This is a genomic window from Synechococcus sp. MIT S9509 (assembly GCF_047303035.1).
Lineage (GTDB): Bacteria > Cyanobacteriota > Cyanobacteriia > PCC-6307 > Cyanobiaceae > Synechococcus_C.
Genome location: NZ_CP138940.1, coordinates 1,588,771 through 1,701,537, shown reverse-complemented (window position 1 = coordinate 1,701,537; position 112,767 = coordinate 1,588,771). Strand labels below are relative to the sequence as shown.

Annotated in this window: 114 protein-coding genes and 1 tRNA gene (2 of these 115 cut by a window edge); 67 read left to right on the top strand and 48 right to left on the bottom strand. The window is 59.2% G+C overall.

Annotation, left to right across the window (positions count from 1 at the left end; translation table 11 throughout):
- Positions 1–490: the 5' portion of an extracellular substrate binding-like orphan protein GrrP gene (gene grrP, locus SIB73_RS09910; protein WP_413405484.1), read on the bottom strand. The gene continues 431 nt to the left of window position 1, outside the view; the window shows 490 of its 921 coding nt (coding positions 1–490); its start codon is at positions 488–490; its stop codon lies off the left edge, out of view.
- A 199-nt stretch (positions 491–689) separates the two neighbouring features.
- Between grrP and SIB73_RS09905 the strand changes: the two genes are divergently transcribed.
- The 4 genes from SIB73_RS09905 to rpiA all read left to right on the top strand — a co-directional run bounded on the left by SIB73_RS09905 (position 690) and on the right by rpiA (position 7,243).
- Positions 690–1,394, top strand: a complete 705-nt coding sequence (locus SIB73_RS09905) for a response regulator transcription factor (protein WP_413405486.1) — start codon at positions 690–692, stop codon at positions 1,392–1,394.
- 183 nt (positions 1,395–1,577) lie between these two features.
- Positions 1,578–5,309 (top strand): glycosyl hydrolase family 18 protein, encoded by a 3,732-nt coding sequence (locus SIB73_RS09900; protein ID WP_413405488.1) that lies wholly within the window; start codon positions 1,578–1,580, stop codon positions 5,307–5,309.
- Positions 5,310–5,413: 104 nt separating this feature from the next.
- A complete protein-coding gene (locus tag SIB73_RS09895; protein ID WP_413406289.1) occupies positions 5,414–6,487 on the top strand; it encodes a trypsin-like peptidase domain-containing protein in 1,074 nt (357 codons plus the stop codon).
- A 39-nt stretch (positions 6,488–6,526) separates the two neighbouring features.
- On the top strand, positions 6,527–7,243 hold the full coding sequence (gene rpiA / locus SIB73_RS09890; protein WP_413405490.1) for a ribose-5-phosphate isomerase RpiA: 717 nt from the start codon (positions 6,527–6,529) through the stop codon (positions 7,241–7,243).
- A 2-nt stretch (positions 7,244–7,245) separates the two neighbouring features.
- Here the strand turns inward: rpiA and hisD are convergent, their stop codons facing one another.
- On the bottom strand, positions 7,246–8,568 hold the full coding sequence (gene hisD, locus SIB73_RS09885; RefSeq protein WP_413405492.1) for a histidinol dehydrogenase: 1,323 nt from the start codon (positions 8,566–8,568) through the stop codon (positions 7,246–7,248).
- Between the two features lie 108 nt (positions 8,569–8,676).
- On the opposite strand from hisD, the gene rpsT reads away from it, so the two are divergent.
- The 14 genes from rpsT to SIB73_RS09815 all read left to right on the top strand — a co-directional run bounded on the left by rpsT (position 8,677) and on the right by SIB73_RS09815 (position 25,844).
- The gene (gene rpsT, locus SIB73_RS09880; RefSeq protein WP_413405493.1) at positions 8,677–8,982 is read left to right on the top strand and encodes a 30S ribosomal protein S20; all 306 of its coding nucleotides are present in this window, start codon (positions 8,677–8,679) and stop codon (positions 8,980–8,982) included.
- 73 nt (positions 8,983–9,055) lie between these two features.
- Positions 9,056–9,841: a TatD family hydrolase gene (locus SIB73_RS09875; RefSeq protein WP_413405495.1), complete on the top strand. Its 786-nt coding sequence runs from the start codon at positions 9,056–9,058 to the stop codon at positions 9,839–9,841.
- A gap of 271 nt (positions 9,842–10,112) precedes the next feature.
- Positions 10,113–13,406: a DNA-directed RNA polymerase subunit beta gene (gene rpoB, locus SIB73_RS09870; protein WP_413405497.1), complete on the top strand. Its 3,294-nt coding sequence runs from the start codon at positions 10,113–10,115 to the stop codon at positions 13,404–13,406.
- 45 nt (positions 13,407–13,451) lie between these two features.
- The gene (locus SIB73_RS09865) at positions 13,452–15,356 is read left to right on the top strand and encodes a DNA-directed RNA polymerase subunit gamma (RefSeq protein WP_413405499.1); all 1,905 of its coding nucleotides are present in this window, start codon (positions 13,452–13,454) and stop codon (positions 15,354–15,356) included.
- A 47-nt stretch (positions 15,357–15,403) separates the two neighbouring features.
- Positions 15,404–19,504 carry a DNA-directed RNA polymerase subunit beta' gene (locus tag SIB73_RS09860; protein WP_413405501.1) on the top strand — a complete coding sequence of 1,367 codons (4,101 nt, stop codon included), beginning with the start codon at positions 15,404–15,406 and terminating at the stop codon, positions 19,502–19,504.
- 68 nt (positions 19,505–19,572) lie between these two features.
- Entirely contained in the window at positions 19,573–19,725 is a 153-nt protein-coding gene (locus SIB73_RS09855; protein WP_066911119.1) for a high light inducible protein, read from the top strand.
- A complete protein-coding gene (gene rlmN / locus SIB73_RS09850) occupies positions 19,722–20,762 on the top strand; it encodes a 23S rRNA (adenine(2503)-C(2))-methyltransferase RlmN (protein WP_413405503.1) in 1,041 nt (346 codons plus the stop codon). Before SIB73_RS09855 ends, rlmN begins: the two co-directional genes overlap by 4 nt.
- 28 nt (positions 20,763–20,790) lie before the next feature.
- Positions 20,791–22,554 (top strand): sodium:solute symporter family protein, encoded by a 1,764-nt coding sequence (locus SIB73_RS09845; RefSeq protein WP_413405505.1) that lies wholly within the window; start codon positions 20,791–20,793, stop codon positions 22,552–22,554.
- Between the two features lie 39 nt (positions 22,555–22,593).
- Positions 22,594–22,719, top strand: coding sequence for a hypothetical protein (locus tag SIB73_RS09840; protein WP_413405507.1), 126 nt, complete (start codon positions 22,594–22,596; stop codon positions 22,717–22,719).
- 15 nt (positions 22,720–22,734) lie between these two features.
- Positions 22,735–23,544, top strand: a complete 810-nt coding sequence (locus SIB73_RS09835; protein WP_413405509.1) for a HEAT repeat domain-containing protein — start codon at positions 22,735–22,737, stop codon at positions 23,542–23,544.
- Between the two features lie 66 nt (positions 23,545–23,610).
- On the top strand, positions 23,611–23,814 hold the full coding sequence (locus tag SIB73_RS09830; RefSeq protein ID WP_413405511.1) for a DUF2997 domain-containing protein: 204 nt from the start codon (positions 23,611–23,613) through the stop codon (positions 23,812–23,814).
- A complete protein-coding gene (locus SIB73_RS09825; RefSeq protein ID WP_413405513.1) occupies positions 23,814–24,206 on the top strand; it encodes a DUF1257 domain-containing protein in 393 nt (130 codons plus the stop codon). The genes SIB73_RS09830 and SIB73_RS09825 overlap by 1 nt, the downstream gene beginning before the upstream one ends.
- Before the next feature lie 31 nt (positions 24,207–24,237).
- A complete protein-coding gene (locus SIB73_RS09820) occupies positions 24,238–24,636 on the top strand; it encodes a ferredoxin (RefSeq protein WP_413405515.1) in 399 nt (132 codons plus the stop codon).
- Entirely contained in the window at positions 24,633–25,844 is a 1,212-nt protein-coding gene (locus SIB73_RS09815; RefSeq protein ID WP_413405517.1) for an aldo/keto reductase, read from the top strand. Before SIB73_RS09820 ends, SIB73_RS09815 begins: the two co-directional genes overlap by 4 nt.
- Here SIB73_RS09815 and rsmG read toward each other — a convergent pair.
- Positions 25,820–26,584, bottom strand: a complete 765-nt coding sequence (gene rsmG / locus SIB73_RS09810) for a 16S rRNA (guanine(527)-N(7))-methyltransferase RsmG (RefSeq protein WP_413405519.1) — start codon at positions 26,582–26,584, stop codon at positions 25,820–25,822. The two genes, SIB73_RS09815 and rsmG, sit on opposite strands and share 25 nt — an antisense overlap.
- 28 nt (positions 26,585–26,612) lie before the next feature.
- Here rsmG and SIB73_RS09805 point away from each other — a divergent pair, with 28 nt between their 5' ends.
- A complete protein-coding gene (locus SIB73_RS09805; RefSeq protein ID WP_413405521.1) occupies positions 26,613–27,173 on the top strand; it encodes a J domain-containing protein in 561 nt (186 codons plus the stop codon).
- On the top strand, positions 27,115–27,381 hold the full coding sequence (locus tag SIB73_RS09800; RefSeq protein WP_413405523.1) for a DUF3143 domain-containing protein: 267 nt from the start codon (positions 27,115–27,117) through the stop codon (positions 27,379–27,381). The genes SIB73_RS09805 and SIB73_RS09800 overlap by 59 nt, the downstream gene beginning before the upstream one ends.
- 23 nt (positions 27,382–27,404) lie before the next feature.
- Here SIB73_RS09800 and bioA read toward each other — a convergent pair whose 3' ends face one another.
- Positions 27,405–28,688 carry an adenosylmethionine--8-amino-7-oxononanoate transaminase gene (bioA, locus tag SIB73_RS09795; RefSeq protein ID WP_413405525.1) on the bottom strand — a complete coding sequence of 428 codons (1,284 nt, stop codon included), beginning with the start codon at positions 28,686–28,688 and terminating at the stop codon, positions 27,405–27,407.
- A gap of 60 nt (positions 28,689–28,748) precedes the next feature.
- Between bioA and SIB73_RS09790 the strand changes: the two genes are divergently transcribed.
- Positions 28,749–29,033 (top strand): hypothetical protein, encoded by a 285-nt coding sequence (locus SIB73_RS09790; protein ID WP_413439590.1) that lies wholly within the window; start codon positions 28,749–28,751, stop codon positions 29,031–29,033.
- An 18-nt stretch (positions 29,034–29,051) separates the two neighbouring features.
- On the opposite strand, the gene SIB73_RS09785 is transcribed toward SIB73_RS09790, so the two are convergent.
- The 4 genes from SIB73_RS09785 to SIB73_RS09770 are packed head-to-tail and all read right to left on the bottom strand — an operon-like array spanning position 29,052 to position 31,828.
- Positions 29,052–29,207: a hypothetical protein gene (locus SIB73_RS09785; RefSeq protein ID WP_413405529.1), complete on the bottom strand. Its 156-nt coding sequence runs from the start codon at positions 29,205–29,207 to the stop codon at positions 29,052–29,054.
- Positions 29,204–29,875: a dethiobiotin synthase gene (bioD, locus tag SIB73_RS09780; protein WP_413405531.1), complete on the bottom strand. Its 672-nt coding sequence runs from the start codon at positions 29,873–29,875 to the stop codon at positions 29,204–29,206. The genes SIB73_RS09785 and bioD overlap by 4 nt, the downstream gene beginning before the upstream one ends.
- A gap of 58 nt (positions 29,876–29,933) precedes the next feature.
- Positions 29,934–30,668 carry an alpha/beta hydrolase gene (locus SIB73_RS09775; protein ID WP_413405533.1) on the bottom strand — a complete coding sequence of 245 codons (735 nt, stop codon included), beginning with the start codon at positions 30,666–30,668 and terminating at the stop codon, positions 29,934–29,936.
- The gene (locus SIB73_RS09770; RefSeq protein WP_413405535.1) at positions 30,668–31,828 is read right to left on the bottom strand and encodes an aminotransferase class I/II-fold pyridoxal phosphate-dependent enzyme; all 1,161 of its coding nucleotides are present in this window, start codon (positions 31,826–31,828) and stop codon (positions 30,668–30,670) included. The genes SIB73_RS09775 and SIB73_RS09770 overlap by 1 nt, the downstream gene beginning before the upstream one ends.
- Positions 31,829–31,885: 57 nt before the next feature.
- On the opposite strand from SIB73_RS09770, the gene SIB73_RS09765 reads away from it, so the two are divergent.
- The gene (locus SIB73_RS09765) at positions 31,886–34,660 is read left to right on the top strand and encodes a DEAD/DEAH box helicase (protein ID WP_413405537.1); all 2,775 of its coding nucleotides are present in this window, start codon (positions 31,886–31,888) and stop codon (positions 34,658–34,660) included.
- Between the two features lie 11 nt (positions 34,661–34,671).
- On the opposite strand, the gene fumC is transcribed toward SIB73_RS09765, so the two are convergent.
- From fumC to SIB73_RS09745, 4 genes are all read right to left on the bottom strand, one after another.
- Entirely contained in the window at positions 34,672–36,069 is a 1,398-nt protein-coding gene (fumC, locus tag SIB73_RS09760) for a class II fumarate hydratase (protein ID WP_413405539.1), read from the bottom strand.
- A gap of 19 nt (positions 36,070–36,088) precedes the next feature.
- Positions 36,089–36,196: an adenylosuccinate lyase gene (locus SIB73_RS09755; RefSeq protein ID WP_413405541.1), complete on the bottom strand. Its 108-nt coding sequence runs from the start codon at positions 36,194–36,196 to the stop codon at positions 36,089–36,091.
- Positions 36,197–36,211: 15 nt separating this feature from the next.
- Entirely contained in the window at positions 36,212–37,507 is a 1,296-nt protein-coding gene (purB, locus tag SIB73_RS09750) for an adenylosuccinate lyase (RefSeq protein WP_413405542.1), read from the bottom strand.
- Positions 37,508–37,568: 61 nt separating this feature from the next.
- On the bottom strand, positions 37,569–37,784 hold the full coding sequence (locus SIB73_RS09745; RefSeq protein ID WP_413405544.1) for a hypothetical protein: 216 nt from the start codon (positions 37,782–37,784) through the stop codon (positions 37,569–37,571).
- A 98-nt stretch (positions 37,785–37,882) separates the two neighbouring features.
- On the opposite strand from SIB73_RS09745, the gene SIB73_RS09740 reads away from it, so the two are divergent.
- Positions 37,883–38,710: a TlyA family RNA methyltransferase gene (locus tag SIB73_RS09740; protein ID WP_413405546.1), complete on the top strand. Its 828-nt coding sequence runs from the start codon at positions 37,883–37,885 to the stop codon at positions 38,708–38,710.
- 21 nt (positions 38,711–38,731) lie between these two features.
- On the opposite strand, the gene SIB73_RS09735 is transcribed toward SIB73_RS09740, so the two are convergent.
- The 3 genes from SIB73_RS09735 to SIB73_RS09725 all read right to left on the bottom strand — a co-directional run bounded on the left by SIB73_RS09735 (position 38,732) and on the right by SIB73_RS09725 (position 39,615).
- A complete protein-coding gene (locus SIB73_RS09735; RefSeq protein ID WP_413323596.1) occupies positions 38,732–39,070 on the bottom strand; it encodes a P-II family nitrogen regulator in 339 nt (112 codons plus the stop codon).
- A gap of 32 nt (positions 39,071–39,102) precedes the next feature.
- Complete coding sequence (locus SIB73_RS09730) at positions 39,103–39,330, bottom strand: hypothetical protein (protein WP_413405548.1); 228 nt, start codon at positions 39,328–39,330, stop codon at positions 39,103–39,105.
- A 69-nt stretch (positions 39,331–39,399) separates the two neighbouring features.
- Positions 39,400–39,615 (bottom strand): DUF4278 domain-containing protein, encoded by a 216-nt coding sequence (locus tag SIB73_RS09725; RefSeq protein ID WP_413405550.1) that lies wholly within the window; start codon positions 39,613–39,615, stop codon positions 39,400–39,402.
- 294 nt (positions 39,616–39,909) lie between these two features.
- On the opposite strand from SIB73_RS09725, the gene queF reads away from it, so the two are divergent.
- A complete protein-coding gene (gene queF, locus SIB73_RS09720) occupies positions 39,910–40,320 on the top strand; it encodes a preQ(1) synthase (protein ID WP_413405552.1) in 411 nt (136 codons plus the stop codon).
- Here the strand turns inward: queF and SIB73_RS09715 are convergent.
- The 7 genes from SIB73_RS09715 to SIB73_RS09685 all read right to left on the bottom strand — a co-directional run bounded on the left by SIB73_RS09715 (position 40,292) and on the right by SIB73_RS09685 (position 48,298).
- Positions 40,292–41,584, bottom strand: coding sequence for a cytochrome c biogenesis protein ResB (locus SIB73_RS09715; protein WP_413405554.1), 1,293 nt, complete (start codon positions 41,582–41,584; stop codon positions 40,292–40,294). The two genes, queF and SIB73_RS09715, sit on opposite strands and share 29 nt — an antisense overlap.
- 2 nt (positions 41,585–41,586) lie before the next feature.
- On the bottom strand, positions 41,587–42,255 hold the full coding sequence (locus SIB73_RS09710; RefSeq protein ID WP_413406290.1) for a cytochrome c biogenesis CcdA family protein: 669 nt from the start codon (positions 42,253–42,255) through the stop codon (positions 41,587–41,589).
- An 85-nt stretch (positions 42,256–42,340) separates the two neighbouring features.
- Entirely contained in the window at positions 42,341–43,591 is a 1,251-nt protein-coding gene (locus tag SIB73_RS09705) for an FtsW/RodA/SpoVE family cell cycle protein (protein ID WP_413406292.1), read from the bottom strand.
- A 144-nt stretch (positions 43,592–43,735) separates the two neighbouring features.
- On the bottom strand, positions 43,736–43,936 hold the full coding sequence (locus SIB73_RS09700; RefSeq protein ID WP_413405556.1) for a phycobilisome linker polypeptide: 201 nt from the start codon (positions 43,934–43,936) through the stop codon (positions 43,736–43,738).
- 5 nt (positions 43,937–43,941) lie between these two features.
- On the bottom strand, positions 43,942–44,430 hold the full coding sequence (gene apcB, locus SIB73_RS09695) for an allophycocyanin subunit beta (protein ID WP_413405558.1): 489 nt from the start codon (positions 44,428–44,430) through the stop codon (positions 43,942–43,944).
- 39 nt (positions 44,431–44,469) lie between these two features.
- Positions 44,470–44,955, bottom strand: coding sequence for an allophycocyanin (locus SIB73_RS09690; protein WP_067095786.1), 486 nt, complete (start codon positions 44,953–44,955; stop codon positions 44,470–44,472).
- 427 nt (positions 44,956–45,382) lie between these two features.
- A complete protein-coding gene (locus tag SIB73_RS09685) occupies positions 45,383–48,298 on the bottom strand; it encodes a phycobilisome rod-core linker polypeptide (protein ID WP_413405560.1) in 2,916 nt (971 codons plus the stop codon).
- Positions 48,299–48,457: 159 nt separating this feature from the next.
- Between SIB73_RS09685 and SIB73_RS09680 the strand changes: the two genes are divergently transcribed.
- The 13 genes from SIB73_RS09680 to SIB73_RS09620 all read left to right on the top strand — a co-directional run bounded on the left by SIB73_RS09680 (position 48,458) and on the right by SIB73_RS09620 (position 57,932).
- Positions 48,458–49,660, top strand: coding sequence for a class I SAM-dependent methyltransferase (locus SIB73_RS09680; RefSeq protein WP_413405562.1), 1,203 nt, complete (start codon positions 48,458–48,460; stop codon positions 49,658–49,660).
- Positions 49,661–49,764: 104 nt separating this feature from the next.
- Entirely contained in the window at positions 49,765–50,100 is a 336-nt protein-coding gene (locus tag SIB73_RS09675) for a hypothetical protein (protein WP_413406294.1), read from the top strand.
- A 25-nt stretch (positions 50,101–50,125) separates the two neighbouring features.
- Positions 50,126–50,851: a F0F1 ATP synthase subunit A gene (gene atpB, locus SIB73_RS09670; protein ID WP_413405564.1), complete on the top strand. Its 726-nt coding sequence runs from the start codon at positions 50,126–50,128 to the stop codon at positions 50,849–50,851.
- Positions 50,852–51,020: 169 nt separating this feature from the next.
- Complete coding sequence (gene atpE, locus SIB73_RS09665; RefSeq protein ID WP_007098848.1) at positions 51,021–51,269, top strand: ATP synthase F0 subunit C; 249 nt, start codon at positions 51,021–51,023, stop codon at positions 51,267–51,269.
- 87 nt (positions 51,270–51,356) lie between these two features.
- Positions 51,357–51,824, top strand: a complete 468-nt coding sequence (locus SIB73_RS09660; RefSeq protein WP_413405566.1) for a F0F1 ATP synthase subunit B' — start codon at positions 51,357–51,359, stop codon at positions 51,822–51,824.
- Complete coding sequence (locus SIB73_RS09655; protein ID WP_413439589.1) at positions 51,824–52,342, top strand: F0F1 ATP synthase subunit B; 519 nt, start codon at positions 51,824–51,826, stop codon at positions 52,340–52,342. Before SIB73_RS09660 ends, SIB73_RS09655 begins: the two co-directional genes overlap by 1 nt.
- The gene (gene atpH / locus SIB73_RS09650; protein WP_413405570.1) at positions 52,342–52,890 is read left to right on the top strand and encodes an ATP synthase F1 subunit delta; all 549 of its coding nucleotides are present in this window, start codon (positions 52,342–52,344) and stop codon (positions 52,888–52,890) included. The genes SIB73_RS09655 and atpH overlap by 1 nt, the downstream gene beginning before the upstream one ends.
- A gap of 59 nt (positions 52,891–52,949) precedes the next feature.
- Positions 52,950–54,470, top strand: coding sequence for a F0F1 ATP synthase subunit alpha (atpA, locus tag SIB73_RS09645; RefSeq protein WP_413405572.1), 1,521 nt, complete (start codon positions 52,950–52,952; stop codon positions 54,468–54,470).
- An 11-nt stretch (positions 54,471–54,481) separates the two neighbouring features.
- Positions 54,482–55,432 (top strand): F0F1 ATP synthase subunit gamma, encoded by a 951-nt coding sequence (locus SIB73_RS09640; protein WP_413405574.1) that lies wholly within the window; start codon positions 54,482–54,484, stop codon positions 55,430–55,432.
- A 152-nt stretch (positions 55,433–55,584) separates the two neighbouring features.
- Positions 55,585–55,920 carry a 2Fe-2S iron-sulfur cluster-binding protein gene (locus SIB73_RS09635; protein ID WP_413405576.1) on the top strand — a complete coding sequence of 112 codons (336 nt, stop codon included), beginning with the start codon at positions 55,585–55,587 and terminating at the stop codon, positions 55,918–55,920.
- Between the two features lie 331 nt (positions 55,921–56,251).
- Complete coding sequence (locus tag SIB73_RS09630; protein ID WP_413439588.1) at positions 56,252–56,434, top strand: hypothetical protein; 183 nt, start codon at positions 56,252–56,254, stop codon at positions 56,432–56,434.
- Entirely contained in the window at positions 56,431–57,501 is a 1,071-nt protein-coding gene (locus tag SIB73_RS09625; protein ID WP_413439587.1) for a DUF3326 domain-containing protein, read from the top strand. Before SIB73_RS09630 ends, SIB73_RS09625 begins: the two co-directional genes overlap by 4 nt.
- Positions 57,501–57,932: a YchJ family protein gene (locus tag SIB73_RS09620; RefSeq protein WP_413405582.1), complete on the top strand. Its 432-nt coding sequence runs from the start codon at positions 57,501–57,503 to the stop codon at positions 57,930–57,932. Before SIB73_RS09625 ends, SIB73_RS09620 begins: the two co-directional genes overlap by 1 nt.
- A gap of 4 nt (positions 57,933–57,936) precedes the next feature.
- On the opposite strand, the gene ald is transcribed toward SIB73_RS09620, so the two are convergent.
- The 5 genes from ald to SIB73_RS09595 are packed head-to-tail and all read right to left on the bottom strand — an operon-like array spanning position 57,937 to position 63,789.
- Entirely contained in the window at positions 57,937–59,076 is a 1,140-nt protein-coding gene (gene ald, locus SIB73_RS09615; RefSeq protein ID WP_413405584.1) for an alanine dehydrogenase, read from the bottom strand.
- Between the two features lie 29 nt (positions 59,077–59,105).
- Complete coding sequence (locus tag SIB73_RS09610) at positions 59,106–60,869, bottom strand: NAD+ synthase (protein WP_413405586.1); 1,764 nt, start codon at positions 60,867–60,869, stop codon at positions 59,106–59,108.
- Between the two features lie 6 nt (positions 60,870–60,875).
- On the bottom strand, positions 60,876–61,466 hold the full coding sequence (locus SIB73_RS09605) for a nicotinate-nucleotide adenylyltransferase (RefSeq protein ID WP_413405588.1): 591 nt from the start codon (positions 61,464–61,466) through the stop codon (positions 60,876–60,878).
- Between the two features lie 2 nt (positions 61,467–61,468).
- Positions 61,469–62,779, bottom strand: a complete 1,311-nt coding sequence (locus SIB73_RS09600) for a GTP-binding protein (protein WP_413405590.1) — start codon at positions 62,777–62,779, stop codon at positions 61,469–61,471.
- The gene (locus SIB73_RS09595) at positions 62,776–63,789 is read right to left on the bottom strand and encodes a CNNM domain-containing protein (RefSeq protein ID WP_413405592.1); all 1,014 of its coding nucleotides are present in this window, start codon (positions 63,787–63,789) and stop codon (positions 62,776–62,778) included. Before SIB73_RS09595 ends, SIB73_RS09600 begins: the two co-directional genes overlap by 4 nt.
- A 53-nt stretch (positions 63,790–63,842) precedes the next feature.
- Here SIB73_RS09595 and SIB73_RS09590 point away from each other — a divergent pair, with 53 nt between their 5' ends.
- Positions 63,843–65,195, top strand: coding sequence for an aminopeptidase P N-terminal domain-containing protein (locus tag SIB73_RS09590; protein ID WP_413405594.1), 1,353 nt, complete (start codon positions 63,843–63,845; stop codon positions 65,193–65,195).
- A gap of 14 nt (positions 65,196–65,209) precedes the next feature.
- On the opposite strand, the gene SIB73_RS09585 is transcribed toward SIB73_RS09590, so the two are convergent.
- Positions 65,210–65,950 carry an HAD family hydrolase gene (locus tag SIB73_RS09585; RefSeq protein ID WP_413405596.1) on the bottom strand — a complete coding sequence of 247 codons (741 nt, stop codon included), beginning with the start codon at positions 65,948–65,950 and terminating at the stop codon, positions 65,210–65,212.
- Positions 65,951–66,075: 125 nt separating this feature from the next.
- Between SIB73_RS09585 and SIB73_RS09580 the strand changes: the two genes are divergently transcribed.
- Both SIB73_RS09580 and SIB73_RS09575 read left to right on the top strand, forming a co-directional pair.
- On the top strand, positions 66,076–66,579 hold the full coding sequence (locus SIB73_RS09580; protein WP_413405598.1) for a 30S ribosomal protein PSRP-3: 504 nt from the start codon (positions 66,076–66,078) through the stop codon (positions 66,577–66,579).
- A gap of 340 nt (positions 66,580–66,919) precedes the next feature.
- Positions 66,920–67,678: a M23 family metallopeptidase gene (locus SIB73_RS09575; RefSeq protein ID WP_413405600.1), complete on the top strand. Its 759-nt coding sequence runs from the start codon at positions 66,920–66,922 to the stop codon at positions 67,676–67,678.
- Positions 67,679–67,820: 142 nt separating this feature from the next.
- Here the strand turns inward: SIB73_RS09575 and atpC are convergent, their stop codons facing one another.
- The gene (gene atpC / locus SIB73_RS09570) at positions 67,821–68,231 is read right to left on the bottom strand and encodes an ATP synthase F1 subunit epsilon (RefSeq protein ID WP_413405602.1); all 411 of its coding nucleotides are present in this window, start codon (positions 68,229–68,231) and stop codon (positions 67,821–67,823) included.
- A 76-nt stretch (positions 68,232–68,307) separates the two neighbouring features.
- Entirely contained in the window at positions 68,308–69,771 is a 1,464-nt protein-coding gene (gene atpD, locus SIB73_RS09565; protein WP_413323568.1) for a F0F1 ATP synthase subunit beta, read from the bottom strand.
- 218 nt (positions 69,772–69,989) lie between these two features.
- On the opposite strand from atpD, the gene groES reads away from it, so the two are divergent.
- Entirely contained in the window at positions 69,990–70,301 is a 312-nt protein-coding gene (gene groES, locus SIB73_RS09560) for a co-chaperone GroES (RefSeq protein WP_066911278.1), read from the top strand.
- Between the two features lie 75 nt (positions 70,302–70,376).
- Positions 70,377–72,011, top strand: a complete 1,635-nt coding sequence (groL, locus tag SIB73_RS09555; RefSeq protein WP_413405604.1) for a chaperonin GroEL — start codon at positions 70,377–70,379, stop codon at positions 72,009–72,011.
- 376 nt (positions 72,012–72,387) lie between these two features.
- Here groL and secG read toward each other — a convergent pair whose 3' ends face one another.
- Both secG and gpmI read right to left on the bottom strand, forming a co-directional pair.
- Positions 72,388–72,618, bottom strand: coding sequence for a preprotein translocase subunit SecG (secG, locus tag SIB73_RS09550; protein ID WP_413405606.1), 231 nt, complete (start codon positions 72,616–72,618; stop codon positions 72,388–72,390).
- A 24-nt stretch (positions 72,619–72,642) separates the two neighbouring features.
- Positions 72,643–74,274: a 2,3-bisphosphoglycerate-independent phosphoglycerate mutase gene (gpmI, locus tag SIB73_RS09545; RefSeq protein WP_413405608.1), complete on the bottom strand. Its 1,632-nt coding sequence runs from the start codon at positions 74,272–74,274 to the stop codon at positions 72,643–72,645.
- A gap of 149 nt (positions 74,275–74,423) precedes the next feature.
- Between gpmI and pyrR the strand changes: the two genes are divergently transcribed.
- On the top strand, positions 74,424–74,984 hold the full coding sequence (gene pyrR / locus SIB73_RS09540) for a bifunctional pyr operon transcriptional regulator/uracil phosphoribosyltransferase PyrR (protein ID WP_413405610.1): 561 nt from the start codon (positions 74,424–74,426) through the stop codon (positions 74,982–74,984).
- Between the two features lie 236 nt (positions 74,985–75,220).
- Here the strand turns inward: pyrR and SIB73_RS09535 are convergent, their stop codons facing one another.
- Entirely contained in the window at positions 75,221–76,066 is an 846-nt protein-coding gene (locus SIB73_RS09535) for a hypothetical protein (RefSeq protein WP_413405611.1), read from the bottom strand.
- Between the two features lie 74 nt (positions 76,067–76,140).
- On the bottom strand, positions 76,141–77,784 hold the full coding sequence (locus tag SIB73_RS09530; protein ID WP_413406295.1) for an Hsp70 family protein: 1,644 nt from the start codon (positions 77,782–77,784) through the stop codon (positions 76,141–76,143).
- Between the two features lie 39 nt (positions 77,785–77,823).
- Here SIB73_RS09530 and SIB73_RS09525 point away from each other — a divergent pair, with 39 nt between their 5' ends.
- From SIB73_RS09525 to SIB73_RS09510, 4 genes are all read left to right on the top strand, one after another.
- A complete protein-coding gene (locus tag SIB73_RS09525) occupies positions 77,824–78,108 on the top strand; it encodes a hypothetical protein (protein WP_413405613.1) in 285 nt (94 codons plus the stop codon).
- A 25-nt stretch (positions 78,109–78,133) separates the two neighbouring features.
- Positions 78,134–78,361: a DNA-directed RNA polymerase subunit omega gene (locus SIB73_RS09520; protein WP_067095871.1), complete on the top strand. Its 228-nt coding sequence runs from the start codon at positions 78,134–78,136 to the stop codon at positions 78,359–78,361.
- Positions 78,358–78,747 (top strand): DUF1818 family protein, encoded by a 390-nt coding sequence (locus SIB73_RS09515; protein WP_413405615.1) that lies wholly within the window; start codon positions 78,358–78,360, stop codon positions 78,745–78,747. Before SIB73_RS09520 ends, SIB73_RS09515 begins: the two co-directional genes overlap by 4 nt.
- A 358-nt stretch (positions 78,748–79,105) precedes the next feature.
- Complete coding sequence (locus SIB73_RS09510; protein ID WP_413439586.1) at positions 79,106–79,357, top strand: DUF2811 domain-containing protein; 252 nt, start codon at positions 79,106–79,108, stop codon at positions 79,355–79,357.
- Here SIB73_RS09510 and SIB73_RS09505 read toward each other — a convergent pair.
- The 6 genes from SIB73_RS09505 to SIB73_RS09480 all read right to left on the bottom strand — a co-directional run bounded on the left by SIB73_RS09505 (position 79,309) and on the right by SIB73_RS09480 (position 83,415).
- Positions 79,309–80,082, bottom strand: coding sequence for a hypothetical protein (locus SIB73_RS09505; RefSeq protein ID WP_413405619.1), 774 nt, complete (start codon positions 80,080–80,082; stop codon positions 79,309–79,311). The genes SIB73_RS09510 and SIB73_RS09505 overlap by 49 nt on opposite strands.
- A complete protein-coding gene (locus tag SIB73_RS09500; protein WP_413405621.1) occupies positions 80,066–80,512 on the bottom strand; it encodes an EVE domain-containing protein in 447 nt (148 codons plus the stop codon). The genes SIB73_RS09505 and SIB73_RS09500 overlap by 17 nt, the downstream gene beginning before the upstream one ends.
- A gap of 39 nt (positions 80,513–80,551) precedes the next feature.
- The gene (gene murD / locus SIB73_RS09495; RefSeq protein ID WP_413405623.1) at positions 80,552–81,940 is read right to left on the bottom strand and encodes a UDP-N-acetylmuramoyl-L-alanine--D-glutamate ligase; all 1,389 of its coding nucleotides are present in this window, start codon (positions 81,938–81,940) and stop codon (positions 80,552–80,554) included.
- Between the two features lie 28 nt (positions 81,941–81,968).
- A tRNA-Val gene (locus SIB73_RS09490) sits at positions 81,969–82,040 on the bottom strand.
- A gap of 68 nt (positions 82,041–82,108) precedes the next feature.
- Positions 82,109–82,888: a photosystem II S4 domain protein gene (locus SIB73_RS09485; RefSeq protein ID WP_413405625.1), complete on the bottom strand. Its 780-nt coding sequence runs from the start codon at positions 82,886–82,888 to the stop codon at positions 82,109–82,111.
- Entirely contained in the window at positions 82,885–83,415 is a 531-nt protein-coding gene (locus SIB73_RS09480) for a hypothetical protein (protein ID WP_413405627.1), read from the bottom strand. Before SIB73_RS09480 ends, SIB73_RS09485 begins: the two co-directional genes overlap by 4 nt.
- A 145-nt stretch (positions 83,416–83,560) precedes the next feature.
- On the opposite strand from SIB73_RS09480, the gene serA reads away from it, so the two are divergent.
- The 4 genes from serA (at position 83,561) to SIB73_RS09460 (ending at position 86,972) form a co-directional block, all read left to right on the top strand.
- A complete protein-coding gene (serA, locus tag SIB73_RS09475; protein WP_413405628.1) occupies positions 83,561–85,147 on the top strand; it encodes a phosphoglycerate dehydrogenase in 1,587 nt (528 codons plus the stop codon).
- The gene (gene prmA, locus SIB73_RS09470) at positions 85,147–86,031 is read left to right on the top strand and encodes a 50S ribosomal protein L11 methyltransferase (protein WP_413405630.1); all 885 of its coding nucleotides are present in this window, start codon (positions 85,147–85,149) and stop codon (positions 86,029–86,031) included. The genes serA and prmA overlap by 1 nt, the downstream gene beginning before the upstream one ends.
- 150 nt (positions 86,032–86,181) lie before the next feature.
- The gene (locus tag SIB73_RS09465) at positions 86,182–86,481 is read left to right on the top strand and encodes a ferredoxin (protein WP_115019479.1); all 300 of its coding nucleotides are present in this window, start codon (positions 86,182–86,184) and stop codon (positions 86,479–86,481) included.
- Positions 86,482–86,585: 104 nt separating this feature from the next.
- The gene (locus SIB73_RS09460) at positions 86,586–86,972 is read left to right on the top strand and encodes a hypothetical protein (protein ID WP_413405632.1); all 387 of its coding nucleotides are present in this window, start codon (positions 86,586–86,588) and stop codon (positions 86,970–86,972) included.
- Between the two features lie 67 nt (positions 86,973–87,039).
- Here SIB73_RS09460 and psbV read toward each other — a convergent pair whose 3' ends face one another.
- Both psbV and rnz read right to left on the bottom strand, forming a co-directional pair.
- A complete protein-coding gene (gene psbV / locus SIB73_RS09455) occupies positions 87,040–87,552 on the bottom strand; it encodes a photosystem II cytochrome c-550 (protein WP_413405634.1) in 513 nt (170 codons plus the stop codon).
- 87 nt (positions 87,553–87,639) lie between these two features.
- Positions 87,640–88,611, bottom strand: coding sequence for a ribonuclease Z (rnz, locus tag SIB73_RS09450; RefSeq protein ID WP_413405636.1), 972 nt, complete (start codon positions 88,609–88,611; stop codon positions 87,640–87,642).
- Positions 88,612–88,699: 88 nt separating this feature from the next.
- Here rnz and SIB73_RS09445 point away from each other — a divergent pair, with 88 nt between their 5' ends.
- The 3 genes from SIB73_RS09445 (at position 88,700) to SIB73_RS09435 (ending at position 94,597) form a co-directional block, all read left to right on the top strand.
- The gene (locus SIB73_RS09445) at positions 88,700–90,079 is read left to right on the top strand and encodes a SpoIID/LytB domain-containing protein (RefSeq protein WP_413405638.1); all 1,380 of its coding nucleotides are present in this window, start codon (positions 88,700–88,702) and stop codon (positions 90,077–90,079) included.
- Between the two features lie 73 nt (positions 90,080–90,152).
- Positions 90,153–90,884: a glucosamine-6-phosphate deaminase gene (locus SIB73_RS09440; RefSeq protein WP_413406297.1), complete on the top strand. Its 732-nt coding sequence runs from the start codon at positions 90,153–90,155 to the stop codon at positions 90,882–90,884.
- Positions 90,881–94,597: a hydantoinase B/oxoprolinase family protein gene (locus SIB73_RS09435; RefSeq protein ID WP_413405640.1), complete on the top strand. Its 3,717-nt coding sequence runs from the start codon at positions 90,881–90,883 to the stop codon at positions 94,595–94,597. Before SIB73_RS09440 ends, SIB73_RS09435 begins: the two co-directional genes overlap by 4 nt.
- On the opposite strand, the gene SIB73_RS09430 is transcribed toward SIB73_RS09435, so the two are convergent.
- Together SIB73_RS09430 and truB are read right to left on the bottom strand one after the other, a co-directional pair.
- Positions 94,518–95,318, bottom strand: coding sequence for a YebC/PmpR family DNA-binding transcriptional regulator (locus tag SIB73_RS09430; RefSeq protein ID WP_413405642.1), 801 nt, complete (start codon positions 95,316–95,318; stop codon positions 94,518–94,520). The two genes, SIB73_RS09435 and SIB73_RS09430, sit on opposite strands and share 80 nt — an antisense overlap.
- Positions 95,319–95,368: 50 nt before the next feature.
- Positions 95,369–96,274, bottom strand: a complete 906-nt coding sequence (gene truB / locus SIB73_RS09425; RefSeq protein WP_413405643.1) for a tRNA pseudouridine(55) synthase TruB — start codon at positions 96,272–96,274, stop codon at positions 95,369–95,371.
- A gap of 81 nt (positions 96,275–96,355) precedes the next feature.
- On the opposite strand from truB, the gene SIB73_RS09420 reads away from it, so the two are divergent.
- Both SIB73_RS09420 and SIB73_RS09415 read left to right on the top strand, forming a co-directional pair.
- Positions 96,356–97,117: a class I SAM-dependent methyltransferase gene (locus tag SIB73_RS09420; protein ID WP_413405645.1), complete on the top strand. Its 762-nt coding sequence runs from the start codon at positions 96,356–96,358 to the stop codon at positions 97,115–97,117.
- 12 nt (positions 97,118–97,129) lie between these two features.
- Positions 97,130–97,591 (top strand): DUF2127 domain-containing protein, encoded by a 462-nt coding sequence (locus tag SIB73_RS09415; protein ID WP_413405647.1) that lies wholly within the window; start codon positions 97,130–97,132, stop codon positions 97,589–97,591.
- An 18-nt stretch (positions 97,592–97,609) separates the two neighbouring features.
- Here SIB73_RS09415 and rpmA read toward each other — a convergent pair whose 3' ends face one another.
- Together rpmA and rplU are read right to left on the bottom strand one after the other, a co-directional pair.
- Complete coding sequence (gene rpmA, locus SIB73_RS09410; RefSeq protein WP_066911218.1) at positions 97,610–97,876, bottom strand: 50S ribosomal protein L27; 267 nt, start codon at positions 97,874–97,876, stop codon at positions 97,610–97,612.
- A gap of 51 nt (positions 97,877–97,927) precedes the next feature.
- Entirely contained in the window at positions 97,928–98,302 is a 375-nt protein-coding gene (gene rplU, locus SIB73_RS09405; protein ID WP_413406299.1) for a 50S ribosomal protein L21, read from the bottom strand.
- Positions 98,303–98,429: 127 nt separating this feature from the next.
- Here rplU and SIB73_RS09400 point away from each other — a divergent pair, with 127 nt between their 5' ends.
- From SIB73_RS09400 to kaiC, 3 genes are all read left to right on the top strand, one after another.
- Complete coding sequence (locus SIB73_RS09400; protein ID WP_413406301.1) at positions 98,430–99,320, top strand: circadian clock protein KaiA; 891 nt, start codon at positions 98,430–98,432, stop codon at positions 99,318–99,320.
- Positions 99,317–99,676, top strand: coding sequence for a circadian clock protein KaiB (gene kaiB / locus SIB73_RS09395; protein WP_413405649.1), 360 nt, complete (start codon positions 99,317–99,319; stop codon positions 99,674–99,676). The genes SIB73_RS09400 and kaiB overlap by 4 nt, the downstream gene beginning before the upstream one ends.
- Positions 99,677–99,742: 66 nt before the next feature.
- A complete protein-coding gene (gene kaiC, locus SIB73_RS09390) occupies positions 99,743–101,281 on the top strand; it encodes a circadian clock protein KaiC (RefSeq protein WP_413405651.1) in 1,539 nt (512 codons plus the stop codon).
- Here kaiC and SIB73_RS09385 read toward each other — a convergent pair whose 3' ends face one another.
- The gene (locus SIB73_RS09385) at positions 101,282–103,387 is read right to left on the bottom strand and encodes an ATP-binding protein (RefSeq protein ID WP_413405653.1); all 2,106 of its coding nucleotides are present in this window, start codon (positions 103,385–103,387) and stop codon (positions 101,282–101,284) included.
- A 24-nt stretch (positions 103,388–103,411) separates the two neighbouring features.
- Positions 103,412–104,728 (bottom strand): phosphoribosylamine--glycine ligase, encoded by a 1,317-nt coding sequence (gene purD / locus SIB73_RS09380; protein WP_413405655.1) that lies wholly within the window; start codon positions 104,726–104,728, stop codon positions 103,412–103,414.
- 101 nt (positions 104,729–104,829) lie between these two features.
- On the opposite strand from purD, the gene SIB73_RS09375 reads away from it, so the two are divergent.
- The 8 genes in view from SIB73_RS09375 to msrA are tightly spaced (at most 46 nt apart) and all read left to right on the top strand, a layout consistent with a single transcriptional unit that may run on beyond the window.
- Entirely contained in the window at positions 104,830–105,828 is a 999-nt protein-coding gene (locus SIB73_RS09375) for a hypothetical protein (protein ID WP_413405657.1), read from the top strand.
- Positions 105,825–106,577: a phosphoribosylaminoimidazolesuccinocarboxamide synthase gene (gene purC / locus SIB73_RS09370; protein ID WP_413405659.1), complete on the top strand. Its 753-nt coding sequence runs from the start codon at positions 105,825–105,827 to the stop codon at positions 106,575–106,577. Before SIB73_RS09375 ends, purC begins: the two co-directional genes overlap by 4 nt.
- Before the next feature lie 46 nt (positions 106,578–106,623).
- Entirely contained in the window at positions 106,624–108,978 is a 2,355-nt protein-coding gene (locus SIB73_RS09365; RefSeq protein ID WP_413405661.1) for a BamA/TamA family outer membrane protein, read from the top strand.
- On the top strand, positions 108,978–109,832 hold the full coding sequence (gene lpxC / locus SIB73_RS09360; protein WP_413405663.1) for a UDP-3-O-acyl-N-acetylglucosamine deacetylase: 855 nt from the start codon (positions 108,978–108,980) through the stop codon (positions 109,830–109,832). The genes SIB73_RS09365 and lpxC overlap by 1 nt, the downstream gene beginning before the upstream one ends.
- A gap of 6 nt (positions 109,833–109,838) precedes the next feature.
- Positions 109,839–110,309, top strand: a complete 471-nt coding sequence (gene fabZ / locus SIB73_RS09355; protein ID WP_413405665.1) for a 3-hydroxyacyl-ACP dehydratase FabZ — start codon at positions 109,839–109,841, stop codon at positions 110,307–110,309.
- A 5-nt stretch (positions 110,310–110,314) separates the two neighbouring features.
- Entirely contained in the window at positions 110,315–111,166 is an 852-nt protein-coding gene (lpxA, locus tag SIB73_RS09350) for an acyl-ACP--UDP-N-acetylglucosamine O-acyltransferase (protein ID WP_413406303.1), read from the top strand.
- Positions 111,166–112,344, top strand: a complete 1,179-nt coding sequence (gene lpxB, locus SIB73_RS09345; RefSeq protein ID WP_413405667.1) for a lipid-A-disaccharide synthase — start codon at positions 111,166–111,168, stop codon at positions 112,342–112,344. The genes lpxA and lpxB overlap by 1 nt, the downstream gene beginning before the upstream one ends.
- 8 nt (positions 112,345–112,352) lie before the next feature.
- Positions 112,353–112,767 carry the 5' portion of a peptide-methionine (S)-S-oxide reductase MsrA gene (gene msrA / locus SIB73_RS09340; RefSeq protein ID WP_413405669.1) on the top strand. It continues 209 nt past the right edge of the window, so only the first 415 of its 624 coding nucleotides appear in the window; it begins with the start codon at positions 112,353–112,355; its stop codon lies beyond the right edge, outside the window.

The following is a 112,767-nucleotide window of genomic DNA, read 5'->3' as shown; positions in this document are numbered from 1 at the left end:
CAACTCCGACTGTTTTTCCGCTCAGGCTGTCCGGAGTGCCATCTATGCCGTCCGGGGCCAGCAGCCTGACTCCACCAACAGAGAAGGGCAGTGTGTAGGTCAGAGAGCGCTGTCTCTCCCAGGTGAAGGCCACGCCGCAGGCGATGTCAGCAGCTCCTGATCGGATCATGTCCAGACCTTCGCGGGCGGAACCTGCCGCGACGGGCTCGATGCTCACCTCCTTGTCTTTCTTCTTCGGCGACACATTGATCTGATCCCGGATTGCTTCGAGAACAACAAAGGAAAGGCCGTCGTAGTTGTCTCCCTCCTTCTTGACCATCGGCAAGGCATCACCAATGACCACCGCCCTCAACTTGCCACTGTCATAGACATTCGCTTCTGATGAACTCTTGGTGGAGTTATTCGCTTCAGTCGTTTCGTTCTGGCACCCCACAAGGGCGATTGTGGAGAGAGCGAGCAGACCGGTTGCTGCCTTGTGGATCAGGCGCATTGTGATGACACCGTCGGATCGGATTCAACACACCACTAGGCACGGTCTGCGCAAGCGGCCAGTTCGAGAATTGGGAAACCTTCCCGATCAGGATCAGCCGAAGGGCATCCCTCTGTCGTTTTGACTGATGCCGGTGGCATGACTCCTGTCGCCCGGTTCATGTCCCATTCAGAGAAGGCGAAAACAGTGGAGCTGATCAGTGCTGATCACCATTAATGAGTCATTCCGGCTCCTGAGCGAGCATCTGAGAGACCTCTCCGGCAGTCATCGGATTCTTGTTGCTACAGCGAATCGTCCCTATGCCCTGGCCTTGGCCAGTTTCTTCGCTCTGCAAAGCACGGACCAACCATGTCCTCTGATCGGAATCGCTTCGACCCGTGAAGAGGCTCTGTCCTGTCTGGATGGAATCAGCGAACCCGTGCTGGCCTTCGTCAGCGAGCAGCTTGAGGAAGGCCGGGGGCTGGATCTGGTTGTCGACCTCAAACGGCGTTCGGTATCGGAGTCTCCGATCGCCACGGTGTTCACGCTCATGGGAGCGGATCCCACCCTGATGCGGGAGGCTCTCGCCAGTCCCACGGATGTGGTTCTCACACAACGGAGTCTTGATCTGACATCGATTGCCAACGCAATGAAGTCGATCCAGGCAGGTGAGCGTTTTGTTGATCCATTCATCCCATATGCCATTTGTCATAGAGATCCACGCGACGCGCAAGCCCTTTCAGATCGAGAACGCATGGTGCTGACCTTGCTCTGCGACGGCATGACCAACAAGGAAATCGCTGAGGAGCTTTGCATCGCTGAAACCACCGCAAGGGGGCACGTGCAATCGATCATGCGCAAGCTGAACGTGAAAGACCGCACTGCAGCAGCGGTTGAAGGAATCAGACGCCACTGGGTTGACTGAAACAATCTCAACCACTGCCACAGGTGTGACGCATTGTGTGACTCAATGATTTCAAGGCTGTGAATATCAAGTGAATGCGTCGTTGATAGTTGTGTCTGGATTCAACTGAAAACCCTAAAGATGAAGGGTTCTGGATTTCATTCTCAGCGGCAATGATTCAACTACCTCGCACAATCTTGATCCATGGCAACTTTCACCGTTGGCGACTTTAGTCAGGACATTCTTGGCTTTGATCCTGCAAACGATCAGCTGGATTTTTCTGATATTTCTGTGCATAGCTTGATCATTGGACAAGATGAAGACGGTTTTGCGACGATTGTTTTCCCTTGGCAACCCGATCAATATCAGCGAATTCTCGATGTCGATGGACAGGGGATTCGTTGGGAAGAATTAAGTGAGCGTAATTTTGCTCCTGTTGGTAACGAGCATTTGCGGCAGGATGTGGGTGGAGTCATGTCTTGGGAGAGCAAGATAGGACCCGCTTTTGATCCTGGTAATGAGAGTGTTGGCAACACTGTATATATACGTTCGCATGAAAAAAATAGTGTCACAACGGTTGATGGTTTTGACCCTCGTTTGGACAAAATTAATTTCCTTTATTTTGGTACTCGTGAGCGCCTGACAGTTGAAAATGTTGGTTCGGATTTGGTTATAAGCTCTGAGCCTCTTGGGCAAAAGTTTATTTTTTCTGATGTTCAGAAGGAGGATTTGATTGGAGCAAATCTAGAATTTCATTTTGACCAGATCGAGGAAGACCTTCTTGATCGAGCTTTTGGCTTCAGTCCTGAACAGCTTGCCTTGGTAGACCGAACAAGTCTGTTCACTCCTGATGGTGGTTTGACTGATGGTTCGCAAACTCGGCCAGGAGAATTTGTCACAGCTTTCGGTGAAGCTCCCGGTCAGCCCACGACACTCGATGAGAGTAATCGTTTGATTCAGGAGCGAGCTGATCAGGATCAGTCGAGTGCATCAATCGAAAAGATGCCCATGACTGCTGAGTCTCAGCAGTCGTCCGACGGGATGGATTCAATGCCTATGGATATGGTTTCTCCGGATCTTTCCAATGTGGTGATGAATCTGCCGGGCGGTGCCAATCCTCACAACAGTTGTCTTCAGCTCGATGTGAATGGATCTCTGTGGTGGGGTGGTGGGATCAGCGGCGATCTGATCATCCGAAACCCGATGGGAGTAGCGGTGGAAGATTGGGAAGTTTCCTTCCTTACTTCGCATAGTCAGTTTGAAAGTTGGTCTGGAGATGTTCAGGTTTCGGATGCAGGAAATGGCCTCAACAGAGTTACATTCAATCCTGCTGATTGGAATGGAACGATTCCAGCGAATGGTGAGATCTCAATCAGCTTCAATGCCCAGGGTGAGGGGCTTCCTGACAGTGGAGCTCTGACCAGCTCAGACTTCTTCACTGGTGCCGCTGTTTCTGCTGCCCCTGTTGATACATCGACATCACTGCCTTCTCCAGCGCCTGCCCTCTCTTCTGATCTTGAGGCGGTGGAAGAGCAGGCGCTTGCTTCTTCTGGTCCATCACTTCAGCCAGGGGATCCCGCTGAAATCGCAGATGCATTGATGACTGGAGGCGATGCTGATCCATCGGCTGACCCATCGCTGCTGAATGACATCGCTGAGGCGGCCACTGTGCAGGCTGATTCCAGTGGCAATCCGCTCAGTCTCGAGGTGAGCGGGAACTTGTACTGGGGTGGCATGAGTGGAATTCTCACCATCACAAACACTTCAGAGCGCGCAATCGATAATTGGTCTGTCAGTTTCGAGACCCCCCACAGTGATTTTCAGAGCTGGGCTGGTGGTGCTGACATCGATGTATTGCCAGACGGCGGCAGCCAGGTGACCCTCACCCCTGCTTCCTGGAACAGCGAGATCGCCGCCGGTCAAAGCATCGATGTGAGTTTCAATGCGGTCAGCGAGGGACTTCCAAACAGCGGAGAACTCACCAGCGATCTGTTTTTCAGGGCAGAGAATGTTTCTCGTTCAGCAACCATCGTTGCCAACGAAACGTCAGGTGAAGTTCTGCCGATTGGAGGCACGGCAGAGACTCAAGAAGTTCCTGAAGCCGATGCAAATGCAACAATAACGTCAGAATTTTTGTCTGCAGACCCTGGTGAGATTTCAGCAAATCTGCAGGTTGCAGATCAACTTGATTATTCCAATTCATTAAACACCGTTGCCAAAGAAGCGTCGGCTGAACATCTGCTCAATGGGGGTTCGGCGGATGCCGCAGAACGTTCTCAAACTGATGTGGCTGTAACGTCAAGGTCAGACCTTCTCTCTGCCGGATCTGGTGAGATTTCAGCAAACCTGCAGGTTGCAGATCAAGTTGATTCTTCCAATTCACTGAGTCCGTCCAGCCAGGAGATCAACAGTCCAGAGAAGAAAGTCGTTGCTTATTTCGAGGAATGGGGGATTTACGAACGTGATTTTCTTGTGCAAGACATCAATGTCGAGCAACTCACCCATATCAATTACAGCTTCTTTGATGTGAAAGCCAACGGTGATGTGAATCTGTTCGATCCATGGGCGGCTGAGGACAAGAGATTCACAGCAGATGAGCAGGTTAATCGAACATTCTCAGCGGCTGAATGGCAGGACCTGGATTTGGAACGGCGTAATGCATATGTTGATGGCGGTGAGTTCACGTCCATCACTAATTCTGATGGATCTGTGACCGTGACGGGTGTTCCGGTGGGCTGGAGCACGCCTGTTGAATATGTGGGTAATCTGCGCCAGTTCGACCTCGTTAAACAGCTTTATCCTGATATCAATCTGGGATTTGCTCTCGGTGGCTGGACCCTGTCGGATGAATTCAGTCTGGCAGTTGATTCTGCCTCTGGCCGAGATGGCTTCACTGACAATGTTGTTGACATTTTCAAGCAATATGATTTTTTCAATACTGTTGACTTTGACTGGGAATACCCCGGTGGTGGGGGTGATTCGGGAAATGCCTCCAGTTCTGAAGATGGTGCAAACTTTGCGTTAACTCTTGAGCTTTTGAAGGGCAAGCTTGACGAACTTGAGCAGTCAACAGGTGAAAATTATGAGGTTTCGATTGCCACTGCTGGGGGGGCAGACAAGCTTGCCAATCTGAATCTTCCAGGGATTGATCCCTATGTTGATTTTTACAATGTGATGACCTACGACTTCCATGGAGGCTGGGAGTCAGTGACTGGTCATCAGGCAGCCATGGTCAATGATCCTGGTGGCTATGACATCGCTACGGCAATTGAACAGTTCGAAGTCAATGGTGTTGATCTGAATAAGGTGGTGCTTGGAGCTCCTGCCTACACACGAGCCTGGGGGAATGTGCAGGCTGGAGACACATTCGGTTTGGGAAACTCCGGTGATGCACGACAGGCTCCTGGCTCTTATGAATCGGGGAATTACGACCAGAAGGATCTGATCACTGGTGTCACCGACGGACGTTATGAATTGATCTGGGATGACGATTCCAAGGCAGCTTTCGTTTACAACGAAGACACTCAGGTCTGGAGTTCGATTGAAACTCCAGCCACCATCGCCGGCAAAACGGCTTATGTCGATGAAATGGGACTAGGGGGCATGATGTTCTGGGCTCTTTCCAACGACAGCAGTGGTGATCAGAGTCTGATCGCGTCGGCGTCTGACCTGCTTCTTGGCGGTGCCAGCTTCGATGAGGTGATTTCGAGAAGCGAACCGTTCGATTCTGTTATTGGCGGTGATGGTCATTTCGGTCTCGACGATTTCGTCGAGTCGCCGACAGTCGCTTCCAGTCAAGGCGTGATCAGTGCTGATCCCGATCTGTTCAGTGCTGGCTCGCCTGCGAGCCAACCCATCCCCCCAGGTCAGGAGTTTGACAACCCCCTCAACGCTGACGCTTTTTCGACGGTTGTTGATTCCAGCCAAATGTTCTGATTGGCCCCTCTAGCGTGAGCGCAGTTCTGACGCTCACGTCTGTGGCTCCTGGTCGGATAACCAAGCAGGTGGTCCTCGGCTGGCCGGGGACCTTTTTGCTGATTCTGTCGTTCACGGTTCTGCCGGTCAGAGCATGGGCAGCCGCGAATGGTTTCCCTGGCACGCACAGCTTCGTTGCCGACGCTGTGCGCAACGTCGCTCCGGCAGTGGTCAGAATCGACACGGAGCGGATTGTGGAGCGTCAGCCCTTTGACCCAAACCTGATCGATCCTCTGCTCAGGGACCTGCTCGGCGAGCCCGGCTACGGCCCTGAGCGTCAGCGCGGGCAGGGGTCCGGGGTAGTGATCGACCGAGAGGGCCTGGTGCTCACCAATGCCCATGTTGTTGAGCAGGTCGATGAGGTCAATGTGACCCTCGCCGACGGTGATCAAAGAGACGGTGTCGTCATCGGCCGCGACCCGGTTACGGATCTGGCACTGGTCCGGCTGGAGGGTGGTGAGCTTCCCAAGCCGGCCAGGCTCGGGGACTCCGATGCTCTGGATGTCGGGGACTGGGCCATCGCTCTGGGCACGCCCTACGGCCTTGAGCGGACCGTCACCCTCGGCATTGTCAGCAGCCTGCATCGCAACATCAGCAGTCTCGGTTTCAACGACAAGCGCCTTGATCTGATTCAGACCGATGCAGCCATCAATCCCGGAAATTCGGGCGGCCCGCTTGTGAACGCCGATGGTCGCGTGATCGGCATCAACACCCTTGTCAGATCGGGTCCCGGGGCTGGACTTGGTTTCGCTATTCCCATCAATCTCGCGAGCCGCGTCGCCCAGCAGCTGCAACAGGCCGGGGAAGTTGTTCATCCCTATCTGGGGCTTCAGTTGATTCCGCTGACGGCCAGAATCGCCAGAGAGCACAACCGGGACCCCAATGCTCTCGTCGAGCTGCCGGAACGGTCAGGCGCCCTTGTTCAGTCTGTTCTTCCAGACAGCCCTGCCCAGAGAGCTGGCCTGCGTCGCGGTGATCTGGTGGTCAAGGCGGGTGATGTTCCCGTTGATGATCCCCAGACACTTCTTCAGCAGGTCGATCAGGCAGAGATTCATCAACCTCTGGCTCTTCAGATCATCCGTGGTGAAAAAGATCTGCAGCTGTCCGTCAAACCTGAACCCTTGCCGGGTTTCGGCTGACACTCTTGCTACGGTCGCGCCGCGGATCAAACCTGAACGATGCCAGATCTTCAGAACCAGATGAAACAGGCCGTCGCTCAAGCGGCAGTCGAACAGTTCCGCGACGGAATGATTGTGGGGCTTGGATCAGGTTCCACGGCAGCTCTGATGATTCAGGGACTCGGCCAGCGTCTCGCCTCCGGTCAGCTCAAGGACATCGTCGGTGTCACCACATCGTTCCAGGGTGAAGTGCTAGCTGCTGAGCTGGGCATCCCTCTGCTCAGTCTCAACGCTGTGAGCAGGATTGACCTGGCCATTGACGGTGCTGATGAGGTGGATCCTTCTTTCCAGCTGATCAAGGGCGGCGGTGCATGCCACGTTCAGGAGAAACTTGTCGCCGCTCGCGCAGAACGCTTCGTCGTGGTGGTGGATTCCACCAAGCTGGTGGAACGGCTGAATCTTGACTTTCTTCTGCCGGTGGAGGTTCTGCCCGGAGCCTGGCGTCAGGTTCAGCAGCGGTTGTCGGCGATGAGCGGAAAAGCCGAACTGCGCATGGCGAATCGCAAGGCCGGTCCTGTGGTGACCGATCAGGGCAACCTCGTTCTGGATGTTCGTTTCGACGGGGGAATTGCTACCCCCCTGGATCTGGAGAGAACCATCAACAACATTCCCGGTGTGCTGGAGAACGGTCTGTTTGTGAATCTCGCCCACGAGGTGTTGGTGGGTGAAGTGAATGACGGTGTGGCAGGGGTTCGTCGACTGGACAAGGTCGGCTGATCTCAGTCCAGCCTGACCTTCACTGAGTTCGCATGGCTGTGCAGTCCTTCGCTGCTGGCCAGTTCCACCACTGCTCCGCCAGTGGCTTCGAGCGCTTCCCTGCTGAATTCGATCATCGAGGTATGGCGCATGAAGGTTTCCACGCTCAGTGCGCCGCTGTAACGCGCGGAACCACAGGTGGGCAGGGTGTGATTCGGACCGGCCAGGTAATCACCCACTGCTTCCGGACTCCATGGACCGATGAAAATTGCGCCTGCCTGTTGGATGCGATCCGCCAGCATCCGTGGCCGCTCCACGAGCAGCTCCAGATGTTCCGGCGCAAAACGATCGCTCAGGCGTGCACAGGTTTCAAGGTTGTCGCAGACCACGACCAGCCCCCATTGCCCCAGCGATTGCCTGCAGATGGCTTCACGGGGATGGCTGCTCAGCTGAGTTTCAAGCTCCGCCGGCAGCGAATCGGCCAGGGACTGGGATGTGGTGAGAAGAATGGCTGCAGCCAGTGGATCGTGTTCCGCCTGGGCCAGAAGATCAGAAGCGACCTGACCAACGCAGGCTGAGCCATCGGCAATCACCAGAACTTCACTGGGACCAGCCAGGGAGTCGATGCCAACCTGTCCATAGACCAGCTTTTTGGCGAGAGTGACATAGAGATTTCCCGGGCCGCTGATGACATCAACGCGAGGGATTGTTTCCGTGCCCAGAGCAAGAGCCGCAACCGCCTGGGCGCCCCCGATCCGATAGACCTCCTGCACTCCCGCCAGGTGTGCAGCTGCAAGCACGGTCCGGTTCACCTGGCCATTGGCTGCTGCAGGGGTGACCATCACCAGCCTCTCCACCCCCGCAACCCTTGCAGGAACGGCATTCATCAACACCGTGCTGGGGTATGAAGCCCGACCACCCGGAACATAAAGACCTGCAGCCTGCACCGGTCTCCATCGACGCCCGAGGCGTTCTCCGTGGATGCCTTGAACGTCGATGTCCTGTGGTTTCTGGCGCATGTGAAAGTCCTGGACCCGACGGTGGGCGAGTTCCAGGGCGTCCCGCAGGTTCGCTGGGCTGCTCTCCCAGGCTTGATGCAGCTCAGCCGCTGGAACCCTCAGCGGTTCGGGAAGGAAACCGTCGAACTGTTCGGTGAGTGCCATCACAGCGCTGTCACCTTCAGTGCGCACGCGTTCGATGATGGTTTCGACAGTGGCTGTGGCTTCTTTCTGCGTCTGTCCGGTGGTGCGTGTTGAAATTCGATCGAGTTGTTGCTCTGCCCCGGCTGCGCTGTCGAGGCACCTGGGCAGACCGCTTGTCGCCGGCTCTGTGCTCAGGGTGGTCATCAACGCTGGCCATCAGGTTCAGTCAAGCTAGGTCCACCCGCATCACCTCGATGGAAGCCGAAGGGTCCTGGGTTAACGTTGTGGGCTGTCGATGAGAATTCCGGCTCTGTGGCCAATAACAAATCTTCGAAGAAACGCGTTGAGATCGCTGAGCGCAATCGCCTTCAGAACAAGGCCTACAAGTCGGCCATGCGCACTCTCATGAAGCGCTGCATCAGTGCCTGTGATGCCTACACAGCAGCGCCCGGTGATGAGGCGAAAGCCGGTGTTCAATCCAGCATGAATGCCGCATTCAGCAAAATTGACAAGGCTGTCAAGCGAGGCGTTCTGCACCGCAACACCGGAGCTCATCAGAAAGCCCGACTCACCGTCGCTGTGAAAAAGGCGATTGATCCCGCTCCCGCTGCAAGCTGATTGCTGATCTCTGGGCCAGGATGATGGCCACAAGCCCTGCAGAATGGATCCTGAAGGCGCGTTTCAGGGTCCGATGGCTGTTCCAGCGTTAATCGACAGTCACTGTCACATCGTTTTTCAGACCTTCGAGGAGGATCTTGAGGCGGTTGCTGAGCGATGGCGGATCGCTGGGGTGAAGTCGCTGCTGCACGCCTGTGTCGAACCCAGTGAGATTCCCGCCATCCGCTCCCTGGCGGATCGCTTCCCCGAAATGCGTTATTCCGTGGGTGTTCATCCCCTTGACACCAAGCACTGGGGTGATGACACACCTGAAGTGTTGCGCATTGCTGCGCTGGATGACAGCCGGGTCGTGGCCATCGGCGAGCTCGGTCTTGATCTGTTCCGTGACAAGAATCTGGATGAGCAGCTTGCGATCCTGCGTCCCCAGCTCGACCTCGCCGTGGAGCTCAACCTTCCCGTGATCGTTCATTGCCGCGATGCGGCAGAGCCGATGTTGGTCGAACTGCGTGCGCGACAACGTGAGGGCCGGTGTCCCGCCGGTGTGATGCATTGCTGGGGGGGGACGCCTGAGGAGATGCATCAATTTCTTGAGCTGGGCTTCTACATCAGCTTCAGCGGCACCGTGACGTTCCCCAAGGCGGTGCCCACCCATGACTGTGCCAGGGAGGTTCCGCAGGATCGATTTCTTGTCGAGACCGATTGTCCTTTCCTGGCGCCGGTCCCACGCCGGGGCAAACGCAACGAGCCTGCATTCGTGGCTTCGGTTGCAACGCGTGTCGCAGAACTCCGTGACCAGTCGCTCGAGCAGGTTGCTCAGGACAGCACCGCCAATGCCAGGCGTCTGTTCAGGCTTCCCTGATCTTGCAGACCGTTGCAACATGAAAGTGTAAGATGACTTATTGGCCTGGCCAGGCACGGTTTTCTGTGCTTGGACTCCCGAAGCGTCCATTACCGTCCGGTGCATTGACGACGTCAGCTGTCCTGACCCGAGTCTTTTAAAGCCAGTGATCGCGGAGGTTGTCCCTTTCCAAGGGGTGGCCGCCGCTGTTTTGGCTGAAAGCTCATTTCATGGTTGTACCAGCTGCCTCCTTCAGGCCCCACTGTCCCCTCCGATACCTGCAGGTCTCCGCATGAGCAGCAGCGCGATTCAGGTCGCCAAGACCGCCACCTATCTGCCCGATCTGGTGGAGGTTCAGCGTGCCAGTTTCAAGTGGTTTCTTGAGAGAGGTCTGATCGAGGAGCTTGAAAGCTTTTCGCCGATTACCGACTACACCGGCAAGCTTGAACTCCATTTCGTCGGCAGCGAGTACCGGCTGAAGCGTCCTCGTCACGACGTGGAAGAGGCCAAGCGTCGTGATGCGACGTTCGCCTCGCAGATGTACGTGACATGCCGTCTGGTCAACAAGGAGACCGGTGAAATCAAGGAACAGGAGGTGTTCATCGGCGAGCTGCCGTTGATGACGGAGAGAGGAACGTTCATCATCAATGGCGCTGAGCGCGTGATCGTCAATCAGATCGTGCGCAGCCCCGGGGTCTATTTCAAGGATGAAATGGACAAGAACGGGCGTCGCACCTACAACGCCAGTGTCATTCCCAACCGTGGTGCCTGGCTGAAGTTCGAGACCGATAAGAACGATCTTCTGCACGTCCGTGTGGACAAGACCCGCAAGATCAACGCCCACGTGCTCATGCGCGCCATGGGCCTTTCGGACAATGATGTGATCGACAAGCTCCGCCATCCGGAGTACTACAAAAAGTCGATTGAAGCCGCCAACGACGAGGGCATCAGCTCTGAAGATCAGGCCTTGCTTGAGCTCTACAAAAAGCTGCGTCCGGGTGAACCGCCATCAGTCAGCGGCGGACAGCAGCTTCTGCAGACCCGCTTCTTTGATCCCAAGCGCTACGACCTCGGCCGAGTGGGTCGCTACAAGATCAACAAGAAGCTCCGTCTCACGATTCCCGACTCTGTGCGCACCCTTACCCACGAGGATGTGCTGTCAACCCTCGATTATCTGATCAACCTGGAGCTTGATGTCGGCGGAGCGAGCCTCGATGACATCGATCACCTCGGCAATCGCCGGGTGCGCTCGGTGGGTGAGCTGCTTCAGAACCAGGTTCGCGTGGGTCTCAATCGCCTTGAGCGAATCATCAAGGAACGCATGACGGTTGGTGAAACCGACTCGCTCACCCCTGCTCAGCTGGTCAATCCCAAGCCCCTGGTCGCTGCCATCAAGGAGTTCTTCGGCTCCAGTCAGCTGAGTCAGTTCATGGATCAGACCAATCCACTGGCTGAGCTCACGCACAAGCGACGCATTTCGGCGCTTGGCCCAGGCGGCCTGACCAGGGAGCGTGCCGGTTTTGCGGTGCGTGACATCCATCCTTCTCACTACGGCCGTCTCTGCCCAATCGAAACGCCTGAGGGCCCTAACGCCGGCCTCATCAATTCACTTGCCACCCACGCCCGGGTGAATGAATACGGCTTCATTGAAACCCCTTTCTGGAAAGTCGAGAACGGGCGGGTTCTCAAGCAGGGCGATCCCATCTATCTCTCAGCTGACCTCGAGGACGAATGCCGTGTCGCCCCTGGAGATGTGGCGACCGACAGCGACGGAACGATCCTCGCTGACCTGATCCCTGTCCGATACAGGCAGGATTTTGAAAAGGTCCCCCCTGAGCAGGTGGACTACGTGCAACTCTCACCCGTGCAGGTGATCTCCGTTGCAACCTCGCTGATTCCATTCCTGGAGCACGACGACGCCAACCGCGCGTTGATGGGCTCCAACATGCAGCGTCAGGCTGTGCCGCTGTTACGTCCGGAGCGTCCGCTTGTCGGAACAGGTCTGGAAACCCAGGTTGCCCGCGACTCGGGCATGGTCCCGATCTCAAGGGTGAATGGCACCGTCACCTTCGTTGACGCCACCGCGATTGTGGTACAGGACGAAGAAGGTCTCGAACACACCCATTTCCTTCAGAAGTATCAGCGGTCCAATCAGGACACCTGCCTGAACCAGCGTCCGATTGTTCGGCAGGGTGACCCGGTGATTGTGGGTCAGGTGCTGGCTGATGGTTCCGCCTGTGAAGGCGGTGAGATCGCTCTTGGCCAGAACGTCTTGATCGCTTACATGCCCTGGGAGGGTTACAACTACGAGGACGCCATCCTTGTCAGTGAGCGTCTGGTCAACGACGACCTCTACACCTCGGTGCATATCGAGAAGTACGAGATCGAGGCACGTCAGACCAAGCTGGGGCCAGAGGAGATCACCAGAGAGATTCCCAACGTTGCTGAGGAAAGTCTCGGCAACCTCGATGAGATGGGCATCATCCGCATCGGCGCCTTCGTTGAAAGCGGCGACATACTTGTCGGCAAGGTGACTCCGAAGGGTGAATCCGATCAACCCCCCGAAGAGAAACTGCTCCGAGCGATTTTCGGTGAAAAAGCCCGTGACGTGCGTGACAATTCACTCAGGGTGCCCAGCACCGAGCGCGGACGTGTTGTGGATGTGCGCATCTACACCCGAGAACAAGGCGATGAGCTGCCCCCAGGCGCCAACATGGTGGTGCGTGTCTATGTGGCCCAGCGTCGCAAGATCCAGGTCGGCGACAAGATGGCCGGCCGCCACGGGAACAAGGGCATCATCAGCCGCATCCTTCCCCGTGAGGACATGCCATATCTCCCCGATGGCACTCCGGTAGACATCGTGCTGAACCCTCTGGGCGTTCCGAGCCGCATGAATGTCGGTCAGGTGTTCGAGCTGCTCATGGGTTGGGCCGCTTCGAACCTCGACTGCCGTGTGAAGGTTGTGCCCTTCGATGAGATGTACGGTGCAGAGAAGTCTCAGCAGACGGTGGAGACCTTCCTGAAGACTGCGGCCAAACAGCCCGGCAAGGAGTGGATCTACAACCCCGATGACCCCGGCAAGCTTCAGCTGATCGACGGACGCACCGGTGAGCCCTTCGACCAACCTGTGGCCGTGGGCTACTCCCATTTCCTCAAACTGGTGCACCTCGTGGATGACAAAATCCACGCCCGCTCGACAGGCCCTTACTCCCTGGTGACTCAGCAGCCTCTCGGAGGCAAGGCTCAGCAGGGTGGACAGCGTCTTGGCGAAATGGAGGTCTGGGCACTCGAGGCTTACGGCGCCGCTTACACCCTCCAGGAGCTGCTCACTGTCAAGTCCGATGACATGCAGGGCCGCAACGAGGCTCTCAACGCCATCGTCAAGGGAAAGCCGATCCCCCGCCCCGGCACGCCGGAGTCCTTCAAGGTGCTCATGCGCGAGCTTCAGTCGCTGGGTCTGGACATTGCCGTGTTCACCGATGAGGGCAAGGAAGTCGATCTGATGCAGGACGTGAACCCCCGTCGCAGCACCCCCAGCAGGCCCACCTACGAATCCCTGGGCGTCGCTGATTACGACGAGGACTGACGGATCAACGAACGAACCGACAACCCCCCTCTTCCCTAATCGTCAATGACCAACAGCAACCTCCGGACCGAGAACCACTTTGATTACGTCAAGATCACACTCGCATCACCTGATCGGGTGATGGAGTGGGGTCAGCGCACCCTGCCCAATGGTCAGGTGGTTGGCGAGGTCACCAAGCCAGAGACCATCAACTATCGAACTCTCAAGCCCGAGATGGACGGGCTGTTCTGCGAAAAGATCTTCGGCCCGTCGAAAGACTGGGAATGCCATTGCGGCAAATACAAGAGGGTGCGTCACCGCGGCATCGTCTGTGAGCGCTGCGGCGTTGAGGTCACTGAAAGCCGGGTGCGCCGGCACCGTATGGGCTTCATCAAGCTTGCAGCTCCTGTTTCCCATGTCTGGTACCTGAAGGGCATACCCAGCTATGTGGCCATCCTTCTGGATATGCCTCTGCGCGATGTGGAGCAGATTGTTTATTTCAACTGCTATGTGGTGCTGGACCCAGGTGACCACAAGGATCTCAAGTACAAACAGCTGCTGACCGAGGACGAGTGGCTTGAAATCGAAGATGAAATCTATGCCGAGGATTCCGAGATAGAGAACGAGCCGGTGGTCGGTATCGGTGCGGAAGCGCTGAAGCAGCTGCTGGAGGACCTCACCCTCAACGAGGTGGCTGAGCAGCTGCGTGAAGAGATCGCGAGCAGCAAAGGTCAGAAGCGCGCCAAGCTGATCAAGCGTCTGCGAGTGATTGACAACTTCATCGCCACCAATGCCCGTCCGGAGTGGATGGTGCTTGATGTCATTCCGGTGATTCCTCCTGACCTGCGCCCGATGGTGCAGCTGGATGGCGGTCGTTTCGCCACCTCTGACCTCAATGACCTCTATCGCCGGGTCATCAACCGCAACAACCGACTTGCGCGTCTGCAGGAGATCCTCGCTCCAGAGATCATTGTCCGCAACGAAAAGCGGATGCTTCAGGAGGCTGTGGATGCCCTGATTGACAACGGCCGTCGTGGTCGCACCGTGGTCGGTGCCAACAACCGTCCTCTCAAGTCACTCAGCGACATCATCGAGGGCAAACAGGGTCGTTTCCGCCAGAACCTGCTGGGCAAACGAGTCGACTACTCGGGTCGTTCCGTCATCGTGGTGGGCCCCAAACTGAAGATGCATCAGTGCGGTCTGCCCAAAGAGATGGCGATCGAACTGTTCCAGCCGTTCGTGATTCATCGCCTCATCCGCCAGAACATCGTCAACAACATCAAGGCCGCCAAGAAGCTCATCCAGCGTGCTGATGATGAGGTGATGCAGGTGCTTCAGGAGGTGATCGAGGGGCATCCGATCATGCTCAACCGAGCTCCGACGCTTCACAGACTCGGTATCCAGGCTTTTGAACCCAAACTGGTTGATGGTCGCGCGATTCAGCTGCATCCTCTCGTTTGCCCTGCGTTCAACGCCGACTTCGACGGTGATCAGATGGCCGTGCATGTGCCTCTGGCGATCGAAGCCCAGACCGAGGCACGCATGCTGATGCTGGCCAGCAACAACATTCTCTCCCCCGCCACCGGTGAACCAATCATCACGCCGTCACAGGACATGGTGCTTGGTGCTTACTACCTCACTGCCCTTCAGCCGCAGATGAGCCCCATTGAATTCGGCGATCGCAGCCGGACCTTCTCCGATCTGGAGGACGTGATCCATGCCTTCGAGGACAAGCGCCTCGGACTGCACGACTGGGTCTGGGTTCGCTTCAACGGTGAAGTCGAAGACGACGACGAGCGCGACGAACCCATTCAGAGTGAAACCCTTTCCGACGGCACACGACTGGAGCAGTGGACCTACCGCCGTGATCGATTTGACGAGGAGGGAGCCCTGATCAGCCGTTACATCCTCACCACCGTGGGCCGTGTGGTGATGAATCACACCATCATTGATGCAGTGGCAGCCACCTGAACGATCAAGACCGACCCACTCCATAAACACGACCAATCAGCGCTGTCATGACCTCCACCCCTTCCAAATCCCGTAAGTCCTCCAAGTCCTCCAAGGCTTCCAAGGCGGCCAAGGCTGCTGCAGCTGCCAAGGAGGCCCGTGCCCTGGCCAAGACCCCTCCACCGTTCCGCAATCGTGTGGTGGACAAAAAGGGTTTGAAACAGCTGGTTGCCTGGGCCTACAAGCATCACGGCACGGCGGCCACTTCGGCGATGGCTGACCAGCTCAAGGATCTTGGCTTCAAATACGCCACTCAGGCCGCAGTGTCCATTTCTGTGGACGATCTGAAGGTGCCTGAAGCGAAGCAGGATTTGCTGGGAGAGGCGGAGGAGCTGATCACCGCCACAGAGGAGTCATATCGTCTGGGGGTGATCACCGAGGTTGAACGTCACACCAAGGTCATCGACACCTGGACGGAGACCAACGAGCGTCTGGTGGATGCGGTCAAAAAGAACTTCAACCAGAACGATCCACTGAATTCAGTGTGGATGATGGCCAACTCCGGGGCCCGGGGAAACATGTCCCAGGTTCGCCAGCTGGTGGGCATGCGCGGCCTGATGGCCAATCCCCAGGGGGAGATCATCGACCTGCCGATCCGCACCAACTTCCGTGAAGGTCTGACCGTCACGGAATACGTCATCTCGTCCTACGGAGCCCGCAAGGGACTGGTGGACACGGCACTGCGCACAGCTGACTCCGGCTATCTCACCCGACGTCTGGTTGATGTCGCTCAGGATGTGATCGTGCGCGAAGACGACTGCGGAACGACGCGTCTGATTGTCGTGAAGGCTGAAAATGGCAAGTTCGGCAATCGTCTCGTGGGTCGACTCACCGCCGATCAGGTGGTGTCTGCCGAGGGTGAGGTGCTCGCCGAGCGCAACACTGAAATTGACCCGCCTCTTTCCCAGCGGATCCAGAAGGCCGGGGTTCAGGCGGTGAGTGTGCGCTCACCGCTCACCTGTGAAGCCAATCGCTCGGTCTGCCGCAAGTGCTATGGCTGGGCTTTGGCCCACAACGAACTGGTGGATCTCGGTGAAGCCGTCGGCATCATCGCTGCTCAGTCGATTGGCGAGCCTGGAACGCAGCTCACCATGAGAACGTTCCATACCGGCGGTGTATCCACGGCGGAATCCGGCGTGGTCCGCTCCAAGGTCGCCGGCACCGTTGAGTTCGGTTCGAAAGCACGCGTACGCCCGTACCGCACTCCCCATGGAGTGGACGCACAGCAGGCTGAGGCTGATTTCAAACTCACGATCAATCCCTCCGGCAAGGGCAAGGCTCAGAAGGTTGAAATCACAAGCGGTTCGCTGTTGTTTGTTGACAACGGCCAGGAGGTCGCCGCGGACGTGACTGTGGCACAAATCGCTGCGGGTGCTGTCAAGAAGAGTGTTGAGAAGGCCACCAAGGATGTGATCTGTGATCTGGCCGGACAGGTCAGCTACGACCCCACCATTCAGCCCAGGGAAGTCACCGATCGCCAGGGCAACATCACGCACAAAGCACAACGTCTGGGAAGGATGTGGGTGCTGGCAGGGGATGTCTACAACCTTCCCCCCAATGCCCGGCCAGTGGTCACGGCCGGAGCTCAGGTCACTGAATCCCAGGTGCTTGCGGAAGCCAGTCAGGCGAGTGAGTACGGCGGTGCCGTCCGACTGCGTGAAGCCCTTGGTGATTCACGCGAGGTGCAGATCGTCACCACGTCGATGACCCTGCGCGATTTCAAGCTGCAGGGCGAGTCCACTCATGCCGGTGAGATCTGGAATCTTGAGGCCAAGGATGGCACCCGTTATCGCCTCAACACGATCCCCGGAAGCAAGATCGGCAGTGGCGAAGTCGTCGCTGAACTCAATGACGATCGCTTCCGCACGCAGACCGGTGGACTGGTTCGCTTCGCTCCCGGCCTCGCCATCAAGAAGGCCCGATCCGCCAAGAACGGTTACGAGGTCAACAAGGGTGGAACTCTGCTCTGGATTCCCCAGGAAACCCATGAGATCAACAAGGACATCTCTCTGCTGATGATCACTGATGGTCAGTGGATCGAAGCCGGCACCGAGGTGGTTAAAGACATCTTCAGCCAGACGGCCGGCATCGTCACCGTCACTCAGAAAAACGACATCCTGCGCGAGATCATTGTTCGCAGCGGCAGCTTCCATCTCTGCACTGAGAAAAAAGCTCTCGAGCGCTTCACCGGCGACGGTGTGATGGTCAATCCCGGCGAGTCGATTGCCAAGGGCATCAGCACCGATGCCATGGTGTATGTGCAAACCGTTGAAACCCCTGAAGGCTCAGGACTGCTGCTCCGCCCGGTTGAGGAATACACCATCCCCAACGAGGCACAGCTCCCAGATCTTGGACACGTCAAGCAGCCGAATGGTCCGCACCTCGGCCTGAAGGCAACCCAGCGTCTGTCGTTTAAAGACAACGAGCTGGTCAAGTCTGTGGAGGGCGTCGAGCTGCTGCGCACACAGCTGATGCTTGAGACGTTCGACACCACCCCGCAGATGACCGTGGATGTGGAACGCGTGCCTGACAGGCGCGCCAAGACGATCGAGCGTCTGCAGTTGGTGATCCTGGAGAGCATCCTGGTGCGCCGCGACACAATTTCCGACTCCAGTCACGGCTCCACCCACACTGAACTCCAGATTGAGGATGGTCAGTCGATCAAGGCCGGCGACGTGGTGGCCACAACGCAGATCCTCTGCAAGCAGGAGGGCGTGGCCCAGATGCCTGAAGCCACTGAAAGCGAGCCGGTGCGTCGACTGATCGTGGAGCGCGCCGAAGACACCGTGACCATCAGCACTTCCGCCAAGCCTGTGGTGACTGTGGGTCAGCGCATTGTTGACGGAGATCGTCTTGCCGAAGGCCAGCTCGCTGATTGCTGCGGCGAGGTGGAACAGGTGGATGCCAAAGCCGTCACGCTGCGACTGGGACGCCCCTACATGATTTCACCGGATTCTCTTCTGCACGTTCGCGACGGCGACCTGGTGCAGCGAGGGGATGGTCTTGCCTTGCTGGTGTTTGAACGTCAGAAGACCGGGGACATTGTTCAGGGCCTTCCCAGGATCGAAGAGTTGCTGGAAGCCCGGAGACCCCGCGAGTCAGCGATTCTCTGCAAGAAGCCTGGTACGGTCGAGATCAAGCAGGGCGAAGACGATGAAACGACTGTGGTGACAGTCATCGAGAGCGATGACGCCATTGGCGAATATCCGATTCTGCTGGGCCGCAATGTGATGGTTAACGATGGCCAGCAGGTGGCAGCCGGCGAGCTGCTGACGGACGGTCCGATCAATCCCCATGAGCTGCTGGAGTGTTTCTTCGAAGATCTGCGCAGTCGCAAGCCACTCATGGAGGCTGCCCAGGAGGCAATCGCCAACCTGCAGCATCGTCTGGTGACTGAGGTTCAGAACGTCTACAAATCCCAGGGCGTCTCAATCGATGACAAGCACATTGAGGTGATCGTGCGTCAGATGACCAGCAAAGTGCGGGTCGAGGATGCCGGTGACACCACCCTGCTGCCTGGTGAGTTGATTGAGCTTCGCCAGGTCGAGGACACCAATCAGGCGATGTCGATCACCGGGGGAGCTCCAGCCGAATTCACTCCGGTTCTGCTGGGGATCACCAAAGCCTCTCTCAACACCGACAGCTTCATTTCAGCTGCCTCCTTCCAGGAGACAACACGCGTTCTGACAGAAGCCGCAATCGAGGGCAAGAGCGACTGGCTTCGCGGTCTCAAGGAGAACGTGATCATCGGACGCCTGATCCCCGCAGGCACAGGCTTCAGCGGCTTCGAAGAGGAGCTTCGAGCGGAGGCCGGGCCCCATCCAGACATCCTGGCTGAGGATCCCGTTGGTTACCGCCGAATGCAGAACCTGCGACCGGACTACACCGTCGACATGCCTGCGGCTCCTGTCAAAGATGCCACCGCTGTTCTGGATGACCCCAGTGATGCCGATCTGGAAGCCACTCGCAGCCGTCATGGCATCGAGGGCGGTGCCAACTTCGCCGCCTTTGTTCGCCCTGACGCTGAAAACGAGCTGAAGGAAGAGCAGGTGGTCGATGCCGAGGCCGTTGAGGGGCTTCAGGAGGAGGGACTTCTCAGTGATGAGTGAAATTGGTGGTCGCCTCCGCGTCCATCACCCAGTCCCTTTCCAACTTTGCGCTGAAGCCGGCTCTGCCCATGCTTGAACCCACCACGATTCCTGTTCGTCGTTTGCCCCGGTATGGTTTTCACACTCACACCGAGCGTCTGAACGGGCGTATGGCCATGCTCGGTTTCATCGCCCTGCTTGCGGTTGAAATCAAGCTTGGACACGGTCTTCTGATCTGGTGAGCAAAGCCCTGCTCGGTTGCAGCGAGGCCGAGCTCCAGGACTGGGTGGTGTCCCAGGGGCAGAAAGCCTTTCGCGGGCGGCAGCTTCATGACTGGCTTTATTCCAAGGGTGCCCACTCCCTGGATGACATCACGGTGCTGCCCAAGTCGTGGCGGACGACGCTCATCGATCAGGGGGTGAGCATCGGCCGATTGAAAGAGGTGCATCGCTCCGTGGCTTCCGATGCCACAACCAAGTTGCTCCTGGCCACTGACGACGGTGAAACCATTGAAACCGTGGGCATTCCCACAGATCAACGCTTGACCGTCTGTGTGTCCAGTCAGGTGGGCTGTCCGATGGCCTGCCGTTTCTGCGCCACCGGCAAAGATGGGCTGCAGCGTTCCCTGCGAACCCACGAGATCGTTGATCAGGTTCTCAGTGTGCGGGAGGTGATGGATCGTCGTCCTTCTCACATCGTGTTCATGGGAATGGGCGAACCGCTCCTCAACAGCCATGCGGTGCTCGAGGCGATTCGTTGCCTCAGCGATGATCTGGGCATCGGCCAGCGCCGGATCACCGTGAGCACCGTTGGGGTTCCGAAAACATTGCCCCAGCTTGCCGAGCTGGCCATTGAAACCCTTGGCAGAGCACAGTTCACTCTGGCGGTGAGCCTGCACGCCCCCAATCAGCGATTGAGGGAGGATCTGATCCCCACAGCCAGGGCCTACCCCTATGACGCTCTGCTCGACGACTGCCGTCACTATCTGGATGTCACGGGCCGGCGGGTGAGCTTTGAATACATCCTGCTGGGAGAACTCAATGACCTCCCTGAACATGCCGAGGAACTGGCCGACCGCGTCGGCGGTTTTCAGAGTCACGTCAATCTGATCGCCTACAACCCGATCGAAGAGGAGGAGTTTCAGCGACCCTCACGCGAACGCATCGAGGAATTCCGCAGGGTGCTGGAGCGCCGCGGTGTCGCCGTGAGCCTTCGTTCCAGCCGAGGCCTGGATCAGGATGCGGCCTGTGGTCAGCTGAGGCGATCGCGGCAGAGGTAAGGGAGACTGAGCTGATCTGCGTGGTCCCATGGCTCCGATCGACTGGACCATCCTGATCGTGTACCTGGCGGCCACGCTGGCCCTGGGGCTCTGGCTGGCACGACGGAATCGCGGCGAGGACGACTATTTCGTGGCCGGTCGCCGACTCAGCGGCTGGCTCGCCGGTGCGTCGATGGCCGCTACCACGTTTTCGATCGACACCCCCCTTTACGTTGCGGGGATCGTGGGCACACGAGGCCTCGCTGCGAACTGGGAGTGGTGGGGTTTCGGGTTGGCGCATGTCGCGATGGCCGTGGTGTTCGCACCGTTGTGGCGACGCAGCGGTGTGCTGACTGACGCCGCCTTTACGGAGCTTCGATACGGCGGCCCCGCCGCTGCCTGGCTTCGGGGCATCAAGGCCTTTCTTCTGGCACTTCCGGTGAACTGCATCGGCATCGGTTACGCCTTCCTCGCCATGCGCAAGGTGGTCGAGGCGCTCGGCATCGTCTCCGATCAGCCGATGCGGGCAGCTGGTGGACTTTCCGACACCCTGGTGTTGCTGATCATCGTGGCGGCCCTCGTGCTCGCTTACACCGTCGCCGGTGGGTTGTGGGCCGTGGTGATCACCGATTTCGTACAGCTCCTGTTGGCGCTGCTCGGGGCAGGCGCCGTGGCGTGGGCTGCTGTACACGCCGCAGGAGGTATGGAATCGCTGCTCGATCAGCTGGAAGCGCTGGGTCGCCCCGAGCTGTTGTCGATCGTGCCCTGGCGCTGGGGTTCTGAAGGCCTCGACTGGATCGGTGGTGCGGGGATCAGCATTTCCACATTTCTCGCTTATCTCACTGTGCAGTGGTGGAGTTTCCGCCGTAGCGACGGTGGCGGTGAATTCATCCAAAGGATGCTGGCTACGAAAGATGAACAGCAGGCACGGCTCGCAGGCTGGGTGTTCCTGGTGGTCAACTATCTGCTGCGCAGCTGGCTCTGGGTGATCGTGGCCCTGGCGGCACTGGTGCTGCTTCCCGATCAGGCCGACTGGGAACTCAGTTACCCCACACTTGCGGTTCAGTTTCTGCCCCCGGTGGTGCTCGGCCTCGTGGTGGTCTCCCTGGTGGCTGCCTTCATGAGCACCGTGAGCACATCTGTGAACTGGGGAGCGAGCTACCTCACCCACGATCTCTATCAACGCTTCATGCGGCCGAACGCCTCTCAGCGGGAGCTTCTGCTGGTGGGTCAGCTCATGAGTGTGATGCTGCTTGTGCTGGGTGTGGTCACAGCGCTGATCAGCGACAGCATCGGAACGGTGTTCCGGCTCGTGATCGCTATCGGAACCGGACCTGGTGTTGTGCTCGTTCTGCGCTGGTTCTGGTGGCGGATCAATGCAGCAGCTGAGCTGTCCGCCATGCTCTGCGGTTTTGTGGTGGGCCTGGTGACCTCGGTGGTTCCACTGCTTCAGATCTCTGACTATGGAGAACGACTGATCGTCACCACCGGCCTAACCGCTGTGGTCTGGATCACGGTGATGCTGCTGACCCCTCCTGAATCCCCGGCTGTTCTCGAACGGTTTGTGGTTCAGGTCCGCCCTCCCGGGCCTGGCTGGAGCCGCTGGCGCCGTGGCCTCGATGCGACCGCTTCTGAATCCCTTTCAGACCTGATTGGGCGATTCCTGTTCAGTTCCGGAGTGCTGTTCGGAGCTCTGCTTGGATCAGGGGCATTCCTGTTGCATCAGCAGCTGCTGGGTTGGTTCGGACTGGTTCTGGCAGTGATCTCTCTGATGCTTCTGCGATGGACCGGTCGCTCCGCTGCTCCGGTCTGATCGGGCAGCAGTCACAATGCTCACAAATCCGACAGTGATTTGGCTTTTTTCCGCAGCACCATTCTTCCCGTCCTGATCGTGGCACTGTTCGCCCTGGCCCTGGTTGCTGTAAGCGCTCGAATCTGGCTTCCAGGCGACATGCTGGCGCCTGCTCCGATCAGCTGAGATTACGATCGATCCATGGGCGATTCATCCAGCATTCAGAACGAGGACCTCATGGCTGAACTGGCCATCGATCCTGATGTGCTGGAGCGTGAACTCGCTGCAGAGCTCATGGGTGATCCACTGGATGAGATTGCCCCGGATGATCCGGAAGGTGATGCCCTTGAGGCGGTCCGAGCCTGCGATGAAGGCCTGGAGTGGCTGAAACAAGGACACGATCAACGCCTTCAGGGACTGCGGGTGTTCTGTGAACATCGCGACCCCCGTGCCGTCCCCCTGCTTCTGCCACTGCTGGATGAAACCTGTCCTGTGGTGCGCATGAGCGCTGTCTATGCGCTGGGCAGAAATCCTTCCCTGCAGGCCGTTGAAGCCCTGTTACGTCTTCTGCAGCTGGACAGCAACGCCTATGTGCGTAAAGCCACGGCCTGGAGCCTCGGTAATTACCCGGATGCTCCCGTGCTCAATCCATTGATCAAGGCTTTGCAGGTTGATGTGGCTTCGGTTCGTCTCTGGGCTTCGGTGTCACTCGCTGAGGCCGGCAGCACATCCCCTGTGAAGGCGGATCTCGCAGCAGGTCAGCTGCTGCTGAGCCTTCGGATCGACAGTGAACCGGTTGTGCGCAGCAATTGCATCTGGGCTCTGGGGAGACTGCATGATCAGCTTGTGAAGCCCCGCCAGGACGAAATGGTTGAGGCCTTCGTGGCAGCTCTTCTGCAGGATCGCGAGACGACAGTGCGTGATGAAGCCCGCACCGCCCTTGAGCAGCTCGATAATCCCGAGCTTGTGGATCGTCTGCAGACTCTGCTGGACGAAGGACTGTTGATCTGATCCCGTTACAGGGAACTCCGGCTCCTGTCGCTTCCCTTTAACATGCAGGCAATTCTGTGATGGTGCATGCCTCAGCGCACAGTGCGATTCCGCATTCGTCCCGACGGTCGCGTTGAGGAGCGGGTGGAGGGAGTCACAGGTGACGCTTGCCTGCAACTCACGGATCGTCTTGAGGCTGCGCTGGGCACCGTCGAACGGCGCCAGCCCACTTCCGAGGCTTTCACCACAACTCAGCCAGTCACTCAGTCCCAGTCCGTAGAGCCTTCCTGATGTCCCATTTCAGTACCGTTAAAACCGAACTCCGTCAGCTGGCTCCGCTGCGGGGTGCTCTCGAAGATCTGGGCTACACCCCCGGAGACAGTCAACAGACCGTGCGTGGTTACAAAGGGCAGACCGTCGAAGCTGAGCTGGCAGTCGCCGTTGATGGTGGTGCCGATTTCGGATTCCGTTGGAATGAATCGAATCACTCCTACGAGTTCGTCACTGATCTGGATCTGTGGCGCCAGCCTGTGCCTGTTGAGCGGTTTCTCTCTCGTCTGACCCAGCGTTATGCCCTGAGGTCTGTTCTGGAAGCTACCCGTCATGAAGGATTTGATGTCACAGAACAGCGTGATTGCCAGGATGGTTCCATTGAGCTGGTGGTGACCCGCTGGGACACCTGAAGCAGTTTTCTTTGCGGAGCCTGTTGACGACGTGACCGATCCAGCGGCTGCCGCCTACTCCGCAACGTCCTATGACCGGGATGAGCGCACAGGTCTAGAGCCTGTGCTCGGAGGATCTCTTCGCTCAAAAGCCGTCTGGGTAGATGAAGCTGCCTGCATCGGCTGCCGCTACTGCGCCCATGTGGCCACGAACACTTTTGTGATTGAGCCCCATCTCGGTCGATCGAGGGCCGTTCGTCAGGACGGTGATTCTTCCGACTGCATCCAGGAAGCGATCGAAACCTGTCCCGTGGACTGCATCCACTGGGTTGCTTTCAATGACTTGACGGAGCTGAAGCAACAGCTTGATGCCCAGGAACTGCTGCCAATGGGAGTCCCCACGCCGGCCCGGCCACGTCGTCAGCTACCGCGAAACAACCATCACCGATGATGGAGTGCTTCAGTCTGCCCACACGTCGCTTCGGGCGCACCGAGATCCCCATGCCTGTGCTCTCACTGGGCGGTATGCGATTTCAGCAGAGCTGGACAGATCTTGAGGCTGATGCGATCACTGATCAATCTCAGCGGTTGTTGCAGAGCACACTCGAACGAGCGGTGCAGACCGGCTTCCATCATGTGGAAACCGCTCGCCATTACGGCAGTTCAGAGCGACAGCTGGGCTGGGCCCTGCCGGGTTGTCCCGATTCCTCCCGAATTCTGCAGACCAAAGTGCCACCCCAGGCTGATCCGGCGCTTTTTGAGGCAGACCTTGAGCTCTCCCTCTCCCGACTTGATGTGGATCGCGTGGATCTGCTGTCGATTCATGGCATCAATCTCCATTCCCATCTTGATCAGACCATCCGACCAGGCGGCTGCCTAGATGTGGTGCGTCGCTGGCAGGCCGAAGGCCGGATCGGTCATGTGGGCTTCTCCACCCATGGGGAGACGGCCTTGATCGTTGATGCGATCGAAACCGGTGCTTTCGATTACGTGAATCTGCACTGGTATTTCATCCGTCAGGACAATGAACCGGCGATCGCTGCCGCCAGTCTTCAGGACATGGGCGTGTTCATCATCAGCCCCACCGACAAGGGTGGACACCTGCATACTCCCGGTCCTCGCTTGCTGGAGCTCACCAAGCCCCTGCATCCGATTGTCTTCAATGATCTTTTCTGTCTTCGTGATCCACGCGTGCACACCCTGAGTGTCGGTGCGGCTCGTCCTCAGGATCTCGATCTGCACCTGGAGGCTGTCTCCCTGCTGGATCAGGCTGCCGAGCTGGTGGCGCCGATCGAATCGCGTCTTCGTCTGGCGGAATGCGATGCCCTCGGCACGTCATGGTTGACGAGCTGGAGACAGGGATTGCCCGAATGGCAAAACACTCCAGGAGAGATCAATCTGCCAATGCTGCTTTGGCTGCACAACCTGCTCGAGGCATGGGATCTCGAGGGCTTTGTCAAGGCGCGATACGGTCTGCTGGGCCGTGCAGGGCACTGGTTCCCGGGCGCCAATGCCGATGCCCTGGACAGCAGTGTGAGCGAGGAGCTGTTGTTGTCCGTCCTGCAGGACAGTCCCTGGAGGGATCGCATCCCAGGCCTGTTGCGCAGCTTGCGGGATCGAGCAGGTGGATCTCCTCAGGAGCGGCTGTCGTCGTCCTGAACACCCAGTGGCATTTTGGTTGGCATGCCGGTGGCGCGTGGGTAAGTATCGGGTGTTGCTGCTTCAGGCCCAATCCTGATCAGCGTGCGTGCGCCTCGCTGGGAAGGCAGTTCCATGCGTTGCAGCTTCAGCGAACGAGCTTTCAGCAGCGTCAGTGCTGATTGAAGCTCCTTGTCATCTGTGTCGTGCCAACGCCCGCGATAGAGCAAGCCCTCTCCGCTCCTTCGCAACAACGGCACGAGGTATTCCGCCACCACCGGAGCGGAGCCCACGGCACGGGCCATTGCAAGATCAAACTTGCCGCGACAGCTTGGATCCTGACCAGTGCGTTCCACCCGTTCCGTGCGCACCTGCACCCGATCGCTCAGGCCCAGCGACTGCGCCATTGCAGCCACAGCAGCTGTCTTGCGTCCCACTGAATCCACCAGGGTCAGCTCTGCGCCTGGAAGAGCAATGGCTACAGCCAGCCCGGGGAAGCCTCCGCCTGTGCCCACATCGATGCAGCGGCGGGGAGTGTCTGGGCTCATCAGCTCGGGTAACAGAGGCCAGAGACTGTCAAGAACCTGAGCAATCCAGAAATCCTCTCCCTGCACCAGACGGGTGAGATTGACGCGGCTGTTCCAGTCCTGGAGCAGCTTTTGCAGGTCAACCAACTGCTTCAGCTGTCCGGCGTCTGGGCTCCATCCAAGCAATGACCAGAGCTCAGGTCCCGGATTGGCAAACGGCGATGTATCCGGCATGGCGGCCTGACCATCACTCCTTTCTAGAATGGCGTTGACGCCGCAGGTGCTGCTAACCGCAATGGCCCCTCAGGCTCAGAACATCACCTACTACGAGCGGCTGGGTGTCACTCGCAGTGCGGATCCTGATTCCCTGCGTCAGGCTTTCCGGCGTCTCAGCAAAGCGGTGCATCCAGATACGACCCGTCTGCCGGCCAAAGATGCGGCTCGCCAGTTTCGCTTGCTTCGAGAAGCGTATGAGCAGCTCGCTGATCCACGTCGTCGTCGCTTGTACGACGCGGCACTGCAGGAGAGGGACGCGATGCAGCAGACCGTGATTCCTTCCCTGCCTGTGCCGCACGCGATCGGTCAGCGTCGCCCTCTCTCCGGTGGTGAATGGCTGTCCCTGCTGCTTCTGCTGGGGTCTTTGCTGCTGTGCCTGCTGCTTGGTGTGGGTGTTGCCTGGAGCCGTGGCCTTGAACTTCAGGTGCAGCCGAGTTGGCTGGTGGAGGAGCAGACTCAGCTGACTGATGCGCAGCCCGGTGATTCCGATGGCATCACTTCCCTCAGCGAACACGCCTCTCAATCAGCATTCCCTGCGGGCACTTGAGCAGTGGTTGCAGGCTCTGGGCGCCACTCGCAGTGATCAGGACCCCTGTGACTGGATCTGGGAGCAGCCTGACTGGAGTGCTCAGCTGAGACTTGATCAACAGGACCTCGGAGTGATCTGGACTTCGGAACGGCCACATCGCTCCTGTTCCTACCCCTATGGTCTGACCCGGGAGGATGTGGAAGCGGCACTCCGTCTTGGTCCGTGACGATGAGGGTTTGCGACAGGAGCTCATAGGCCAGGCAGAGCATCCAGTCCACTGTGCAAAGCGTCGTAGCACTGATCCAGCTGGGTGTCGCTGATGCAGAGCGGCGGCAGCAGATACACCACATCCCCGAGGGGGCGGATCAACACGCCCTGATCTCTCACGAGGCCTCGGAGCACCTTGCCCGCAGGGTTGAGATAGCCCTGCTCACCGTCGGTGACGAGATCAAAGGCTGCAATGGTGCCGCAGAGCCTGACGCGTTGCACCCTGGGATGGCAGGCCAACCGTTCCAGCCTGACCTGATGGCGTTGTTCGAACTGCTGATGACACGCTGGGTCAGCTTCGAGCAAATCCAAGCTGGCATTGGCCGCTGCGCAGCCAAGTGGGTTGGCGGTGAAGCTGTGACCATGCCACAGGGTTTTGGTCGGATCGCTGCCGAGGAATTCCTGAAAAATTGCCTCGCTGGCCATCGTGATGCCCATGGGCAGGAATCCTGCGGTCAGTCCTTTGGACAGTGCCACAAGATCCGGCTGGATCCCCGCTCGCTGGGACGCCAGCAAGCTGCCACAACGACCAAAACCGGCGAGGACCTCATCGGCGATCAGCAGGCTGCCGGCGCGTCTGACCTGTTGTTCCACGGCCTGCAGAAATTCAGGTCGAACCATGCGCATGCCGCCAGCACCCTGGATCAGCGGTTCGAGAATCACCGCCGCGGTCGGCGTTTGCAGAGCCAGCGCAAGGTCATCAAGAGCACGCTTTTCACTGGCTTCCACAGTCTCGTCATTCCAGTGGGTCTGAGGCCAGGGGACCCGTCGCACCGGAAACAGCATTGGATCGAAGGGTTCGCTGAACAGGCTGCGTGCTCCAACTGCCATCGCCCCGAAGGTGTCGCCGTGATAAGCCCCTTCAAAGGCGATCAGCTGCTGACGCAGTTCACCCCGGTTATGCCACCACTGCACGGCTGTTTTAAGAGCCACCTCCACAGCGGTGGAGCCGTTATCTGAAAAGAAGACACGATCGAGCCCGGTCCGCTGCGCCAGCCTCAATGCCAGTCGTTCCGCCTGCGGATGGGTGAACTCAGCGAAAATCACCTGCTCAAGCGTGGCGGCCTGTTCAGCGATGGCTGCAGCAACCACCGGGTTGGCATGGCCATGAAGGGTGACCCACCAGCTGCTGATCGCGTCAATCAGGGGTGGCCCTTCCGCTCTGTAGAGAAGAGCTCCCTCGCCTCGCACCACCTGCTCAAGAGGAGGAGTCGTCGTGATCGAGGTGAAGGGTGGCCAGAGGTTGGGGTGATGGTTCCGTGACACTGGGCACGCTTGTCGGCCTGTTGTCATCATGAGCACAGGTCAGCGAGGCCAGCCATGGCCATGGATCAGACATATCGAGGCCGGGGTCGGCCATCCTCCAATCGATTTGTTGAACCTGCATCACAGCAGCCCCGCTGCGGTCCAGGTGACCATGGATGTCGAAGCATCTTTTTTGAAGGTGGATGGCCCTCGATCAAGGCCCGGCTTGAAATGCGTGGCTGGTCACCGTCGCAGATCGAACAGATCCATGAGCAGCTGCGTCAGGGATGGACCCTGACCATGGCGGTGCGGCATGTGGCTCTGCTGATGGGCAGATGCCCACTGCGGTCCAGACCGATGGGCTGAGATCTCTGCGTGAAGCCTCTACCGGCAGACGTCGCTTTCTTTTTCTTCGACAGTTGCGATCGGCCCGCAGTTGAACCATCGCACCAGCTGCACTTCAACGTCGGTGAACAGAACGAGGATGCCGCCGCAGAGGAGCACAACGGCCACGGTGGCCCAGGTCTGACGGCTTGTCATCGGTTGCCAGGATGGTTCGCAAACGCCTCGAACTTAGGGCCCAGGTTCTGGTTGTGCCATTCATTTCGCAGAGCCTCGGCATCGAGAGGATGGAGATGGGGAAGTTCCGCAAGCACCGGAACATCGCCGATCTCGCTGAGAGTTCTTGGATTGTCAGCGTGGACAGGTCCATTCAGGATCAAGCCGATCACAGGGATCCCGCGGTGGCGGAGAGCCTCAAGACTGAGCAAGGTGTGATTCAGTGTTCCCAGTCCGCTGCGAGCCACCAGAACGACCGGCAGCATCCATCGCTGCAGCTGGTCTATCTGCTGCCGGGAGCGGGTGAGTGGAACATGCAGTCCGCCGGCGGTCTCCACCACAAGTGGCCTGGTTCCTATGGGAGGGAGCGTCAGCCGATTCGGATCAAGGCAGGTGTCTTCCAGTTCCGCTGCCCAATGGGGTGAAACGGCTGCCTGGAAGGCATAGGTCTCCGCAATCCACCGATCGGCGGGAAGGTCGATCAACCTGATCACCCGCTCACGGTCACCACCCTCCTCCAGACCGCTCTGAACCGGTTTCCAGTACGTGGCATTGAGCCCCTGAACCAACAGGGCACTGACCACTGTTTTGCCAACGTCCGTGTCTGTGCCGCAGACCACAAGGCGTAGTGCTGCTGAGGTCGGTGTCATCGTTGCTGTGCTTCAGCTGCATGATCGACCAGCGTTGCTGATGCGTCGATCAGGAGGCTCACCTTTCGTCATCCAGCCATTGCCGAACCCGCACGAGCAGGTCGGGAACCAGCAGTGCATGGCCGACACCGCTGAGATTCCAGTGCTCGGGTTTTTGCTCAAGATGACGTACCAGCGCCTGCAGGAGTTCCCGGCTCGCCGCCGGGGCAACGATCGCATCCTCTGCAGCCTCCACCACCAGCACACGTGCTGTTTCCGGCAGGCCCTCAGGCAGGCCCTTGGTTCCGATCAGACGATCGAGATCAGCGCGCAGACGCTCCCGGCTTCGCTGGGAAAGGTCCTGCTGTTCCAGCCCCGGTGGCAGACCTTCCAGGCCAGCCGGTTGCGCGGCCCGTTGCAGAAAGGTTCTCAGCATCGTGGACTCCCCGGCTCCGCCAATGGCTTTGCGCATGCCTTTCAGGCCGGTGCGCAAGGCTCTTCCCTCGGGTCCCTCCGGAACGAATCGCCCGAAGCTGGCGAGCAGCACCACATCCGTGGCCTGGTTCAGCACGGAGGATTCCAGCAGATGGGGGCCGAGGGAATGGCCGATCACGACCCTGCGCGTTGGCTTCGGCTGCTGCAGAAGTGTTTCGGCGCAGGCTGGTTCGGCCCAGCTGGGATTGCAGGATCGCCTGTTGCCATAGCCACGTTCACCGCTCTGCCAGAGCCAGCCGCGATGGCAGAAATGACGCTCCCATGGAGCCCAGGAAGTGCTTTCGCCGCTCCAGCCATGCATGGCGATGACCTGTCTCATCAGGCAGCGAGGGCATCCGAGAGGGCCTTCAGCAGTGATTCCAATGTTTCATCGGGAAGGCAGCGATGCAGAACCAGACGCAGTCGGGCGCTGCCTTCCGGCACCGTTGGTGGACGGATCGCAGCTGTGAGCAGACCTGCAAGCTCAAGCTGGTGTTGCAGTTTCAGACAGTGCTGATCGTCACCGACAATCAGCGGCAGGATCGGCCCACGACCCTTCGGCCTGGCCCAACCGGCTTCGGCCAGTCGGTCGCGCCAGTTGTCACCGCGCAGCACCAGTTGATGGCCCCAGTCCGGGTTGGCCCGCATCAGCTCCAGGGCGGCAAGCGCGCCTGCTGCCAGAGGTGGAGCCAGTGCGGTTGTGTACCGGAAGGCACCGCTTTCCTGCAGAAGCTTTTCCCCGCGTTCGCTGTCGCAGGCCAGGAAGGCACCGCCGCTGCCGAAGGCTTTGCCAAATGTGCCGCTGAGCATCGTCACCCTTTCTTTCCCGAATCCAAGCCCTCGGCCTCCGTTGCCGAGCACTCCCAGGGCATGGGCCTCATCAAGCAGCAGGTGTGCACCGTGGCGTTCGCAGAGGGCTGCCAGATCATGCACCGGAGGGCTGGTGCCTTCCATGCTGAACAGGCTTTCACTGATCACAAGCAGGGGTGCCTGCGGACGATCGCTGCGACTGCGCAGCAAAAGTCGCTCCAGTGATTCGAGATCGTTGTGGGCAAAACGCCTGAGTCGGGCGCCGCTGGCCTGGACACCCACCAGCAGTGAGTGATGGATCAGCCGATCCGCCACAACGGTGGTGTGGCGGTTGGCCAGGGCACTGACTGCCGCAAGGTTTGCTTGAAACCCGCTTGGAAACAGCAGCACTCTGTCCCGTCCCAGCCAGCAGGCCAGCTCTGATTCCAGCTGGGCATGCACCGGGCGACTGCCGCTCACAAGTCGGGAGCCACCGGCACCCACTCCGCTGTTGCGCAGTTGCGCCTCAGCCGCGGCGATCAGGCAAGGATGACGGCACAGACTGAGATAATCATTGCTGGCCAGATCCAGCAGCGCCGGACCGGTCGCCGAACCGTGCTTCGAACCAGCGGCCACCGCCTGCAGGTGCTCCTGCCGTTCAGCGGGAGACCAGCTGCGCAGCTGACGGCGTCGGGCCGGAGAAGTGCTCATGCAGTGCAGTCTCGGTCCATGCCGATCATGTTGCGGCGGCGTCCCTAGGATTCAGTCATGGCGGAGCAAGACAGCCAGGCTTCACATCCCGCTCAGGGGAGCTCCCCGGATCCGGCGCAGTTGTTTCCCTTCCCGCTGGATGATTTTCAGCTGGAGGCGATCGACGCTCTGAACCAAGGACATTCCGTGGTGGTGAGTGCACCCACGGGATCCGGCAAGACGTTGATCGGCGAGTACGCCATTCATCGAGCCATGGCTCATGGCCAGAAAGTCTTTTACACCACACCGCTCAAAGCTCTCTCCAATCAGAAGCTGCGCGATTTCCGCGAGCAGTTCGGTGCCGAGAACGTCGGTCTGATGACCGGCGATCTCAGTGTCAACCGGGAGGCTTCGATCGTGGTGATGACCACGGAGATCTTCCGGAACATGCTCTACGCAGAAGCCGATGAGCATGACGACCCCCTGGCCGATGTGGAGGCCGTTGTGCTCGATGAGTGCCACTACATGAACGACTCTCAGCGCGGCACGGTCTGGGAGGAATCGATCATTCATTCGCCGCCTCCGGTGCAGCTTGTCGCTCTCTCGGCAACGGTGGCCAATGCCGGGCAGCTCACCGATTGGATTGAAAAAGTGCATGGCCCCACCAGGCTTGTGCTGAGTGACTTCCGGCCCGTTCCGCTGCAGTTCGGTTTCTGCAGCGCCAAGGGTCTGCATCCCCTGCTCAATGAGCAGGGCACAGGCCTCCATCCCAACTGCAAGGTCTGGCGAGCTCCCAAGGGGCATAAACGCAAGGGCCGTTCATCCCGGCCACCTCAGCCCGAGCCACCACCGATCAGCTTTGTGGTGGCACAGATGGCCGAGCGCGACATGCTGCCAGCGATCTATTTCATCTTCAGTCGACGTGGCTGTGACAAGGCCGTGCGCGACCTAGGGGTGCAGTGCCTGGTGACCGAGGCTGAGCAGGCCCGAATCCGTGCACGCTTAAAGGCCTACACGACCGCCAATCCTGAAGCCGTTCGCGACGGCCTGCACGCCGATGCTTTGCTGCGTGGAATCGCCGCGCATCATGCCGGAGTGCTTCCTGCCTGGAAGGAGCTGATCGAGGAGCTGTTCCAGCAGGGGTTGGTGAAGGTGGTCTTCGCCACCGAGACACTGGCGGCAGGAATCAACATGCCTGCGCGCACCACAGTGATTGCTGCACTGTCGAAACGCACAGAGCGTGGTCATCGCCCCCTGATGGCCAGTGAATTTCTGCAGATGGCAGGTCGCGCAGGCCGACGCGGACTTGACTCCCAGGGGTATGTGGTCACCGTACAGAGCCGCTTCGAAGGGGTTCGTGAAGCCGGTCAGCTGGCAACGAGTCCTCCAGATCCGCTGGTGAGCCAGTTCACCCCCAGCTATGGGATGGTTCTCAACCTTCTGCAGCGCCATGATCTGGCCAAGGCGCGCGAGCTGGTGGAACGCAGTTTCGGGCGCTACCTGGCCAGCCTTGACCTGGTAGAGGAGGAGGAGATCCTCGAGCAGTTGCGTCTGCAGCTAGGGCAGTTGCAGGGGACGGCTGGCGATGTGCCGTGGGAAGACTTTGAGGACTACGAAAAACGGCGCGGGCGATTGCGCGAAGAGCGTCGGCTGATGCGCATTCTTCAGCAACAGGCTGAGGAAACCCTGGCCCATGAGCTCACGCTTGCGCTGCAGTTCGCGAGTGTCGGAACGCTTGTGAGCCTGAAAGCCCCGCAACTGCGAGGGGGGGTCACCCCGGCTGTGATCGTGGAGAAGTGCGAGGGACCGGGACAGTTCCCTCTCCTGCTCTGCCTCACCATTGACAATGTCTGGCTTCTGCTGCCCTGTCAAACGGTGGTCAGCCTGCATGCCGAGCTCAGCTGCCTGCAGGTTGATGGTGTCCGACCTCCTGAGCTTGGACGTGCCGGAGAGCTGCGCCATGGTGATCAGAACAGTGGCGGTCTGGCCCTTGCGGTGGGGCACATGGCTCGGCGCCACGACATGACAACTCCTCAGTACGACCTGGCAGGGGAAGTGCTATCGCAGGCGCAAACGGTGCAGACGCTCGAAGCTGATCTGGAAGCCCATCCCGCCCATCGCTGGGGCGACCGCAAGCAGCTCAAGAAGCACCGCCGGCGCATGGAGGAACTGGAGCTGGAGATCGGCGAGCGGCAGCAACTGCTGCATCACCGTGCCAACCGTCACTGGGAGACCTTTCTTGCGCTGATGGAGATCCTTCAGCATTTCGCAGCTCTTGATGAGCTTGAACCCACGGAGATCGGGCGCACGGTGGCGGCCCTTCGCGGCGACAACGAACTCTGGCTGGGGCTGGCCCTGATGAGCGGTCACCTTGATGATCTGCCGCCGGCGGAGCTGGCCGCGGTGTTTGAAGCGATCAGCACCGAGGTGAACCGCCCAGACCTTTGGAGTGGATTTCCAGCGCCGCCCCGTGCGGAAGAGGCGTTGCATGATCTCTCCGGTCTCCGCCGGGAGCTGTTGCGTGCGCAGGAACGTCACCAGGTCGTGGTGCCGGCCTGGTGGGAGCCTGAGCTGATGGGACTGGTGGAGGCATGGGCCAGCGGCACCGCCTGGAATGATCTGATTGCCAACACCTCCCTGGACGAAGGTGATGTGGTGCGGATCATGCGCCGCACTGTGGATCTGCTGGCACAGGTTCCCTATTGCGAAGCGATCAGTGAGCAGCTGCGCAGCCACTCCCGTCAGGCTCTCAGGGCGATCAATCGTTTTCCTGTCGCTGAAGCCGATGATCTGCAGAAGGCTGAAGCATCGGACTCAGAGGGACTCAATCCCGCGACGGAACGGGCCGCCTGATTGCTTGTTCTTCAGCCCTGCTGTCGTGCCATGTCGGCGGGATCGACGATGCGGTCGAAATCCTCGCCGCTGACATAACCCAGATCCAGAGCTGCATTTCTGAGGCTGAGGCCCTGTTCATGGGCGTATTTGGCGATCGCACTGGCTTTGTCGTAGCCGATGATCGGCGCCAGAGGCGTGACCAGCATCAGCGATTGTTCGACATCCCTCTGAATCCTGGCTCTGTTCGGTTCGATCCCTTCGACCATGGCCACCCGGAAGCAGCGACAGGCATCCGTGAGCAGGGTGATCGACTGCAGCAGATTGAAGCCGATCAGCGGTTTGTAGACGTTCATCTGCAGATGGCCACCGGAACCGGCCATCGCCACAGCCGCATCGAGACCGATCACCTGGGTGCACACCATGGCCATCGCCTCACACTGTGTCGGGTTCACTTTCCCGGGCATGATCGAGCTTCCCGGTTCATTCTCGGGCAGATGCAGCTCCGCCAGACCTGCGCGCGGGCCACAGGCCAGAAGCCTGATGTCGTTGGCAATTTTGAGCAGGCTTCCCGCAAGCAGTCGCAGCTGGGCCATGGCATGCACCAGCCCGTCATGGCTCGCCATCACCGCAAACTTGTTGTCAGCTGAGCTGAAGGCCAGTCCTGTGAGCCTGGCCAGTTCCTCCGCAGCCTGCTCGGCGAAACCGTCGGGAGCATTGAGGCCGGTTCCCACCGCCGTGCCCCCCAGTGGCAGCGGATAGACCTCCGCCAGGCTGGATGCAACACGGGTGCGGGCGACCAAAATCTGGTCCCGCCATGCCGATGCTTCCTGGCCCAGGGTCAGCGGAACCGCATCCTGCAGGTGGGTGCGACCGATTTTCACGAGGTCCTTCCAGAGCTCCGCCTTGGCTGCAAAAGCACCGATCAATCGGTCGAGTTCGGGCAGCAGGCGGCGTTCGAGACCTTCCGCGGTCGCCAGATGAATCGCTGCCGGAAAGGCGTCATTGGTGGACTGGGAGCGGTTGACATGGTCATTCGGGTGAACTGGCCTGTGGCTGCCGAGCGGTTCGCCGGCGGCCCGCGCAGCCAGATTGCTGATCACCTCATTGACGTTCATGTTCGTCTGGGTGCCGCTGCCGGTCTGCCAGACGCGCAGGGGAAACTGATCATCGTGCTGTGCATCCGCCACTGCCGCTGCGGCGGTCACGATGGCGTCACACTCTGATTCACTGATCACTCCGAGGCTGGCATTCACGCAGGCTGCCGCCTGTTTGATGCGTGCGAGCGCATGAACAAGCTCCACCGGTACACGGGTATCGGCGATGTCGAAGTTCTGCAGGGACCGCTGGGTCTGTGCTCCCCAGAGGGCATCTGCAGGGACTTCGACGGCCCCCATGCTGTCGTGTTCGGTTCTGGTTGCGTCTGGCATCGCAGGGCAGATGAGTGCGTTACGGGTCTGGACCCGCTCCGGGCCGCAGCACGAGGACAATGATCAGCAACATGCCGCTGACGCTGACGACCACGTAAATCCAGTCTGCATAGGGGGTCCAGAACATGGTTCAGGCCAGGTCTCAGAGTCCCAGGCGGTCCCAGATCACCCCCAGGTTCGCCTGGTGAAGATCGGTACTGAAGCAATCGTTCAGTTGCTGAGTGTCGAGCCTGGCCGTGACTTCCGGGTCCGCTTCAAGATTGCTGCGGAAATCCCCCCCGTCGATGTTCCAGGCGCTGTGGGCGTTGCGCTGCACCATCCGATAAGCGTCTTCCCTGCTCATTCCCGCATCCACCAGAGCGAGCAACACCCGCTGGCTGAACACCACACCGCCGTACACGTTCATGTTGCGGAGCATGTTTCCCGGGTAGACCCCAAGACCTGCCACCACAGCTGTCATCTCCCGCAGCATGAAATGCAGTGTCACCGAACAGTCGGGGAGCATCATCCGCTCGGTTGAGCTGTGGCTGATGTCTCGCTCATGCCAGAGCGCCACATTTTCCAGGGCAGCGACGACATAGCTGCGCAGAACCCTGGCCAGGCCGCTGATGCGTTCACTGCGGATCGGGTTGCGCTTGTGCGGCATGGCCGAGCTGCCTTTCTGCCCCTTGGCAAAGCTTTCTTCCACCTCGAGCACATCAGTGCGTTGCAGGTTGCGGATTTCAGTGGAGAAACGGTCCAGTGAGGCACCAACCAGCGCCAGAGTCTGCACGTAATCCGCATGCCGATCGCGAGAAATCACCTGAGTGCTTGCGGTGTCGGCTGTCAGTCCGAGTCGTTCGCAGGTGAGCCGTTCCACCTCAGGGTCGGTGTTGGCGTAGGTGCCCATGGCTCCACTGACCTGACCCACGGCCACATCCCGTTCCAACCGTTCGAGGCGCTCGTCATTGCGACGGGTTTCGGCCAGCCAGCCGGCCAGCTTGAATCCAAACGTGATCGGTTCACCATGAATGGCGTGGGAGCGACCGATCATCACGGTGGATTTGTGCTCCCCCGCCAGTTTGGCGATGGCGGCGTCAAGGGCGCTGAGTTCCTTCCTCAGCAGTACGACGGATGCTTTGAGCTGCAAGGCCAGACCTGTGTCCAGCACATCGCTGCTGGTCATTCCCACGTGGATGTAGCGACCCGAGGCTCCGACGTGCTCGTTGACGTTGGTCAGGAAAGCGATCACGTCGTGACGCACTTCCGCTTCGATCTCAAGGATCCGCTCTGGCTCAAAAGCCGCCTTGCTGCGGATGTCCTCCATGGCTTCCTTTGGAACGCGTCCCAGGCTGCAGTTGGCCTCGCAGGCCGCCACTTCAACGTCAAGCCAGCTCTGATACTTGGCCTGGTCGGTCCAGATCGTGCCCATTTCGGGCAAGGTGTAGCGCTCGATCAAGGGATCGCAGACAAACGGTCAATCCCTGACCATACGGTGACGCTGGTTCATCTCAGCGAGCTCAGGCTGAGCGCAGACGGCGATGCTCAACCTCCCATTGCACGTGCAGTCCCCAGGCCTGTTGTCTCACCGTGCAGAGACCTCCCCTGCATTCGATCACCTGGAAAGGTGGGAGATCGCTGGGGTGGTTCTCGATGGTGACGAAGGTGCCGGGGTGCAGAAGTTCCACCACATTGCGAGGCTTTGGGCGGTGGCGTGGGTGCTGCTTGGCGGACATGACCGTGGTGCGGCTCGGAACGATCCTCAAGGAGTTGTCAGCTCTCAGGGGCGAACCATGCAAGTTTGTTCGGATTTCGACTCTGCTTTTATGAAGAAATGGCTCGCAAACGCCGTCTGGATCTGCATCTGCTCACTTTGGGCCTGGCCTCTTCCCGTCAGCAGGCCCAGCGTTTGATCCGTGCCGGCAAGGTGCGCGACGCCCATGGACAGCGCCTCGAGAAGCCTGGACTGGAGGTGCCGGAAGATGCTCCCCTTGAGGTTGAGCAACCGCCGCGATTCGTTTCAAGAGGTGGAGACAAGCTCCTGGGTGCCTTGAAGACCTTCCCGGTTGAGGTGCGTGGACGGGTCTGCCTCGATGGCGGAATTTCGACCGGTGGGTTCACCGATTGCCTGCTGCAACACGGTGCCAGCAGGGTTTACGGCATTGATGTCGGGTATGGCCAGACTGCATGGAGTCTTCGCACTGATGAGCGGGTGGTCCTGCGGGAACGCACCAACCTGAGACGTCTGACGGCTGAAGACCTCTACGGTGAGCATGAACAACGTCCGACGCTGGCTGTGGCGGATGTTTCGTTCATCTCTCTGCGGCTTGTATTGCCGGCCCTGCGGGGTCTGATGAGCAACGAAGGTCCAGATGCTGATCACTGCGAAGCCATCGTGCTGGTGAAGCCCCAGTTCGAGGTGGGGCGTCAGAGAGTCGGCAAAGGTGGTGTTGTGCGTGACCCCGCTGCGCACGTGGACGCCATCATCGCCGTGATCGAAGCCGCCAACCCGATCGGATGGGAAGCCAGAGGCCTGGTGGCTTCACCACTCACCGGCCCTGCCGGAAACCATGAATATCTGCTCTGGCTGACCTCACAGGAGGATCGGGACTTCAACCACAGTGTGATCAACAGTGTTGTGTCAGACACTCTGAGCACCTGATCCAAAGCCGTTCTGGTGGACTCAGAGTGCAGAGCTGTCGCGATCGCCTGTGCGGATGCGAACCACAGTGTCAACGGGAGAAATGAAGATCTTGCCGTCACCGATCTCACCGGTTTTTGCCGCTTCGGCGATGGCATTGACCACAGTGTCAACACGCCCATCGTCGATCACCACTTCAATCTTGAGCTTCTGAAGAAATTCAACGGTGAACTCAGAACCGCGGTAACGCTCCACCTGACCTTTCTGACGACCGAAACCACGAACCTCGCTCACGGTCATGCCGACGATCCCAGCATTGACCAGAGCAAGTTTGACGTCTTCAAGCTTGAAAGGACGGATGATCGCTTCGACTTTTTTCATGGCTGTTATCCGGCTTTGGAAAAGCTAAGAGCTCAGGCGTGTTGTGTTGAAGAGAGGGAAGGCAGCGGATTTAGAAGGAGGCCTGCAAGGGAAGCGTCCGCCATGAGCGTCTCAGCATCTGTGCGGCTCACGATCACGTGACCTTCTGCGAGAAGCTCCCAGTGCTCGGATTCGAAATGGGTCTGAAGCCAGAGGATTCCATGAACGCTGGCAGGTACCAACCGGAAGGAGGTGCCTTCAGCGAGCAAGCGGAGATCCATGAAGAAGACTTAGTGGCTAACCCATTACGGCTCGTCAGTCCCTTTGCGGATGTACGCGTTGATACCGAATCAGGAGTTGACGAGATTTCTGGCCTGCGCGCAGCGGTGCTGATAGATGCTGCCTCGGTAGTGGAGTTCCACAGTCGTTTCCGCTGCAGCTGCGTGGCTCAGAGGGGCTTCGTAGTGCTGGCCGCGATAGGTGTGGTCGACCTTGGCCTGGCTCAGGCGTTCATGCTGTGCCGGGTCGTAGGGGATGCCCCGGTAGGTGCGCTGTGTTCTGGTCATGGGAGTGGCCTCGAAGGGATGGTGTGTGCTCCGATCGTTGATCGGGATCGCTTCGTGGGAGAGAGCGTTGCTTCGCCGTGCGGGTGGCTACTTCCGGCTGGAAGGGACTGCTGGAGCGGTCCCGAGCCCAACGGTTTGTCTCTCAATGCATTACTACCGCATTAATGTTGTTCGCGGTGAACAGTTTGAGCTGAATCGGTCGAGAAATTCCTGGTTTCTCGAGTGTTCCTAAGCGATGGTGGCCGTCGGGTCGGGTTTTAGTGTCTTCACAAACCGTTGTCTGGCTTCCCGCCCATGAGTGCATCACCCGCAGAGACGACCCGCACCCCTCTCTATGGCGAGCGGGCCATTGCTGATGCCGAGCTGATTTGTTTTGACAACCCTCGCGAGGGCCGCGCTTATGAGGTCTCCATTGAGCTTCCTGAATTCACCTGCCTCTGCCCGTTCTCCGGGTATCCGGATTTCGCTGTGCTGCGACTTCTTTATCAACCCGGACCGCGTGTTGTTGAGCTGAAGGCCATCAAGCTCTACGTGAACAGCTTCAGGAATAGGACCATCTCCCATGAGGAGGTTGCCAACCGCATCCTTGATGATCTAGTCGAGGCCTGTGATCCGGTCTGGATGCAGCTGGAGGCGGATTTCTATCCCCGTGGAAACGTGCACACCGTGGTGCGCGTCAGCCATGGAGAGCGTCAACCCTGTTGATCAGCTGGGGTAGCTCCGTTGCGAAGCCTGCGAGGTTTCGGTTGCACAGCCCACCAACATGCAGTTTGGCCTGTTGTGTTTCAGCTACCGCCCAGATCTGACGCGTGGCCACCATGCTCAGTCCACCTCCGAGAAGCGTGATCGCAAAGCCTGCATAAACCAGTGGAACGCCTGGATCCCGCTTGAGCAGCAATCCGCTGGCCGGCATGATCTCGACCACTCTCAATGGCAGTCCCTGAATCTCAGCACCGTCTCCTCCGGGCCTGAGGTTGGTGAGCAGATTTCCGTCTGCATCAAACACCTGCACCGGTCCCTGTTCGCTGCTGGTGCTGAGGAACACCGGTTCACTCCCGTCCGGTCGCGTTGGCAGCACCAGTCCCCAGATCTGATCTCCTAGCTCAGGGAAGGTGCTCAGCGGTAGTTGAAGCAGGGGGCTTCGGCCGATCTGCACGGTGATGGTCGCCAGTGACCAGTCCGCCTGATACACGGTGATGCCCTGGTAGCGCAAAGGATGGTTCACGCTGATGTTGCGTTGTTCCTCAGGGTTTCCCTGGGGGGTCAGCAGCAGGGTGGAACTGAACTGTTCCGGCCGACCAGCAGGATCCCTCTCAATGGCGAAATCCTGCAGGGTGAGGCTGAGTCTGTTCTCCCCTGAAGGACTGAGCAGGTCCAGCGAGCGTCCAGGTGCGAGAAATCGCTCGAGACGTTGTCCCGCCAGGGCACCCCAGGCCGCTCCGATCAGGAGCATCACCAGGCCCGTGTGAACCAGCAGAGGCCCCACACGCCCGACAACACCCCTTCGGGCCGCAAGTCGTCCGGTCTGCTCTCTGACGTTCCAGCCCTGCCCTCTGAGCTCGGAGGCCAGTCCGTTCAGCGCGGCACCACTGTCAGTGCAGGAGATGGTCTCGGCAAGAGCCAGTTTGCTCAGTTGACGGGGACGGGAGTAGTCGGTCCAGCGCAGTGCCGCCTTCAGGGTGGGCCACTGACGCCTCCAGCTGCACAGCGTGAGTGCCAGCCCCAGCAGGGCCAGCAGCGAAAGAAACCACACGCTCGAATAGACGTGATTGAGCTGCAACTGCAGCATCAGGTCTCCGTTGATCAGCCCCAGCCATGGATCTGTATTGAACCGTTCCAGATAGAGCTCAGGGTCTTCCTGCTGGGGAATGATCGTGCCCACCGCACTGGCCAGAGCGATGAGCAGCAGCAGCAGAATGGCCAGCCGCAGGCTTGAGATCAAGGCCAGCATTCGTTTCAAAAAACGCATGCTCAGACAAGCCTCGACAGCAGGGTGAGGGTGCCGATCGTGAGCAGCACGACGCCACTGATGCTCGGGATCCAGCGGCTGATCGAGCGCATCGCCATCAGTTTGGGAAGTGACGCGGCCATGCTTCCCGCAAGCAGCAATGGCAGGACCTGGCCGATTCCGAAGCAGCTCAGAAAGAGAAGGCCTGTTAGCGCATTGCCGCTGCTGGCGATCCAGCCCAGCAGAACGGCCAGCACAGGAGTGGTGCAGGGAGAGGCCGCGAGGCCGAACGCAAGACCAGCTGCGATAGGCGCAAGAGGTGCGGGCACTTTTCGGCTCCATGCGTCGGGGTCTGGGCCGCTCGGAAGTGGCAGTCGCACCACTCCAAGAAGGTTGAGTCCCATGACCACTGCAAGCAGAGCCACCAGGGTTGGGATCAGTCCTGGCACCTGACCGTAGATACCTCCGAGCAGTCCGCTCAGGCTGCCCAGCACCACCAGGGCCCCGACAATGCCCCCGCAGAAGGCAATGCTGCGCTGCCAAGGCGGTTGCTCGCTCTCGAAACCGGCGAGATAGGCCAGCGTCACCGGCAGCAGAGAGAGTGAGCAGGGGCCGAGACTGGTCAGGGCTCCAACCACCAGCACGGCTCCCAGGCTGAGTGGACCAGGCTGCTGGAGTGCATGGTTCAGCAGGTCTTCACCGCTTCGGGCCAGATCGGACAGTGCCAGGTCAAGGAAGGCGATGGTGAAGCCGATCAATGAGAAATCGGAATTCAGCCTATCGATCAGAACGTTGCCGGCGTCGATCAACCGCCGGTCGTTGCCCCTGCCCACGTCCACCGATCAAACCCGTGGATTCGAGGGAGCAGCGGATCAGGAGTCCAACGATCATCAAACTTGACAGCAATGAGTTGCCCCCGTAGCTGACCAACGGCAAGGGCAGACCTGTGGTTGGCATTGCCCCGGAGGCCACAGCCACATTCATCACGGATTGCCCCACCAGGAGCGCCGAACAACCAATCGCGACGAGCCTGGCCTGATTGTTTCGGCAGCGAAGCGCAACACGCAGCCCCAGATAGCCGATCAACATCAGAAACAGCAGCAGCAGCAGGGAGCCCACCAGTCCGAATTCCTCGGCATAGACCGCGAAGATGAAGTCGGTGCTCTGAATCGGCAGGTATTGGAGTTTCTGGGTTGAGAGGCCGAAACCCTGGCCGAACACACCACCCGAGCCGATTGCCAGCAGGCTTTGAATCAGTTGATATCCATCACCCTGAGGATCCTTCCAGGGATTCAGAAAGGAGATCACCCGCAACCGTTGATATTCATTGATCAGGATGCTTGCTGTGCCCAGCAATGCGCCTCCGATCGCCGTGCCGAACAGCTGAAAGAGGGGCAGTCCGGCGGAAAAGGCCATGAGCCAGATGAGAAGGCCGGTGAGTGCCGCGGTGCTGAGGTTGGGCTGCTTGAGAATGAGCAGCACCAGAACTCCGAAACTGCTCAGCCACAGCAGCTTCTGATCCAGGCCTGTCCGTTTCCAGTGAGCGAAGAGAGTCGCAGCTTGCAGCACCACGAATGGTTTCACGAGTTCGGAAGGCTGAATCTGAATCGGCCCGATCACCAGCCAGCGGCTGGCCCCGTTCACAGTGGTTCCCATCACCAGGGTCGCTGCAATCAACAGGCAGCCGATCCAGAGCGCTGGCCCTGCCAGCTTGAGCCAGCGGCGCAGATTGATTGAGGCAGTGAAGGACATCAGGCTCCAGCTGGCTGCCATCCAAACCAGCTGTCTCTTGACGTAATAAGCCCCTTCTCCCTGTTCACGGGCCGCCACCCACCAGCTGGCTGATGCGAGCACCAACAGACCAGCCAGGCTCCAGATGGCCGTGAGTGTCAGCAGCAGGCGCGCCTCCGCTGGCCAGAGTGACCAGTCGAGAGGCAGATAACGCTGCCACAAGGGCTTGGGCACTGAAGCGGCCTTGTGTCGTTCGCGAGCACTGCCCTGAGGTGAGGATCGACTCCTTTTGGAGATCACAGTGGGGCTGCTCAAAACGATCGGAGATGTTGCATGTATTGAGCCGTCCTCTCGACGGTTTGCCAAGGGAGCTCAATAAAAAACCCGACCAGAGGCCGGGTCTTGCTCACCATTGAATTCACTTGGGTCAGTTCAATCAGTTCAGTTGCCGACGTTGATCTGTTGATTGCCGGTGCAGAGCTCCACTTTGATGATTCGTCCTCCCTGCTTCTGGATGCGCTGTTGTTCAGCAAACCAGCTGTCGTAGGGGACCCACTTGGTGAAGAAGGTGTTCTGTAATTCTCTCTGCGTCCGAACCTTTTCAGGGCTGGGAATGCAGGCGGTGACTTTGAACAACCGCATGGGTCTCAGTTGCCGAGACCGGAACAGATGTAGTCGAAGTACACACCCATTTCCTTGCCTGCATCAGAGCCGACAAGGGAGGCGGTGACTTCCTTCATGGCCTGAATGGCCTGCACTGTTGCACCGATAGGCACGCCCAGGGAGTTGTAGGTCTCCTTGAGGCCGTTCAACACGCGCTCATCGAGGATGGAGGTGTCGCCGGCGAGCATCGCGTAGGTGGAGTAGCGCAGGTAGTAATCCAGATCGCGGATGCAGGCTGCATAGCGACGGGTGGTGTACATGTTGCCGCCGGGACGGGTGATGTCCGAATACAGCAGAGCCTTGGCGACAGCATCTCGGATGATGGCGGAAGCATTCGCACTGATCGTTGCGGCAGCCTTCACGCGCAGTTCACCACTGGCGAAGTAGCTCTCAAGGTTGGTCATGGATGCCGTATCCAGGTAGAGACCTTGGACGTCGGACTTGTTGATGACGTTGGTGATCGCGTCTTGCATGGACTCAGGAGTGACGTGAAGGGGCGTTGGTTCCGGTGATCAGGCGAGAGCGCCCACCACGTAGTCGAAGTAGAAGCCGGCTTCCTCGGCATCAGCACCACTGAGGATGCCCATGGCGACGGTTTTCATCTCACGAACGGCTTCTGCCATGGCCTCGAGGGGGGTGCCGAGGGATCTGTAGAGCTCGCGGGCTCCGATCACGCCGATCTCCTCGATCGGAGTCACATCGCCGGCGACGACGCCGTAGGTGACGAGACGAAGGTAATAATCCATGTCCCTCAGACATGTTGCCGTCATGGCTTCTCCGTAGGCATTGCCGCCAGGAGAAATGACGTCAGGACGCTTCTGAAAAAGCTGACCGCCTGCAGTCTTGACGATGCGCTCACGGCTCTCGCTGAGAACCTGAGCGACTCGCAGGCGACGCTGGCCTCCGCTGACGAACGCCTTGATCTGGTCCAGTTCCCCTGGACTCAGATAGCGGGCTTCGGCGTCCGCGTTGATGATCGAGTTGGAGACGATGCTCATGCAGTTCTACCTCGAAGCAAGCAGCCGCCCGTAGGAGGCCGATATCCGGTGAGTGGTGTGGTGATCTCGATTGAGATCGGGATGCAGCTTAAGGGCCGCGGGGCCTCGGATCGCTGAGATCCGAGTCGGAAGGCCTTCAGATGTTGTATCTGTTGATCTTCCGTTATGGAATTCGTGCTCCCCGCAGGGCCAGGAGCCGTTAAACCTCCTTAATTCTCAGGCAGCAGCAGGGAGAGGATGTGCGCTGGTAACAGATCTTCATTGCCAGTGTAAGCGGCTGAATTTGAGCTTCTTGCTGATTTTGTAGGTCTGTTTGTTTATAAAAAAATCAGCAAAAAACAGAGGCTTTGATATCTCCGTATCAAGAATTAATCAATGCCGTAAAGCCATGCAATAAGGCTTCAATTCCACCTTCTGAATGGAACGCTCAGAGGGCTTCGTCAGGTCGTGGGGTCAGGCCGGCATTGCCGCCGTAGAGGCTGGCCGTTCGAGTGATCGTGGACTGCGGCACTCCACTGCGGGAGCTCAGAGTGCTCAGCCCTGGCACATCAGAGGGTTCAGAACCGATCTCAGCGCGGAGTTCCAGCAGATTACGAACAGCGGTGGGCTGTCCTGAGGCCGCCCTCACCTGAAGGAAGCGACTTGTTTCCGAAGGAGTTGAGGCCCTGCCGAGGATTGCAATGCTTGCCGCTGTAGCAGCCCGCAGTGGTGCCATCCGTGAGAGTCGATCCTGGAATGGCTCGCTCATAGCAACCGACTCAACGAAGCCATCGAGATCAATCTGGCCATCTCTGAGCAGTGATTCCGCTGTGGTGAGGCGCTCAGTCTCCAGGGGTACGCGGTTCAACAGTTGTCGGTAGGTGGCATCAAGAATCTCCCTCAGTTCCGATTCGCTGGACACCTTTGCAAGTGACGCCTGTGTGGGGAGGCCCCCACGTTTTCTGTAGCCACTGGCATCGCCCAGAGGAAGAGCAGCCTGAAGGCCAGTTGTTGCACGCTTGGAGAACGATGCAGTTGAGAACTGATTCCTGGATGCCGCATTGCCCGATGTGCGCTGGAGCATGAAAGCTGCCAGCTGTTCCGGGGGCGTGAAGCCGCTGATGTCTGCTGTCCACTTGCCGGCGAAGCGGCTCGGCTGATTCTTGTCTGCGATATTTCTCTTGGTGACGTCGCCTGTGGAGCGGAATGCTTCCCGACGGATCGCTTCGGGCCGAGGTGTCATTGACACATCGACTCTGGACCCGATCGAGGGATCCAATGCCCTGCGTAATCCCGGAGCACGGCGCGTGGTCAGGTCCTTGGGAGTAATGAAGCGTTCATAGGGAACAGTGTCTTCACCGAAGCAGTCTTTGTAGTCCTTGCTGTCGATCAAGGCATCGACCAAACCGTAAAACCCACGGCGAGCTGCGGTGTCGAAGAGAGCATCGATCTCCCAGCGACCGAAGGTGGGTCTGCCCAGAAGTCGACGGTGCATGACTTCGATCGACTTGGCGATGTAAAGGCCTTCCCAGTAGCGACGACGGAAGGCATCCGAGCGAGCCACGCTTCGAATGAAGTCACGGAGGCTGATGTCTCCGTTTTCCAGACGGGCTTCCTGGGAGTTAAGGCGTTCACCGTCGTAGCCGGAATTGCCAAGCACCTGGATGTACACGGCTTTGATCACCGCCTGGGTGGAGGATTCGGTGTTGCGAACACTCGGCTGGCCGCCGCGGCTTGGAAGCGCCGAACCGCCAGTGGAGATCTGCTGGAGTCGAACCACCCTTGGTCCCACCTTGCGCGGGCGACTGCCCCGGAACTGAGGACTGTCCATCTGTCCCGGTTGCGCCATGCCGTTGCTCACCAGCAGGCGGCGGGTGTCATAGCTGAAGGGTGCAGGACGCGTCGTCACCGAAGCGGTGTCTGAAGGGAAGATCGCTCCGTACTGATTGCCGACCGGATCATTGCCGCCCCCGTAAACATGCTGGTCAGCAAGTGGCTGCCGGTACGAGGCATAGAGCGTGACGTACTGAGGTGCTCCCTCAAACGGAGCGCTGAAGCGGAACAGTCGCCGGTTGGACCCCCAGCCAGCGCTCTCCTGAGCCTCTTCACCCAGATCACGCAGATACGGAACAGTTTCCTCCCCGAAGGTCTGTGCGTATTCACTGCTGTTCACAATCACATCAACGAGACCGTTCAGGCCCTGATCGCTGACGATTGAGAATGCTTTGCGGAATTCCTCAAGAGAACTGATGCCTCGTCCGAGGAAATGGCGGTAGGCCAGCTCCACCACCCTGCTGTTGACAAAAGGTCCGTAAAACTGATTCCGGTATTCCTTGCTTCTGCCCAAGGCGCGGATGAATTCCCGCATCGAAATCTTGCCCTGCACCAGCTGACTGGCTTCTGAGCGGCAGGGATTCTGTGAATAGCCCTTGGCAATGTCACGTTCAAAAACCTGTCTGTAGGCCGCACGGATCACTTCGGATTTTTCCGCACCCGACAGGCCAGGGCGCATTTCAAAGCGTTGTGATGTTTCCGCAGCAAGGGAGTAGATCGCCGGAAGCTGAAGCCCTTGGCTGACAGGGCTGCCGAGCTTCTGTTTGGTGGAGGGTGTGGCTATGGCCAGCTCCTTCAGGAGCACGTTGAAGCAGTCGATGGTGAGTCGGCGTGCCTCAGGGCTCTCTCGAAGCAGCTCTGCACAGGCTCCTCGCATTTCCTGAAGCGCAACGTTGGTGGCGTTCAGAGAACAGTTTTTGAGAAGGATGTCGCGCAGCCCGCGCGTGTTCACCGCAAGGATGCTTGGATCTCCGGCCACCAAGGCATAGCCCACATAGCGGAGAAACCAGCCCAGGTCGCGCACCGATTTGCGCATGAATGCAGGGCCATACTTGGCCACGCTGATGGCGGTGAAGCCGGTGGGCAGAACGACACGTACATCGGCATCGCCGCCGGCGACATCGAAAAGCCGGGTGAAGAAATTGCCGCGCTTGGTGACACCGCTGTCACCCGTGAAGGTGCGCACGGATTGCTCGAAGGCGGCCTGGTCGGCGGCCAGCGGGGCGGCATCGACGGCCTGGGTTCTGGACACCTCGCCTGTGCTGAGCGGCGCCTCGAGGAACGAAAGCGGAGTTCCTCCGACGAAGATCCTGTTGGCCGCGCGGGCCACGATCGCTTCGGCATTGGCGGCAATGATCTTTGACGCTTCCAGGCGGTCATTGCCGCTGCGGAAGAACGTGATCAGCGTGTCGAGTTCGCCCCCATCCGGAAAACGGTCCTGCTGTTCCGCCTGACGAACGCTGGAGAGCGGCAGGGTGTCGAACAGCTGGGGGGAAACCCTTGGGCTGCCGCTGCTGGCGGTCACGGTCATGAACGGGAGCAAGCCGGATTCGGACACGTTACGGCTCGTCCTAAGGGCTCCTGATCCGGCATGAACAAATGTTTGCAGGGGTTTGTCCTTCAGCCCTTTTCTGATGGCCGCCCTGAAACGATCCAGACCTAAATAATGAGATCGGAAACCGACGCGCCGATGAACCCCCAGCCCTCGGATGCCGCCACTCCTGTTGTGAGTGATTTTTATGACCGTTTCCCATATCCCGGGGATCCACTGCAGGACGGACCGCCTCCGGGTTACAACTGGCGCTGGTGTCTGGAGAGCGTTTTGGCAGCTGTGCATGGCGCAGTGCCCTCAAGTGCCGATGAAGCCGCTTCCCCGAAAATTCTCGATGCAGGTTGTGGGACAGGCGTCAGTACTGATTACCTCTGCCATCTCAACCCGGGAGCGGAGGTTCTCGCGGTGGATATCAGTGCCGGAGCGCTCGAGCTTGCTCGCGAACGGCTGAGGAGATCAGGTGCGGCGGATCAGGTCAAGGGGTTGCGCCAGGAGCAGCGCAGCCTTCTTGATCTTCAGGGCGAGGGACCTTTCGACTACATCAATTCCGTGGGTGTGCTGCATCACCTGCGCGAGCCGCTTGAGGGCCTGAAGGCCCTGGGGTCGCTTCTGGCGGACACAGGATTGATTCACCTGTTCCTCTACGCCGACGCAGGACGCTGGGAGATTCATCGAACCCAGCGTGCGCTGTCCCGTTTGGGCGCTGGTTGCGGCGCCGAAGGTCTTCGTCTCGGCCGAGAGCTGTTCGAGGTTCTGCCGGAGGGCAACCGCTTGCGTCAGAACCATGAGCAACGCTGGCTGATTGATACCGCAGCGGACGCAAATTTTGCTGACATGTATCTCCACCCCCAGGAGACCAGTTATGACCTCAGTCGCCTGTTCGGCTTGATCGATGCCGCCGGCCTGCAGTTCGCCGGCTTCTCGAATCCCGCTGTATGGGATCTGAACCGTCTGCTTGCAGGGGAACTTCTTCAGCGAGCAGAAATGCTTCCACAGCGTGAACAGTGGCTGCTTGTCGAAGACCTCGATCCGGAGATCAGTCATTTCGAGTTCTTTGTGGCGAAACGATCCGTGCGATCCAACGTCTGGGAAGACGATGCTGTTTTGCTCCAGGCCTTCGGCAGACGACAGTCCTGTCTGTGGGGATGGCCTTCATCCAGTCTTCTGGGCCCTGATCTTGAGCCGATAGCGCTCTCCGAATCCGAACTGGCACTGCTGGAAGCGGTTGAACAACGTCCAGAAACCTGTTTGGGTGAGCTGGAATTCGGGCCGGAGACCGCCTCCGTCGCCAGAGGTCTCCTGTCGCGCCGGCTGCTGCTTCTGGAGGCCATCAGAACCTGAGCGTGAGAAAACGCGTGATAGATTCCGCGCGCTTCCTCAGGCATTGTTTGCTGGCTAACGACTCCACCGAATCAACAGCGGCTTCCGTTGCAATCGATTCTGGAATGGGTGATTACGCCAGGCTTCAACAACGTCTGATGCTGGCCACCCTGGCGGTTTCACTGGTTGCGTTCCTCATCGCGCTGGTTGGTTTCGACGTCATGGTTGCCCGCAGCCTGTTGGTGGGTTCATGCGCTGGTGTTCTTTACCTGCGTCTTCTCGCCCGCAGTGTGGCTCGGCTCGGCGGAGGTTCCCGTCAAGTTGGTCGTTTTCAGCTGGTTGTGCCTGTGCTGCTCGTTGTTGCAGCGGCCAAGTTCCCCCAGCTCGAGATCCTTCCAGCTTTCATCGGTTTCCTTCTCTATAAACCCGCCTTGATCCTTCAGACCGTCATCGACGGCTGAATTAGCGCATCCCCTTCTGCATTCAATGGCTTTGCTGCCTTACACACTGCCTTTCGCTGAACTGGAGGTTGGGAACCATCTGTATTGGCAGATCGGCAATCTCAACCTGCACGGCCAGGTTTTTCTGAGTTCCTGGATCCTGATCGGCGCACTCCTTGCTCTCGTCCTTGTTGGGACTCGCAAGCTGGATCGCGACCCAAGGGGTGTGCAGAACCTGCTCGAATTTCTCTGGGACTATCTGCGTGATCTTGCTCGTGATCAGATCGGAGAAAAATATTATCGAGAGTGGCTGCCCTTCATCGGAACCCTCTTCCTGTTCATTTTTGTGAGCAACTGGGGTGGTGCCCTGATTCCCTGGAAAGTTTTTGAACTTCCTGAAGGTGAACTGGGTGCTCCTACGGCAGACATCAACACCACCGTTGCGATGGCTCTGCTCGTCTCTCTCGCCTATTTCTATGCGGGTTTGAGCAAGAAGGGGCTGAGGTTTTTCGAGCTCTATGTAGAGCCGACTCCGATCATGCTTCCCTTCAAGATCATTGAGGAGTTCACAAAACCTCTTTCCCTGTCATTCCGTCTTTTCGGAAACATTCTCGCTGATGAACTTGCGGTTGGAGTTCTTGTTTATCTGGTCCCTTTAATCGTTCCGCTGCCTGTGATGCTGCTCGGACTTTTCACCAGCGCGATTCAAGCTCTGATCTTTGCAACGCTTGCAGCCTTCTACATCGGTGAAGGCCTTCACGAACACCATTAGGTGACAAATGCTCGCCGATAAGGCGATCTGCTAAACACTTCTGCGCGTAGGTCCGACGCTCATGACTCGGGCCCGCTCTCTTGCAACAGAGAGTGTCCCTGCGCAGGGGGAACCAATCCCCACTTCATTTGCTCAGCGCTACTGCGCACCCCCCCCCAACCCTCTCAACATGGATTCCATCACTTCCGCAGCTTCCGTCGTTGCTGCTGGCCTCGCTGTTGGCCTGGCGGCTATCGGCCCTGGCATCGGTCAGGGCAGCGCTTCCCAAGGTGCTGTTGAAGGTATTGCCCGCCAGCCTGAAGCTGAAGGCAAGATCCGCGGCACCCTGCTGCTCTCTCTGGCATTCATGGAGTCGCTGACGATCTACGGCCTGGTTGTGGCTCTGGTGCTTCTGTTCGCCAACCCCTTCGCCGGTTGATCCATTCCCAGGGAGCTCCGTCATGCCGATGGCAGCTCCCTGATGTGATTCCTTTCTTCTACAGCTTTTCCTCAGCGCTCCTCTTTCATGACCTGGCTTCTGCTTGCTGAAGCAGCGGTGCCGGAGGGAGGTCTCTTCGACCTCGATGCCACCCTGCCGTTGATGGCAGTTCAGGTGGTTCTCCTGACCTTCCTGCTCAATTCCCTCTTCTTCCGTCCGGTCGGCAAGGTCGTGGAGGACCGTGAGGGCTACATCTCCACAAGCCTTGCCGATGCCAAGCAGAAGCTTGAGCAAGTTCAGCGTCTAGAGGCTGAACTCACTGAACAACTCAAGGGAGCTCGCCAGTCCGCTCAGGCAGCGATTCTCGAGGCTGAGCAGGAGGTCGACAACCTTTACCGCGAGGCGATCGCAACGACCGAGGCGGACGCCAATCGCACGCGAGAGAAGGCTCGCCGTGAGATTGAGGCTCAGCGAGAGCAGGCTCAGTCCCAGCTGATGGGCAAAGTCGATGAGTTCAGCACAAAGATCATTCAACGTCTGCTGGCCGTTTCATGATGTCTTTTGTCAATTTCCTTGCTGCAGAGGGTGGTTTCGCGATCAACCTCAATCCTCTTGAGACAAACCTGATCAATCTGGTCATTGTCATCGGGTTACTTGTCTATTTTCTCAAGGGATTGCTTGGCGGCATTCTTGAGCGGCGGCGTGAATCGATTCTCAAGGAGTTGAATGATGCGGAAGCCCGTCTCAAAACCGCCACAACAGAACTGAGCAAGGCTCAGGCTGATCTCGACTCCGCTAAAGAAAAGGCTGAGAAGATCCGTGCTGACGGCAAAGCCAGGGCACAGGCCATCCGGGCTGATGGCGAGCAACGCACGATCGAGGCGATGGCTGCTCTGAAGCAGGATGCTCTTGCTGACCTCAATGCTGAGAGTGCTCGTCTCACCGAGCAGCTACGCCGAGAAGCTGCCCTGGCAGCCATCGACAAAGTGATGGCTGATCTTCCCGGACGTCTCGATTCTGCGGCTCAAGCCCGTCTCATCGATGCCTCCATCAACAATCTGGAGGACGCCTGATGCCCCTGCTTAATACTCTGGCCACCCCTTACGCCGAAGCATTGCTGCAGGTGACCAATGCTCGCAATGAATCGGAAGAGGTGGCTGCCCAGTGCAAAGAGCTCATCGCTCTGTGGGACAGCAGTGATTCACTGCGCGATGCCATGACGTCTCCGGTGCTTGAGCCGACGGCCAAGAAGAAAGCGCTCGAACAGCTCCTGAGCCAGCAGGTTCAGCCTTCATTGCTGAATCTGCTCAAGGTTCTGGCCGACCGCTACCGACTCACTGCCTTTGATGCCGTCCTGGGTCGGTATCTCGAGCTTTATCGCGAATCCCGCAAGATATCGCTGGCCCATGTGCGTTCGGCCCAGGCCCTGTCCGACTCTCAGAAAGCATCGCTCACCGCCAAGGTCCAGTCCATGGTGGGAAGCGGTTCCGTTGAAATCGATCTCACCATTGATCCCAGCTTGATTGGTGGCTTCGTGATCAATGTTGGCTCCCAGGTCATCGACGCTAGTCTTTCCGGCCAAGTAAGACGACTCGGTCTCTCGCTTGCCAAAGCGGGCTGACCGTTTTTTCTTCACCCTTCAGATTTTTCTCTTATCCCCCGTCAAAGGGTTTACCAGCCATGGTTTCCATCCGTCCCGACGAGATCAGCGCGATTCTCAAGCAGCAGATCGAGGACTACGACAAGTCTGTTTCTGTCAGCAACGTTGGTTCTGTCCTGCAGGTGGGTGATGGCATCGCCCGCGTCTATGGCCTTCAGGAAGTGATGGCTGGCGAACTCGTTGAATTCGAAGACGGCACCGAAGGCATCGCCCTCAATCTCGAGGATGACAATGTCGGCGCCGTGCTGATGGGTGAAGGCCTTGGAATTCAGGAGGGCAGCACCGTTCGTGCAACAGGGAAGATCGCTTCTGTTCCCGTTGGCGATGCCCTTCTCGGCCGGGTCGTCAATTCCCTTGGAGTTCCTCTGGACGGCAAGGGTGATCTCGCCACCACCGAGACCCGTCTGATCGAGTCCCCCGCTCCAGGCATCATTCAGCGCAAGTCGGTGCACGAGCCGATGCAAACCGGCATCACCGCCATCGACGCGATGATCCCCATCGGTCGCGGCCAGCGTGAGCTGATCATTGGTGACCGCCAGACCGGTAAGTCAGCCATTGCGATCGACACCATCCTGAATCAGGCCGATCAGGATGTGGTTTGCGTCTATGTCGCCATCGGTCAGAAAGCCGCTTCCGTGGCCCAGGTCACCGAGGTTCTTCGTGAGCGTGGAGCACTGGATTACACCGTGATCGTTGCGGCCAACGCCTCCGATCCCGCAGCTCTGCAGTATCTCGCTCCTTACACCGGGGCTTCGATCGCAGAAGCCTTCATGTACAAGGGCAAGGCCACCCTGGTCATCTACGACGACCTTTCCAAGCAGGCCCAGGCCTACCGCCAGATGTCTCTGCTGCTTCGTCGTCCGCCCGGACGTGAGGCCTACCCCGGTGATGTCTTCTACTGCCACAGTCGTCTGCTTGAACGTGCAGCCAAGTTGTCCGACGCCATGGGCAAAGGTTCCATGACGGCCCTGCCGATCATTGAGACCCAGGCTGGTGACGTGTCCGCGTACATCCCCACCAACGTGATTTCGATCACCGACGGTCAGGTGTTCCTCAGTTCCGACCTCTTCAACTCCGGTCTGCGTCCCGCCATCAACGTGGGTATTTCAGTGAGCCGGGTCGGCGGCGCTGCCCAGACCAAGGCCATCAAGAAAATCGCCGGCACCTTGAAGCTGGAACTGGCTCAGTTCGATGAACTGGCTGCGTTCTCTCAGTTCGCTTCCGATCTTGATGCGGCAACGCAGAAACAGCTGGGTCGCGGCAAGCGCCTGCGTGAACTGCTGAAACAACCTCAGTTCAGTCCGTTGATCCTGGCTGAACAGGTCGCCATCGTTTATGCAGGTGTCAAAGGTCTGATCGATGACGTCCCTGTGGATCAAGTGGTTCAGTTCTCCAGGGAACTGCGCGAATACCTGAAGAGCAACAAGCCTGAGTTCATCAAGAAGATTCAGGACGAGAAGGTCCTCAGCCCCGAAGCCGAAACCATGCTCAAGGAGGCCATCTCCGAAGTCACCTCCACCATGTTGGCTTCCGCCAACTGAGGCTCTGAGACATGGCAAATCTGAAGGAGATCCGAGACCGGATCAAGTCTGTCAAAAACACCCGCAAGATCACCGAGGCCATGCGCCTCGTGGCTGCGGCAAAGGTGCGGCGTGCTCAGGAACAGGTGTTGCGCAGTCGACCCTTCGCGGATCGGCTTGCTCGACTGCTTGAAAACCTCCAGGCACGCATGCGTTTCGAAGACGCCGATGCTCCTCTGCTGGAGCAGCGCAACGTCGAGACCATCACGCTTGTGGCTGTCACCGGTGACCGCGGTCTCTGTGGCGGCTACAACGCCAACATCATCAAACGCACCGAGATGCGTTTCGCTGAGCTTCAGGGCAAGGGATACAAGGTTGATCTGGTTCTGATCGGACGTAAAGCCATCAGCTATTTCACCAACCGGAGCTATCCGATTCAGGCCACCTTCACCGGTCTTGAGCAGGTTCCCACCGCCGACGAAGCTGGCTCCATCGCCAATGAGGTTTTTGCAGAGTTTCTCTCCGGGAGCACTGATCGTGTTGAGATCATCTACACGAAGTTCATCAATCTGGTGAGTTGCAATCCGGTTGTTCAGACTCTGCTTCCCCTGGATCCCCAGGGCATCGCTGAGGCTGATGACGAGATCTTCCGTCTCACCACCAAGGATGGAGAGCTCCGCGTTGAATCGGGCGAGGGTCCGGCCAACACCCAGCCTCAGCTGCCTTCGGACATTGTCTTTGAACAGAGTCCGGATCAGTTGCTCAATGCGCTCCTGCCCCTTTATCTGCAGAATCAGCTGCTGAGATCGTTGCAGGAAGCGGCGGCCTCTGAACTGGCAAGCCGAATGACGGCCATGAACAATGCCAGTGACAATGCCAAGGCTCTCGCCAAGACGCTTACCCTTGACTACAACAAGGCGCGTCAGGCGGCCATCACGCAGGAGATTCTTGAGGTTGTGGGCGGCGCCGCAGCAATGGCCTGATCGGCTTTGGCATCATTGCCAATCTGTTTGCGTCCTTCAGCCGGCCAGATGGCCGGCTTTTTTATTTGACGTTGCCTAGGCAGTGACACTGAACTGGTTTCAGGCGACCTCTACGCTGACGAAAGCCCATTGATGGGAGCAATCCAGAAACGATGAGCAACGTCACTCCAGCTGTATATGCCATCACCATTGAGTTGGATGGCCAGCAGCATCATTTCCAGTGCCGCGACAATCAGACCGTTTTGTCCGCTGCGGAAGCGGCAGGAGTGCCAGTGCCCAGCTCCTGCTGCGCAGGTGTCTGCACCACCTGCGCAGCACGCATCCAGGAGGGCGAGGTCCACCAACCCGATGCCATGGGTGTGAAGGAGGATCTTCGTCAAGAGGGCTTCGCTCTTCTCTGTGTCTCCTTTCCGCGTTCTGATCTCGCTGCAACGGCAGGGCAGGAGGATGCTCTGTATGAGGCTCAGTTCGGCCAATACCAGAGCTGAGTTGATGCTTTCGACCTGCCTTCTGCGTTGGATACAGATTGGGCAAGAGTCTTCGGAATCAGGAATGCATTGGCGAAAGTGATCTTTCCTTGCTGTTTGAAAGAAAAATTTCTGGTCAGATGCTAATCCTTTTATTGGCATTCTCCTGAGGTTGGAACACACAAATTCCTGTCGGTATATTGGTGGTCAATTGTTGTATTGACTGAAATCTTTGACCTTTCAATGCTGTTTGATATGGCTCACTTCATGCTTTGACTTCAAGCAAATATTCTTGTTCTGCTGTTCGCAAAGCCCGGGAGTCTGAAAATTGAACAAAGTTCCCCTGAAGCTCATGTTCAAGAGGATGTCGCTGATCACTCCAGAATCACTCCCTGTGAAAAGCTTGCGTTCCTGGGTCCTTGAGCAATTGCGTCTGGAGGGTGAGCCCCTGCGCTGGGCAATCACCTCGATCGATCCTTCCCCTGAAGGCTCTCCCACTGCGCTTGAGGTTGAAGCTGTGCTGATCGACGCATGACGCTATCGGTGGCGCCGATGCCCACGCTGATGATTGTGCCCACCGGCATCGGCTGTCAGGTTGGAGGGTTTGCCGGGGATGCCCTGCCGAGTGCCCGACTGCTGGCAGCGGCCAGCGGTTGCCTGATCACCCATCCCAATGTGATCAACGGAGCTTCTCTGTATTGGCGTGATTCACGCATTCATTACGTCGAGGGTTACGGGCTCGACCGTTTTGCTTCCTCTGCCTGGGGTTTGCGTCCCAGGCGCAATCAACGCATCGGCCTGTTGCTGGATGCCGGAATCGAGAGCGATCTGCGGATACGACACCGACAGGTCGCTGAGGGTTGCAGAGCCAGTCTGGGCCTTGATATCAACGCAGTAGTCACAACCGATGCCCCTCTTGGTGTGCACCTTTGCGCAGCTGGTAGCGGCACAAGCTGGGGCACTCTGGATCGCCCCGATGCGCTGCTGAGAGCGGGTGAGCGCCTCAAGGCAGCAGGGTCAACCGCCATCGCTGTGGTTGCCCGGTTCCCCGAAGAGTTCACCAGTGAGGCGTTGACGGCATACCGCCACGGCAGAGGCGTGGATGGTCTTGCGGGAGCTGAAGCGGTGATCAGTCACTTGCTGGTTCGCCATCTTCAGATTCCCTGCGCCCATGCTCCAGCACTGGCGCCTCTGCCCCTCGACGCTGACCTTGACCCTCGAGCCGCAGGCGAGGAGCTTGGCCATACCTTTCTGGCCTGTGTGCTGGTGGGACTCAGCAGGGCTCCGGATCTGCTGGATCTTTCCGCCGGGAGTGCGAGCATGCCTGGCGATCTCGTTGCCGACCAGTTGGGTGCCCTTGTGGTGCCCGATGGTGCGCTTGGCGGAGAGGCTGTGTTTGCATGCCTGGAGCGAAATGTTCCTGTGATCGCGGTTCTCAATCCGGGTGTGTTGTCGGTCAGTGCGGAGGCTCTGGGTGTGGGTCATCAGGTTCTGAAGGCTGCCTCTTATGTGGAAGCAGCCGGGTTGTTGGTTGCTCTGCGCGAGGGCATCGCCATCCCCTCTCTTGGGCGTCCCTTCCCAGCTCTGCGGGAGCTGAATTAATGGCAGTTGGCTTCGCCAAGCCGCCAGTGCGGGCATGTCCCTGTGGCAGCGGCTTGGTGCTGGACCAGTGTTGCGGTCCTCTGCATCGAGGAAGGCTGAAGGCGGTGACAGCGGAACAGTTGATGCGTTCTCGCTACGCCGCGTATGTGCTTGCGGAGGTGGAGTACCTGATCGCAACCCATCCCGACGGTGCCCGCACCCCTGTCGAGCGGCGTCGGGAGCTGCGTCTCAGCTGCCGGCAGACCCAGTGGCATGGCCTCACAGTGCTGGACTCTGAGGCCGGTTGCTCTGAGGATCTTGAGGGCACCGTACGTTTCGAGGCCGTCTTCAGCGCCGGTGGGCAACGCCATGTGCTGAAGGAACACTCGCTGTTCCGCAGACGTGATGGCGCAGCAACAGGAGAGTGGCTCTACATCCGCTCACTCGACTGAAAAATCAGCGCAGGCAGGCCATCGGGTGGCGCGGTGGAACCCCCAGAGCTTTGGCGACTCCTGGATGGCAGACCGCACCCTTCACGGTATTCAGCCCTGAAAGCAACTCGGGACGCTCGGTGACGGCCTCCTCCAGTCCACGGCCTGCGATGCCGAGGATGTAGGGCAGGGTCACGCTCACCAGAGCTTCGGTTGAGGTGAAGGGCACGGCTCCCGGCATGTTGCCAACGCCATAGTGCTGCACTCCATGGATGAACACTGTTGGATCGGTGTGCGTGGTCTCACGGCTCGTGGCCACACACCCTCCCTGGTCAACAGCAACATCGACGATCGCCGATCCAGGCGTCATCTGCTTCACCATCTCCTCATCCACCAATGTCGGTGCCCGACCACCCGGGGTAAGTACAGCGCCGATCAACAGGTCAGCTGTTGGAACCAAGCGCTCCAGAAGTCCACGACTGCTGACCATGCTGGTCAGTCGACCACGACGGTCGGCTTCAAGGCTGCGCAACCGTTCCGGGGACCGGTCCAGAAGCAGAACCTCGGCATCCATCGCCGCTGCGAGTCGCGCTGCATTCCAACCCACCGTGCCGGCTCCCAGCACCACAACGCGAGCTGGACGCACGCCTGTGCATCCACCGATCAAGACACCACGTCCGCCATTGGGGCGTTCCAGAAGCCTGGATCCCACCTGGGCAGCCAGTCGCCCTGCGATCTCGCTCATCGGGGCCAGCAGAGGCAGGCTTCCGTTCTCCAGCTGAACCGTTTCATAGGCCACTCCCGTGGTACCGGCATCCAGGAGTGCCTCTCCCACCTGGCTGTAAGCCGCCAGATGCAGGTAGGTGAACAGCACCATGTCGTCCCGCAGAAGACTGAACTCCATTGGTTGCGGCTCTTTCACTTTCACCACCAGGTGAGCCGCCCAGGCTTCCTCACGTTCCACGAGTCGGGCCCCCGCTGCAGCGAAGGCGTCGTCACTGATGCCTGCTCCTGCGCCTGCTCCGTTCTGGATGCGCACCTCAAGGCCCTGGGTCACCAGTTCGCGGACGGCATCCGGGGTGAGCGCCACGCGTTGTTCGTCGGCTTTGATCTCAGTGGGGACACCGATAGTGGCCATCGGGGCCGTCAGGACGGAATGGGCCATGGGGGACGGAGTCTTGTCTTCAATCTGGCTCAGACAGCCGCGATCGGCAGCCGCCAGCCACTGCCGAAGGCTTGGGCACTCACCTTCAGCAACGGCGCGGCCTGTCTGCGCTTGAACTCAGCTCTGCGGAACAGCCGTTCAATCCGTTGCACCTCCGCAGGGTCATGCCCAGCAGCTGTCAGCTGCTGACCGCTGAGGCGGTGTTCAATCAGGTCGATCAGCAGGGGGTCGAGCCGGTCGTAGTCCGGGAGTGAGTCGCTGTCTTTCTGGTCCGGACGCAGTTCGGCGCTGGGAGGTTTCTCGAGGATTGCGCTGCCGATCAATGCCCCCTCGGCCGGCAGGGACAGGTCCTTGCGACACTGGCTTGCCTCGCTGCTGTCCAGCCACCGGCACAGTGAAAACACTGTTGATTTATACAGGTCCCCGATCACAGCGAGGCCGCCATTCATATCGCCGTAGAGAGTGCAGTAGCCCACTGCGAGCTCCGATTTGTTGCCGGTGGTGAGCAGCAGCTGACCCTGCTGATTGGCCATGGCCATCAGCAGGGTGCCCCGGATGCGCGACTGCAGATTCTCGGCTGTCACCCCTGAGGGAGCGCTCTCCAGGGCAGGGGTCAATGTCGACTGGAAACTGTCCATCAGGTTCTCGATCGGAACGATGGTGTGGGCGATGTTCAGTCGATCCGCCAGGTTGAGCGCGTCCCTGAGTGAACCCTCCGAGCTCCATGGAGAAGGCATCAGCAGGGTTTGCACCTGATGGGGGCCCAGGGCCGCGGCAGCGATCACAGCCACCAGCGCTGAGTCGATCCCCCCGCTCAGGCCGAGCAGGGCGCTCTGGAATCCACATTTGCCCGCATAGTCCTTGACACCGGTGACCAGGGTGCGAAACAGCGTTTCCATCTCCTGCTGCTCCGTCTCCAGCTGCCCCGACTGGATCCATGGCGTCATGGCCGATGGATGACGTGCCGATGGATGGAGTGCCGCTGGTGGTCTGTCGGCGGCATCCCAGATCTCTGTGGTTTCACGGCAGTCAGGAAGTTCCAGGAGCGGCGTCTCGCAGCGCTCGCTCATCACGAAGCTGGCACCATCAAACACCAGTTCGTCATTGCCTCCCACCTGATTGACGTAGACCACGGGGCAGTCAAGGCGCTGCGCCGCACGAGCGGCCAACTGGCGTCTCAGAGTCGCCTTGCGGCGGCCATAGGGAGAGGCTGAGCAGTTGATGAGCGCATCGATCCTTGCGGGGATCAGATCGGCCACAGGATCAGGTCCCACCAGGCGATGACCATGCAGTTCCTGATCCACCCACAGGTCTTCGCAGATGGTGATTCCCAGTCGCCAGTCGCGGCGTTCGCTGCTCAGTGTGATCTGCCCGGCGCCATGGCTTGGCCTGAAGTAACGCGTCTCATCAAAAACGTCGTAACTGGGTAGCAGTTGCTTCCTGGCCACCACTTGATCTCCGCTCAGCTGCACGAGGGAGATGGCATTGAACAGGCCCGGATGCAGGCTGTCATCTGCCGCATCGGCCACACCAACCAGAAGCGCGATGTCCAAACGCCTGACGGCAAGTCCATCTCGGAGCGCGTCGAGGGCCTGCCGTTGTTGTTGCAGGTGTGTGGGGCTGAACAGCAGATCCCTGGGTGGGTAACCCCAGAGCGAGAGTTCCGGCGTCACCAGCAGCTCCGGTTCGGTTCCGGTGGTCTTGATCAGGCTGTCGAGGGCGTTCAGGATGCGGTTGGCATTGCCCAGCAAGTCGCCCACAACAGGATTCATCTGGGCCAGGGCAATACGCATCGGCACTCAGGGATTGAAGGCATTGAAGCCATAAAGATTGTGCTTCAGCAGCAGCGGCCAGAGACATTCGGGCACCTGCTGACGTTCCTGCCTCTGTTTCAGCTGAGAACTGGCCGCAGCGGGAATGCCAAGGGGCAGCACCCGCGCTGACGCTCCCATCAGACGAAGCGTCGTCAGAGTGACTTGCTGAAGGGGCCATCCATCACGGGGCACAATTCCGAGATTGCAGTGCTTCAGAAAGCGCTGGGCCTCCTTCCATGTTTTGATCTGCGGAGCGAGATCGCTCCCCACCACGAAACAGAGGCGATGGTCGGGCCAGCGTTGGCTGGCCCGTTCCAGTGTGGAGATCGCGAAGGGACTACTGAGATCCTGGGCCAGTTGCAGCCTGGGATCGGCGATCGCATCAACCAGAGTTCTCAGCAGGTCACAACGCAGCTTCAGATCCGCGTCATGGCGTTTCATCGGGTTGTCACTGGCCCAGGTGGCGACCCTGTCAAACTGGGTCAGCAGCCCTTCCAGCAGCGCTTGATGCCCCACCGTCGGAGGGTCTGCACTGGTCCCGAGCAGTGCGATCTCAGCGGTGGCTGTGTCCGCCATGGTCAGGGCAACAGCGATGGCAGCGGTTGACGAGTCTGCGGCTGGGGCCATTCCTGCATCAGCAGAATGATGCCGTGATCCGTCTGTGCCAGGCGCCGCATCAATGTGGCTGGACCTGGCTGAAGTCGGCGGCCCCGCCCCCGTTCCTCCAGCAGCCAGCGGGCTGTCATCCGTCCGGTGCGGCGTGTCGTGTGCACCGCCAGTGCCGCCTGAGCCAGGGCCACCGGTGCGGCAGGGGCCAGTGTCAGACCAGCAGTGAAGGGTGCCGCCAGCAACAACAGCTGTCGCAATGAGCCCAAGGCGACCTGGAGTCCGAGCTGTGCCCCCCCCAGCAGAGCGTTCTGTCCACTCAGCTGGCGAATCAACTTGCGGGCAGCGGGGCCTCCAAGGGGAAGCCCATACAGAGAGCACAGCTGGCGAACAAGGGCGGCATCGCAGGCGAAACCCCCAGCCAGATCGAGAAGTAGCAGCGGGTTGGCGGCCACTCCGGTGGCTTTGAGAGCGGCGTAGCGCCCGATCAAGCCCTGGGCTTCTTTTCGGCGTCGCTGCAGCCTCCCCGTCTCCAACTGCTGCTGAATCCTCGTGGCCTGCCTGAGGCTGTTGAGCAGCAGCAGGCTCTGGCCATGTTGTTCCAGCAGACGGGTCAGGCCGATCTCCAGTGCTTTCACATCGGCTGGTTGCTCGCGGCTGCGGATGCGGCCATCACTCAGCTGAACAGCCTTGCGCGGCGCCGCCGAGACCGCAAGCGGCGCCTGCAGTCCTGCAGGGAGTCGGTTGTGGATGCTGCGCAGCAGATCCGGCAGCTGATCCTCCGGCCAGCAGTCGCTGCGGTTCAGCACGGTCAGCACCGGCTTGCCCATGGTCTGGAGCGTGTCCAGGGCCTCCAGTTCCACCTGCGTGATGTCGCCGTCCAGCACAAGAAGTACCAGATCGGCATGGAGGGCAACCCTGGCAGCCAGTCGTGCCCGCGCAGGCCCGTCCACTTCATCGATGCCAGGAGTGTCAACCAGTTCGACCGTCCGCAGGCCTGGAACGGGTCTTGGCCAGGCCGCGGCCTGCTGCTGACGTGTGCAGCCGTGGGCGACATCCGTGGCCATCAGTTCCCGGCCCACCAGAGCGTTCACCAGACTGGACTTGCCGACGCCCACGCGGCCGAACACTGAGATCCGCAGCTTGCTTCGCTCAAGGCGATCGAGTTGGCGATCCAGAAGCTGCAGCCCACCTGCCAGAAGTCCCTGTTCCCGCTGGTTGAACTCCAGCCGTTCTCGCCAACCCCGCAGCAGATCTCTGCAGCGCTTCTCTGTGGCGCTCATGACGCTGCCTCGCCGGAGGTTTTCCTCCACCAGCCGGCCAGCACAGCCAGTACAGCCTCCGGGCCAATCACACCAACGAAGCCTCCGAATTCATCCACCACCACGCGTACGCCGCTGGTGTCGCGCTGGAATCCGGTGAGCAGGCGGTCGGCTCGGATCATCTCGGGAACGAACTCCGCCGGCTCACTCAGATCGGCTGGCGTGAGGTGGCCCTTGTTGCGCACCAGGGCGCTCAGCAGCCGATCACGATTGGCAACTCCCAGCACCTTGTCCACTGCATCGCCCAGCACGACCCACCACTGAGCTTCGTTGTCGAGCAGTTCAACGCGCAGCTTTTCGATGTTGCAGGAGCCATCAAGGGTTGGCGCCGCCACTCGCGGTGTCATGAGATCACGGGCGGTCAGATCATTGAGCAGAAAGACCTTCGAGATCATGTCGGCTTCATCGGCTTCGATCTGCCCTTTCTGAGATCCGAGTTTCGCCAGCAGGCGGATTTCCTCCTCATCCGTGCTGATCTCACTCTCCTCCGTGATGGCAGGCAGCAGTCGCTCCAGCAGCAGCACCAGCGGACGCATGATCACGCCGAGCCAGTGCAGAACCGGAGCACTCGCCAGGGAGACGGGCAGTGCCAGTCGGCTTCCAACCGCCTTGGGCAGGATCTCACCAAGCAGGATCACCAGCACCGTGAGGCTCACTGAAAACAGCGCCAGCGCTCCATTGCCTGCGTCCATCTTCTCGGTGAACACCCAGGAGGCGTAGCCACCGAGCATCAGGCTTCCGAAGATGTTGAAGGCATTGTTGGTGATCGCCAGAACGGAGAGGGTCCGGCCCAGGTGCAACCGCAGCTGGGCCAGCCTGCGTGCCCCGGCAACAGGCTTCGGCCGTGCCGCAAGTTCATGCACCCGTACGGGATTCACGGTGAGCAGCGCAGCTTCCACTCCTGAGCAGAGTGCGGATCCGGTCAGCACCACCACCACCAACAGGAGAAGGATCAGCAGGTCGGAGGTCATGCGCGGGCGCTTTGACTGCCATCCTGACGTTTCTCCGGTGTCCTGTCTCTGCCGTGGCTGATCTCGCCCCTGTTTTTGATGCGCAATTGTTCGCAGATCGCCGCGAGCGGTTCATGGCTGAACTGGGTGGGGCCGCGGCGGTGATCCCTGCGGCGATCCTGGTCACTCACCATGCGGATACGGAATGGCCCTTCCGCCAGAACAGTGATTTCTGGTATCTGACCGGTTTCGACGAACCCGATGCCGTGGCCCTGTTCCTGCCACATCGCCCTGAGGGTGAGAGGTTTGTGCTCTTCGTGAATCCGCGTGAGCCAGCTGCTGAGGTCTGGACAGGCAGGCGTTGGGGTTGTGAGGGCGCGGTCGAGCGCTTCGGTGCCGATCTCTCCCATCCGCGTGTGGAGCTTGATGCCCTGCTGCCGCAGTACCTGGAGGGTGCGGAGGGCATCGCCTTCCGCGTCGGTAGTCATCCATCGATCGAACCCCTGGTGTTGCGTTCATGGGGGGCGCAACTGGATCGGGCATCGCGCACCGGCAGTGCCGCACTGGCACTGATCGCGCCCTGCCCGCTGCTGCATCGGATGCGCCTGCGCAAGCAACCAGCTGAACTGGAACGCCTGCGGGAAGCCTGTCGGATTTCAGCCTCGGCCCATGAGCTGGCCAGGGCCGCTGTTCGTCCTGGAATGAACGAGCGAACGATTCAGGCCCTGATCGAGCAGCATTTTCTGGAGCAGGGAGCCCGTGGATCCGCCTACGGCTCGATCGTTGCCGGTGGAGATAACGCCTGTGTTCTGCATTACATCGACAACAGCGCGGTTCTTCAGGACGGAGATCTGCTGCTGATCGATGCCGGCTGTTCGCTTCGCGATTACTACAACGGTGACATCACCCGGACGTTCCCGGTGGGTGGTCGCTTCAGTGGGGAGCAACGCGAGCTTTATTCACTCGTGCTGGCTGCGCAGGAAGCGGCGATTCGCCAGGTCAAGCCCGGCCACACCGCTGAGGACGTTCATGACGCAGCCGTGCATGTTCTGGTCGAGGGACTTGTGGAACTGGGCCTTCTGGTGGGAGAGGTGGATGGTCTGATCGAGCAGGGCAGCTATCGGCATCTCTACATGCACCGAACCGGGCACTGGCTGGGCTTGGACGTTCACGACGTTGGTGCCTATCGGCTCGGTGAGCATCACGTCGAGCTGGAACCGGGCATCGTGCTCACGGTGGAGCCCGGTCTTTACATCAGTGATCGTCTTGCGGTTCCCGAGGGACAGCCGGCGATTGACGAGCGTTGGAAGGGCATCGGCATCCGAATCGAGGACGACGTTGCAGTCAGGGACCTTGCCGCAGTGTCATGTGGTCATGAAGTACTCACTTCAGGAGCTCTGAAAGCAGTCGCTGACATGGAGCGCTGAGAGGACCTGACGCGTCAGCGATCGGATTCTGCGAGACCCTGACGTTCAGCCCATGGGTGGTCCATTGACCATTGAATAGCCGCTTCAGTGCTGGACAGGATCCGATCCGCACCAGCGGATCTCAGCTGCAGCTCATAGGTGTTGCGTTCATCGCTGCCGGGTCGAAGATGCGGAGGTGACACAGCGAGGCTGATCCAATGCCTGTCAGGTCGTTCGGACCTGGCGTTGAGCACGGTCTGCACGTCGGCAACCGTGTCACCCAGGTAAGCGACCACACCCCCGCTGCGATCAGGCAAAAGGCTGTCGCTGAGCTGCACAAGACCGCTGGGGTCAGGCTTGTCAGGGGCATCGCCCATGGCGATCAAAGGAGGATTCACCAGTCCCAGTCGCTGCTGAAGCACGAATCGCGCCGATGGAGGTTCCGCACCACTCACGAACCCCCAACGCCAGCCGTTCCGAACCAGCGCAGTAAAGAAATCTCTGCGCACCAGCAAGGGTTCATCACGGATGTATCCCGTCCAATTCCCTGGATCACCATCGGGATCGGCCCCGAAATAAAAATCACTGAACACATCAATCAGCTCATTTCTGACAGGCAGCGAGTCGCCATGTCGGCGCAGCAGTTCCAGGCTGGCGTCCCAGTCGTTGTTCCAGCGGCCTTCGCCTTTGAGAGCGTCGATGCAGGAGGGAGCCGGCTGCCAGCCGCTGTAGTGCTCCACGGTTGCCTGGAGGGCTCTCCGATAACTTCCAGACACATCACGGATCACTCCGTCGATGTCGAACAGCAGAAGCTGGCTGGTGGTTGGCTGCCTTTCCAGGACGGTTGGATTTGACGGCTGGTAGGTTAGTTCTTTGTCATTGATTCTTGAGCGCTGACACCATGACGGTTTCCGAAGGCGCTGCCGTCGACCAAGAGGTCGCCACCGAGGCAGCAGCAGCTGATCAGGCTCCTCAGAGCACAGAGGCTGATCAGCAGCAGGAGCCGAAGGAAGGCCGTCCGGTGATGCGTGGCGGTAGTGCTGCACTGGCTTCAGCCACCATCGACGCTGATGGTGTGCCATCCGGATACACCCCGAAGGCCGATGAGGGACGCTTCCTGCTGAAGATTCTCTGGCTGCCCGACAATGTGGCTCTGGCCGTTGATCAAATTGTTGGCGGTGGCCCCAGCCCGTTGACCGCCTACTTCTTCTGGCCTCGTGAAGATGCCTGGGAAACGCTTAAGAGTGAACTTGAAGGTAAGTCCTGGATCACCGATAACGAACGCGTTGAGGTGTTGAATAAAGCCACAGAGGTCATCAATTACTGGCAGGAAGAGGGCAAGGGCAAGAGCCTGGAAGATGCCAAGCTCAAATTCCCTGATGTGACCTTCTGCGGTACCGCCTGATTCGGTCGGTCATAACTTTTTCAAGCAGGCTTCAATGGCCTGCTTTTTTAATGTTGAAGCAGCAGTTTTACAAGCGTTCCGAAAAAGTTTTGTCTGCATGAATCATGTTGTGAGAATGCCTGTTTGAATTGCATTAATGATGCGCTCAAATACTTTTAACTATGCTTTTGAACAGTTTGCGGTGGCAGATCGGCCTCTTGCGGGCAGTGCTTTGCGCGCAGGCGAATGCACGATGATTTTTATTCATTGCGGAGCGTAATATTGATCACCAGCGGCAGGCAGTACGGCTGCCTGCGCTTCGAAATAGTCTGTTACAATCTTGACAAAGATTTGTGATCGGTTGATTTCATTCGCCTCCTCTTTGACTCTCGGTCTGTCTTCTGCGGCTTTGTTGACGTCGCCAGGCGTGGAAGTTTTGAATGTTTTTGGTCAGGACAAATTCAAGAATCAGGGGAAGTCAGTCTTTTATTTGAAAACCGAAAAGAAGAGTCTTCCTGATTCTGGCCAATCATTGAACGACCGCTCGGCGATCGCGCTTTTCGAGCAATACTGTCTGCGTGCTTCTTCAGTGCTTGCTGTTGATTCCTCCGAGGCTTACTCAGGCGAGGTGTCTCTCGCTCCCTCTCATGCATCGTCTTATTCGCCTTCTCGGCTCTGTTCATTTGCTTCCTTCGCCGACTATCTGAGCGAGTTGTCGGCCAAGGCTTATTCCTTGCCTGCATCAGGCGTTTTCACTTCGGGTTTTGGACCACGCTGGTCACGGCACCATTCAGGTATTGATATCGCGAATCACATCGGAACAGCCATTCGTGCTTCACGGTCCGGCCGTGTGGTTTTCTCAGGATTTTTAGGTGCCTATGGGTTGATGATTGAAATTGAACATCCTGATGGCTACAGAACGCGTTATGCGCATTGCAACGAGAGTTTTGTTCAGGTTGGTGACATCGTCGGGAAAAGTGATCTGATTGCGAGGATGGGTAATACAGGTCGCAGCACTGGACCGCATCTTCACTTCGAGATCAGAACCCCCAAAAATGTTGCTCTTGATCCTGCTTCGTACCTGCAGGGACTTGTAATTAATGAGGAAATTGGGGTTTAGTGGTGCATTGAGCCAGTGGTCAATTGCGGTTGAGTTGGCTCAAAAAATAATGATAGCTATCTGGCCACTCCGTAAACCACTGATAAATTTGTCGAGGCATTGCCTCTAATTGTGCTGATAACTTTTTTCTCCCAGAAGTGAATTAATTCTGGTTGATGGCTGCCTGCGCACGAGCTCTTGCTCGATCAAGGCTTTGCTGGGCTTTCACTTTCTCGGGTGAGGTCGGCTGACCTTCCAGTTTGCTCAAGGCTGCGCGTGCAGCCTGCAGTTCTGTTTCAGCAGAACTGCCATCGATCGAGCTACCCATCTCAGCGGAGTTCACCAACACCGTGACGTCGTCAGCTTCCACTTCAGCGAACCCACCCATCAGTGCGATGGATTTCCAGCTTCCGTCCGCACGAACACGAAGTACGCCGACATCAAGTGCCGCCAGAAGTGAAACGTGACCTGGAAGGATGCCCAGCTGTCCGGTGGTGCTTGGGAGGATCACCTCATCAGCAGAACCATCGAACACGCTCTGGTCTGGTGCCAGCACGCGGAGGGTGAGGGACATGGAGATGGAATGTTTGGGTTAAAAGCGTTGAGTGAAGTGAAAATTCAGGGGCATGAATGCCATGCCCCGATCATGATCACTTGGCTTCTTCGGCCATCTTTGCGGCCTTGGCCTTGACCTCATCGATGTTGCCAACGAGATAGAAAGCCTGTTCTGGGAGGTGATCCAGCTCGCCGGCGAGAATCTGATTGAAACCACTGATGGTTTCCTCGAGTTTCACGTATTTGCCGGACATGCCAGTGAAGATCTCAGCTACAAAGAAAGGCTGAGAGAGGAACTTCTCAATTTTGCGGGCACGATCAACGGTGCGGCGATCATCCTCGGAGAGTTCATCGAGACCGAGGATGGCAATGATGTCCTGCAGTTCCTTGTACCGCTGCAGGGTGGACTGAACGCTGCGAGCAGTGCGGTAATGCTCGTCACCCACAACTGCGGGCTGAAGCATGGTGCTGGTGGAGTCGAGGGGGTCAACCGCTGGATAGATGCCCTTGGATGCAAGGCCACGGTTCAGCACTGTGGTGGCATCGAGGTGAGCGAATGTGGTGGCTGGCGCCGGATCAGTCAGGTCGTCAGCAGGAACATAAACCGCCTGGATCGAGGTGATGGAGCCCTCGAGGGTGGAGGTGATTCGTTCCTGAAGTTCACCGACGTCGGTTCCGAGGGTTGGCTGGTAGCCCACAGCTGATGGCATCCGTCCAAGAAGTGCGGAGACTTCAGAGCCTGCTTGCACAAAACGGAAGATGTTGTCGATGAACAGCAGCACATCCTGCTTGTTCACGTCGCGGAAATGCTCAGCCATCGTCAGAGCTGACAGGCCGACACGCATGCGTGCGCCCGGGGGCTCGTTCATCTGGCCGTAGCAGAGCGCCACTTTCGACTTGGAAAGGTCATCGGCGTTGATCACGCCGGAATCCTTGAATTCCTCGTACAGATCATTGCCTTCACGGGTGCGTTCACCCACACCACCGAATACGGAAACACCACCGTGTTCCTTGGCGATGTTGTTGATCAGTTCCTGAATCAGCACGGTCTTGCCGACACCTGCACCACCGAAGAGGCCAACTTTTCCACCCTGGCGATAAGGAGCCAGGAGATCGATCACCTTGATGCCGGTCTCAAAGACCTTCGGTTTGGTCTCAAGTTCAGTCAGCTTCGGTGCCGAGCGGTGAATCGGAGCTGTCGCATCCGACTTCACGGGACCCTGTTCGTCAACAGGCTCGCCCAGAACATTGAAGATGCGACCCAGTGTTCCTTCGCCGACAGGCACTGAAATCGGTGCGCCTGTGTCGATGGCTTCCATGCCACGGACAAGCCCGTCGGTGGCGCTCATGGCCACGGCACGGACCCTGTGATCACCAAGCAGCTGCTGGACCTCAGCAGTCAGAGCGACCGCCTGGCCGGCGGTGTTGGTGGCTTCAATGCGGAGAGCGTTGAGAATTTTGGGCAGCTTGCCGGCGGGGAATTCCACGTCCAGAACCGGGCCAATCACCTGGCGGACAACGCCCTTGGTACCGGCGGAGGCGGGAGCAGCAGCGGCCATAAGTAAGGGGGTGTGGGAGGGGAGCGTCTAGAGCAATCCCGTCCTGAGCGGGGCAACGATACCACCGTCATGTGAAAGGGGGGTGTGGTTCGGTCACCCGCACGCTTGTCCCGTGGCCGAAGTGCAGAACCCGGACATAGGTTGGCACTCGACGACCTTGAGTGCCAGCTCGAGTCGCATCGGCGCTTCGGCGCACTGTCCCTGCTCTGCAAGAACCCATGGCAGCTGTATCTCTCAGCGTCTCAACTGTTAAGCCCCTCGGCGATCGCGTTTTCGTCAAGGTTTCGGAATCGGAGGAGAAAACTTCCGGCGGCATCCTGCTTCCCGACACAGCCAAGGAAAAGCCCCAGGTGGGTGAAGTCGTTCAGGTTGGCCCCGGCAAGCGCAACGACGACGGTTCACGCCAGTCCCCCGAAGTGGGCGTCGGAGACAAGGTCCTCTACAGCAAGTACGCAGGCACCGACATCAAGCTCGGAAGCGATGAATTCGTGCTCCTGTCTGAGAAGGACATCCTTGCCATCGTCAACTGACCGGCCTCCGGCTGCCCCGCGCCTCTGACAGGCCGGCAGTCATTCACTCAACCCTTCCCATTCATTCCCGCCCCCATGGCAAAACGCATCATCTACAACGAGAACGCACGCCGCGCTCTCGAAAAGGGCATTGACATCCTCGCCGAATCCGTTGCTGTCACCCTTGGCCCCAAGGGTCGCAACGTTGTTCTTGAAAAGAAGTTCGGTGCACCTCAGATCATCAATGACGGCGTCACCATCGCCAAGGAGATCGAACTCGAGGACCACATCGAGAACACCGGCGTTGCTCTGATTCGTCAGGCCGCATCCAAGACCAATGACGCAGCAGGTGACGGCACCACCACAGCCACCGTTCTGGCACATGCCATGGTCAAGGCTGGTCTGCGCAATGTTGCCGCCGGTGCCAACGCCATCACTCTGAAAAAGGGCATTGACAAGGCGTCGGATTTTCTGGTCGACAAGATCAAGGAAAATGCCAAGCCGATTGCTGACAGCAATGCCATCGCCCAGGTGGGCACCATCTCCGCCGGCAACGACGAGGAAGTTGGTCGGATGATCGCCGATGCCATGGACAAGGTCGGCAAGGAAGGCGTGATTTCCCTGGAAGAGGGCAAGTCGATGACCACCGAACTGGAGGTCACTGAGGGTATGCGCTTCGACAAGGGGTACATCTCCCCTTATTTCGCCACTGACACGGAGCGAATGGAAGCCGTCCTCGATGAGCCCTACATCCTGCTCACCGACAAAAAAATCGGTCTCGTGCAGGATCTCGTACCCGTCCTCGAGCAGATTGCCCGCACTGGCAAGCCCCTGCTGATCATCGCTGAGGACATTGAGAAGGAAGCTCTTGCCACTCTGGTGGTGAACCGTCTGCGCGGTGTTTTGAATGTGGCTGCCGTCAAGGCCCCCGGTTTCGGTGACCGCCGCAAGGCCATGCTGGAAGACATGGCTGTGCTGACCAATGGTCAGCTGATCACCGAAGACGCCGGTCTGAAGCTTGAGAACGCCAAGATCGAGATGCTGGGCACTGCCCGTCGCGTGACCATCAACAAGGACACCACAACTATCGTGGCCGAAGGCAACGACGTGGCCGTGAAAGCCCGTTGCGAGCAGATCCGGAAGCAGATGGATGAAACCGAGTCCACCTACGACAAGGAGAAGCTTCAGGAGCGACTTGCAAAGCTGGCTGGTGGCGTTGCTGTGGTGAAGGTGGGTGCTGCCACTGAAACCGAGATGAAGGACAAGAAGCTTCGCCTTGAGGATGCCATCAATGCGACCAAGGCTGCTGTTGAAGAAGGCATCGTTCCCGGAGGTGGTACCACCCTTGCTCATCTGGCTCCCACGCTTGAGCAGTGGGCCTCATCCAGCCTGGAGGGTGAAGAGCTGATCGGAGCCAACATCGTTGCGGCTGCTCTGACTGCACCGCTGATGCGCATCGCTGAGAACGCAGGTGTCAACGGCGCGGTAGTTGCTGAAAATGTGAAGGCCAAGACCTTCAATGACGGTTACAACGCTGCCAACGGCGACTATGTCGACATGCTGGCTGCCGGCATTGTGGATCCAGCGAAAGTGACCCGTTCCGGTCTGCAGAACGCTGCCTCAATCGCAGGCATGGTGCTGACCACGGAGTGCATCGTTGCTGATCTTCCCGAGAAGAAGGAAGCTGCACCAGCAGGTGGTGGCATGGGTGGTGGCGACTTCGACTACTGAGTCGCGGCTTTCCCTGCATTGTCGCTCAGGCGACCCGTCAAACCCCGCTCTTGCGGGGTTTTTTTGTGCTCGTTGCAGGGCCACTAAGGTCTCTCAACTATTGCCAAGGGCTAACGCCTTGGGTCGAGATCCTGGGGTGTGAGTTGTGTGCTGCTCAGGGCCGGCGGCATTGTGGCTTCTGCTGTAAAAAAAGCACTGATTCAGGCTGCGGCGTCTCTTCGCGGGCATGGTCTGCCATCCTTCGAGAGGGAAGAGGCTGACACTCTGAGGAATGATGTGCCTTAACGCGATGAGGGGGCTTATCCGCGACGCGACGGCTTCCCTGAATGTCCTGAGGGCCTGAGGTCGCTGGACCTGGAAATGTCGGCTCTTTGATTCAGTTCAGCCAGCCGGCACTCAGTATCACAGCCAGTGTGAGAAAGACGGCCAGAGTGGTCCAGGTGATGCGGTTGAGAGTTGCTTCCGCGCTGCTGGCACTTGTAAACGAGGTGCTGCCACTGGCTGCAAGCCCGCCCATGCCATCACCCTTGGGGCTGTGCAGCAGAACGAAGAGAATCAGCAAAAGGCCACTGCTGATCCACATCCAGGAAAGAACGGTGGTGATCATCTGCAGATTTTATGCCCGAGCCGGTCAGACTGGCTGTGGCAGGCGAGCGCTTGAGGGCACAGGGGTCTCGATTGGTTCAATCAGAGTGCTGCCGGTCATGGCCTCGGGTTTCTGAAGGCCAAGCAGTTGCAGAAGAGTCGGTGCGATATCAGCAAGCCCGCCGTTGTCCCGCAGGCGGATAGCGTTGCCCATGCCATGCAGCTTTCTGCGTTCGCCCTCCACAAGAATCAATGGAACCGGATTGGTGGTATGGGCTGTCCAGGCCTGTCCGTCGTCGCCCTGCATCCGCTCGGCGTTGCCATGGTCTGCGGTGATGATCATCGTTCCGCCCATGCGTCCCACAGCATCTAGAAGCCTTCCGATGCAATGGTCAACGGTTTCGATCGCCTCAGTGGCAGCCTCCATCACGCCGGTATGCCCAACCATGTCGGGGTTGGCGTAGTTGATCACCACCAGGGAGTAGATCCCTTTCTCGATGGCTTCAATGCAGCTCACAGTGAGAGTGTCGGCATTCATGGCCGGGGCCTGGTCGTAAGTGGCCACGCGTGGGGAAGGCACGAGGTGTCGATCTTCCCCCTCGAGCGGCTGCTCAACGCCACCGTTCATGAAATACGTGACGTGGGGATACTTTTCGGTTTCAGCTGTTCTGTACTGGCGCAGTCCTCTTGAGGCCACCACCTGACCCAGCAGGTCATCCAGGGATTCGGGTGGGAAGGCCACTTCCACCGGCAGGCCGGCCTCATACTGCGTGAAGGTGACCACGTCCAGCTGAGGTTGATGGGGGCGTTCGAAATCGGAAAAGTCCGCTCGGGCCAGACACTGAATGATCTGGCGAGCCCGATCGGGTCTGAAGTTGAACATCAGCAAGGCATCGCCATCGTTCAGATAGGTCGGTCGCAGACGTGTCGGTTCCACGAACTCGTCGGTGATACCGCTGTCGTAACTGGCCTGTAGCGCTTCAGCTGCTGACAGAGAGCTCAACGCAACGTCAGGAGAGGTCAGCAGCTCATGGGAGCGGGCTGTGCGCTCCCAGCGCCTATCTCGGTCCATGGCCCAGTAACGACCGCACAGGCTGGCGATTTCACCCACTCCACTGACCTGAATCGCTTTCTCAATCTGTTTCAGATATGTCGGAGCACTTTGGGTCGGTGTATCACGTCCATCGGTGATCGCGTGGATCGCAACGTGTTTCAGACCTTCGTCGGCCGCCCAGTGCAGCAGACCGCACAGATGGTCCACATGGCTGTGCACGCCGCCATCCGAACAGAGCCCAAGTAAGTGAAGCGTGCCGTTGCTCGCTCGAAGCCGTTCAGCCAGTTCACGGAGCTTCGGAACGTCTCTGAGCTGGTTGGCGCGCACCGTGTCGCCGATGCGCACGAGTTCCTGCCGAATGATTCTGCCAGCACCGATGGTGAGATGCCCCACCTCGGAATTGCCCATCTGTCCATCGGGCAATCCCACATAGGAACCGCTCGCCTGAATCAATGTCTGGGGATAGGCGTGTCGAAGAGCGTCAATGACGGGGGTGCGTGCTGCTTGGATGGCGTTGTGATCTGCTTCTGTGCGCTCGCCCCAGCCATCCAGGATCGCAAGGACAACAGGAGCGATGGATCGCTCCTTGCCTGGTCGTCCCGCATGGCGATCAACAACGTTCACTCAGCCCTATCCGTTCTTAAGGTCTTCTCTAGATTCATAAGTTACCCCCGGATCCGGCCCTTGGTGAACTCTTTGGTTCACCAAGGTCAGCTTTTGCGGATCTCAAGGGTGATATCCGACATACAGTCATCAGTCGCATTAAGTCGGTCATGGTGACGCCTGGGAATGGTGAACGGATCGAGATTCTTTCCGCCGAGGATGTCGGCAGAACTCTTTCGCGGCTGGCCTCCCAGGTTCTTGAATGCGTGGGGGATGTTGAGCAGTTGCTGCTGCTGGGGATACCCACCAGGGGTGTTCAGCTTTCAGCGGTACTGGCACGCTTCCTTCAGGAGCAGAGCGGCAAGGTGATTGCTCAGGGAACACTGGATCCCACCTTTCATCGCGATGATCTCGAGCGGGTTGCCATGAGGCCCGTTCAAGCGACCGAGTTGCCTGTGAGTGTCGAAGGACGCGATGTTCTGCTGGTCGATGATGTGATTTTCACCGGCCGCACCGTGCGTGCAGCTCTCGAGGCGATCCAGGCCTGGGGGCGGCCACGCCGCGTGATGCTGCTGGTGATGGTGGACCGCGGTCATCGGGAGTTGCCGATTCAGCCGGATTTCTGTGGTCGGTCCGTTCCCACCAGGCGGACCGAAACCATCGAGCTCAGACTGCTGGATGTGGATGGTGAGGAGGGTGTTTTTCTGCGGAGTGTTCAGGGGCGGAACTGAATCACCTCCCCGTCCAAAAAGCCTTAAAAGCACACGAAAGCCACAAGTTCAGGCCGGCTTGGGCTGGTGGAACCCCCTCTACATGGCGTCAGTGACCTGATCGCATTTCCTCCGCTGCCCTTCCAGCTGAAGGCTTCACCCGGTGTTGGGCGGGCGATTGTGAACAGCCCCTATCAGCTCTCAAGAACCTCTTCGCCAGTCTGCAATTGCCATTGATTCCATTGGGATTGATCTCGTCACGGTCTCTTCGCCTTGCAGAGGCTCTCCGGTCCTTCCTCAACCAGAACACCGCCTAGATCAGCACACCCTGCGATGAAGGCGCTCCATGGGTCCATGCCGCCTGACAGACGCTCTTCCACAGCAGAATTGAGTTGTTCAGGATCGACGGTGTGGGCCGGCAACGCCCCATGGCTGTGATGTTCCTGACGATCGCGCAGATTCTTGATGGCTTCCTCAACCTGTCTGCGGAGAGGCAGGGAATGGGTCTGCCACCAGGGGTGGTCCAGTTGATTGAGAACGCTCAGTGCTTCCCACCACTGTTGTCGTTGCACTTTGTCCTGCAGTCGTTCGTGATCAACCTTGTTGCGGTTCCAGGTTTCGCGCAGGCTGTCGCTGAGCTGCGTACCGGGTCTCTGGCCTTTTTGTTCCAGTGGACTGAGGGTGACGAGGGCCTGTTCGAGATCTCCCGCCCTGAACTGATCCAGTGCCCGCTCGCGCAGGACCTGGCGCCACTTGAGCAATCTTGAACGATCGCTGCTGCGCTGTTCTTCACTGCCCACATTGGAGTTGACAAGCTGAGCCTGCAGGTTGAGGGCCTGGCTGCTGTCGCCTCGCTCCCAGGCGAGTTCAGCCTGGCGACGACGGCAGACCGCCTGCTCGATGGGCGCCTCCCGGTCCAGCCAACGGAGTGCTGCCAGCTGTTCTCCGTAACGCAGGCAGGACTGAAGATCTCCCCTGGATGCCGCTTCACGCAGTCGACCCGGTAACTGTTGTTCCCACCAGTAGGCAAAAACGCAAAGTCCTGCGACACCACCCAGTGTGGCGATCAGCCAGAACCTCGGGAGATGGCGACGCAGCGCCAAGGGTGGTCAGGAAATCAAGAGCACCCTTTCTATGGATGACATCGCCGATGCACACGGCTTTGTGGACGGCGCGATCACCGCACGGTCCCGAGTGGTCTGCTTTCAAGGCTCTCACCGGTTCGCAGATCCTCTCCCTCCAGGATCAGTTCCGCCTGATCATTGAGGTGGAAACGAAGTTTCAGGCAATCTTCTCCAGGCTGTCCCGGGGGATCCAAAGGGAGCTCACAGGCGGTGTCAGGCCTCCTGGTTACTTCTTCCCATCCATCGGACTTTTCAATGACCTGAGGCAGGCCATTGACCATCACCACCTCATGTCTTGTCTCCCCTCTCGACTCGCCGAGCACCAGCTCGAGCGACTGCTGGTCATGACCGCTGGCGCTCAGGATCAGTTCAAGCGGTTTGCTGGAGGGCCAGGGTTGTCCGGGGAGAAACAGCGGATGCCAGTGGTGGGTGTTGCTGCGCTGGTTCCAGCAGCGCAGTGAGATTCCGCGCTGCAGCAGATCCTGCATGCGAACGCCGGGAGTGAGGCTCAGGGCACCGCAGGCCACTGCCTCCATCGGAGGTGGTGTCAGCAGTGGTGTGGGTGAAAGTTTTTCGGTCAGCCAGTCGCGCAGCTGGGGCAGATGGGCCCCTCCTCCGACCACCACCACCGCGTCAAGTTCCTCGGCCGGGCAGCCGTTGAGTTCCGCATCGCGCAACGTTTTGCTGAGAAGTCCATCAAGAGCGTCAAAGAATCCTCGCTCCAGCAACAGTCGGCTGAATCTGTGTCGATTCATCGAAAGCTTGAGTGGTGCCGCGAGATCCTGACCATTCGCTGTTTCCAGGAGGTTCTCCCGTTGCGGGATCTCGGGATCGCTGAGGCGGCATTTCAGACGTTCCGCCGCATTCAGAAGAGTCATCAGCCCATCACCTTCCTCAGGCAGGCCCTCTGGACAGAGTTCGTCAAGAATCCAGCGATCGAGATCCCTTCCGCCCAGGTTGATGCCCGCTTTCCCGAGAACCTTGGCCTGACGCACCGCCTGGCGGCTGTTGGTGAGGTTCTGGCCGCGGAAGCGAAGCAGCTGGGCCACCGGAGCAGCACGACCCTCACCGCCTTCAAGGGCCACCAGGGACAGATCCAGAGTGCCTCCACCGAGGTCGACCACAAGGAGCTTGGAACCCGCTTCCAGCCCAGCTCCAAGGGCGGCTGCCGTCGGTTCATCGACCATGGCGATCTCTGCGACTTGCATTGGCTCGCAGGCTTTGAGAAGCCAGTCGCGGTAGCCGGAGCCCTGATCCACTGGGGCTGTCAGCACGAGTCGCTCGATCAAAAGACCAGGTGGCATCCGCTTCCAGATTTCAGTCAGAAGCCGCGCCCCTGCCTGCTCCGGGCTGAGCCGTCTCTCAGCACTGTGTGGATCTGATGCGATACCGATCCAGCGTTTGAAGTCACGATGCAGCTGCGGAGCATCCCTTTCGTGCAAGCCGTTCTCAAGCACTTCAAACCCCACCAGTGCTGGCCCCGAGAACGCATCCTCAACCCAGAGGAGCGAGGGAATGGCTCCTGTCTCACGGGTGATTGCATCCAGATCGAGCAGATCCACCTCTGACCGCTGAGCAGACTGGAATGCGACCACCGTGGTGGTGCTTCCCAGATCGATCGCCAGGGTGCCGACGTTGTGAGAAGCGTCGGAAAGATGAAGGTTTTGTTCGGCAGCGAGGGGCTGAACCACCGCTATGGGCAGGTTGTAGTCAGGTCGAGGCTACGGGGAGCAACGATGGATCGCTTAAGAAGGCTTGTCTTTTCCTTCTACAGGGAAGATCCGCAGATCGAGGCAGAGCTGGAACCACTGCGTGACTGCAGGATGTCGCGGAGCTGGGGAAGCATTCGCATCGAGTGTGTGGATGCGCAGCATCTCGAGGAGGTCAGTGGACTTCTGAGTCATTTGCGCAGACCGCTGGTGGCCATGGGGCTTGGGCGTCAGATCGTGCTGAGGGTTCCAGGGCGTCCTCAACGCAGCTACCCCATGCATGTTCCTTTTCACAGTGATCTGCTCACTTAGTATTGGGGATCAATGAATATTGGGCATGCTTTCTGCCGGAGTTGATCACCAGGATCTTGCCAAGCGTGGTGAAAGCCTGATTCGTCAGTCCAGCAATCGCTACCTGACCACTGTTCGGATCGCTTTCCGTGCCAAACAGCGTCGTTTCGACGATTTTGATGGTCTGCTTGAGGAATCCAGTGTCAAGCCGGTTCAGCGCGCCATCGTTGAACTGAGCGACGAGCAGGATCAGCCCGATCTTCTTCCTGGATGATTCAACGGGAGGGCCCGGGTTGGAGATTGTCCAGGGATCCTTCCCGCCCTCTGTTCTCAGTTCTGATTGGTGGTGAGCACTGGGCTCTGGAACTCAAGGAGAGTGAAGCCTGCGAGCTGGCTTCACTGATCGCCGTTCTGACGGATCAGCATCAATCCATTTGTGATCAGCTCATGGCGGAGGAATCCATCACCGTCGAGCTGGAACGTGGCAGCTGGTGGGCCTGCCTTGAAGGAGATCGATCGCGGTGGTCGCTTCGTGGCATCTGCAGCGGTGACGGTGAAAGGGCTCGAGGCCTGGAGGTCTACTGGCCAGAGCCAGCTGCGCAGGCCATCGCCGAGGCGATGAGAACGCTGTGGGACAGCAGCAATGATCAGAGCAGCTAATCAATGACTCTCCATTGATTTTCCCCCAGTGTTCCCCACGGTGACGGTGATGTTTTCCACAGGGTGCAGGGCGTTTTGTCAGGCATGGCCGGTTTCTGTGGAAAATCCCATTCCCGGGCGTGGTTTTGGTTGACGACTCGCATTTGTGACTCTTTAGTGACCTCTTGAGCAGATCCGTTTCTGGAAACGGTTCTGGTGGCTGAAGTCTCACCGGGAGAGTCATTGGGAATGGCTGTTGAAAGGCTTCTTGACTCAGGCCCGCATCTGTGGAGAACTGGTTGGCATCCGAACCGTTTGAATGCAGTTGGCCGATCAGTTACAGCAGTCACAAGCACCAGCATCAGAGCTTTTGTCCGAGGTGTCTCAGGTTGTTTCTGCGACAGAAGCTGTTCCTGATGAATCAGCAGTGAGCTTTCATTCCGAGCTCCCTCAGCCTCTGCAGCAGGCCATGGTCGCGTTCATTGAGCGCTGCCCGAACTGGGATCAGTACCGTCTTGTTCAGGCCGCGCTGGCTGGCTTCCTGATTCAACACGGAGTCGAGTCGAGAGAAATCACCCGCCTTTATGTAGGCAATATGTTTCGCCGGGAATCACTGACCCAGGGCGTCTGAGTCCGGCAACTTGCCATCAGCAGCAAGGCGCTGAATGGAATACTCAGCAGAAGGCCGAGGAATGCACCCATCAACCCAATCAGGTTGACACCAATCAGCAGGCCAAGCAGGGCTAGAACCTTTAGTCGATTGGTTTGAACCAGTCTTCGACTGTGTTCCATTGCTGCCAGTGGGCGATGCCCGTGATGCACCAGCAGAGGAATCGCCAGGGTTTGACTCAGGGTCCAGAGAATCAGTGCCAGTCCTCCAGCAATCAGGATCACAGCCGAGAAAACTCCGCTTTGCCTGGCCATCAGTGCACCGATGATCTTCAGCGTGTTGAGGCCTCCGATCAGGATCACACTTTCCAGCAATACCAGTGCAGCTGTTTGCCTGAAAATCCACCGCAGCTGCTGACGCCCCTTGGCAGGTTCAATGCTTTGAGCAGTGTGGATTGAGGGAAGATACTGATCGGCCAGATGCAGCAAGGCCACCAGTGGCACAAGAGTGCTGGGGATGGTCGCAACAAAGACCAAGTCGCTGATGGTTGACTGCCACAGGCCCTCAGCCTGCTGAAGATCCCTTGAGATCACACTCAGTCCAGACACTGTGATCAGCATCAAAGCCGTCAGCCCAACAAACCGCCAGGGAGCCTTGCTGAACCCGATCCAGGCTCTTGGAATGATCGTTGTGAGAGGGAGACGCTCCGTCAGCTGAGGTGCCCTTGATTCACTGGATTGAGCCAAGTCGATCGAGCAGGTCCTGGGCGATACGGTCATCCACAGGAAGTATGGAAAGCCGATTACCGCGTCGCACAACGGCCAGTTCATCCGGCTCGTACGACTGACGCAAGTCCTCAAGAGTCAAGATGTTCTTGAATCTGCCTCTGTAGGCCAGACGAACACAGTCCCAGCGCGGTGCCTCCGGCTTGGACGCAGGGTCGTGGTACTTCGATGAAGAATCAAACTGTGTTGGATCCACCAATCCTGTTTCGATCACTTCCATCAGGCCGATGATTCCAGGCGGCTTGCAATTGGAGTGATAGAAGAAAGCCTGATCGCCAACAGCCATCGTGCGCATGAAATTACGCGCCTGATAATTACGAATACCGTCCCACAGAGTTGTCTGCTCCTGCTCAAGATGATGAATCCCATAGACGTCGGGTTCACTTTTCATCAGCCAGTAGGCCACGAGATCTTCAAGATTTTCACCAGCCTAGGTTGATTGATTCGCCGCGATCAGCTCACGGAAGTGATCGCCACGAGCTTCGAAATCGGAATATTGATCAAAGCTGGCGCAAGCCGGTGACAGCAGCAGGCTCGCAGCGCGCTGTTGTCGGGCCAGTTCCAGAGCATTTGGAACAGCCTCATTCAGGCTTCTGTGTGAAATCACGGCACCTGGGTAGGAGGAAGCCTCGATCAGGCCGCGAAGTTCGTCAGCTCCAGCGCCGAACAACACAACAGAGCTGCTTCGTTCCTTCAGCAGCTGCAGCCAGGACTGAGCGTCTCCTTGTTTTGTCTGTCCCCCTGCAAGCAGCACCACCGGATTGGGCACGGACTTCAAACCCACCGCAGCTGCGTCGTAGTTGGTTGCCTTGCTGTCGTTGAAAACCGAAATTCCCTGAACTGTTCCCAGCGATTCGAGTCGATGCGGGACCCCTCCGAAGCAACGTAAAGCCGATTCAATCGCTTCCGGGTCCAAGCCAGCTTCGAGCGCGGCTGCAGTCACCAGAAGCATGTTCTGGCGGTTGTGCTCTCCAGGCATCGCCAGAGCACTGGCGCGGAAGAGTCTTCGCTTTCCTTCGCAGACCCAGCCGTCGTCGCTGACGGTGACGCGTGAGCTTGTGCTGGTTGAGGATTCCCTCCCTGTGCTGACCCAGTTCACCTGGTTCTGTTCCCAGCTGCAGCGAGTTCGGCTGATATCAGGGTCATCGCCATTGAGAATCGCCAGCCGGGAGCGTTCCATCAGTCCACGCTTGATCGCCCTGTAAGCGTCCAGCGATCCATGTCGTTCCAGGTGGTCAGGTGTCAGTGTTGTCCAGATACCGATGCGCGGGGCCACCTCGGTGGCCGCTTCAATCTGATAACTGCTCATCTCCATCACCACCCAGTCCGGTTGAGGGCAGGAGCCATCAAGACATCCCAGGGCCAGCTCCGCAGCGGAATACCCCATATTTCCTGCCATGGGAGCCTCCAACCCGCTGTGGCTGAGCACGTGGTGAAGAAGATGGGTGACGGTGGTCTTTCCATTAGTGCCAGTGATGCCGATCCAAGGCCGTGTCTTCAGGGATTCCCAGGCCAGAGCCATTTCTCCCTTCACGGGAACACCACGCGTTCGCAGCACTTCAAGAGTCGGATGCGTCCAGGAAATTCCAGGACTGATCACCACCTGATCCATGGCATTGAGCCAGGGCTCGAAGCTGGATATCTCCAAGGGCTGTCCGAGTCGGACGTCAATGCCCTGATCTTTCAGTTCCGCTGACTTTCGCTTGCAACTTTCGCGCTCAGACTTTTCGAGAATCACCACGTCTGAACCCTGGGTCTTGAGCAGACGAGCTGCACCGATGCCAGAGCGTCCCAGTCCGATCACGACACTCAGGGACATGCTGTTTGATCTCTGCACATGAGGGAAATGGGCGATACTGGAATCGAACCAGTGACTCCTACCGTGTCAAGGTAGTGCTCTACCTCTGAGCTAATCGCCCACATTCACCCTCAGGGGATCAGCGGTAACGGTTGAACAGCCCAACCGCTCGCGACTCAAGTTAGCAGTTCACCGACGCATCATCTCCACTCTCCAGCGATCGCGTTTCGTCAGTTCGAGGTTCAAGACTTCCACACTGCCCCTGTCCTGAAGCTGAAGGCGGTCGCCGATTTTCAGCTCGCGACTCGCCTGGCGGACCGGATGCCAGTTGAGCCGCAGCCTTCCTTCCCTGATCTGACGAATCACCCTGGAGCGAGACAGTCCGAATCCGGCTGAGGCAATAGCGTCAAGGCGGCAGGAAGCTTCCACGCTGGTCAAACGCTTCGGCAGTCTCTGAGCGGGCCACTGCAAGCCGTCGACGCTCACAGCCTCAACGGTCAACGTCACATCGCGAACTTGGCCGGTCAGGCCATTGAGATGGTTGGCCGCCTCCAGGGTGCAGACGGCCTGGGCTCCACGGTCACCACGAAGCCATAGATCGCCGAGACCATCGGCTGTCACGCCAAGATCAAGCAGTGCCCGGCGCATGTCTTCCGGTTCAGCCCGATCGAACAGGAAATTGCCCTCAAGTCTCAATCCGGAAATTGGCGCTGGCTCGGGTTGCAGCTCCTGATCGCTGTGGCTCAGCTGAAGGCGGCAGCGTTCGGTTCCAGGTCTTCCTCCGTCTCTGACCATGCGCAGTTCTGTCAGTGCCTCCAGACGACGGGAGTTCTCCAGTTCAGGGCCGCTCAGGAAGGGGCTCCAGCTCGGTTGCCTGGTGCGCAGCACCTTCTCCACTAGGTCGATCAGCCGATGCATCGACTCCGGCTCAGTGAGTCCATCCAGAAATGGAGCACGGTGAAGATTCACAGTTCGCTCAGACGAACAACCTGCTGCGGGCGCACTTTCTGAACCAGCTGCCAGGGAACTTCAAGACCCGCCTGGGTTTCCAGCAGCAGCAACCAGAACTGCTCGTTATGCCTGTTGCGCAGAATCCTGACCCCGTCCTCGTTGTCAGATGGAACGCTGGCTGCAGCGGCGAAGCTTCCCATCAAGCCTGATACGAGTCCGAGCAGGCCGCCGATCAGGGCTTCTCCGATATCACCGAAGCGCGCAAAAGTATCAAGGGTGGTGATCTGGGTGAAGGTAACTCCCGCCATGAAGCCGAAGGGCATCAGCCAGCGCGACATGGAACGTTGGCGGCGACTGCGAGCCATGTTCGGATTAAGCAGATCAACACTGTTGAACTGCTCGGCCTCGAGAGCCCCCTCAGTGGTTCCTGATTGTTCAGGGGCCACCAGCACCACGCGCATGAGCGGAGTGCCGGAATCCTGAAGGTCCTGGACCAGAGTCTCGGCGGAGGCGCGTTCTTTGAGCACCAGGACGCAGATGGGCATGGGCGGATCGGTGCGGACTGCCATTCTCCATGGAGGTCCAGGAATGCCGTGGCCCCCCTTGGTGCGGAGGAGGTCAATTTCTCTGCTCAACATTGATGTTCAGGCCGATCTCTAAACTTCCCAATGGCTTTCTATCCGCCGCTGGATGACCAAAGTTCTCGTTTCAGACCCCATTGATCAGGCGGGGATCGACATCCTCGGGCAGGTGGCCCAGGTGGATCAGCGGACCGGCCTGTCTCAGGACGAGCTCAAGTCGATCATCGGTGACTATGACGCCCTGATGATCCGCTCAGGCACTCAGGTTACTGCGGACGTGATCGAGGCCGCTGACCGTCTGCGCATCATCGGCCGGGCTGGAGTGGGTGTTGACAACGTTGATGTTCCTGCCGCAACCCAGCGAGGTGTGTTGGTCGTGAATTCACCCGAAGGCAACACGATCGCAGCTGCCGAGCATGCTCTCGCCTTGTTGTTGTCCCTGTCCCGCCACGTGCCTCAGGCGCACGCATCAATGCGGGCCGGTGCCTGGGATCGCAAGAAATACGTGGGGAACGAGCTTTACAAGAAGATGCTCGGTGTTGTGGGTCTGGGCAAGATCGGCTCACACGTGGCCAAGGTTGCCAAGGCGATGGGCATGGAGGTGATCGCATTCGATCCGTTCATCTCGGCTGACCGGGCGCAGCAGATGCAGGTGCGACTCACGACTCTGGAGGATCTCTTTCATCAGGCTGACTACATCACCCTGCACATTCCAAGGACGCCCGACACCGAGAATCTCGTCAATGCGGAGCTCCTCCGCTCCATGAAATCGACGGCGAGGATCGTGAACTGCGCCAGGGGAGGCATCGTTGATGAGGCTGCCATCGCAGAAGCCATCGACAACGGTGTGATCGCCGGAGCCGGTCTGGATGTCTTCGCTGCTGAACCTCTGGCTGAGGACTCTCCACTGCGTGCGGTCGAGCGCGGGCTGGTCCTGACGCCACACCTCGGAGCCTCCACCGAGGAAGCTCAGGAGAATGTGGCCACCGATGTGGCTGAGCAGATCCGCGATGTCCTGCTTGGACTCCCCGCGCGCAGTGCCGTGAATATTCCAGGTCTCAGCGCCGAGATCATGGAGCGTCTGAAACCGCATCTGCAACTTGCTGAAACCCTCGGCTTGCTGGTGAGTCAGCTCAGCGGTGGCCAGGTCCAGGAGCTGGAGGTGCGCCTTCAGGGAGAGTTCGCCAGTCACCCATCTCAGCCTCTGGTGGTGGCAGCGCTGAAGGGACTGCTCACAAGCGCCCTCGGAGAACGCATCAACTATGTCAATGCCTCACTCGAAGCCAAGGGGCGCGGGATTCATGTGCTGGAGGTCAAGGACGATGCCAGCCGGGACTTCGCCGGAGGATCCCTTCAGCTCACAACCCGCGGCGGTCAGGGGGGACACAGTGTGACCGGTGCGGTGTTTGCAGACGGTGAGCTGCGTGTCACCACCATTGATGAATTCCCTGTGAATGTGCCGCCGAGTCGACACATGCTGTTCACCCGTCACCGGGACATGCCTGGAATCATTGGTCATCTCGGCTCTCTGCTAGGCGAGCACAATGTGAACATCGCCTCGATGCAGGTGGGCCGCAGGATCGTGCGCGGCGATGCCGTGATGGTGCTCAGTATTGATGACCCTATTCCGCCTGCGCTTCTGGCCACCATCAACGGCATCAACGGGATTCAGGAAGCCCATCCCGTCACGTTGTGATGTGGTGGCGTTTGTCTCTTCCAGTTAAGGCTGAGCTGGAGGAGTCGCTTCTCTGGAAGCTCAATGTTCTCGGGCTTCATAGAGTCGCCTTACAGCACGCACCTGATGCGCCTGATCAATGCACGCTCCTGGTCTGGTTGCCTGCCCATGAATGGCCACAGGATCAGCGATCAGCGCTGTTCAGCAGCCTCATGCCCCTCGCGGAGACCTTCGGACTGACTCTGGCTCAGCCGGTGTGGGAGGAACTGGCCGATGAAGACTGGAGTCTCAGCTGGAAACAGCACTGGCAGCCAGACCCAGTTGGTGAAAGGCTGCTGATTCTTCCGGCTTGGCTTGATGTGCCCGAGGAGCAGGCTCACAGGCTTGTTCTCAAGATGGACCCAGGCAGTGCATTCGGAACCGGAAGTCATCCCACAACCAGGCTCTGTCTCGAGGCACTCGAACGGGATCCCCCTCTAGGTCTTCGGGTTGCGGATCTGGGTTGTGGAAGCGGTGTGCTCGGGATTGCCGCACTCGGGCTTGGAGCTCGCCAGGTGCTTTCGGTCGATACCGATTCCCTGGCGGTCACGGCAACGACTGATAATGCGGTTCTGAACGCTTGTTCAGAGAATGAGCTCAGGGTCAGCAAAGGGTCTGTGGCCATGCTGGCGAAGCTGCTTGAGGGGCAGCCCGCTGACCTGCTTCTCTGCAACATCCTGGCCCCGGTGATCGAGGCCCTCGCGCCTCATTTTGAATCGGTTCTTCGCCCTGGTGGGCGGGGGCTCCTCAGTGGCCTGCTGGTCTCACAGGCACCCAGACTCAAGGATGTGCTGGAGAGCCTGGGGTGGGCGGTCAAGCCGATTGCTGACCAGGGTCGATGGGGCCTGCTTGAGATCCGGCGCTAATCTTGATAAGCCAGCCTTATAAATCATTCTGTTTTGATTGGCCTTGCATCGAAACAGGCGCTCAGGCGTATGCCTTGACGTCTGGACCATGTAGAAATGATCGGTCCGGCAAGCTCGTTTGTTACGAGCTTCTGCAAATTCACTCCATCCATGGCTTCTTATAAGGTCACCCTGGTCGCCGAAAGCGAGGGTCTCAACAAGACCATTGAGGTTCCTGACGATCAGTACATTCTCGATGCCGCTGAAGAGCAAGGCATTGACTTGCCTTATTCCTGTCGTGCGGGTGCATGCTCCACCTGTGCCGGCAAGATCACCTCTGGAACCGTTGACCAGTCTGATCAGAGCTTCCTCGACGATGATCAGATCGAGGCCGGATTCGTGCTGACCTGCGTGGCTTACCCCACCTCCGACTGCACCATTAAGACCCATGCCGAAGAGGAGCTCTACTGAGCTCCAGGACCTTTGTTCAGAAGATCTGACAACAGCGTTCTTCGCCACCTCTCCGCAGGGGTGGCTTTTTACTGTCAGTGTGGTGCGACTTGGCTTTTCCGCCGATGACCGCCGTTCCCGCTGCACCCCTGAGACCTGAAGTGGAACGGTTGCTTGAGCATGGATCGGTGCACACCAGTCCTGGAGGCCAGTACAGCTTTCGGGTGATCGGTCCCTGCTGCCGGCTTTATGACCGTGAAGAGCTTCCCTGGCCCTGTTGCAGGCTGGCCTGGCGCAGCAAAGAACCCAGCTGGAGGCGCGTCGGCCGTCGTTTTGTCGCCGATCTTGGATCGCGTCGTTGTCCGTCCTATTCGGTTGAACTGCTCCAACCTGGATCCCGTCCGACAGTCACAGTGCTCACGCTCTTCCCGATGCGTTTCACGGCCGAAATGCAGGAGTGGTGGTACAGCCGTCGCCCCAGATCTCTGGAACCAGGCAATCTTTCACCTTGAAAGCTCTTCCACCGATGAACCAGTGAGATGGATCGATCTGGCTCTGGCCAGATCGATCAGATTGACTTCAGAAATAAATTTTGCCGCCACCCCACTCCTGGCCGAGAACCTTGGGAGCCACGAGGATGTATGCCGACATCAGCTGCAGATCCTCGTCGGTTAGATCACGCATCGCCGGATAGAGATCCCGACTGCGCATGCTGGGGTGAAGATCGGCAATGCTGTATTCCCCGTCATAAGAGGTGGGATCCTGCAGGTAGTCCACCAGAGCGGCGATGTTGTCGCGCGATGGTGTGGCGAGTGCCAGGGTCTCCGGATCCAGTCCAACGTTCTGATTGGTCTTGGTGATGCCGCCGGCATGGCATGTGCCGCAGCTGGTGTTGAAGACTTTGCGACCCGCCTTCACCTGTTGTTCGCTGAAGGTCACCGCGGTGCCTTCAGGGTCGGAAGGCACGGTCAGTGTTTCGGCATCCCACTGGGCAGCCTGAGCGGGGGCGCTGATCCACAGGACAGCCAGCACCGGCAGGACAATCAGCAGTCGACTCAGCGACTGTCGCAGGTTGGAGAGAAGAGGAACCATGAAGGACGCCAGGGACTGATGGATACAGCGCACCAAGATCTTGTATCACGCTGAGGTATCAAAGTGACGGTGTTCAGGCTCCACCGATCACGAACTGTTGCAGCATGAAGTCTTGGGCGAGGCGGTCACATCGAGACAGAGAAAGTCCTTGGCCAGGATCGTGTTCGGGAAAATCGCTCTGGCTTCTGCCAGCAGATCGTCTGCCGTCACAGCGTTTCCAGGGGCATAGCGGGGGCTGAGGTGGGTGAGCACAAGCTGGCTGACACCGGCTTCAGCCGCGGTCTGAGCCGCCATCGTGCTGGTGGAGTGCTGACGCTGAAAGGCCATGTCGGCCTCCGCATGGGAAAAGGTGGATTCGTGAATGAGCAGGTCTGCGCCCTTCGCCAGAGTCACGGCTGCTTCGCAGAACACGGTGTCCGTGCAGTAAACGATGCTTGTCCCGGCGCGTTCAGGCCCGCACAACGTTCTGCCGTCAATTCGCCGGCCATCCTCCAAGGTGACAGTCTCGCCCCGCTTGAGTGATGCATAGACAGGTCCCGGGGGGATCGCCATCTCCCGGGCTTTGTTGATGTCGAAGCGACCCGGCTTCGGTTTTTCCTCAATGCGATACGCATAGGCAGGAACGCGATGGTGCAGCGGTGTGGCTCGCACGGTGAGATCGTTGTCCTCGAAAACGATGCGATCCGCTTCAGCGGCATTGCGGACCTGGTGCACTTCGAGCGGATAGCCGATCCGGGTTGAGCTGGTCCGCAGCACCCCTTCCAGATAGCTTTCAAGCGGATCGGGTCCATAGAGATCCACACCACCACTGCTGCCGCTGAGTCCGAGACTGGCCAGCAGGCCTGGAAGGCCGAAAACGTGGTCACCGTGCATATGTGTGATGAAGATCCTGCGCAGCTGAGACAGCCTCAGATCACTGCGCAGAAACTGATGCTGGGTCCCTTCGCCACAATCAAACAGCCAAAGCTCCGATCGCTGAGCCAGTCGAACGGCCACCGCTGAGACGTTGCGGGCTCTGGTGGGAACTCCAGAACTGGTGCCGAGAAAGGTGACCTGCACGGCATGGTGGGCTCAATGGTCAATCTGCCATGAAGGCCTGGCTGCAGTCCTCCGGGCGGGGCACACTGAGCGACCGTCGGCCTTCTGAGTGTTTCTGCACATCTCCATCGGTCGGGCTGCTGTTGGAGCAGCTCTGATGTTGCCAGTGGCAGTGATTGCGCTGGCCGCTGAGCCCAGATCTGCGGTCACCGCCGAGGAGCCTCAGATGCGTGTTTTGGTGGCCGAGGGCTCTGAGCTGATTCTGCGATCCGATGGTGAACAGCCACTGCTCGTTCGTGGTCTCGCCAGCAAGGAACGTCGCCTGCAGCGCCTGCAGGTTCGCTTGCTGAACGGTCACCTGACCCTCGCGGATGGCAGTGCAGCCCGCGACGCCTCGCTTCGCATCAGCACGACTGATCCCCGCGGGCTCTGGCTTGGGAGCCGCCGCTATCGCGGTGATCTGCTTCTGCTGGTCCGCAGCGGCAGGATCCTGGCGATCAATCAGCTCGGCATCGAGACCTACCTCCCCAGCGTGGTCGGCAGTGAGATGCCAGCAAAGTGGCCGCTGGCAGCCCTCCAGGCCCAGGCCGTCGCTGCCCGCACCTATGCCCTCCGTCAACGGGGACGCAAGCCTGATTTCGATGTGAAGGCCACGGTGAGCAGCCAGGTCTACAAGGGAATGGAATCCGAAACCCCCAGTACCCGGGAAGCGGTTGCCACAACGCGCTCGCTGGTTCTGGTGCATGGCGGCCGTTTGATCAATGCTGTGTTCCACAGCAGTTCGGGGGGATCCACCGAGCCCAGTGGAGAGGTCTGGCAAAGCCAGCTGCCCTACCTCGTGAGTGTCCGGGATCATGACCAGCACAGCCCGGTGCATCGCTGGAACCAGCGCTTCGAGGCCAAAGATCTCCGCCGTCGCTTTGAGGAGACCGGTGGAGTGGAGCGGTTGAGTGTTCTCACCACCAGCTCCACAGGCAGAGTTCGCTCCGCACGGATTCAGGGACCACTTGGATCGCTGGTGCTCTCAGGTCGTCAACTGCGTCAGCGCCTGGGACTGAAAAGCACGATGGTGAGCTTCTCCCTGTTGAAGGGTGATGCTGGAACTGCAGACGAATCCGTGGATCCTGTGGATCAGGATTCGCAACCGCCTTCTCAGCTGATCGGTCTCTGGCGGGATTCCGCAAGCGGTATCAGTGCACGCGGTCCACTGTCTCCTTCCTCCCTCAGCGCACCCCTTAGCCCTTCGACCAGTCCTGGGAGATCCTCCGGAACCCGCGGCGACGCGATCGTGCTGGAAGCCAGCGGCCAGGGATACGGACACGGTGTGGGCATGAGCCAGTGGGGAGCCCATGGTCTGGCCAGCCAAGGGGCTGATTTCCGTGAAATTCTCCGTCACTACTATCGCGGGGCGACGATCAGGCCGTACCAGCCCTCTGATGACCCATCAGTGGCATTCAGCACCGGTTCGGAGCCAGCCTTGATGGGTTGATCGACGCGATTGTTGCGTGCCCGAGTTTCTGTCCAGATGCGCGGTGGTGCGCCGCCAGAAGCCGCCTCTGCTGATGGAGGCGATCGTGGATCATGTGGTCGCCCATCTCGCCACGGCCCTTGAAAGGGAGTCTTTCAAGCCGCTGGGAATGGCCACGGGAAGAACCATGGAACCGTTCTACAAGGCTTTGATTCAGCGTCTGGCGAGTTGGCCGACGCCCAGGCTTGAGCAGTTGAAGCGCCGCTGGCTGAGTTTCAACCTTGATGAATACGTGGGTCTGCCGCCCGGAGACAGCCGCAGCTTCGCCGCCTACATGCAAACCCAGCTGGGTTGTCATCTCAACCTGCCTTCCTGTCAGTTGCAGCTGCCGGACGGAACGGCCAGGGATCCTGCAGAGGAGGCCCGACGCTATGGATCCGCGCTGCACAAGGCAGGGGGAATCGGTCTTCAGCTGCTCGGTCTGGGTGGCAATGGTCATGTGGGTTTCAATGAGCCGCCGTCACCAGCCGGCAGTCGCTGCCGCGTGGTGACGTTGCAGCAAGCCACGCGGAATCAGAATGCCGGTGCTTTCGGGGGCAACCCTGACAAGGTGCCTGAGCAGGCGATCACCCTCGGTCTTGATGAAATTCTTGCCGCCGATGAGATCCACCTGATCGTGACCGGAGCCGCCAAGGCGGAGATTCTGCGACAAGCGCTGGTTGATCCCTGCCGCGACGACGTGCCCGCAAGCTGGCTGCAGTGCCACTCAAACGTTCATCTCTGGGTCGATGATGCAGCCTGCGCTCACCTTCCGCTGCTGTCTTGAATCGCTGGCAGTTCTGGATTGACCGAGGCGGCACCTTCACCGATCTGGTGGCGCGTCATCCCTCAGGCCAGCTCCTGGTGCGCAAAGTGCTTTCGGAACAGCCGGGTGTTCCCGGAGATCCGGCTGTTGCCGCCATGCGCGAGTTGATGGGACTCGCTGCCGAGCAGCGGATTGCTCCTGAATTGATCGAGGAACTGCGGCTGGGCACCACCGTTGCCACCAATGCACTGCTCGAGAGCGCAGGTGAGCCCGTGCTGCTCGTGACCAACCGCGGACTCGCCGACCTCCTGCTGATCGGTGATCAGCATCGCCAGGATCTTTTCGCTCTAGCCATTCCCGAGCCCCCTTCACTGCTGACTGCCGTCGAAGAGGTGGACTGTCGCCTGGATGCGGATGGCCGGGAACTGGAGCCACTGCAGCTCGAGGACGCTTTCATGCAGCGGCTTGTTCGTCATCACGAGGCCGGCATCCGCTGTTGTGCCATCGCTCTGATGCATGCCTGGCGTGATCCAGTGCACGAAGAGGCTCTGGCGAAGGTGGTGCGAACCGTGGGGTTCAGCACGGTGGTCTGCTCGCATGAGGCCAGTCCGCTGCCGCGTCTTGTTCCCAGAGGACAGACCACGCTCGTGGAGGCTGCCGTCAGGCCTGTGCTTTCGAGTTATCTGGCTCAGGTGCAGGCCGCTCTGGGTGATCAGACCCGATTGCGGGTGATGACCTCCAGCGGAGCTCTGCAGCAACCCAGTTCACTGCTCGCCAAAGACACCGTTCTGTCGGGTCCGGCGGGCGGCATGGTCGGAGCTGTTGCCGCTGCTCAACAGGCTGGCCTGGGGGCTTCTGCTCTGGTGGGCGTGGATATGGGGGGCACCAGCACGGATGTGTTCTGCCTGCCTCCGGGTGCTGCCGACCGGGAGTGGGAACGCAATGCCGTCACCGAGATCGCCGGATTTCAGCTCACAGCGTTCCGGCTGCCGATCCATACCGTGGCGGCAGGTGGGGGGTCGATCATCTGCGGTGACGGTGGCCGCCTGACGGTGGGGCCACGCTCGGCTGGTGCTGAACCAGGCCCCGCCTGCTATCGACGTGGCGGGCCACTGGCCATTACCGATGCCCACCTGCTACTCGGTCGACTGCAGGTGGAGGCTTTCCCTGCGGTGTTCGGCCCGAATCGCAATCAACCTCCTGATCTGCAGGCGACCAGAAAGGGGTTTCAGGCGCTGATGCAACAACTGGGTCAGGACCCAGAGCAGCTTGCTGAAGGTGCTCTGGATCTCGCCGTCGAAGCGATGGCGGGAGCGATCAGGCAGGTCTCCCTGATGCGTGGGCACGACATCCGTGGAGGGGTGTTGATCGCCTATGGCGGAGCTGCAGGGCAGCTGGCCTGTCGACTGGCCGAATCCCTTGGGCTGCTTCAGGTGCTGCTGCATCCTCTGGCTGGAGTGCTGTCGGCCTACGGGCTCGGGCAGGCCCGTCAGCGTCAGCTGCACCAGCGGTCAATCCGCCGTCCCCTGGATGCGGCATTGCTGACTCAGCTGCCAGCCATGGTCAGGGCAGATCTGAATCAGGCGATCCTTGACTTACGGAAGCTCACTGCTGTGTCCCCGGCAGCCCAGGAGCATCAGATCAGGATCGAGCTGCGAGATCCCTCGGCGGAACAGGGGCTGATGCTCTCACTGGCATCAGCTGTTGAGGAGCTGGACCAGCATCAGCTTGAAACCTGCTTTGACGAGGCCCATCGTCGACGCTTCGGCTATATGCCGCCGCGTCATGCCCCTCTGATCGCTGAACGCCTTGAGGTGGAGGTGCTGGATGCAACGGTGCAGAGCGCCCTTCAATCAACGTCCGAAAGTCACGGTGCTTCCGCCACTCCATCGACCACTCCATCAGCCACGGCTCAGCGTGCTCGTGTTCACCTGAAAGAGCAGGGCTGGTGTGAGGTGCCTGTGCTGGAGCGCTGGCAGTTGAAGCGTGATCAGCACCTGTCGGGACCTGCGCTCATCCTTGACCCCACGGCGGGCATTGTTTTGGAGCCCGGTTGGAGGGCCCGGCTGCTGGATGGTGGCACTGTGCTGCTCGAGGCCGGATGCGGGACTGCTGCTGAGAGCTCCCATACCGGGGGGGATGTCAGTGAAGCGAGTGCAGACGAAAACCCTGCCCCGGACCCGGTTGATCTCAGCCTCTTCCATCACCGTTTCATGCAAATCGCCGAGCGCATGGGAGAGCGGCTCCGTCAGACCAGTCGTTCCGTGAACATGCGGGAGCGGCTGGATTTCTCCTGTGCGCTGTTCGATTCCCAGGGGGCGCTTGTCGCCAACGCTCCTCACATTCCCGTGCACCTGGGTTCGATGGGTGATGCGGTCGAGGATCTCCTCGGGCAGATCCGTCGAGGTGAGAGGCCTTCCCTGGCGGCCGGGGACACCGTGATCAGCAACGATCCATTCCATGGCGGCACCCATCTGCCTGACATCACCGCGATCACTCCCTGTTTCGTGGAGGGAGATCCTGAGCCCTTCGCCTTTGTGGCCTGTCGTGGTCACCACGCGGATGTGGGTGGTCAGACGCCGGGTTCGATGCCTCCGTTCAGCTCCAGCATTGAGCAGGAAGGCCTGCTGGTGCGCAATCACTGGTTGACCGCCGGGGGGAAGCCTGATCGTTCGGGCTGGAATCAGCGCCTGCAGGGGCTCAGCTCAGCTCCGAGAGACCCCGAGCTGCTCTGGGCAGATCTTCAGGCACAGGCAGCCGCCAATCACCTGGGGGTTGAACTGCTTGATCGGCTGCTGGAGCTTGAAGGTCATCAGCGCGTGCAGCGTTATCTGCAGCATGTTCAGGACCATGCTGCAGACACCGTCAGGCGGCTGATCCGCCGTTTCAAGGACAGGAGCTTCGAGGTTGAGCTCGATAACGGCGCAACGCTCAAGCTGGCTCTCAAGGTCGACCGGGAGCGGCAACAGGCCGTGCTCGATTTCAGTGGCACAAGTGCTCAGGGCAGGCACAACTTCCATGCTCCTCTGGCGGTGACCAAGGCAGCAGTGCTGTATGTGATCCGTTGTCTGGTCGAGGAGCCGATTCCTCTGAATGCAGGATGTTTCCGGCCATTGACCCTGATCGTCCCGAAGGACTCCCTGCTCAACCCCAGCGAACCGGCTGCAGTGGTCGGCGGCAATGTGGAAACCTCGCAGGCTCTCTGCAATCTGTTGTTTGCGTCGCTCGGGGTGATGGCCGCGGCCCAGGGCACGATGAACAACCTCACCTTCGGAGACGGACGTCGGCAGTATTACGAAACGATCGCCGGTGGCGGAGGAGCAGGCAAGGGCTTCGCCGGATCAAGCGGTGTGCAGACGCATATGACCAACTCCAGGCTCACGGACCCTGAGATTCTCGAGCAGAGATTCCCCGTGAGGCTGGAACGGTTCGGCTTCCGCCGCGGCAGTGGTGGAGCCGGTCGCTGGTCTGGTGGGGATGGCTTGGTGAGGGAGTTCAGCTTCCTGGAACCGATGACCGCAGCACTGCTGTCTGGTTCCCGCACGGTGGCTCCTTTCGGTCTGGCCGGTGGAGAGCCGGGCGAAACAGGCAAGGCTCAGTTGATCAGGCCTGATGGAACGGTGCAGGAGCTTGATGGTTGCGTGCAGCTTCAGGTCAGTCCAGGGGATCGGCTGCTGATCGCCACTCCGGGTGGAGGTGGCTTTGATCGGTGCACTCGCACGGATCATCGCTGAGTTCGAGATTCGCGCTGACACTGCAGATATCGTCGAGATCCTCCAATGCATCAAGCAGCTTCAGGCACTGTCGGGAACTCTCTTCGTTGTCCGGTCTCACCTGGGTGAGCGGGTGCCAGCAGTGCGCCCATTCCGCGACCCCCCAGCCCTGATTGCGGAGTCCTGTCTGCAGGGATTCGAGCGCTGCGAATGGACCATGCACGAGGGCCTCTTCGGCATTCAGAAGCTCGTACCCGTCGGCCTCCAGCGTGAGCAGGGATTCCAGAAGGGACTCCTCATTGATTAACTGGTTCCGGAGGTGCACTTCACTGCGGTGCTCGAAGAGATAGCTCACACAGCCGCTTTCACCCAGGTTGCCGCCATGTTTGTTGAAGGCCAGGCGTACAGCAGCGGCAGTGCGGTTGCGGTTATCGCTCAGTGCCTCCACCAGCACAGCCACACCTCCGGGGCCATAGCCCTCGTAGCGGATTGATTCGAGCTGTTCCGCCTCGCCACTTTTGCCGGAGCCTTTGGCGATGGCTCTCTCGATGTTGCCCGCCGGCACTCCGGCTGCCTTGGCTTTGGCGATCGCCGTGCGCAGCTGGAAATTGCCATCCGGGTCACTGCCAGAGCGGGCAGCCACACTGATTTCACGGCCGATCCGTGTGAACACAGCACCTCGCTTCGCATCCACCACCGCTTTGGTTCGTTTGATCTGGGACCATTTGCTGTGGCCTGCCATCGGATGCTTGGGCGTCCCTCTGCATACAGCAAATTACCGAGGTCGGATCGTCAGCCCCGCGCTTCGAACACAACCTTCGGTTTCAACTCACCCTCCGCACCGGGCAGTCCGAGTCCGAGCATGCGCCCCCCCTCACTGAGAACAACCACAGCATCCGCTCTGCCCGCGATGCCGAGGCTGATCCTGCGGCCACAGCTCCAGTCGATCTGTTCATCGGCACTGAGCAGGCGTCTGGGCAGATGAGGCAGGGCCAGTTCGGGACGCATCAAGGTCATGTTGCCTTGACCGCCCACCTCTGGAGCCTCCGGCAGCGGGATCGCCTGGTGGACATGGAAGCCCAGGGCCTGGGTCCGCCGCAGGCTTGCCAGACAACCTCCACATCCGAGTGTTGCACCCAGATCTCGGGCCAGTGAACGGATGTAGGTGCCTGCTGAGCAGTGCACTTCCACGCTCAACCGCTCGCTTGCGGCATCCCAGCCCAGCAGATCCAGCTGATGAATGGTCACCTGCCGTGCCGGAAGGTCCATCACCTCTCCGCGTCGTGCCCTGGCATGGGCCCGCTCTCCATTCACATGCACGGCTGAGACCTGAGGGGGCTGTTGGGCAATGGAGCCGCGAAAACGACTGAGTGCCTGATCAAGTGCCTCCGTGCACAGATCATCGGGCACTGATTCTCTGGACAGTTCCTCGCCTTGCAGATCGTCGGTGCTGGTGGTGACCCCAAGCTGGATCACGCCTCGATACGTCTTTTCACCGGGCAGATAGGGCAACAGCCTTGTTGCCTGGCCGACAGCGATCGGCAACACCCCGGTCACCGCCGGATCCAGAGTGCCGCCATGCCCCACCCTGCGGATGCCCAGCACGCGGCGGATGCGAGCGACGCAGGTGTGGGAGGTGAGCCCAGCCGGCTTGTCGATCACGGCGAAGCCAATGGGCGCGTGCAAGGTGCAAGCCATATCCAGCTGTCGACTGTGGCACCCTGCCGTTGGCAGAAGTGGGCACGCACGTAGGTTTGCTCGATCACGTCCTGATGGTTGATGAAGCCACTCAATGCCTCCGCTGGTGTGGATATTCAGGAGTTTCTCGACAGCGGCTTTGCCGTGAAGGACCATCTGGCGTCCTATCTGTCGCTTTCACCGGCGGAGGTTGCCGAGCGTCTGCCCCAGAGCAAGGAGGACCTGGCGGCCATGCATCCGGGAGCCTTCGACCCCGAGCGGGCTGCTGATTTCTATGAAGACACCGTTGGCACAGGGCACCTTTTTGAGCTTGCGGCCTGGCATCTCAGCAGCGCCGACTACATCGCCGACACCCTGAGGCTTCAGCAGCAGTTCGCTCACGGCGACGTGCTTGATTTCGGCGGTGGCATCGGCACCCATGCTCTTGCGGCAGCAGGCCTGGAGAGTGTCAAGCATGTCTGGTTTGTGGACCTCAATCCTCAGAATCGTGCGTTTGTGAAGGATCGTGCCACCCGCCTCGGACTTGAGAAGCGCCTGAGCGTTCACCGCGATCTCGACAGTCTCCCCGGACGCCGTTTCGACACGGTGGTCTGTCTTGACGTGCTGGAACATCTCACTGATCCCTCAGCGCAGCTGAGGGAGTTTCACCGCCGACTCACCCCAGAAGGTCGGGCTCTTCTCAACTGGTATTTCTTCAAAGGACATGACGGCGAATATCCCTTTCATTTCGATGATCCTCAGCTTGTGGAGGACTTCTTCCGTTGCCTTCAGAGTCGCTTCCTCGAACTTTTCCATCCATTGCTGATCACGACAAGGGTCTACCGTCCGATCGAGCAGGTTTAGGCAGATCGATCGATGGCGCAGATCGCCGGGCAGGGTCGCTGGCTGCTTCGTTTGATCGTGATCAAGAAGCTGTTGCTGGCAGGCGCTCTCTTCGCCGTCAGCCTGGCCGCTGTGTTCGGGGATCTTCATTACGCCGAGCTCTCCAATTTCGCCGAAAGCTGGGGGAATGCCGATCGTCAATTCCTCGCTTCGCTGGCCTTGAAGGGAACACTGCTGGGGCCGACGCGTCTGATCTCCCTGGCCCTGGTTTCAGGTCTTTATGCCGTTCTGATCCTGGTGGCAGCCTGGGCCACATGGGTTGGTCGCCGATGGGGAGAGTGGTTGCTGGTCGGGGTCCTTTGCCTTGCGCTGCCACTGGAGATTGCCGATGCTCTGCATGAACAAAGCCCCAGAACGTGGATCGTTCTGGGGCTCACCCTGATCGGTCTTGTCCTGACGACCCGAATGGCATTGAGCCCGGGAGGTCAGCAGTGATGGCCTGGAGTTCTCTGCTCAGACGGCCGCTGTGATGTTGATCCGCTTGCGGTTACGAAGGCCGCGGCGGATCGTTTCGAACTTGACAACACCATCGGTCAGTGCGAAGAGGGTGTCGTCCTTGCCGTGACCGACATTGACGCCGGGCAGCACTGAGGTGCCGCGCTGACGAATCAGAATGGAGCCGGCCGTGACGGATTCGCCGCCATAGGCCTTGACGCCCAGACGCTTGGAGTTGGAATCGCGCCCGTTGCGTGTTGAACCTGTGCCTTTCTTATGAGCCATGGGATGAGATGGAAGGGGAGAGAGGACGTTTGCGGGGGTTGATCCGGATGATCAGCTGATGGCCTTGCCACCGATGGAAATCGCCTGAACCATGACCCTGGTCAGCTCCTGACGATGACCATTCTTGCGGCGGGTCTTCTTCTTGGGGCGCATTTTGTAAACGATCACCTTGGGACCGCGGCGGTGGGCCATCACCTTCAGCTCAACGCTGGCATCCTTCACGTAGGGCTTGCCAAGAGTTGTTCCCTTGGAATCCTTCACCAGAAGAACGTTGTCGAGAGTGACTGTTGCGTCGACCTCCGCATTCAACCGGTCGAGATCGTAATAACGATTGGCCTGCAGCCAGAACTGCTGACCGGAGGCCTCGACAATCGCGTAACTGCCGGTCTCTGGAGCGGCGGAGGTTTTGGAGCTGGTTTCGGCCATGTGCTGAAAGACGCGGTCAGGCTCGGACATGCCGATTCAGCCTGAGCCGCAATCGAAAGACAAACAAAGATCTTCGGTCTTCTCACTCCCTTTCGTCAAGATTCAGCTCAGGCCCCTGTCGCAGTGGATGGCTCGTCCGGCACTCACGATTGCTTTGCTGCTCAAGACGAGAGATCTCGTTGAGATCTGCTGCCAGTGGCTGCCTGTGAACCGCTACTCACCCGTTGATCTCGGTGCAGTGGAATCCGGTGAGGGAGTTGTGGAACTGCTCTCTCTCCAGCGGGAGGCGGTGGATGCAGTCGTGATTGAGCAGTGCCTTCTTGATGAAAAGACCCGTGAATCCCTGGGCGTTGAGGGATTGATGTTTCCCGCTGTGGTGGTGGGTGAGTTGATGGGCCGTATGGATTACCACCCTCAAGAGGTCCATCTGCCGAAAGACCAGCTCGAGCAACTGGGCTACAACGTTGATGCCTCCATCTCGCGCTTTCTGCGCCAGGGCCAGAAGGAAACCAGGCCCGAAGACGGCGCTGAACAGAACGCCATGCCAGCGATGGAAGGCAGTGCCTGGAAACTGTCCAGTCGTCTGCAGGAGCGCCTCGGCTACCTGGGTGTCTTCTACAAGCGAGACCCTTCACGCTTTCTCGCCAATCTGCCTCCAGATGAGCAGCGGGACCTTGTGCAGTCCCTGCAACGCACCTACCGAGATCTTTTGATCAGCTACTTCAGAGATCCGGCTGCCGCCAATCAGGCACTGGAAAGTTTCGTGAACACAGCCTTCTTCGGCGATCTTCCGATCACCCGAGCTGTGGAGATCCACATGAATCTCATTGACGACTTCTGGAAGCAGCTCAGACTTGAGGGACATAAAAACGATTTTCTTCAGGACTATCGCCTCGCTCTGCTCGATGTCATGGCACACCTCTGTGAGATGTATCGACGTTCGATACCTCCCGAGGTCTCTCTGACACCCGCGGCCGGGGAACGTCGCGTTCTCACCGATCCGGAGGTGGCCCCATGAGCCCACGCAAGACTTACATCCTCAAGCTCTACGTGGCCGGCAACACGCCGAACTCGATGAGGGCACTCAAGACTCTGCGCAACATTCTTGAAACGGAGTTCAAGGGCGTTTATGCCCTCAAAGTGATTGATGTTCTCAAAAATCCGCAGCTTGCGGAGGAGGACAAGATCCTCGCCACCCCAACGCTGTCCAAGATCCTCCCTCCTCCTGTCCGGCGGATCATCGGTGATCTTTCCGACCGTGAGCGGGTGCTCATCGGTCTCGACCTCCTCTACGACGAACTCACCGACAACAACCTCACCTCATCGCTGATGGATGCATTGGAAGAGGTGGAGACAGCCGAGTCAGATTCTTAAGCCTGCCCGTGCACACGCAGGTGATGACTCGTTTTTTCCTTACCTTGCAGCCATAAGAGCGTCGTTATGCAGATCTCCAGCTCCAGTGGTTCTCCACAGATGCAGGTTCAGAAGCTTCCGACAGGGATCGAAGGCTTTGATGATGTGTGCCATGGGGGCCTTCCGATCGGTCGGAGCACGCTGATCAGTGGCACATCCGGCACCGGCAAAACGGTCTTTTCTCTGCATTTTCTGCACAACGGCGTTGCCCACTTCGACGAACCGGGCATTTTTGTCACCTTTGAGGAGTCGCCACTCGACATCCTCCGCAATGCCGCCAGCTTCGGTTGGAATCTGCAGGAGATGGTCGAACAGGACAAGCTGTTCATTCTCGATGCCTCCCCCGATCCCGATGGTCAGGATGTGGCCGGCAGTTTCGATCTGTCCGGTCTGATCGAGAGGATCAACTACGCCATTCGCAAATACAAGGCGAAACGGGTGGCGATCGATTCGATCACAGCGGTGTTTCAGCAGTACGACGCTGTGTTTGTGGTTCGACGCGAAATCTTCCGTCTGATTGCTCGCCTCAAGGAAATCGGTGTCACCACCGTGATGACCACGGAGCGCATCGATGAATACGGGCCGATCGCTCGCTACGGCGTTGAAGAGTTCGTCTCCGACAATGTGGTGATTCTGCGCAACGTGCTGGAAGGTGAACGCCGGAGACGCACCGTGGAAATCCTCAAGCTCCGGGGAACCACTCACATGAAGGGAGAGTTCCCCTTCACGATGGGCGCCCATGGGATCAGCATCTTCCCCCTGGGCGCGATGCGGCTCACGCAGAGATCCTCCAATGTCCGGATCAGTTCCGGTGTGCCTCGGCTCGACGAGATGTGCGGTGGAGGATTCTTCAAAGATTCGATCATCCTGGCCACGGGCGCCACGGGCACCGGCAAGACCCTGCTGGTCTCCAAGTTCATTGAGGATGCCTGTCGCAACAAGGAACGCGCCATCCTGTTCGCCTATGAGGAGTCGCGTGCCCAGCTTCTGCGCAACGCCACCAGCTGGGGGATTGATTTCGAACAGATGGAGCAGGACGGACAGCTGAAGATCATCTGTGCCTATCCGGAATCGACGGGCCTGGAGGATCATCTCCAGATCATCAAAACGGAGATCAGTCAGTTCAAGCCCTCACGGATGGCGATTGACTCCCTGTCCGCCCTGGCCCGCGGCGTCAGCCACAACGCCTTCCGACAATTCGTGATCGGTGTGACCGGCTATGCGAAACAGGAGGAGATCGCTGGCTTCTTCACGAACACCTCCGAGGAGTTCATGGGCAGTCATTCGATCACCGATTCGCATATCTCCACCATCACCGACACGATCCTGCTGCTGCAGTACGTGGAGATCCGTGGAGAAATGGCTCGAGCCGTCAATGTGTTCAAAATGCGTGGTTCCTGGCACGACAAGGGAATCCGCGAGTTCGTGATCACCGGCAACGGTCCGCAGATCAAGGATTCCTTCTCGAACTTCGAGAGGATTATTTCCGGCGTACCGCACCGTGTCATGACGGATGAGCGCAGTGAGCTCTCGCGCATTGCCCGTGGAGTGGCAGCCGACGACTGATCAGGTCTCTGCTCTCGGAGTCAACGCCAGCCGTTCGTCCTCACTCTGACGCTCGGCTCTCCACCTCAGCTCTTCGGGATCTTCCTGTGCCAGAGGCAGTTCAAACCAGAAGGTGGTTCCCACATCCAGCTCGCTGGCCATGCAGATCATGCTGCCGTGCTTCTCGAGAATGCCTCGGACGATCGACAGCCCCAGTCCAGTGCCCACCTCAGTGTGCACAGCATTTTCAACCCGATAGAAGCGCTCAAAAATACGCTGCTGGCTTTCCTCACTGATTCCGTAGCCGGTGTCGCACACCTCCACACGGATCTTCGGAAGTGGTGAGCTCAGGATGCAGGTGGGCCCATCGTTGCTGCCGCTGTTTGGGTCCGATGGTGTCATCTGGCAGCTGTCGGGCCAGGTGTAGGCCCTGATCATCAGACGGCCACCGCTGCGGCTGAATTTCAGAGCATTGCCGACCAGATTGTCGAGCACCTGCAGAATCAGGTCCCAATTGCCCAGAACATCGGGAAGCTCGCGGTCGGCTTCGAGGCTCAGCTCAACCTGCTTGTCGCTGGCATTGAGCTGGTAGCTGCGCAGGGTTTGCTCCAGGCCGGGCCTCAGATCAACCGCAGAGAATTGAACGACTCGATTGGACTCCAGCCTGGAGAGATCGAGAACATCGTTCACCAGGCGGGTGAGGCGATCCGTTTCCGAATTGGCAACGCCCAGGAATTCCTTCCGATCCTCTTCGCTGAGCTGATCTCCCATGTCGTGGAGAGTCTCCACGTAACTCTTGATGTTGAACAACGGTGTGCGCAGTTCATGGGAGACGTTGCTGATGAAACGGCTCTGTGCCGCATTCAGCTCCACTTCACGGGTGAGGTCCTGGATGGTGACAGCAATGCCCTTGAGTGTGTCGCCGCTTGGCTCGCGGACGGCCTGGATCACGAAACGCAGAGTCCTCGGTGGGTCTCCGACACTGCTGCGCAGCTCGTTGGTGTCCGTTTCTTTGGAGAACACGGCATCGAGCGGCTCATGCAGTTCAACGGACAGCAGTTCCGGCAGCTCATTGAGAAAATCCTGCCCTTCAAGATTGCGACCTTCCCAGCGGAACAGGCGTCGCGCCGTCGGATTGACCAGAACGATGCGTCCAGCCCCATCGAGCAGAACCGCACCGTCGGCCATGGTGGCGATCAGCGATGCCTGCTTGACCTGAGCTGCCTGCAGTTCCTCGATGTTTGCGGCGTCATAGTCCTGCAGCTGTGAGGCCATGGCGTTGAAGCCGTCGAGAAGTTCCCCCAGTTCGCCACCCATCGGCAGGCCGATGCGAGCGCGGAAGTCACCATCACCGATGGATCGGACACCCCTCAGCAGTTCCTTGACCGGACGCGTGATGGTCAAGGCGTTGAAAACAGCCCCCAGAATCACCAGAACCCAGATGGAGATGAAAACCGCCACCGTCACTTCCCGGGTGAGGGCGGCGCTGGCGAGAGCGGTTTCGTTGGGGTTCACGCCCAGAGCCAGCACGCCGAGGTAGTTGTTGTTCTCCACCAGCGGGACGAACACATCCGTGACCTGGCCCTGGGGAGTCGCGTGCTGGCGGACCAGCGGATTCTGAGTGCGGTTGCGCAGTTCATCAGGCAGTTCCAGACGTCGGCTCAGGCGCAGATCCGCATTGCTTGCGTCATCACTGCCGCTGACGGGAATGCCCAGATAGACAATGCCGTCAGGATCCGCGAAAAAAATGTATCGGAGGCTTCGGCTCGAGCGCCAGAAGGTTTCCGTGACATTGGCGAGTTCGCGGTCACGCCCTTCCGCCACGAGTTCGCTGACATTGCCAGCCAGTAACAGACCCAGGTCCCTTGCATAGCGGGTGTCGTTCATCGCCGTATCGCGCTGAATGCCGTTCAGTGCGAAGAAGGTGATGCCCGTCATCATCAGGCTCACCACAAGGGTGGCCACGGCCAGCAGCTTGGTCTGAAGGCTGAATTCAGCCCACCAGGACCGAGCCTGCGGCCACAATCCCCTTCTGGTCGTCTGCTCAGCTCCGGCGACTCGCGTTGCCCATTCCGCAGTGGCCTCGTTAGTGGCCTCGTTCTGAGCAGTGGCTGGATCGCTGGCCATTCCGCCGGAGCACATACCCCGAGACTAGGACCGGCGCACTTGATGACCGATGTCGCGCCGGAACTGCATTCCCTTGAAGCGCACCAGTTCAAGGGCTGCGTAGGCCCTGGCAAAGGCCTGATCAAAGTCCTCCGCCTGGGCGACCTGCGTCAGCACCCGTCCGCCCGCGGTCAGCACCTGGCCATTTTCCTGTCGACATGTACCGGCATGAAACAGTTGGCGCCGGTTGTCGGAATCCGACCGCAGCTCGATCACATCCCCCTTGCGTGGCGACTCGGGGTAGCCCTCGGCGGCTGCGACGATGCAGGCGCTGCACGTCTGGGACACCGAGAGTTCAGGTGCCTGATCCAGACAGCCGAGGGCACAGGCCTGGAGAACCTGCGCGAGTTCCGGACCGAGCAAAGGCATCAGTGTCTGGCATTCAGGATCACCGAAACGACAGTTGAATTCGATCACCTGAGGACCTTCCTGGGTCAGCATCAGTCCGGCGTAGATCACGCCTCTGTACTGGATTCCCTGATCCTTCAGGGCCTTCAGGGTTGGTTCGAGCACCAGCTGTCGCACCTGACTGAGCCCGTTCTGATCAAGCAACGGTGCGGGGGCATAGGCGCCCATGCCTCCGGTGTTCGGTCCCCGGTCACCTTCAAGCAGCCGTTTGTGGTCCTGAGCCGGCGGCAAGAGCACCATGCGCTCTCCATCGCACAACGCAAACACCGACACCTCAGGCCCCTGAAGCCGTTCCTCAAGAACAAGTCGTTCACCGGCGGAGCCGAAGCGTCCCGCAAAGGCGTCACGGATCGCTGCTGCGGTCTGTTCGAGGGTTTCGGCCACGGTGACGCCCTTGCCGGCTGCCAAGCCATCGGCTTTCACCACCAGTGGCCGTTGCAGCTGTTCCAGCAGCTCCAGTCCTTCAATGGCGCTTGCCACTGTCCAGTGCCCTGCGGTGGGAATGCCCGCTTCCCGCATCAAAGTCTTGGCCCACGCCTTGCTCGCTTCGAGCTGAGCTCCATCGGCGCCTGGTCCAAACACCGCCAGACCTTCTTCCCGCAGACGATCGGCTACACCGGCGGCCAATGGGGCTTCCGGGCCGATCACCACCAGATCGATCGCCTGCTGCCGACAGGCCTTGATCAGCCCCTCGGCATCCTGTTCCGGGATGGTCAGCGAGCGGCAGTCGTCGAGGTCTTCGGTTCCTCCGTTTCCGGGAGTGATCCAGACCGCTTCAATGCCCGGGCAGCGGCGCAAGGCCCAGGCCAGAGCCTGTTCACGGCCACCACCGCCCACCACGAGCAGATTTCGCAGCGGTGGCAGGGCCTGAGGACGGGAGCTGGAATGGGCCATGGAGGCAAGCGTTTCGGGCAGAGGCCCTTAGGTTTGGGCGTCGCTCCGCTGTTGTTGGTGGCGGAGAGATCGTTCCATCTTTGTTGAACGCCTTCCGGCCCATGGGCTTATTCACCCTGCCTCTGTCACTTCTCCTGGCGGCGGTGCCAGGAACCGCGGCGTCTGGCACTTCAATGCCGCTGGAATCATCGGCAGTGCCAATGCCTCAGGACGCCTTCGAGACGGTTCTGATGGAGGGAGATATTCCCCAGCTGCATCTGGCCTGCGAGCAGTCCGCCAGCGTCGGAGCCAATGAACGTCTTCAGCTGCTGCGCGATCGGCTCATGCTGATCGCCCCAGCACCGCAGAGCTTTGATGTGGTGATGGCCAATGCCAGAGCTCTGATGTCGTGCAAGGCGCCGGACAGTGCTCAGGTGGTGCTCAGCCGTTACGGCCCCGGTTCGGGGAGTCGCCGCCGGGACTGGTTGCTGCTGTCCTGGCAGGCCGCCAGTGCGGCATTGGATCAGGAGCGGATTGTTCTGGCTCTGATGCGTCTGGCGCAGGGTGACCTCGCCAGACTCGACGCGGAACAACTGGTTGTGGGGGTGGATGGTGAAGGCCTGCCTTCAACGCGCTCGGCCCTTGATCTTCTGGCAGAAGCTCAGATCGCTTCCGGGCAGTCTGAGCAGGCCGTGATCACGTTGCTTGCCGGCCGTACTCCAGGGGTGATCGCAGCACGTCGTCTTGGTCGTGCAGCTGAGCTGCTGGATCTGATGGAGTTCGAACGCAGCACTGCTCTGATTGAAGCGGCCCTTGATCAGGCGGCGACTGAGCAGGCCTGGAATCATGCGGAGGATCTGCTGCGGCTGCAGCTGAGGCAGGAGATTGCCAGGGGCGGAAGTGGTGAGCGTCCCCGGGAACGATTGCGTCGGCTGGCCAGCAGGGTGGATGACCGCTTCACCCTGCTGGAGCTCGATCAGGATCTTCAGGGGGTGTCCCTTGAGACACAACAGCAGCTGCAACAGGAACTGCGCTCTCCACGCGCTCCCGGTGGCCACGCCGCGCTGGGAGAATCATCAGCATCTGAAGCCGGCGCGACCGGCGTCAACGAGCAGCCATGACCATTCCCCACGGCGACCTTCTTTATGAGGGCAAAGCCAAGCGCATCTACGCCGGTTCCAGCGACCAGCAGGTGCTGGTGGAGTTCAAGAACGATGCCACTGCATTCAACGCCCAGAAAAAGGCTCAGCTGGACAACAAGGGTCGTCTCAACTGCCGAATCTCGGCCTGTCTGTTCGAACTGCTGGAGCGGGAGGGAATCCCCACCCACTTCTGCGGAATCGCCGAAGAGACCTGGATGGTTGTTCAGCGAGTCGAGGTGATTCCAGTGGAGGTGGTTCTCCGCAACATCGCCACCGGCTCGCTCTGTCGCGAGACGCCGATTGCCCAGGGCACGGCACTCGAGCCGGCTCTGCTTGATCTTTATTACAAGGATGACGGTCTGGGGGACCCGTTGCTGACGGATGCACGCCTTGCGTTGCTGGGACTTGTCTCGTCTGAGCTGCGAGAGCGGATCGAGCTGTTGGCCAGGAAGGTGAATGACGTGCTGATCCCCTTTTTCGCGAGCATCGGTCTGCAGCTGGTGGATTTCAAGCTGGAGCTGGGGCTGAATGCAGCGGGTGAGCTCCTTGTGGCTGATGAGATCAGTCCTGACACCTGTCGCCTGTGGGACCTCTCATGCACGGATGCTGAAGAGCGCATCCTTGACAAGGATCGATTCCGCAAGGATCTGGGCGGTGTGATTGAGGCCTACGGGGAGGTCTGCAAACGGGTACAAGGGGCCTGCCCGACACCCCGCAACTGCAGTTAAGTTCAGCGACGTTTGTGGCCGGCCCGGCCGACTTCGTCCCCCCCCAATGGTCGCTTTCTCCTCCAGCCGAACCAAGAACACTGTTCGGCGAGGTGCTGTGGGATTTGCCCTCGCCCTGCCCTTGATCAGCGGCCTTCCTGCACAAGCGCAGGCTGATCCTGACGGGATCGAGTTCGAAGCGGCTCAGGCCGAGGAGATACAGGTCGAAGCCGAGTCTGAAGCTGTTGATGCTGATTTGGACGTTGTTGAAACTGAATCCGTTGAAACTGAATCCGTTGAAGCTGACTCTGTTGATGCAGAGCTAACGGAGGAGCAGGTCGAGGTCGATCAGATTGAGGTCACTCCCGCCCCTGCTGCAGGTCCCGCTGCCGAGCCCATCGACGAGGGGCCGCAACAGCCCCGGGTGTTGATCACTGAGGTGATCATTGAAGGCATTGATGGCCATCCGGAGCAGGAACGGCTTGAGATCGCCGCCTACGACGCCATGAGTGTGCGCCCCGGCAGCCGGGTGACGAGGGATGAGCTGAAACTTGATCTTGATGCGATCTACGCAACCGGATGGTTTTCGGACGTGCGTATCGAGCCGATCAACGGTCCTTTAGGGGTTCAGCTGGCGGTGCAGGTGGTGCCGAATCCAGTGATGACCAAGGTTGTTCTCGAGCCCGAGGACGACACGATTGAGCCCCAGGTGATTGAAGACACCTTCAGTTCCGATTACGGCCGCACGCTCAACCTCAATGAACTGCAGCTGCGCATGAAGGAGCTGCAGAAGTGGTACGCCGATCAGGGGTATTCACTGGCCCGAGTGAGTGGACCCACCAGAGTCAGTCCCGACGGTGTTGTGCAGCTGAAGGTGCTGATCGGCACCGTGGCCGGTGTTGAAGTCAAATTCATCAACAAGGAAGGTGAAGAGACCAACGAAAAAGGCGAGCCGATCAAGGGCAAGACCAAGCCCTGGGTCGTGAGCAGGGAAATCTCCATCAAGCCGGGTGAACCTTTCAATCGCACCCAGCTTGAGAGCGATATCAGGCGCCTGTACGGCACATCGCTGTTCAGTGACGTGAAGGTGACCTTGCAGCCGGTGACCGGTGAACCAGGGTTCATCACCATCGTGCTCGGCATCGTCGAGCAGTCCACCGGCTCACTTTCAGGCGGGCTCGGTTACAGCCAGAGTCAGGGCGTTTTTGGTCAGCTTCAGATTTCAGACAGCAACCTGTTTGGGCGTGCCTGGGACCTGGCACTGAATTTCACCTACGGCCAGTTCGGCGGTCTTGCGAACCTCACGTTCTCAGACCCCTGGATCAAGGGAGACAAACATCGCACCTCCTTCCGCACCTCGCTGTTCCTGAGCCGGGAAGTTCCGCAGGTGTTCCAAAGTCAGAACGACGGCGACATCGTCACGCTTCGCGATTATCAGGATAACGATTCCAAATACGCTTATTCCATCAGCTCCAGAAACAATCCTGCTGACAGCAAGTTTGACAATGTTGATGAGGCAAATGATGAGTTCTCCGATGTCAGCTGGTTTGATTTTCAGGGGGATTCAATTGCACTCGAACGTGTTGGCGGCAATGTGATCTTTGCGCGCCCACTCAACGGCGGAGATCCCTTCAAAAAAGTGCCCTGGCAGGTCCTGGCCGGTCTGAACCTTCAGGCTGTTCGTCCGATCAATTATTCAGGTGCAACAAGGACTTACGGCATCCCCAATCGGAGAATCAAAGATGATCGAATCAACAATGACGAGGTCATCTGCATCGCGTTCAACTGCGCAGATCAGAACACTCTTGCCAGTGTCCGATTTGCAACCACCTACAGCACGTTGAACGACGGCAGGAATCCAACGTCAGGAAATTTCTTCAGCTTCGGCACAGAACAATTTGTCTCAATCGGTGAGAACTCACCAACCTTCAATCGCATCCGCAGCAGTTACACCCACTTTGTACCCGTTAAATGGCTGAAGTTTGCCAAGGGATGTCGACCCAAGGAGGGTGAGCCGGAAAACTGCCCGCAGGCCCTGGCTTTTCAGATCAAGGCCGGAACCGTGATCGGTGACCTTCCTCCCTATGAAGCCTTCTGTCTTGGCGGTTCCAACTCAGTGCGCGGCTGGTTCGACTGTGATTTGGCTGTGGGACGCAGTTTCGGCGAGGCAACCATCGAGTATCGGTTCCCCATTTTCAGCATCTTCCAAGGCGAGGTGTTTATCGATGCAGGTACTGATTTCGGATCCCAGGCCAATGTTCCCGGCAATCCCGGAGAGCTCCTCGACAAACCAGGTTCGGGTGTCTCTCCAGGTGTTGGTGTGATCGTCACCACTCCTGTCGGTCCTCTGCGTCTTGAGGTGGCCAGTCAGAACTTCACCAGTGAGTATCGATTCAATCTGGGTGTCGGCTGGAAGTTCTGATGGTCTCCTGGCCTCACGATTACGACGGTGCCTGGACGCTTGACGGCGCGGCTCGTCGTGGCGGCATCGGGCTCCACAGCGGTCAGCAGGTGTCCGTCACCCTTCAGCCTTCGCAGCAGCCCGGCGTCTGGGTGAGCTGGCCGGCAGACGGTGCGGATCCCCTCAGGCTGATGCCCTCCCAGGTGCGTGACAGCCCGCTCTGCACCACTCTCGAGCTGGGCGAACGACGACTGGCCACAGTCGAACATCTGCTGGCGGCCATTGCCGGCTGCGGTCTCACCCATGTGCATCTCGAGGTTGAGGGCAATGAGGTACCGCTTCTGGATGGTTCCTCACAGGGATGGGTGGAGGCCATCGCCGAGGCCGGTCTCACACCAGCATCAACACCCGCTTGCGCTCGGCCGCAACTCCAGCAGCCGATCGCTCTGCACCGAGGCAGCAGTGTGATCACCGCAACGCCCGCTGATCAGTTCATGCTTGTGGGAGTGATTGATTTCCCCCAGCCTGCCATCGGTCGTCAGCAGTGCGCGCTGGCGCTGACTCCGGAGCGCTTTGTTGCCGAGATCGCACCGGCCCGCACCTTCGGCTTCCGTGAGCAGGTGGACCAGCTCCGTGCTGCGGGTCTGATTCAGGGTGGTGCCCTCGACAATGCCCTGGTCTGTGATGGTGACCACTGGTTGAATCCACCACTGCGCTATCCCGATGAACCGGTGCGCCATAAGCTTCTTGACCTGATCGGTGATCTGGCGCTCGTCGGTTTCCCTCGGGCGCAGGTTCTGGTCTACCGCGGCTCTCATGGTCTGCACACTGACCTGGCAGCAGTCCTGGCCGATCGATCCGATGCTCAGCTCTGAACCGATTTGACTTCCTCCTCAGCCACCGCCGCATCCGCAGCTCAGCCTCTGCTCACCGCAGAACAGATCATGGGGCTGCTTCCCCACCGCTATCCCTTCGCGCTTGTGGATCGCGTCCTGGAGCACGTGCCCGGGGAAAAAGCGGTCGCCATCAAAAACATCACTCTCAATGAGCCTCAGTTTCAGGGGCACTTCCCAGGGCGTCCGTTGATGCCCGGAGTGCTGATTGTTGAGGCGATGGCTCAGGTGGGTGGTCTGATCGTCACCCAGATGCCCGACCTGCCCAAGGGGCTGTTCGTGTTCGCCGGCATCGACGGCGTGCGTTTCCGTCGTCCGGTGATCCCAGGAGATCAGTTGCTGATCACCTGCGAGCTGCTGAGTCTCAAGCGCAAGCGCTTCGGAAAGGTGAAGGCTGAGGCCACGGTGGATGGCCAGCTTGTCTGCTCCGGCGAACTCATGTTCTCGCTGGTTGACTGACCATGATGAGTGAACAGCGATCCCCCGCCGTGACTGCTGAGGACTGTCCTCCCCAGATTCACCCGCTTGCGGCGGTCGATTCCCGGGCCGAGCTCGCATCCGGTGTGGTGATCGGTCCGGGGGCCGTTGTGGGACCCGATGTGCGGATTGGTGCACACACCTGGATCGGGCCCCACGCGGTGCTGGATGGTCGACTCATCATCGGAGAGCACAACAAGATCTTTCCGGGGGCCTGCCTCGGCCAGGAGCCCCAGGATCTCAAATACAAGGGTGCCCCCACGGAGGTGGTGATCGGCGATCACAACACCATCCGTGAATGCGTGACGATCAATCGGGCCACCGACGAGGGTGAGCAGACCCGCATCGGCGATCACAACCTGCTGATGGCCTATTGCCATCTGGGCCATAACTGCCTTCTAGGCAACGGCATCGTGATGTCCAACGGCATCCAGGTGGCAGGCCATGTTCTGATCGAAGACCAGGCCGTGATCGGTGGATGCCTTGGCATCCACCAGTTTGTTCACATCGGCGGGATGGCCATGGTCGGCGGCATGACCCGGGTGGACCGGGATGTACCTCCCTACTGCCTTGTTGAGGGCCATCCCGGACGTGTGCGTGGTCTCAATCGTGTTGGTCTGCGCAGGCGGGGGTTAGATCGCAAGGATCAGGGCCAGGAAATCAAGCAGCTGCAGGACATCTGGTCGCTGCTTTACCGCTCGGATCATGTGATTGCGGAAGGGTTGCGGCTGGCCCGTGAACAACCCCTGATGCCTTTGGCCGATCATCTGTGCAGCTTTCTGGAGGGGTCAATCAGTCAGGGTCGGCGTGGTCCCATGCCGGCAGTCGGTGCCCGCTGATGGTGCGCGTGCTGATCAGCACCGGTGAGGTCTCTGGTGATCTTCAGGGAAGTCTTCTGGTGCAGGCTCTGCGTCGACAGGCCTGTCTGAGGAGTCTTGATCTTGAAGTGCTGGCTCTCGGGGGACCACGCATGCATGCAGCCGGTGCCGAACTTCTCGCCGATACGGCACCACTGGGGTCGATCGGTCTTCTCGAGCATCTTCCTCAGGTCGTGCCGACACTGAAGCTGCAGTCACGGGTCAACAGGGAACTCAGTGTTCGGCCCCCTGATGCCGTGGTGCTGATTGATTACATGGGCGCCAATGTGCGTCTTGGCAAGCGGTTGCGCCGCAAGTTGCCCCAGGTCCCCATCACTTACTACATCGCCCCCCAGGAATGGGCCTGGCGGATGAATGACAACGGCACGAGCAGCCTTCTGTCCTTCACCGATCGCATCCTCGCGATTTTCCCCGAGGAAGCCTCCTTTTATGCGTCCCATGGAGCTCAGGTCACCTGGGTCGGCCATCCCTTGCTCGATCTTGCTGGTTGTAACCCCAGTCGTGCTGAGGCCTGTCGCCAGCTCGGCCTCGATCCGCAGGGACGCCTGCTGTTGCTGATGCCCGCATCCAGGCCACAGGAGTTGCGCTATCTGATGCCCGTGCTGGCGGAGGTTGCAGCACGGCTGCAGGCTCGTGATCCAACACTCATGGTGATGGTCCCTGCGGGCCTCAGCCGGTTCGAACGTGAACTTCAGGAGGGCCTGAAAGCCGCCGGTGTGCGTGGACGGGTCATTCCAGCTGCCGATGCGGATGCTCTCAAGCCGTCATTGTTCAGTGCGGCGGATCTTGCGCTGGGGAAGTCTGGAACGGTCAATCTTGAACTGGCTCTGCAGGGAGTCCCCCAGGTGGTCGGATACCGGGTGAGCAGGATGACGGCCTGGGTGGCGCGCAATCTGCTGCGCTTCCATGTGGATCACATCTCGCCGGTGAACCTGCTGCTCAATGAGCGGCTCGTGCCCGAGTTTCTACAGGAAGATTTCAATGCCGACCGGTTGGTGGAGCAGGCGATCCCTCTTCTGGAGAGCACTGAGGCACGCCAAACGATGCTGAGTGGCTATGAGCGGTTGCGTCAAACGCTGGGGGAGCCTGGGGTGACCGATCGCGCCGCCGCCGCCATTCTCGATCAGCTGTCTACCTGAGCTCGCCTGTGGTCCGCTTTCTGCTTTCGTTGCTGTTTGGAGCTCTGCTCCTGACTTCACCTGCCTCCGCTGATGCCGGGGAGCAGAAAGCCGTGCTGGCCGGCGGCTGTTTCTGGTGCATGGAGAGTGACCTGGAGAAACTTCCCGGCGTGATTTCTGTTGAAAGCGGCTACAGCGGCGGCAGCGTGTCCCAGCCGACCTACAACCAGGTGAGTTCCGAAACCACCGGTCATCAGGAGGTGGTGGAAGTGCTGTTTGACCCGGCGACGATCAGTTATCCCAAGCTTCTTCAGTCGTACTGGCGCAATGTTGACCCCCTGGACGGTGACGGTCAGTTCTGCGATCGCGGCGACTCCTACCGACCTGTGATCTTCACGAGCGGAGAACAGCAGAACAGTGATGCTCTCGCCAGTCAGTCAGCGG

Bases quoted from the DNA above. Each gene is read 5' to 3' on its own strand.
- SIB73_RS09700 (WP_413405556.1), bottom strand. From the start codon at position 43,936: ATGCGGTTGTTCAAAGTCACCGCCTGCATTCCCAGCCCTGAAAAGGTT.
- SIB73_RS09785 (WP_413405529.1), bottom strand. From the start codon at position 29,207: ATGACAAGCCGTCAGACCTGGGCCACCGTGGCCGTTGTGCTCCTCTGC.
- SIB73_RS09745 (WP_413405544.1), bottom strand. From the start codon at position 37,784: ATGTCCGCCAAGCAGCACCCACGCCACCGCCCAAAGCCTCGCAATGTG.
- rpiA (WP_413405490.1), top strand. From the start codon at position 6,527: ATGCCAGATCTTCAGAACCAGATGAAACAGGCCGTCGCTCAAGCGGCA.
- ald (WP_413405584.1), bottom strand. From the start codon at position 59,076: ATGGCCCATTCCGTCCTGACGGCCCCGATGGCCACTATCGGTGTCCCC.
- SIB73_RS09845 (WP_413405505.1), top strand. From the start codon at position 20,791: ATGGCTCCGATCGACTGGACCATCCTGATCGTGTACCTGGCGGCCACG.
- SIB73_RS09770 (WP_413405535.1), bottom strand. From the start codon at position 31,828: ATGAGCACTTCTCCGGCCCGACGCCGTCAGCTGCGCAGCTGGTCTCCC.
- SIB73_RS09520 (WP_067095871.1), top strand. From the start codon at position 78,134: ATGCTTTCTGCCGGAGTTGATCACCAGGATCTTGCCAAGCGTGGTGAA.
- SIB73_RS09790 (WP_413439590.1), top strand. From the start codon at position 28,749: ATGGATCAGACATATCGAGGCCGGGGTCGGCCATCCTCCAATCGATTT.
- SIB73_RS09440 (WP_413406297.1), top strand. From the start codon at position 90,153: ATGGAGGCGATCGTGGATCATGTGGTCGCCCATCTCGCCACGGCCCTT.
- SIB73_RS09740 (WP_413405546.1), top strand. From the start codon at position 37,883: ATGGCTCGCAAACGCCGTCTGGATCTGCATCTGCTCACTTTGGGCCTG.
- SIB73_RS09805 (WP_413405521.1), top strand. From the start codon at position 26,613: ATGGCGTTGACGCCGCAGGTGCTGCTAACCGCAATGGCCCCTCAGGCT.
- prmA (WP_413405630.1), top strand. From the start codon at position 85,147: ATGTGGTGGCGTTTGTCTCTTCCAGTTAAGGCTGAGCTGGAGGAGTCG.
- SIB73_RS09800 (WP_413405523.1), top strand. From the start codon at position 27,115: ATGGCATCACTTCCCTCAGCGAACACGCCTCTCAATCAGCATTCCCTG.
- SIB73_RS09630 (WP_413439588.1), top strand. From the start codon at position 56,252: ATGTTCAAGAGGATGTCGCTGATCACTCCAGAATCACTCCCTGTGAAA.
- SIB73_RS09680 (WP_413405562.1), top strand. From the start codon at position 48,458: ATGAACCCCCAGCCCTCGGATGCCGCCACTCCTGTTGTGAGTGATTTT.
- SIB73_RS09610 (WP_413405586.1), bottom strand. From the start codon at position 60,869: ATGCGTATTGCCCTGGCCCAGATGAATCCTGTTGTGGGCGACTTGCTG.
- SIB73_RS09675 (WP_413406294.1), top strand. From the start codon at position 49,765: ATGGGTGATTACGCCAGGCTTCAACAACGTCTGATGCTGGCCACCCTG.
- SIB73_RS09855 (WP_066911119.1), top strand. From the start codon at position 19,573: ATGCTTGAACCCACCACGATTCCTGTTCGTCGTTTGCCCCGGTATGGT.
- serA (WP_413405628.1), top strand. From the start codon at position 83,561: ATGACCAAAGTTCTCGTTTCAGACCCCATTGATCAGGCGGGGATCGAC.
- SIB73_RS09460 (WP_413405632.1), top strand. From the start codon at position 86,586: ATGACCGCCGTTCCCGCTGCACCCCTGAGACCTGAAGTGGAACGGTTG.
- murD (WP_413405623.1), bottom strand. From the start codon at position 81,940: ATGTCCCTGAGTGTCGTGATCGGACTGGGACGCTCTGGCATCGGTGCA.
- SIB73_RS09620 (WP_413405582.1), top strand. From the start codon at position 57,501: ATGGCAGTTGGCTTCGCCAAGCCGCCAGTGCGGGCATGTCCCTGTGGC.
- SIB73_RS09875 (WP_413405495.1), top strand. From the start codon at position 9,056: ATGGCTGTTCCAGCGTTAATCGACAGTCACTGTCACATCGTTTTTCAG.
- lpxC (WP_413405663.1), top strand. From the start codon at position 108,978: ATGGTCTCCTGGCCTCACGATTACGACGGTGCCTGGACGCTTGACGGC.
- SIB73_RS09375 (WP_413405657.1), top strand. From the start codon at position 104,830: ATGGGCTTATTCACCCTGCCTCTGTCACTTCTCCTGGCGGCGGTGCCA.
- rpmA (WP_066911218.1), bottom strand. From the start codon at position 97,876: ATGGCTCATAAGAAAGGCACAGGTTCAACACGCAACGGGCGCGATTCC.
- SIB73_RS09515 (WP_413405615.1), top strand. From the start codon at position 78,358: ATGATTCAACGGGAGGGCCCGGGTTGGAGATTGTCCAGGGATCCTTCC.
- queF (WP_413405552.1), top strand. From the start codon at position 39,910: ATGAGTGCATCACCCGCAGAGACGACCCGCACCCCTCTCTATGGCGAG.
- SIB73_RS09655 (WP_413439589.1), top strand. From the start codon at position 51,824: ATGTCTTTTGTCAATTTCCTTGCTGCAGAGGGTGGTTTCGCGATCAAC.
- SIB73_RS09500 (WP_413405621.1), bottom strand. From the start codon at position 80,512: ATGAAAAGTGAACCCGACGTCTATGGGATTCATCATCTTGAGCAGGAG.
- atpE (WP_007098848.1), top strand. From the start codon at position 51,021: ATGGATTCCATCACTTCCGCAGCTTCCGTCGTTGCTGCTGGCCTCGCT.
- apcB (WP_413405558.1), bottom strand. From the start codon at position 44,430: ATGCAAGACGCGATCACCAACGTCATCAACAAGTCCGACGTCCAAGGT.
- SIB73_RS09635 (WP_413405576.1), top strand. From the start codon at position 55,585: ATGAGCAACGTCACTCCAGCTGTATATGCCATCACCATTGAGTTGGAT.
- SIB73_RS09625 (WP_413439587.1), top strand. From the start codon at position 56,431: ATGACGCTATCGGTGGCGCCGATGCCCACGCTGATGATTGTGCCCACC.
- SIB73_RS09685 (WP_413405560.1), bottom strand. From the start codon at position 48,298: ATGACCGTGACCGCCAGCAGCGGCAGCCCAAGGGTTTCCCCCCAGCTG.
- SIB73_RS09775 (WP_413405533.1), bottom strand. From the start codon at position 30,668: ATGAGACAGGTCATCGCCATGCATGGCTGGAGCGGCGAAAGCACTTCC.
- SIB73_RS09605 (WP_413405588.1), bottom strand. From the start codon at position 61,466: ATGGCGGACACAGCCACCGCTGAGATCGCACTGCTCGGGACCAGTGCA.
- atpB (WP_413405564.1), top strand. From the start codon at position 50,126: ATGGCTTTGCTGCCTTACACACTGCCTTTCGCTGAACTGGAGGTTGGG.
- SIB73_RS09600 (WP_413405590.1), bottom strand. From the start codon at position 62,779: ATGAGCGCCACAGAGAAGCGCTGCAGAGATCTGCTGCGGGGTTGGCGA.
- SIB73_RS09715 (WP_413405554.1), bottom strand. From the start codon at position 41,584: ATGCGTTTTTTGAAACGAATGCTGGCCTTGATCTCAAGCCTGCGGCTG.
- atpH (WP_413405570.1), top strand. From the start codon at position 52,342: ATGCCCCTGCTTAATACTCTGGCCACCCCTTACGCCGAAGCATTGCTG.
- purC (WP_413405659.1), top strand. From the start codon at position 105,825: ATGACCATTCCCCACGGCGACCTTCTTTATGAGGGCAAAGCCAAGCGC.
- atpA (WP_413405572.1), top strand. From the start codon at position 52,950: ATGGTTTCCATCCGTCCCGACGAGATCAGCGCGATTCTCAAGCAGCAG.
- SIB73_RS09765 (WP_413405537.1), top strand. From the start codon at position 31,886: ATGGCGGAGCAAGACAGCCAGGCTTCACATCCCGCTCAGGGGAGCTCC.
- SIB73_RS09725 (WP_413405550.1), bottom strand. From the start codon at position 39,615: ATGACCAGAACACAGCGCACCTACCGGGGCATCCCCTACGACCCGGCA.
- SIB73_RS09480 (WP_413405627.1), bottom strand. From the start codon at position 83,415: ATGCCCATCTGCGTCCTGGTGCTCAAAGAACGCGCCTCCGCCGAGACT.
- fumC (WP_413405539.1), bottom strand. From the start codon at position 36,069: ATGCCAGACGCAACCAGAACCGAACACGACAGCATGGGGGCCGTCGAA.
- kaiC (WP_413405651.1), top strand. From the start codon at position 99,743: ATGCAGATCTCCAGCTCCAGTGGTTCTCCACAGATGCAGGTTCAGAAG.
- SIB73_RS09640 (WP_413405574.1), top strand. From the start codon at position 54,482: ATGGCAAATCTGAAGGAGATCCGAGACCGGATCAAGTCTGTCAAAAAC.
- secG (WP_413405606.1), bottom strand. From the start codon at position 72,618: ATGATCACCACCGTTCTTTCCTGGATGTGGATCAGCAGTGGCCTTTTG.
- lpxA (WP_413406303.1), top strand. From the start codon at position 110,315: ATGAGTGAACAGCGATCCCCCGCCGTGACTGCTGAGGACTGTCCTCCC.
- rpoB (WP_413405497.1), top strand. From the start codon at position 10,113: ATGAGCAGCAGCGCGATTCAGGTCGCCAAGACCGCCACCTATCTGCCC.
- SIB73_RS09525 (WP_413405613.1), top strand. From the start codon at position 77,824: ATGGATCGCTTAAGAAGGCTTGTCTTTTCCTTCTACAGGGAAGATCCG.
- groES (WP_066911278.1), top strand. From the start codon at position 69,990: ATGGCAGCTGTATCTCTCAGCGTCTCAACTGTTAAGCCCCTCGGCGAT.
- SIB73_RS09815 (WP_413405517.1), top strand. From the start codon at position 24,633: ATGATGGAGTGCTTCAGTCTGCCCACACGTCGCTTCGGGCGCACCGAG.
- SIB73_RS09420 (WP_413405645.1), top strand. From the start codon at position 96,356: ATGAAGCCACTCAATGCCTCCGCTGGTGTGGATATTCAGGAGTTTCTC.
- SIB73_RS09900 (WP_413405488.1), top strand. From the start codon at position 1,578: ATGGCAACTTTCACCGTTGGCGACTTTAGTCAGGACATTCTTGGCTTT.
- SIB73_RS09430 (WP_413405642.1), bottom strand. From the start codon at position 95,318: ATGGCAGGCCACAGCAAATGGTCCCAGATCAAACGAACCAAAGCGGTG.
- SIB73_RS09415 (WP_413405647.1), top strand. From the start codon at position 97,130: ATGGCGCAGATCGCCGGGCAGGGTCGCTGGCTGCTTCGTTTGATCGTG.
- SIB73_RS09865 (WP_413405499.1), top strand. From the start codon at position 13,452: ATGACCAACAGCAACCTCCGGACCGAGAACCACTTTGATTACGTCAAG.
- rsmG (WP_413405519.1), bottom strand. From the start codon at position 26,584: ATGCCGGATACATCGCCGTTTGCCAATCCGGGACCTGAGCTCTGGTCA.
- rplU (WP_413406299.1), bottom strand. From the start codon at position 98,302: ATGGCCGAAACCAGCTCCAAAACCTCCGCCGCTCCAGAGACCGGCAGT.
- SIB73_RS09730 (WP_413405548.1), bottom strand. From the start codon at position 39,330: ATGGATCTCCGCTTGCTCGCTGAAGGCACCTCCTTCCGGTTGGTACCT.
- SIB73_RS09755 (WP_413405541.1), bottom strand. From the start codon at position 36,196: ATGTTCTGGACCCCCTATGCAGACTGGATTTACGTGGTCGTCAGCGTC.
- SIB73_RS09835 (WP_413405509.1), top strand. From the start codon at position 22,735: ATGGGCGATTCATCCAGCATTCAGAACGAGGACCTCATGGCTGAACTG.
- truB (WP_413405643.1), bottom strand. From the start codon at position 96,274: ATGGCTTGCACCTTGCACGCGCCCATTGGCTTCGCCGTGATCGACAAG.
- SIB73_RS09660 (WP_413405566.1), top strand. From the start codon at position 51,357: ATGACCTGGCTTCTGCTTGCTGAAGCAGCGGTGCCGGAGGGAGGTCTC.
- SIB73_RS09365 (WP_413405661.1), top strand. From the start codon at position 106,624: ATGGTCGCTTTCTCCTCCAGCCGAACCAAGAACACTGTTCGGCGAGGT.
- pyrR (WP_413405610.1), top strand. From the start codon at position 74,424: ATGGTGACGCCTGGGAATGGTGAACGGATCGAGATTCTTTCCGCCGAG.
- SIB73_RS09735 (WP_413323596.1), bottom strand. From the start codon at position 39,070: ATGAAAAAAGTCGAAGCGATCATCCGTCCTTTCAAGCTTGAAGACGTC.
- psbV (WP_413405634.1), bottom strand. From the start codon at position 87,552: ATGGTTCCTCTTCTCTCCAACCTGCGACAGTCGCTGAGTCGACTGCTG.
- SIB73_RS09825 (WP_413405513.1), top strand. From the start codon at position 23,814: ATGTCCCATTTCAGTACCGTTAAAACCGAACTCCGTCAGCTGGCTCCG.
- hisD (WP_413405492.1), bottom strand. From the start codon at position 8,568: ATGACCACCCTGAGCACAGAGCCGGCGACAAGCGGTCTGCCCAGGTGC.
- SIB73_RS09580 (WP_413405598.1), top strand. From the start codon at position 66,076: ATGACGGTTTCCGAAGGCGCTGCCGTCGACCAAGAGGTCGCCACCGAG.
- bioD (WP_413405531.1), bottom strand. From the start codon at position 29,875: ATGACACCGACCTCAGCAGCACTACGCCTTGTGGTCTGCGGCACAGAC.
- groL (WP_413405604.1), top strand. From the start codon at position 70,377: ATGGCAAAACGCATCATCTACAACGAGAACGCACGCCGCGCTCTCGAA.
- SIB73_RS09595 (WP_413405592.1), bottom strand. From the start codon at position 63,789: ATGACCTCCGACCTGCTGATCCTTCTCCTGTTGGTGGTGGTGGTGCTG.
- SIB73_RS09860 (WP_413405501.1), top strand. From the start codon at position 15,404: ATGACCTCCACCCCTTCCAAATCCCGTAAGTCCTCCAAGTCCTCCAAG.
- SIB73_RS09465 (WP_115019479.1), top strand. From the start codon at position 86,182: ATGGCTTCTTATAAGGTCACCCTGGTCGCCGAAAGCGAGGGTCTCAAC.
- purD (WP_413405655.1), bottom strand. From the start codon at position 104,728: ATGGCCCATTCCAGCTCCCGTCCTCAGGCCCTGCCACCGCTGCGAAAT.
- kaiB (WP_413405649.1), top strand. From the start codon at position 99,317: ATGAGCCCACGCAAGACTTACATCCTCAAGCTCTACGTGGCCGGCAAC.
- SIB73_RS09385 (WP_413405653.1), bottom strand. From the start codon at position 103,387: ATGGCCAGCGATCCAGCCACTGCTCAGAACGAGGCCACTAACGAGGCC.
- SIB73_RS09400 (WP_413406301.1), top strand. From the start codon at position 98,430: ATGGCTCGTCCGGCACTCACGATTGCTTTGCTGCTCAAGACGAGAGAT.
- atpC (WP_413405602.1), bottom strand. From the start codon at position 68,231: ATGTCCCTCACCCTCCGCGTGCTGGCACCAGACCAGAGCGTGTTCGAT.
- lpxB (WP_413405667.1), top strand. From the start codon at position 111,166: ATGGTGCGCGTGCTGATCAGCACCGGTGAGGTCTCTGGTGATCTTCAG.
- SIB73_RS09830 (WP_413405511.1), top strand. From the start codon at position 23,611: ATGCCTCAGCGCACAGTGCGATTCCGCATTCGTCCCGACGGTCGCGTT.
- SIB73_RS09690 (WP_067095786.1), bottom strand. From the start codon at position 44,955: ATGAGCATCGTCTCCAACTCGATCATCAACGCGGACGCCGAAGCCCGC.
- atpD (WP_413323568.1), bottom strand. From the start codon at position 69,771: ATGGCCGCTGCTGCTCCCGCCTCCGCCGGTACCAAGGGCGTTGTCCGC.